Source organism: Streptomyces yaizuensis (assembly GCF_034961445.1).
In the GTDB taxonomy this organism is placed as follows: domain Bacteria; phylum Actinomycetota; class Actinomycetes; order Streptomycetales; family Streptomycetaceae; genus Streptomyces; species Streptomyces yaizuensis.
In genome coordinates this window covers 113,494-228,184 of sequence record NZ_BSBI01000014.1, presented here as the reverse complement: position 1 = coordinate 228,184, position 114,691 = coordinate 113,494, and the positions used below count along the sequence as shown (strand labels likewise).

Here is a 114,691-nt window from a genome sequence, read left to right as displayed (position 1 = left end):
GCTGGCTGCTGCCGCTGGAACTCGACCGGTGGTGCGCCCGGGCGGACTCGTGCGACCTGGCCGTCCTGCGGCGCTGCGAAGGGCCGGTGCTGGACATCGGCTGCGGCGCAGGACGGCTCGTGGAGGCGCTCACCGTGCGCGGTCACCGCGCCCTGGGCATCGACATCTGCGTCTCGGCCGTCGTCTGCACGGTGCTGCGCGGGGGTCGGGCCCGCCTGGGGTCGGTCTTCGACGCACTCCCCGGCGAGGGGCAGTGGGGCACCGTCCTGCTGATCGACGGGAACATCGGGATCGGCGGCGTCCCTTCCGTGCTCCTGGAACGGGCGCGCCAACTGGTCCGCCCCGGTGGCCGTCTGCTCGTCGAAACCGTCGCCGCCGATGTCGACGCCCGGCACCATGTACGCATCGACGACGGGCTCGGGAAGCGCGGCGCGGCATTCCCCTGGGCCAGCGTCGGACGCCGGGCGCTGCTCCGGTACGCGCGCACCGCGGGATGGACGGCCACGGAGCACTGGACCACATCCCGCAGACGTCACTTCTCCGCCCTGACGGCCTCTCCCTGAGGACGGCCCCCGGACCGGGCGCGGGTCACTCCGGCTGCACCGACCGGCCCGACCGGCGCATCCGCAGCAGCAGACAGAGCGCGGACACGGCGAACAGACCGGCCGTGATCAGCAGCCATCGCCCCAGGAACACGTCGGCGGGCAGCCCTGTCACGGCCGTGTAGTGGGGCACCCGCCGCAGGATCAGCGGCCACCAGACGAGCAGCAGCAGCCCCGACAGGAAGGCGGGCACCCGCAGATGGTTGACGCTCAGGCCGTGGCGTACCGGGGCCGTGTCCGGCGGCGGGGCGCCGGATCCACGGTGCTTCGGTACGGGTCGGCCCGGGCGCGGACGGCACAGGCGCCGGGCGGCCCGATCGGTGACGGAGTAGGCGGGCAGCAGGAGCAGATCATGGATGAGGGCGGCTCCGACGAACCAGACCAGTACGCCCACCGTGTCGCCCCGGAGCAGCCTCACCCCCGCGTACAGGGTCAGGGCGAAGGACGCGAGGACCAGCAGCAGATGCAGCGGGGAGGCGCCGTAGCGGTCGCGGAAAGCGCTCATACCCGCTCTCCGAAGGTGAGGCGGGTGACCCATTTGGTGTTGTGGACCCCGGGCGCGCCGGGGACGATGATCCTGGCCGGATAGCCGTGGTCGGGCGAGAGCACCGCCCCGTTGACCCACAGGGCGAGCAGTGATCGCCGGTCGCGGACCTGGTTGTCCCGGAGGACGGCCGACGCGAAGGCGCCTCCCCGCTGCACGGATTCCACCAGGACGTGCGGCGGGTCCGTGCCGAGCCCGACCAGCTCGGCCAGCGCGGCCAGCCGTACTCCTCGCCACAGTTGATCCGTTGTCGACCAGCCCTCCACGCAGGCGATGGGGAGTGCGCATTCGTCCTGGGGCAGGGCGCGCAGTGCGTCGAGGGTGAGCACGGTCCGACGGCCGCCGCCGAGCACGGTCAGCCGCCATCCGGGTCCGATGTCGCTGGTACGGATGCCGAGGGAGGCGGCCGTCTTGTTGATCTGGAACCCGTTCGGCCCCGGCCCGGGGTCCTGGCCGTGCGGGGCGAGCACCGCCGTCCTGCGGAGCCGGCCGCCCACGCTCTGCCCCGCCGTGACCAGCAGCAGCACCCCGGACCCGGCGCCCACCAGCGCCACGGCACCACGGCGGGACAGGGTCACCGGCGCCGGACGGGGCGACACGAGTGCGGCGGACCGGTCCCCGGCGGCGGGGAGGGCCCGGCCGGGGCGTACCGCACGCAGTGCTCTGGGCAGCCGGAAGGCCACATGGACCACGAAAGCACCGATGAACACCCATGCGCCGTAGAAATGGAGGGTGTAGAACGAGCCCGGGAAGATGTAGTGGAGCTGCACGTTGAGGATTCCGGTGGCGAACTCGAACAGGGCACCGCCCACCAGGAGGAGCAGTGATAGTCGCTCCACCGCGTGGCTGAACGAGCGCACCGGCGGCCAGGAGAACAGCAGGGGAATGACGGACCACAGCTTCGCCAGCAGCACCGGCACGAGCACGATCCCCAGGGTGACGTGGATGCCCTGGGTCAGACGGTAGATCCAGTACGGCGAGGTCGGCCAGGAGAACAGGTAGAAACCGAGCAGCCCCTTGTCGGGCGTCTCGTCGTTGGTCCGGGCCAGGTCCGGGTTGTACGCGGCGTAGGACAGCAGCCCGGTCACGAACAGGACCGTCACACCGAAGAGCAGGATCAGCCCGAACACGGCCGTCAGCCACGGCCCCCGCAGCGGACTGCGCCAGAACTCCGGACGCGCCGGGCCCGGCGGCGGGCCTGCGGGGACGACCGACGACAGCAGCCGCCCACGGCCCGGCTTCCCGGGTGGGGCAGCTGTCCGCTCGGAGCGATCCGCACCGTCCGACGGCACTCCTTGCCGCACAGCCGCCCCCTGCCCGGCCGGGGCGGGCCCGGCAGGCCCCCGTCGGCCGATACGGGCGGCCGTTCCGTCCGGTCGTTCCGCGGGGCGCCGACCTTCCGAGGCAGCCCCGGGCGCACTGTCGCCGGAGGCCGGCTCGCCGCCGGGTGCGGCGTCCCGCCCCGGGGATCCGGATCCCGGGTCCGAGGGCTCCTTCTCCTCCTCGTTCCTGTCCACCGATGCCCCTTCTCCTGGCCCACACCGAACGGTCGGACGCCCCCGCCGAGGTCCCGGGTGACGTCCCCGCCGAGGTGCCGGGTGGCGACTCCGTCGTTCGATCGGCCTGACGGCGACGCCGGCACACCTGGCCACGCTGACGCATGAGGAGCCTGCCCGAAGACAGCCGGTCGGGCGCGCCCTGTGATCTGCCACCGATGTCACCCGTCCGGTCCGCCCGGCTGATGATGTGCGGCGGCTTCACGTCCGCCTGGGCGGGCCGGGTCAGGTCGGAGCCGTACCGGGCGGACGGGGCAGGCCGGCGGACGCGGCCGAGGGGAGAGAGATCACCCTGTGGACGACGGCCACCGCCCCGACGCGCCACGCGGAGGCGGCGGCGACCCGCGGCCTTTCGGGAACGACCGGTCGCAGGGCTCGTCCTCTGCCGAACCGACGGCCGGCCGCTCGGCCAGGTGTGCCGGCACCTCTACCGAATCCGCCTCGGGCGCCTGAGGAATCCCGCCGGTACGCTCGCCCTGATCCCGGTCGTATGGGAGGACAGGCGCGACGGGCGACGGGATTCCCTGCACGGTACGCACCCCGCGCGCCGGCGGGGATGGTCCCCCTGATCACCTCGGCGTGGTCACGACCCGGACCATGGTCCCCGCGCACGCGGGGGCGGGCTCACCCCCGCCCCGGTGACGGGGCGGGGGGTTCAGGTGGTGGTCGGGAGTGGTGGGGGTCAGGAGATGGTGATGAAGCGGGCGGTGCTGGGGACTCCTTGGGCGTTGAGGGCGAAGAGCATGTAGGTGCCGGGGAGGACGACGCCCCTGTCGGCCGGGATGGAGACCGTATGGGTGTTGGCGCCCGCGGGGGTGGAGGTCAGGGGGACGCGCCTCTGGTCGTTGTCGGTGGAGTGGGTCGCGGCCGCCGCCCGCATCAGCACGAAGGAGGCCACCGGCCCGCCGGTGGTGACCGTGAGCGAGGTGCCCGCGGGGGCCTGGGGCGGTACGCCGCCGGTGATGGCGGGACGCGGTTTGGGTGAGCCGTCCGCGTTGAGCAGGTACGGCGGGGTGAACACGGCTCCGTCGGCGTGGTTGGTGGTGCAGTCGCCGCAGAGGCCGCCGCCGCCGGAGAAGATCCGGCCGTCGGGCAGCAGGTTCGCCACGCTGTGGTAGTTCCGCGGGATGGCCATGGTGGCGAGCGGGGTGAAGCTGCCGGTCGCCGGGTCCCACAGTTCGGGGGTCAGCACGGAGGTGGCGTCGCTGAACGGCACGGGGTACGACTGGCCGCCGAAGACGGCGACCTTGCCGTCGGGCATGACGACGCTGTTGGCGAAGGCGCGGGCCTGGTCCATGTCGCCCGTACGCGCGGCCTGGACCTGGTTTCCGTTGACGCTCACGGTGTACGCGCGCCGGGTGGCGGGCACGTTGTCGTACGCGGGCGAGCCGCCCAGGGTGAGCAGTTTGCCGATGTCGTACGCGACGGCGTTGCCGGTCATGGCGTCCTGGCTGTCGGCGCGGGTGCCGGCCGGGGTGACGCTGCCGTTCCCGGCGGTGGTGATCCAGTTCATCTGCTTGCTCGGGCCGAGTTGGAGCACCCTGCCGCCCGACGTGGCGTACAGCCACATGTGGTTGTCGGCGCGGTAGGGGCCGGCCGGGTCGGCGGTCATGGCCGAAGTGGCCGGGACGCCGGGGAGCTTGCGCCAGGTGGAGGTGTTCGGGGACCAGACCTCGCCGGCCTTGTCACCCGCGGCTCCGCTCCAGGACCCGCCGAGGACGAAGGCCTCGCCGGTGGAGAGCAGGGTCATCGACTGGTAGCCGCGGGCGATGTTCATGTTGCTGGTCGCGGACCAGGTGTCGGTGGCCGGGTTGTAGATGCTGGCCTTCTCCGCGTTGCTGCCGCCGGTGACCAAGACCCGGCCGTCGGCGAGCATCGCGATACCCGGGCAGAACATGTCGTGGCCGGTGTTGTCGACGCGGCGCTGGGTGACCTTGCCCGTCTTCAGGTCGAGGATCGCGGTCTGGGTGTAGCCGTTGCTGCCGCCGAAGCGGTCGACCGCGTACGCCGACCAGGCCAGGAGCTTGTCGCCGGGCAGGACGGCGGTGGCCACCGGTACGAGGGGGAATCCGGTGATCCGGCCCCAGGCGCCGTGGGTGGCCGGGTTGGCCGGTCCGCTCAGGCGTATCTCGGCGGCCGTGGTCCAGGGCCCGCGGTTGCCGGCCTCGCCGGTCACGGTCAGGCGTACGTAGCGGGCGGTCGCGGTGCTGGTGAAGGTGGCGGTCTTGACGGTGTCGTCGTCGCGCCAGGTGCCCGCCGCGACCGGGGTGCCGAAGGTGGTCCCGTCGGTGCTGGTGGTAACGGTGTACGCGCCCGCGCGCCCGTTGGGGCCGTCGTTGCGGGGCTGGTAGACGAGGGCGGAGACGGCAGTCGTGCGGTTCATGTCGATGGTGATGCTGTGCGGCAGCGGGGCCGGGGTGCCGGCATACCTGCTGTGCCAGATGGTGGCCGGGTTGCCGTCGAGGACGTTGGCCGCGCGGCCGTTCTCGGCGCCGGTCTCCTCATCGCTCGCCGTGGCCGTCCATCCGGTGCGGGGCAGGTCGACGGTGGCTGCCGGAGTTCCCGGGTCGCCGAGCAGGTTGAGCTCGGCGGCGGTGGTCCACGGGCCGCGGTTGCCGGCCTCGGTGACGGCGGTGAGGCGGACGAACCGGGCGCCCGTCGGGGCGAATCCGAGGGTCTTGGCGGCGGCGTCGTCCGCGAGGGTGCCGGTGGCGACGGGACTGCCCCAGTTCTGCCCGTCCGCGCTCATGCTGATGCTGTACTCGCCGACGCGCCCGTTGGGGCCGTCGTTGCGGGGCAGGTAGACGAGGCCGGAGACGACCGCCGTGCGATTCATGTCGATGGTGATGCTGTGCGGCAGCGGGGCCGGGGTGCCGGCATACCTGCTGTGCCAGATGGTGGCCGCGTTGCCGTCGAGGACGTTGGCCGCGCGGCCGTTCTCGGCGCCGGTCTCCTCATCGCTCGCCGTGACGGTCCATCCGGTCCGGTCGAGTAGCGGAGCCGCGGGCTCCATGGCGTTCGCCGGGGCCACGGCGTGGTGCGGCGACGCCTTCGCCGCCTGCTGGCCGACTGCTGCGGACGCCGGCCGGAGCGCTGCCCCGTCGGGGCCGCCGCCCGGCCCGGTACTCGCCACGCCGAGCCATGGCGTGGCCCCGACGAGCAACGAGCCGAGGGCAAAGGCGATGAGCAGAGGGGAACGGCGTAACCCTCGGGGGAGAGCGAGGATACGTCTGGGCTGCAATCGGACCTCCTGGGCAGACCGCGGAAGCGGAAAGGGAACGGTGAAGCGCCGACATCGGTTGTGAAACCGCTGTGGACCCACTGTGAACCCCTTGAACATAAGATCTTCGCACATTAACTCGGGCTTAAAACAAGCGAGTTGACGCAAAACCTCTGCCCTTGTACGCGAAGCCGACCCCTCCGCCGGATGAAGCCCCCACCACCCATGCCGCCCGGACGGCGAATTTGTCGTGGCGGGTGGCGACGGCTCGGGAGTTCTTGAGCCGGTTGATCGGAGGAAGGCCATGGGGCGGCATCCGCCTTCGCCGGCCAGATGGATCTTGCAGGTCAGGCCACCCCGGGACCGTCCGAGTCCTTCATCGGGGCGGTGGTGCCGGGGCGTGGTCCTTTTTTCGGGATGCGCGGCTTCTTCTTCCGGGCTCCGGCCGCGTGCCGATGGGCGCGGCAGGATGTCGAGCCGACGCCGACCATGCTCCAGTCGATCCGGCCCGCGAGGTCGCCGTCGGCCTGGACGGCACGCAGGATCCGGTCCCAGGTGCCGTCCGCCGACCAGCGGCGATGCCGTTCATGAACGGTCTTCCAGCTGGCGAAACGCTCGGGAAGATCTCGCCACGGTATGCCCGTCCGGGCCCCGGACAGGATGCCGTCGATCACCCTGCGGTGATTGTTCCACCGTCCACCGCGCTGTCCCGGTACTGGCAGGTGCGGCTCCAGCCGCACCCACGCGGCATTCGTCGGATCACCCCGCCCCCATGACCCACCGGACAGAACCTGGACCCGCTGGCCCCCAACTGGTCCCAAGAAAACATGAAGGCGGTACCGGATTTCTCCGATACCGCCTACGACCTGCGAAAACGCTGGTCGGGACGACAGGATTTGAACCTGCGACCCCTTGACCCCCAGTCAAGTGCGCTACCAAGCTGCGCCACGTCCCGATGCCCGCCTGACCTGGGGTTTCCCCCTGGCTGAGCGCGCATGAGAACAATACCGCACTCGGGACGGTGCTCACGAACCGCTTTCCGGACGGGGGAGCCCCCTGACAGGTCCGAGCGGGGCGGGGTGGGGCAGGGGCGGGCCGACGAAGGCATTGACCGGCTGTGCGCCCGTATCTACGCTGTGCGACGCGAACAGAAAGCGCTTTCCCCCGTACCGGTACGCCGTACGGTCCCGCCCACCAGCCACCGGGAGCGCCATGACCAGTCGCCACCGTGGAGCACAGCGACCGCACCGACTACGGCGGTCACCGGGGTCGCGGCGATCGCGCCGGGCCGGGGCCGGTCGGCGGCACCTCGCTCCGGTCGCCGTCCTCGTCGCGCTGGTCGCGCTTCTCGGCGGGCCCGCCGGGCCGGGGGCCGCCCAGGGGCGGGACGGTACCGCGGCCTTCCGGGTGCTGGTGTTCTCCAAGGTGACCAATGTGGCCCACGCCTCGATCCCCGACGGGATCGAGGCGGTCCGGCAGCTGGGGGCCGAGCACGGCTTCGCGGTGGAGGCCACGGACGACGCCGCCGTCTTCGCCGACGCCTCACTCGCCCGGTTCCAGGCGGTGATCTTCAACAACACCAACTCGACCCCCGCCTCCGGGGCCCTGCTCGACACGGAGCAGCGGGCCGCGCTCCAGCGGTACGTCCGGGGCGGCGGCGGCTGGATGGGGCTGCACTCCGCGTCGGCGAGCGAGCGGGACTGGCCCTGGTACGAGGGGCTGGTCGGGGCGATCTTCGACGGACATCCGGCGGTGCAGCGCGGGCGGATCAAGGTGCTCGACCGGACCCACCCCTCGACCAGGGAGCTTCCGGAGCTGTGGGAGCGTACGGAGGAGTGGTACAACTGGCGCGCCAATCCCACCGGCAAGGTCCACACCCTGGCCCAGATCAAGGTGCGGGACGGTGTCACCGGGCTGGACGAGGGGGTGGACCACCCCTGGTCGTGGTGTCAGGACTACGACGGCGGGCGCTCCTGGTACACGGCGGGCGGCCATGCCCCGGCCGCGTTCCGCGAGCCCGCCTTCCGGCGGCATCTGCTGGGCGGGATCCGCTGGGCCGCCGGGGCGGAGCCGGGTGACTGCACCGCGACGAAGACCGGGGCCTTCCAGCGCACCACCCTCGCCGCCGGTGATCTCGCGGACCCCTTCGAGCTGGCCGTCGCCCCCGACCGCCGGGTCTTCTTCATCCAGCGCACCGGCCGGCTCCGGGTGATCGACCAGCGCACGCTGAAGGTGACCACCGCGCTCGACCTCGCGTACACGCCGGACATGACCAGCCAGTCCGACGGTCTGCTGGGGCTCGCCCTCGATCCCGGTTTCGCCCGTAACCACTGGCTCTATCTGCTCCACTCCGACCGGGTCGAGAAGCGGCTGAACCTCTCGCGCTTCACGGTCACCGGGAACACCGTGGATCCCGCGTCGGAGAAGCGGCTGCTGACCGTGGACACCTGGCGCGGCGAGGGGCGGGCCAATTCCCATATGGCCGGTTCGCTCGCGTTCGACCGGGCCGGCCGGCTGTACGTGGCGACCGGGGACAATACGGACCCCTTCGCCTCCGAGGGCTTCTCCCCGCTGGACGAGCGGCCGGGGCGGCGGGCCTGGGACGCCCAGGCCACCTCGGGGAACACCAACGACCTGCGGGGCAAGATCCTGCGGATCGTCCCGGGGGACGACGGCGGCTACACCGTCCCCGAGGGCAATCTGTTCGCGCCGGGCACGGAGGGCACCCGGCCGGAGATCTACGCCATGGGGATGCGCAATCCGTTCCGTATCACCACCGACCCCCTCAGCGGTGCCCTGCTCGTCGGGGACTACGGGCCGGACGCGCGGTCCGCGAAGCCGGGCCGGGGCCCCGAGGGGACCGTCGAGTACATCCGGGTCACCGCGCCGGGCAACTACGGCTGGCCGTACTGCACCGGGAACAACACCCCCTTCCACGACTACGACTTCGCCACCCGCACCCCCGGTCCGGCGTTCGACTGCGCCCGGCCGGTCAACGACTCGCCGCACAACACCGGGCTGCGCGAGCTGCCGCCCGCGCTGCCGGCCACGGTCTGGCACGCGTACTCGGCCTCGGCGGACTTCCCGGAGCTGGGCACGGGCGGCGGCGGGCCCATGAGCGGTCCCGTGTACGACCACGATCCGGCGAACCCGTACCGCACCAAGTTCCCGGAGTACTTCGAGGGCCGGTGGCTCACGTTCGAGCTGACCCGGAAGTGGTTCAAGGCGTTCACCCTCCAGCGGGCGGACCAGCGCTTCGAGGATCCCCGGTTCCCGCCGGCGCGGGCCGGTGACCTCCAGTCGATCAACACCGTCTTCGCGGATCTGCGGTGGAACCAGCCCTTCGAGGCGGAGTTCGGTCCCGACGGGGCGCTGTACGTGATCGACTTCGGGCTGGGCAGCGGCACCGGCCGGGGCGGCAGCAACGAGGGCTCGGGAATCTACCGGATCGACCACGTCGGCGACGACCGGCTGCCGGACGCGCGGGCGGCGGCCACCCCCGACAGCGGTCCGGTGCCCCTGCGGGTCGCGTTCTCCGGGGCCGGCTCCGGGCTGCCGGACGGCCGTCCGGTGCGGTACGCGTGGGACTTCGACGGCGACGGCACCACCGACTCCACCGAGCGCGACCCGGTCCATGTCTACCGGGAGCGGGGGACCTGGACGGCGACGCTCACGGTCACCGGCCCCGGCGGTCTCGCCGGGTACGCCGCGCAGGAGATCACGGCGGGCAACACCCGGCCGGTGGTCACGGTGGAGCGGCCCGCGCGGGGCGGCATGTTCTCCTTCGGTGACACCGTGCCCTTCACGGTCACCGTCCGTGACAGGGAGGATCGCCGGATCGACTGTGCGCGGGTGGTGGTCCAGTCCCAGCTGGGCCATGACTCGCATCTGCATCCGCTGGACAACCACACCGGCTGCCGGGGCGGGATCGTGACGGACGCGGGCGAGAGCCACGGCCCGGGGCAGAATCTGTACTACGGAATCAGCGCCCGGTACGAGGACCGGGGCGCACCGGGAGCGCCCGCGCTGACCGGCTCGGCGGCGCTGACGCTGCATCCGTCGTTCCGGGAGGCCGAGCACCGCGCGGCGACCGGCGGCAGCGGCGACGGGGCCGTGACGGAGAGTCGCGCCGACGCCTCCGGCGGCCGGCGGCTGGGCGGGATCCAGCACGGCGACTGGATCGCCCTGGACCCGGTCTCGCTCCGGGGGGTGCGCTCGGTGACGGTGGGCGCGGCGTCGGGCGGGCTCGGCGGCACGGTCGCCTTCCGGGCCGGCTCCCCCGAGGGTCCGCTGCTGGGTACGGTGGAGGTCCCGGCCTCCGGCGACTGGGGCCGGGTCGTCTCCCCCACCACGCGGCTGCGGAACCCCGGCGGCACGGTGCGGCTGTACGCCGTCTTCACCCACCCCCGGTGGTCGGCGGGGCAGCCCGACCTGCTCGCCCTGGACTGGCTGCGGTTCAACGGGCCCGGCGTGGAGCGGCAGCCCGCGACCCGGGTCCGGATCCAGGCGGAGCCCACCTCCGGTCCGGCGCCGCTGACGGTGGCGCTGACGGGGACCGTACGGCTGCTGCCGGGCCGCGCGATCACCTCGTACCACTGGGACTTCGGCGACAACTCCCGCCCGGCGGGGCCGCGGACGGCTCTGGCCACCCATACCTACGACCGGCCCGGCGCGTACACGGCGCGGCTGACCGTCACCGACGACCGGGGGGACACGACCACCGCCCATCTGCCGCTCCGGGTGGAGTGAGAGCCCGGGGCCGGGACGCGCGAGGAGGAGGACGGACGATGACGGTGGACAGCAGACGGGCGTTTCTCGGTACGGCGCTGGGCGCGGCTCTCGCCCTCCCGGCCTCCGGCGCCTCAGCGGTGACCGGGGCGGCAGGGGCTTCGCAAGCGGCGCAGGGCTGCGGGTCACGGCGGATCCCCCGTTCCGGACTCGGCATGCACCTGTACACCATGCGCACCGCGCTGGCCGCCGACTTCGCGGGCACGCTGGCCCGGCTCGCGGCCATGGGGTACGCGACCGTGGGCGTCAGCGGCCGCCACGGCCGGAGCGCCGGGGAGATCCGGCGGCTCCTGGACGCGGTGGGCCTGCGGGCCGTCCTGGAGCACATCGGGTACGACGTGCTGCGCGGCGACGGGCTGCCGGGCGCGCTGGCGGATCTGCGGACCCTGGGCGCGCGCTGGCCGGTGGTCCCGAGCCTGCCCCGGGCGATGCACACCCCGGCCGGTTTCCGGGCGGCGGCCCGGGAGTTCGACCGGATCGGGGCCGCCTCCCGCGCCGCCGGCCTCGGGCGGCTGCTCTTCCACAACCACGGGACGGACCACGAGGTGGTGGACGGTGAGCGGCTGTACGACATCCTGCTCACGGAGACCGATCCGGAGCTGGTCGGTTTTGAACTGGACCTCTACTGGGCAGTCAAGGGCGGCGCCGACCCGGGGGCGCTGTTCCTCGGCCACCGGCACCGGTTCCCGGCGGTCCATGTCAAGGACATGGCCGCGGACGGGGGCTTCGCCGATGTGGGCTCGGGGGTGCTGGACTTCGCGGCCATGTTCCGGACCGCGCGCGCCGGCGGCGTACGACAGTGGCTGGTGGAGCACGACCGGCCCGCCGACCCCTTCGCGACGGCGCTGACGAGCCACCGGTATCTGGCCGCGCTGCGGTACTGAGCAACGGCGGCCCGGCCGCTCAGTCCCCCATCCCCTCCCCCTCCCCCGGCGACGCCGGTGCGGTCGATGTCGCGCCGAGCAGGGCCCGTACCCGGGCCGTGGCCGTCCGGAACTCCCGCCGCTCCACCGTCGCCGCGAACTCCCGGCGGGGCCCGAGCCCCACCTCGACGACCCCGGTGACCGTCCCCGGCCGCGGGCTCATCACCACCACCCGGTCCGCGAGCACGCACGCCTCCGAGACCGAGTGGGTCACCAGCAGCACCGTGGTGCCGGTCTCCCGCCAGATCCGGTTCAGCTCGGTGTTCAGCTGCTCCCGGGTGAGCGCGTCGAGCGCGCCGAACGGCTCGTCCATGAGCAGGACGGGTGGTTCGTGCAGCAGGGCCCGGCAGAGCGCGACCCGCTGCCGCATCCCGCCGGACAGTTCGTGCGGATAGGCGTCCTCGAAGCCGTCGAGCCCGGTCATGGTGATCAGTTCGGCGGCCCGCCGGGCGGCGGTCTCCTTCGCCATACCCCGGATCTCGGCCTGGAGCAGGATGTTCCGCCGGGCCGAGCGCCACTCCAGGAGCGCGGCCCGCTGAAAGACGAAGCCGATGTCGTGGCGGGGGCCGGTGACCGGTTCGCCGCTGAGCCGCACCTCGCCCGCCGTCGGCGCCAGCAGCCCGGCGACCAGTTTGAGGAGGGTGGACTTCCCGCACCCCGAGGGGCCGACGATGGCGGTGAACTCCCCGGCGGCGACGGAGAGTCCCACGCCGGTCAGGGCGGTGACCTCCCGGCGCCGGGTACGGAACCGGACCGCCACCCCGTCGAGGGCGACCGCGCCGGCCGGGGCGGGCGCCGTCTCGCGCCGTGCCCCCGCTCCCCTGCCGATGGCCATCGGCGGCTCAGCCCTTCGGTCCGACGGTGCTGTCCCAGTACTCCCGTACCGGCTTCGGATCCTTGACCAGACCGGCCTGCGCGAAGACGTCGATGGTCCGCTGCCAGTCGGCCTCGGTGTTGACCCCGGGCGCCCTGCCCCGGGTGGCCGGGGTGTGCAGCAGCCCCAGCGTCGTCGTGAGCTGCTCGGTCAGCACCGGCGCCGGCGGCAGCTGCCCGCTCGCCCCCTTCATCGCGGCCACCGCGTCGCCCGGCGCCCGGCGCGCGGCGGCGAAGGACTCGCTGACCGCCCTGACCATCCGGGCGGCCAGGTCCTTCCGCTGGTTGAGCCGGCGCTCCGAGACGATCAGACCGTTGGAGTAGAAGTTCAGGCCGTGCTCGGCGAAGCGCAGATAGCCGACCTCGCGCCCGGACTTGTGCCGCATGGTGGGCCCCTGGTCGCTGGCGTAACCGAGCAATGCGTCGGTACGCCCCGAGATCACCGCGGCGATCTTGCCCGCGGGATCGGTGTTCCGGACGGCGACATCGGACTCGGCGATGCCGTTCCGCCTCAGGAAGACGGGGAAGGTCCGGGAGAGGGCGTCACCGGCGGTGCCCGCGACGGTCCGGCCCACGAGGTCGGCGGGGGCGGAGATCCCCTCGGACGCGAGGAACTGCACCGAGGCCGGCGTGGTCTGGAGGAAGACCCCGAGGCTTCTGACCCCGACCCCGGAGTCGACACCGGCGAGCAGCGCGGGGGTGTCGGCCCAGCCGAAGTCGGTCCGGCCCGCGCCCGTGGCCTGGACGGTCTTCTGGGAGCCCTGCCCGGCGCGGACCGTGAGGTCGATGCCGTGCTTCTCGAAGATCTTCCGCCGCTCGCCGTAGTAGAAGGGCGCGTGCTCCCCGTACGGGTACCAGTTGAGGGTGAGGGTGACCCGGTCCAGCTTCCGGCCCGATTCGATGGTCGTGGTCCCGCCCGTGTCGTCGCCGCAGGCCGTGGCGGTGAGCAGGAGGAGCGGCAGGAGGCCGGAGAGCGTTCGGCGCGCGATCATGGCGGGTCCTTCCCGTCGGCGTGGGTCCGTGGGGGCGGGCGGCCTCAGTAGGCGGTGGTGGCGCCGGTGTCCCGGCGGCTGGCGTGCCAGGGCAGCAGCAGCTTCTCGGCCAGTTCGACCAGGACGAAGAGGACGACCCCGATCAGGGACATCACCAGCAGGGCGGCGAAGAGCACCGGGGTGTCGAGATTTCCGTTGGCCTGGAAGATGACATAGCCGAGCCCTTCGTCGGCGCCGACGAACTCGCCGACGACGGCCCCGGTCACGGCGAGGGTGACGGCGACCTTGAGCCCGGCGAAGAGATGCGGCAGCGAGGCGGGGAAGCGAATCCTGGTGAAGGTCTGCCAGGGGCCCGCGCCCATGGTGGCGGCGAGGTCGAGCATCTCCGGATCCACCGACCTGAGGCCGGTGACCATGGAGATGACGACGGGGAAGAAGGCGATCAGCACCGCGATGAGGATCTTGGGCGCGGTGCCGAAGCCGAGCCAGACGACGAAGAGCGGGGCGACGGCGATCTTCGGGACGACCTGGGCGAAGAGCAGGATGGGGTAGAGCGTCTTCTCGACGGTCGCGGAGTAGACCATGATCACGGCGGCGAGCACTCCGACGGCCACCGCGATGCCGAAGCCGAGCAGGGTCTCGTAGGTGGTCACCCAGGTGTGCTGCCAGAGATAGCCGGGCCGGCCGGTGAGCACGTCGAGCGTGGCGCCGGGCGAGGGGACGAGATAGGGCTCGACCAGTTCGGCGGCGGCCACCGCCCACCAGGCGGCGAAGCAGGCGAGCAGCAGGGCGGCGGGGCGCCAGGTCCGTTCCGCGGCGCGGGCCGCCCGCTCCGCGCCGCCCGGTCGGTCACGCCGGGCGACACCGGGGACGTCCCGGGGCGCTCCTGTGGCGGCACTCTGGCCGGCGACACTCTGGCTCACGGTCGGCTCCTCCGGTCTCCGGAGCGGTCACGGTGGGGGATCGCACTGGTGGGACGCTCGGGGGCATCCCCGGGCGGCATCCCTCGGGCGGCATCGCGGTGCGCGCGGCGGGCGGGCCGCCGCGTGTGTCCCGGCCGGGGCGGTCGCCGCGCGGGCCGGGGCCGTGGCCGGTACGCGCCCTGTCGGTGGGTGCGCCGGTCGGCGATGATGGGAACACGCTCGCAGAAAGCGCTTTCTGACAGAGTGTCGTCACGCTAATGACTTGCCGGACACACGGTCAAGGGGGCGGAGCCCGCCGGTTCCGGGAGGGCGGGTTCCGGGCTCCCGGGAGGTGGTGCGGTGGATCTCCGGACACGGGCTCCCGGCCAGGGGCCTGCGGGGCGGACCAGGACGGACCAGGACGGACCGTGGTACGCCGGAATCCGGGGTACGGATCGCCGGCCCACTGGCCCGTACCCCCGCACACCCGCACGCTCCCGGGCTCCCGGGCTCCCGGGCAGGATCCGGCCCCGACGCCCAGGCCCATGCCTCTGCACAGGAAGGGGGATCCGATGCCCGCACCGACCCAGCAGCCCGCCCCGGGCCCGTTCGGGGACGCCCTGCCCGTCGAACGGGTCGAGACCTTCGCGGTGGCCCTGCCCACCCGCCGTTCCTTCTCCGTGTCGGGCGGACCGGTCACCGTCGCCGGGCGGCCGTCGATCCGGATCCTGGTCCGGGTGACGGCCCGGGGCGGCGCGCACGGCTGGGGCGAGGCGACCCCGCTCCCCTCCTGGACGGACGAGACCGCCGAGTCCATCGTCACCACGGTCGACCGCTATCTCGCGCCCGCCCTGCTCGGCCTGCCCGCCTGGCATCTGGACGCGGTGGACCGGGCCTTCGACCGGGCGATCAGCCGTGGCTACACGATCGGGGCGCCGCTGGCCCGCGGCGCCCTCGACATGGCGCTGCACGATCTCCTCGGCCGCGCCGCCGGAGTGCCGCTCGGCGTGCTCTGGGGCCAGCGCCGGCGCGACACCGCCGAACTCGGCTGGATCGTCTCGGGCGGCACCCCCGCCGAGGCGGCCCAGAGCGTCGCCGAGGGGGTGTCCGCCGGGTACCGCGCCTTCAAGGTCAAGATCGGGCTGTACGGGGAGGAGGGCGACGCGGCCGTGGTGGCGGCCGTCCGCGAGCACGCGCCGACGGCCGCGCCGGTCTGGGTGGACGCGAACCAGGCCGTACACCGCGCAGACCGCCCTGCGGATGGCCCGGCGGCTGGACGGCATCGGGGTCTCGGTCTTCGAACAGCCGCTGCCCGCCAATGACATCGCGGGGCTGCGGCGGCTGCGGGAGCACTCGCCGGTGCCGGTCGCCCTGGACGAGAGCCTGCGCCACCCCAGCGATCTCGCGACGTTCGTCCGGCTGGATGCGGTCGACGTGGCCATCGCCAAGGTGCAGCGGAGCGGCGGCCTCACCCTCTCGCGCCGGCTCTGCTCCCTGGCCGAGGAGTGCGGCGTACGGCTGATGGGATCGGGGCTGACCGATTCCGATCTGGGGCTCGCGGCCTCGCTCCATCTCTTCGCGGCGTACGGGATCGACACGCCGGTCGATCTCAACGGCCGGCAGTTCGTCGAATCGCCCTATGCGGTCGAGACCGTACGGGTGGTGGGCGGCAAGGCATACGTTCCCGACACTCCCGGTCTCGGGGTCGTGGTGAATGAGACGGTGGTGCGGAAGCTCTCGGTCGACATCCTGGAGCACTGGAGGTGAAAAGGGCGCGCGTCGACCCTCCCACGCGCCCCGGAACATGAGGGGAGGACCCCCGGCACTCCCCGGCATTACCGAGGGAATCGGGATAAAGCGCCGCTCCGATCGCCGCCGGGGAGGGGGCGCACGCGCAGGAGGTTGCCGCTGGGCACGCTTCCCGCTCCCCTGCGCACCACGCACGCCGGCCCAACGCTTCAGAGCGCCGGGACGGCCGGTTCTGTGCTCCAACCGCCCTGCTCAGATGCGTCCGATTCCGTCCTGGTCTATGCCGTATCGGTTCTTCAGTTGGTGCCGAATGACGCGGCTGTGCACGCCTGGGACGGCCCGCCGCCCGCCGCCGCGCCCGTGGCGCGAATCCATCGGGTTCGGCAGGTGGCACATGAGAGCCCGGGGGGAATGCCGTACGGCAGTGACCGAGGTGGTCGGCCGCCCGGTGCCGGGACACCGCACCGGGGGGATCGGAGGGACCACCGCCGCCGCACGCACCACCTGTCCGAACAACCGCACGGGCAGGCAGGCATGTCGCACAGGAAGGCTCGCGATGGACGGGTACTTCACCAATCGGCTCCACGATCAACTGCGCAGTGATGTACGGGCGTTCGCGGAGCGGGAGGTAAGGCCGCGGATCGCCGCCATGGAGACATCGCGCGGCGCGCACCGCGAGCTGTCCCGGCTGATAGCCCGCCAGGGCTGGCTCGGCGCCACGATCGGCCGCGAGTACGGCGGCATGGGGGCCGGTCATCTCGCCAAGACCGTCGTCATCGAGGAACTGTCCCGGGTCAGCGGGGCGATGGGGGCCATGCTCCAGGCATCCCAGCTGGGCGTAGCCAAGATCGTCCACTTCGGCAGCGACGCGCAGAAGCGCGCCTGGCTGCCGCTGATCGCCGCCGGCCGCTGCCTGCCGACGATCGCCGTGACCGAACCGGACTCGGGCGGCCATGTGCTGGGGATGACCGCGTCGGCGGTGCGCGACGGGGACGACTACGTCCTCAACGGGCGCAAGGTGTACGTCGGCAACAGCCATGTGGGCGACCTCCACGGTGTGGTGGCCAGAACCGGACCGGGCTCCAGAGGGCTGACCGCCTTCCTCGTGGAGGCGGACCGGCCCGGCTGCACCGTCGGGGAGCAGCGGCCCGCGATGGGGCTGCACGGCTTCAGCTTCGGCGAGCTGCTCTTCCGCGACTGCCGGGTGCCGGCGGCCAACCGGCTGGGGCACGAGGGCGACGGCCTCTCCGTGGCGTACTCCTCCAGTGTGCTGTACGGGCGGGCCAACCTCACCGCCGTCTCGCTCGGGATCCACCAGGCGATCCTGGACGAGACCACGGCCTTCTGCGCGGAGCGGCACCGCTACGGCAAGCCCCTGCACGATCTGCCGTCGGTCCGGCTGAAGCTGGGCAAGCTCCAGTCCCGGCTGATGACCGCGCGGCTGGCGGCGTATCACGCCGTGCATCTGCTGGACCGCGGGCTGTCCTGCGACGCGGAGCTGATGAACGCCAAGCTGATCAACGTGGAGTCGGCGATCGACTCCGCCCGCAACGCGATGGAGATACACGCCGCCGCCGGGCTCTTCGCCGACCGTCCCATGGAGCGCTATCTGCGGGACGCGTTCCACCTGTTCGCCCCGGCGGGGACCTCCGACATCCAGCTGCTGCGGCTGGCCGAGGTGGCGCTCGGGGTGGACAAGGGGCAGTGGTCCCAGCGGCTGTCCGGGAGCGCCCGGCTGGAGCCGGCGGTCTGACCCGGCCCGCCGGACGGCGGATACGGATCACGGGGGGCGTGCGCCGGGCCCGGAACGGGGGGCCGGACCCGGCGGCGCGCGCGTCCCTGACCCGTTCACCCGCGTGCGCCCTGCCCGTTGACCCGCGTGCGTCCCTGCCCGTTCACCCGCGCGGGTAGGGGCCGTCGAACGTCAGAAGCGGCCGTCCTCGCGCCGGTGGATCTGCGCCACCAGCTCCGCCGCCAGGGCCTTGATCGTCTCCAGGCCCGCCCGCCCCCAGGGCCGGGGTTCGGTGTCCACCACGCAGATGGTGCCGAGCGCGATCCCGGTGCGGTCGATCAGCGGGGCACCGAGATAGGACCGGATGCCGATCTCGTCCACGACGGGGTTCCCCGCGAACCGCGGGTAGTCGCAGACGTCCTCCAGCACCAGCGCCTTGCGCCGTACCACCACGTGCGGGCAGTAGCCGTGGTCCCGGGCCATGACCCTGCTGACCGCCCCGCCGGACGCGGCGGCGGCGGTCAGCGAGCCGCCGTTGTGCCGCCCGGAGGGGGTGTGCAGCCCGGCGAAGTACTGCCGGTTCTCGTCAATGAAGTTGACCATGGCGTAGGGGGCGCCGGTGACCTGGGCGAGCCGGTCCGCGAAGGTGTCGAAGGCGGGGTCGGGCCGGTCCCCGAAGCCGAGCCGGCGCAGCCGCCGGACCCGGACGGGCGCCTCCGGGTCGACGGGGGTCAGCAGCAGATGGCCCGTGGGGTCGTACGTCATGTCGGTGCTCCATAGCTCGGTTCCGGTGCGGGCGCGGCGGTGGTCGTGGTCAGGAGGTGCTGGACGAGGGTGACCAGGGTGCCGATGCCCGAGCTGGCGATCCGGGCGTCGCACATCACCACCGGCACCTGCGCCGGGAGGCCGAGCGCGGTACGGACCTCGTCCGGTTCGTAGCGGTAGGCGCCGTCGAACTCGTTGACCGCGACCACGAACGGCATGCCCCGCTCCTCGAAGAAGTCCACGGCGGAGAAGGAGTCCTGGAGCCGGCGGGTGTCGGCGAGGACGACGGCGCCCAGCGCGCCCCGGCACAGCTCGTCCCACATGAACCAGAAGCGCTCCTGGCCGGGCGTGCCGAAGAGGTACAGCACATGGCGCCGGTCGAGGCTGAGCCGGCCGAAGTCCATGGCCACCGTGGTCCGCGTCTTGTCCTCGACGCCGTCCAGCGGGTCCGTCGCCACGCTGACCTGGGTCAGCAGCTCCTCCGTGCTCAGCGGGTCGATCTCGCTGACCGCTCCCACGAAGGTCGTCTTGCCCACCCCGAAGCCTCCCGCGACGAGGATCTTCAGGGCGGTGGGGGAGTCGTCCGGCACGCCGGTGTTCGCCGGGTGTCCACCCGGGCGGTCTGCGTCAGAGCCGTCGTCGTAGGCCATCGAGCACTGCCTCCAGCAAGGAACGGTCGGTCGGTGTCACAGGACTGCGGGGCGCTCGGGCGGCGATCGCCCCGCAGTCGACGAGGTCGGAGAGCAGCACTTTGGTGACGCCCGCCGGGAGTCCCAGGTGCGCCGAGACCTCGGCGACCGGGACCGGAGCGGCGCACAGGCCGAGTACGAGGGCGTGCTCGGGCCCGAGGTGCCGCGCCGGTGCGGTCCCGGTGGCCACCACCAGGGAGAGCAGGTCCAGGGCCGCGGTGGGCCGGGTCCTGCCGCCGCTCGCCGTGTACGGCCGGACGATCCGGCCGGCGTCGTCGTCGAGAAGGGGCCCGTCCTGGGGGGCGGGCACGGTCAGTGCCCCGCGGTGCTCGGTGTCCCCCCGGCCTGCCGGGCCGGGGTGGTGAGATAGGGACGTACGCTCTTGACCAGCATCGCCATCTCGTAGCCGAGGACGGCGGCGTCCGCCTCCCGGTCGGCGAGCACGGCCAGGCAGGTGCCGGAGCCCGCGGTGGAGACGAACAGCAGGGTGGAGTCCAGTTCCACGACGACCTGGCGTACCTCGCCGCCGTCGCCGAAGCGCGCTCCGGCGCTGCGGCCCAGCGAGTAGAGGCCGGAGGCCAGCGCCGCCAGATGGTCGGCGCTGTCGGGGTCCAGCCCGTGGACGGATTTCACCAGGCCGTCGGAGGAGAGCAGTACCGCGTGGCGGGTGTAGGGCACCCGCTGGACCAGACCGCCCAGCAGCCAGTCGAGGTCCGATACATGACCGGTCGGCACATCGCTCGCCATGGTGCATCTACTCCTTGGGGATGTCGTCGTGACGCTGTGGTTCGGGGTGGGGAGCGGGGGCGTCCGCCGGGAGGGTGTAGAGGAGGGACGGCGGCGGCTCCGCCTCCGCGAGCCGGATGCCGCGCCGGAAGGCGGCCATCAGGCCGGGGTCGTGGAGCGCGGGCCCGGTGGGGGTGGTGGGGGTGGTGCCCGTGCCGGGGTTCGGCGGGCCCGCTCTCAGCTGCGGGGCCAGATGTTCCTGGCTGCGCCGGGTGGGCAGCGACGGCCGCTCCGAGCCGCCGCGTACGGCCCCGATGGGCAGGACGGGCGTCGTGCCGGGCCGCTCCCTGGCTCCGGGGCCCGCGGGCTCGGCGCGGCGGTGCGTGGTGGGGCGCGCGGCGCCCGGACGGGGGCGGTCCGCGCTCCCGGAGCGGACGGGCAGCGGGGCGAGCGCGCGGGCCGGTGCGTACGCGGGTCCTGGCCCGGGTTCCCGGTCGGCGTGGTGGTCGGGGCGGTCGGGTTCGCGGGGGCGGTCGCCGTGCGGGTGGCCCTCCTCGTGGGATCGGCCCCGGTCGTCCGGACGGTCCCGGTCGGTGTGGTGGTCGGGGCGGTCGGGGTGGTCGCGGTCCCCCGCCGTCGACGGCGCGGTGGCCGGGGAGCGCTCCGGCACCGGAGGTACGGGCGGTACGGGCGGTACGGGCGGTACGGGAGGGGCAGAGCGGGCCGGTGGGTGTTCCCACTGCGCGGGCGGTACGGGCTGGTCCGCGCGGGCGGCGGCCCCCGGGGGCCCGTACACCGGTGGGAGCTGTTGTTCCGGTACGCGCGGCAGCTGCGGGGCGGCCGGTCCGCGGGGGACGGGTGCCGGGGTGGCCACCTGCGGCCGGGGGCGTTCCGTGCCCAGGGCCGGCGTGGCCCGTCCGAGGCCGCCCGGCCCGCCGCCGGTGCCGATGAGTCCCTGGGGCAGGACGAGAACGGCCTGCACCCCGCCGTAGATGTTGGACTGGAGCCGGACCGCGATGCCGTGGCGGCGGGCGAGTGCCGCCACCACGAACAGGCCGATCCGGCCGTCCTGGAGCAGCCGGGCCACACTCACCTGGTCCGGGTCGGCGAGGAGCGCGTTCATCCGGTCCTGCTCCGGCAGCGGCATGCCCAGGCCGCGGTCCTCGACCTCCACGGCGATCCCGGCGGTGACGTGCTGGGCGCGCAGCTGCACCTGGGTGTGCGGGCTGGAGAACGCGCAGGCGTTCTCGACCAGTTCGGCGAGGAGGTGGATCACGTCGGCGACGGCGTGGCCGCGCAGGGTGCCGTCGACCGGGGGCACCAGTTTGACCCGGGGGTACTGCTCGACCTCGGCGATCGCCGAACGCAGCACCTCGGTCATGGTGACCGGGCTGGACCACTGCCGGCGGGAGATGGCGCCGCCGAGGACGGCCAGGTTCTCCGCGTGCCGGCGGATGCGGGTGGCGAGGTGGTCGATCTGGAAGAGGCCCTTGAGCAGATCGGGGTCCTCGACGTCGTTCTCCAGGTCGTCCAGGAGCTGGATCTCCCGCTGGACGAGGGACTGGAGCCGACGCGCCAGGTTGACGAAGACCTCCAGCTTCTGTTCGCTGCCGACGCTGGTGGAGAACCGGGACGCCTGGACCACGGCGTGGACGGCGCTCTCGTGAGCCCGGCCCAGTTCCACGGCGAGGTCGTCGAGTTCGTCCCGCTGGGGCGGGTCGGGCTGGGGGCCGCCGGGGGCCTCGGGGCCGCTCTCGCCGCGCTGGAGCCCGTCGACCACCGTGCGCAGATCGGCCTGGCGCCGCTCGGTGGCGCGCTGGAGGGCGTGGCACCGCTGGAGCAGGGAGGCGGCCATCCGTTCGGCGCCGGACGCGGCGGCGGCGACCGCCGCTATGGCGAGCCCGGCGGCGGCGGTCAGCACGGTCCACAGCGCGGCGGTCGGCTCGGGGGCCGCGGTGTGCACGGTGAAGGCCACGGCCGTGGCCCCGCTGACGGCGCTGACCAGGGCGGGCAGTACGGCGGTGCGGAGCAGACGCGGACGGATGCGGTCCTCCGGCGAGGGCGGCCGGGGACGCGGCCCGTCCGCCACGGGGGCGGGGTGGGGGTCCTGCCGGCCGTGGCGTCCCCCGTCCCGGAGGTCGGGCCGCATGGCGGGTGCGCGTAAGGGAGTCATCGGCGTCCTTGGTACGTGGGGGTCCCAGGGTTCGGCGGGTACTGCGTGGGGATCTCGCTGGTACTGGGGGTGGGGGTACGGCGCGGACAACGGCGTTCCGGCAGGGGCGGGATGAGCCCACCGTTGATCACCGGCAACACACGGTAGTCGTCCAACGAGCAAGGATGCCGGGGAGTTGACAAACTTCCCCGCTATTCACCCCGCTCTGGTATGAGGCCCCGTACTCCGGTACGAAAAAGACGCGCTGCTTCCGGCGTCCGGCGGGGGTTTCGCGGCGGATCCCGGAGGTCCGTCGGGCCGGTGGAGGCCGGAAGACGGCGCGGCCCCCGCCGTGGGGGCGGGGGCCGCGCTCGGGTGGCGCCTGTCCGTATCGGGACGCACCAGGCCGTATCAGGTCATACCGATCGGGGTCAGGGGGCGGGGGTCGCCATCCCGGAGGAACCGGACCCGGTCGCCGGGTCGGGCTCGGCCGCCGGGCCGGAGGTGGAGCCGACCGACGCCGTGGCCGACCCGGACTCACGGACGGTGACGGCGGCCGGGGCGGGGGCCGTGGCCGGGGCCTCCGTGGCGCCTCCCGTCCGGGGGGTGGGCCCGGGCACGGCGACGGCACGCCACCAGCGCTCGGTGGGGAGTGCGTCCCCGGTCGGCTCGAACGGCTCCCCGGGCCGGGGCAGCGCGACCGGCGCGCCCGCGTCCCCGGCGGCGGTGACCGTGTCCTCCGCCGGCTCCGACCAGGGGTGCGGGGCGAGGTTGAAGGTGCCCCAGTGGATCGGCAGCAGCACCCCGGCGGGCCGGCCGCCCTGGAGGTCGAGGTGGGCCCGCGTCCCCTCGGCCGGTGTCATATGGATGTCCGGCCAGTACTCGCTGTAGGCGCCGATCTGGATCATCGTGGCGTCGAACGGGCCGTGGCCCGCGCCGATGCCCTGGAAGCCCGGGAAGTAGCCGGTGTCGCCGCTGTGGTAGATCCGGTGCTCGGGGCCGGCGACGACCCAGGAGGCCCACAGGGCGTGCTGCTGGTTGCGCAGTCCGCGGCCGCAGAAGTGCCGGGCGGGGGTGGCGGTGAGCCTCAGGCCCGCCACCCGGGTGGACTCGTTCCAGTCCAGCTCGCGCAGCCGGTCGGGGGCGACGCCCCAGCGCTCCAGATGGGCCCCGACGCCCAGCGGTACGGCGAACACCGTGCCGGTGGCGGCGAGCGCCCTGATCGTGGGGAGGTCGAGGTGGTCGTAGTGGTCGTGGGAGATCACGACCGCGTCGACCGGACCGAGGGCGGCGAGCGGCACGGGCACGGGGTGCAGGCGCTTGGGGCCGGCGAAGGTGAAGGGGGAACAGCGGTCGCCCCAGACCGGGTCGAAGAGGATCCGGGCACCGTCGATCTCGGCCAGGACGCTCGAATGGCCCATCCAGGTGAGCCGGAGTCCCGTACGCGGAGGGCGGGCGAGGTCGGCCCGGGTGTCGGGGTGCAGGGGCACCGGCCCGGCGGGCGTCCTGCGGGCCCGCGCCTCCTTGTGGAAGTAGATCTTGGCGAACTCGGCCATGGAGGCCCCGGAGGGTCTGGTCCGCGCCCCGACCGGGTTCTGGAAGGAGCCGTCGGCGAAGTTCGGTGAGCGGCGGATCCGCTCCCACCGCTCCCCGGCCGGGTCCGCGCCGAAGGGCGCCGGGCGCAGCGCGCGCAGCCGGGATGTCAGCGATGCGGGGTTGCCAGCGCCGGTCACGGCACCTCCAGGTGTCGGGTCTTCCCATTATGTGCGTGGCCCGCCACAGCGCGGCTGGAGAGCCGCCACAGGGGAGGTTTCACGGACCGTGACCGCCGCGCTCCGTACGGTCGCCGGGGCGGGCGTCCGGGCCGGTCGGGGCCGGGTTCCGGGGGCGCGCCGGAGAGGGGCGCCGACCGGGCGCGGGGGTCCAGGGTCACGATCGGACCAACGTCGCTCGCGGCGCGGGTGTTCCTGAATCGGGCGGACTTCGAGAACAACCCCGGGGCGATGGCCGCTTCCGGTGCGCCCGGCGCGCCCGGCGGGGAGTTGGCCGCGCCGGGCGATCCGCTCCGGCCGTGGGCCCTCCGGGGCCGTCCCGGCCTCCCGCGCGGGTGGTGGCGGACGGGCAGGCCGCACCGCAGTCGGCAGTCCGCGCCCGGACCCACCGGCGCACCCGGGTCGGTCGGCGCTTCGGCCCGCCCGACACCGCCTCGGCACGGGCCCGGCGGCGTGGCCGGACCTGCGGACCGCCACGCTGCCCGCGCCCGGGGGAGGGGAGAGCCGACCGCCGCACGGGCCGACGCCCCTCCCCCGGGCAGACCGGCCCGCGGGCCCCTTCCCCTGCCCATCCGGGCGCGCCCGCCCCGGCTCAGCGCTTCCCCGAGGACTCCGCGCGGACGCCTCCCCGGGTGGTTCGGCCGGCGGCCCGGCTCCCGGCGCACCAGGGGGGCGGGCCCTGCGCGCGGGAAAGGGTCCGGCCCTCGGCACGCGCCACCGCGGCAGACCCGCCGGTACCACCTCTCGCACCGCCTGTCCCCGACGGAACCCGGCGGACCTCCGCACCCCGCCGACGGGTGGCTCCCCGAACGGAGGGATACTCCGGTACGAGCGGCCCGTGCGCCGCGCCCCGCTCCGGCGCCGGCGGGCCCGGCGCGGCCGCTCTTCCGCCGGGAGGCGAAGGGGCGTACGGTCCGCGCCATTTCGGGCCGGGCCCGTCGGCGATCATGTTGACAGCGCGGCTCACCGCTCCGGCATACTGACCAACGGTTCAGTTGATTCGCCGGGGTCCGGTGGGCGGCGCACCCCGGCCGTCCCGCAACGGCCGCTGTCCCCACACCGAGGAGACCCCGATGACCGCTCCCCTGCTGTCGCTCACCTGGACCGACCATGTCACCGGCCGCCGGGGCCACCTCGTCGTGGACCGGCTCGTGCGCGGGGTCTCCAGCGGCGGGCTGCGGATGCGGGCGGGCTGCACCCTGGAGGAGGTGGCGGGGCTCGCCCGGGGCATGACGATGAAGGAGGCCCTGCACTACGACCCGCAGGGCCGGTACATACCCCTCGGCGGCGCCAAGGGCGGCATCGACTGCGACCCGCAGGACCCGCGCGCCTTCGGTGTCCTCGTGCGCTATCTCCGGGCGATGCGGCCCTACATCGAGACGATCTGGACCACCGGCGAGGATCTGGGCCTCAGCCAGGACACCGTGGACCGGGCCATGGCCGAGGCCGGTCTCGTCTCCTCCGTCCAGGCCGTGTACCGGCTCCTGGACGACGAGGCCGCGGCCCGGCGGCGGCTCGCCGACGCCTTCACCGTCACGGTGGACGGCATGGGCCTCGACGAACTGGTCGGCGGCTGCGGGGTCGCGGAGTCCGTGCTCACCGCCCTGGACCGGGCCAAGGTCCCCCACCGGGGCACCCGGGTCTCCCTCCAGGGGCTCGGGACCATGGGCGGTGCCACGGCCTATTTCCTGGACCGCGCCGGGCTGCGGATCGTGGCCGTCGCCGACATCAAGGGCACCATGGCCAACCCGGACGGCCTCGACATCGCCGCGCTGCTCGCCGCCCGCGATTCCCACGGGGCCGTGGACCGCTCCGCCCTGCGCCCCCGGGACCGGGAGCTGTCGGGCGACGCCTGGCTCTCGGCCGACGCCGATGTCCTGGTGCCCGCGGCCGTCTCGTACGCCATCGACACCACCAACCAGTCCCGGGTACGGGCCCGGTGGATCGCCGAGGCCGCGAACATGCCCGTCCTGCCGGAGGCCGAGGTGCCGCTGGCCCGGCGCGGGGTGACCGTCCTCCCGGACGTCGTCGTCAACTCCGGCACGAACGCCTGGTGGTGGTGGACCCTCTTCGGGGACATCGGAGCCGACGCCGGAGAGGCGTTCGACCACACCCGCCGCTCCATGCGCGAACTCACCGGCCGGATGCTGGAGCGCGCCGCCGCCGACGGCATCACGCCCCGCGCCGCCGCCCACGCGATCGCCGCCGACCGGCTCCCCGTGATCACCGAGCGTTTCGGCTGGTACGGCTGACCCGCCGGCGGGCACGGCCCTCCACCGCCACCGCCCGGCCGGGACCCCCAAAGACCGCTCTGTGTAGGGTGAGTCCGTGGCCAGAGTGCGGTTGAGCGTTGCGGAGCGGCGTGAGGAACTTCTCGGCGCCGCCGTCGAACAAATAGAACGGCGTGGTGTCGCCTCGTTACGGATCGCGGATGTCGCGGCCGCGCTGGGGGTGAGCAACGCCCTGGTGCTGTACCACTTCTCGACCAAGGAGAAGCTGGTCGCCGCCGCCTTCACCCATGCGGCCGACGGCGATCTGGCCCATCTGCGCAAGCTGTTGAGCCGCCGCACGACCGCGCTGCGCAGACTCCGCAGCGCGGTCCGCTGGTACGCGCCGACGGGTACGGCCAAGGGCTGGCGGCTGTGGATCGAGGGGTGGGCGGTGGCCCTGCGCGAGCCCGCGCTGCGGGAGGTGGCACGCGATCTCGACCAGCAGTGGAAGGCCGCGCTGACCGAGGTCATCGCGGAGGGCGCGGCGGCGGGCGAGTTCCGGTGCGCGGACCCGGCCCAGGCGGCCTGGCGGCTCACGGCCTTCCTGGACGGGCTCGCCATCCAGATGACCTCGTACGCCGGATCGCTGTCCCGTGCGGCGATGCTGGCCTGGACGGACGAGGCACTGGCCCGGGAACTCGGCCTGGACCGCGACAGCATGACCGCCGCCGCCCGCCGCTGACGCCCCGGCCCCGCGGCTCGCACCCACTGCGGCCGGCTCCTCCCCGCACCCCGCTCCCCGCTGGCTCCCCCCGCGGCCCCCGGTCGGGCACCGCGCGGGGAGCCGTCCCCTCCATCCCCTCCGTCCACCGGCCCTCCGGCCCGCCTCCCTTCGAGGAACCGCCCGTGACCGTCCCGCCTTCGCCCTCCGCCCCGGGACCCGGCGCGCCGGCCACTGTCCCCTCTTCCGACGTCCTGGTCGTCGGCGGCACCGGCGTGGACACGGTCGTCCGGGTCGACGCGCTGCCGGTCCCGCTCGCGGACTCCCACCCCGTCGGCCCGATCCATGAATGGCCCGGCCAGACCGGCGGCAACGTGGCCCTGGGCTGCCGGGCCCTGAACCTCGACGTCACACTGATCGACTTCATCGGCGACGACCGGCCGGGCCGCATGGTCCAGGAGCGGCTGGCGGCGGGCGGGGTCCGCTGCGAGCCGGTGCACTCCCCGGCCGGGACCCGGCGGGCCGTCAATCTGGTCGACCCGGCGGGCCGCCGGATGTCCTTCTACGACGCGCGGGCCGTGCCCGGAGCGCGGCTCCCCCGCGAGAGCTTTCTGCCGCTGCTGCGGCGTACCCGCCATGTCCACCTCACCATCATGGATTTCGCCCGGCATCTCTTCGACGACATCGCCGCACTCGGTGTCCCCGTCTCCACCGATCTGCACGACTGGGACGGAGCCGCCGACCACCACCGGGACTTCGCCCTGCGGGCGGATCTCGTCTTCCTCAGCGCGGCCCGCACCGGCGGGCGGACCCCGGCGGTGATGCGGGAGATCCTGCGCTCGGGACGGGCCGGGGCGGTGGTCGCCACGGCCGGTGCGGACGGCTCCTGGCTGCTGACCCGGGGCGGCGGCGACACCCCGCTGCGGATCCCGGCCGCCCGGCCGCCCGCTCCCGTGGTGGACACCAACGGCGCGGGCGACGCCTATGTCTCCGGCTTCCTCCACGGCCGGCTGGCCGGACTCGACCCCCTCTCCTGTGCCCGGCAGGGCGCGGTCGCCGGTGCGTACGCCTGTACGGGCGAGGGCACCACCGCGCTGATCGGCGGGGCGGAGCTGTCGGCTCAGGTCTGCACGAGCGGCTCGTAGTCCGCCTCGTCCAGGCCGAAGGTCCAGGCCACGCCCTCCTTCGCGGTCCGGGTCCGCGGCGGGACCCGCAGCCAGTAGGTGCGGAAGGTGCCGTCGGGCTCGGCGGTGGAATTGACCACTTCGACCATCGCCACGTCCTCATCGCCTTCGAGGGCGATCCGCCAGAGCACACCGGCCTCGTCCCGGTGGACCGGCTGGGCGCCCGACTCGTCGAGATAGCGGTCATATCCGTAGAACTCCAGCATCACCCGGCGGAGTTCCGCGTTCTCCTCGGTGCGTATCCGCTCTGCGGTGAGGGACGCGAGCCGGTCGGGGAAATCGGCCGGGACGGGCATGCCCCGCCAGGCGTGGAGGGCGAAGCCGTCGGAGAAGGCGAGGGCGGGGCCCACCCCGCTGCCGAGGCGGCCCAGCTCGTCCCGGTGCAGCTCGGCGGGGCGCTCGCAGACGACGGCCGCCTTCTCGTACGGCCACCACCAGCCCGCGTGGCCGGCCACGCGGGCGAGCCCCGCCAGCCGGTCCCCCCGGCCGTCGAACGCGGCGAGCCAGGCCGCGTCGTGCTGTCCGAGCACGGCGTCGAGCAGCAGCAGCCGGACACCGGTGGCGGCGTCCCCCGCCGCCTCGCCGGCCGGGGCGGGCGCCTGGCCGGCGGGCCGCTCCTCCTCGGCGATCCGCTCCGCGACGGCCTCGCGGATCCGGTCCGCGAGATCGCGGGTGGTGTCCCAGAGCGCGGCGCCGGTACGGCCCCACAGCGCGGTCCAGCCCGCCGGGCCCAGCTCGTCGTGGAGTCTGCGCCGCTCCTGGGCCCAGGGGCGGGTGCGGACCTCGTCACGGACCGAGCGGCCCGCGTCCCCCAGCGCCCGGACCGCGCGCACCCCCGCGAGCGGGGAGTCCGCCCAGACGATCCGCTCCGGCTCGGCCAGGCCCGCGCTCCGGTAGGCGAGGCGGATCCCGTCCTCGGCGGCCGCCCGGTCCGCCGGGCCCGTCGCCACGGCCGCCGTGCGCCACTTCTGCATCTGTTCCATGATCGTCCCCGACCCCTGTCGTTCCGTACGCGCGTCCGTACCGCCGTCCGCGCCGTGCCCGTGCTGTGCGTGTTCCTGTAGCTGTAGCCGCGTTTATGGCTGTGTTTTCGTATACGTCCGCGCTGTCGTGCGCGCCGGCGGGACGCCCTCCGGTCAGTCCGCGACGACGCGGAAGGTCCCCGGCGCGTACTCCCGCTGGCGGAGCACGCGGTACCAGCCCTTGGGGAGCACGATCGGCGCGTGCTCCTCGTGCACCACCCGTCCGCCCTCCGCGAGATGGAGGAGGCGCGGACCCAGCGCGCCCGCCTCGGGGACCAGCCGGCCCGGCCCGACCACCGCGTGGGCGTGCCCGGTGACCTCGCCGAGCGCCAGCACCAGCCGGCCCCGCCCGTCCCGCGGCTCCGACGGCGCCTCCACGAGATGCGGCGGAACGGATTCCGCCGCCACGGGCGTGATCAGGATGTCTCCCTGCCGGTACATGGCTCTCCCCTCGAACGCCCGGCACCCTCTGCGCCGAACTGGTGAACGACGCTAACGGCAGGGTCTGACAACGCCGTTCGCCCAGCCGCCCGCACCCCTCCTACCAGCGGGTACGGGGGCCGGGCCGGGCATTGTCAGTGGGGCCGTGTACAAAAAATCCCAGCAACTGGCCGATCAACGCCGCCCGGTGTCTGGAGCGTTCCCATGCCCGTCTCGCATCACGAGGAGTTGCACGGCCTGCCCGTGTTCGACTTCCCCGCCCCCGGTGAAACCGGCCGGCGGTCCGTCCTCCCGCCCGCGGCCGATGTCGCCTGGCGGATCTGTGTGGACTCCTACCAGGACGACGGCGAGCGCCTGGAGTGGGAGGAGGAGTTCGCCCGCTTCCTCGACACCGTGGACGCCTCGGCGGTCCGGGCGCTGATCGTCGGCGCGTGGCGCGACCCGTACGAGCGGGGGTCGGAGACCGTCGTGGCCGCGCTGACCGCCGCCGCGGACCGGCTGCCCGCCCTGCGGGCCCTGTTCATCGGCGACATGGAGGCGGAGCAGTGCGAGATCTCCTGGATCACCCAGAGCCGGGTGACCCCGGTGCTGGACGCCTTCCCGGAGCTGCTGGAGTTCCGGGTGCGCGGCAGTGACTCCCTGGAGTTCCCGGCCGTTCGGCACGCCCGGCTGCGCACGCTCGCCATCGAGAGCGGCGGTCTGGACGCCGGGGTCGTGCGCGGTGTGGCGGCCAGCGATCTGCCCGCGCTGGAGACCCTCGACCTGTGGCTCGGTACCTCCTGGTACGGGGCGACGAGCGGCGTGGCGGATCTGGAGCCGTTCCTCACCGGCGTCCGGCTGCCCGCGCTGCGGCACCTGGCCCTGCGCAACAGCGAGATCCAGGACCGGATCGCGGCCGCCCTGGCGGGAGCGCCGGTCGTGGCCCGGCTGGAGCGGCTCGACCTGTCGATGGGGACCCTCGGCGACGAGGGTGCCGAGGCCCTGCTGAACGGGCAGCCGCTGACACATCTCACCAGCCTCGACCTGTCCCACCACTACCTGGGCCGGCCGATGATGGAGCGGCTCACGACCGTGTTCGGGGGGACGGGGGTCGAGCTGGACCTCTCCGACGCGCAGATCGACAACCCCTGGTGGGACAGCGAAGAGGAAAGCCGCTACACCGCCGTGGGGGAGTGAGCCGGTGACCGGGGTGGAAGCGGCGCGGAGCGCCGGGATCGCGTTGGTCGGCATTCCGGGCGGCCGGCGGGTGACGCTCTTCCAGGACGCGGCCCGCGCCGCCGGGCTGCCCGCCGTGCGGGTGGTGCCCTGGATCGAGGTGCTGCGCGGCCGGGCCCGCTTCCGCCCCGGGGAGCGGGTCCGGATCGACTCCCCCGGCGAGGACCCGCGGGTCGACCGGGAGCTGCGGGGTGTGGACGACCCCACCCGGGTGGAGGGCACCGCCCGCTGGTACCGGCGGTTCGTCGAGGGGCTGGACCGGGTGGCGGCGGCCGCCGCCGACGCGGGCGCGGTGCTCCTGGACGATCCCCGGGCCCTGGCGGTCCTCTTCGACAAGCGGCTCTGTCACGGAGCGCTGCGCGAGGCCGGGGTCGCGGTGCCCGATTCGCCCACCTCCGGTCCGGGTGCCCCGGTGCCCGGCGGCTGGGCGGAGGTCCGGTCGCTGGCGGAGGCGTCGGGGCTGCGGCGGATGTTCGTCAAGCCCGCGCACGGCTCGTCGGCCTCCGGCGTGCTGGCGGTGGAGACCGCGAGCCGGGGCCGGGTGCAGGCGACCACGTCCGTGGCGCGGGACGGCCATGGGCGGCTGTTCAACTCGCTGCGGGTGCGCCGCTGCACCGGGGAGCACGAGGTGGCCGCGCTGGTGGACGCCCTCGCTCCGGACGGGCTGCACATCGAGCGCTGGCTGCCCAAGGCCGGCCAGGGCGGCCGGAGCGCCGATCTGCGCGTGGTCGTGGTCGGTGGCCGGGCCACCCACGCGGTGGTCCGCACCAGCGTCTTCCCCATGACCAATCTCCATCTGGGCGGCGCCCGGGGCGATCTGCCGGCGGCCCTGGCGGCGATCGAGGCGGCCGGGGGCAGCTGGCCGGAGGCCCTGCGGCTGTGCGAACGGGCCGCCGGCCGGTTCCCCGGGGCCTCCCGGGTGGGCGTCGACCTCCTTCCCCACCGGCGCTGGCGGCGGTTCGCCGTCGGCGAGGTCAACGCCTTCGGGGATCTGCTGCCGGGCCTGACGGGGCTGCCGGGCGGCGGCGCCGAGGGCCTGGACACCTACGGGGCACAGATCGCCGCCCTGCTCCGGGCCCCGGACCACCCGTCGGCGGCCATCGCCCCCGGCGACCAGGAGGCCTGATCACACCGGAACCCGGCCTCACCGGCTCCTCGCCGCCCCGCCCTCTCGTACCGCTTCCGCCGGCCCGCCCCGGACACGGACACCCACCCGGCCGCACCAGGCACGTCGTACCACCGAGAACGGAACCACCCATGGCAGCTGACCCCGACACCCTCCCCCGGCCCTGTGGCGCGGGGCCCGGACCCGACATGCGCGAGGTCGTCGGCCGGGACGATCTGCTCCTGGTCACCCTGGACACCCTCCGCCACGACGTGGCGCGGGACCTGGCGGCCGCCGGGCGCACCCCGGAGCTGGCCCGCCGGCTCCCGGGCGGGCGCTGGGAGGAGCGGCACGCCCCCGGCAGCTTCACCTACGCCTCCCACCAGGCGATGTTCGCGGGCTTCCTGCCGACACCGGCCGCGCCGGGACCGCATCCCCGGCTGTTCGCCGCCCGGTTCGCCGGAAGCGAGACCACGGCGGACGGGACGTACGTCTTCGACACCCCGGACCTGGTCTCCGGGCTCGCCGCCGCCGGTTACCGGACGGTCTGCGTCGGCGGCGTCGGTTTCTTCAACCGGCGGGGCCCGCTGGGCTCGGTGCTGCCGGGGCTCTTCCAGGAGAGCCACTGGGAGCCGGAGTTCGGTGTCGCCTCGCCCACGTCCTTCGACGCCCAGGTCGCCCGCGCCGAGCGGGTGATCGCCGCGCTCCCGCGCGAGCAGCGGCTGTTCCTCTTCGTCAACGTGGCCGCGCTGCACCAGCCGAACTGGTTCCATCTCCCGGGTGCCAGCCGTGAGGCGGGCGACTCCCGCGCGACGCACGCCGCCGCCCTGGAGTACGTGGACCGGCACATCGGCCGGCTCTTCGCGGCGATGAGCAGCCGCCGCCGCTGCTTCGCGGTCGTCTGCTCCGACCACGGCACGGCCTACGGGGAGGACGGCTACACCGGCCACCGCATCGGCCACCCGTCCGTGTGGACGGTGCCGTACGCCCACTTCTTCCTGGACCACCACGACCCGGCCGCGGGCCGCCCGGCGTACCCCGGGAGCGGGCGATGAGCGCGGGGCAGGACGGGCCGCGCCCGTACCGGAACTACGTCTACGCCTACCCGCACAAGACGGCCTACCGCCGCTTCCCGGACCGGCCCGTGCTGCGGGAGCTGTGGGCTTGGGAGCGCAAGGACGCCCTGTCGCTCTACGCGCATCTGCCGTTCTGCGAGGTCCGTTGCGGATTCTGCAATCTCTTCACCCGGGTCGGGGCGCCCGAGGGGCTGATCGGGCGGTATCTCGACGCGCTCGAACGCCAGGCGGTGGCGGTCCGGGAGGCGCTGGGCGACGCGGAGCCGGTGCGGTTCGCCGGTGCGGCGTTCGGGGGCGGCACCCCCACCTTCCTGACCGCGGGTGAGCTGGAACGGCTCTGCGACATCACGGAGAAGCGGATGGGCGTGGATCTGACCGCCGTGCCGCTGTCGGTGGAGACGTCCCCGGCGACCGCGACCGGGGACCGGCTCGCCGTGCTCGCCGACCGGGGGGCGACCCGGCTGAGCATCGGGGTGCAGACGTTCGTGGAGGAGGAGGCGCGGGCGGCGGTCCGGCCCCAGCGCCGGGCCGACGTGGAAGCCGCGCTGGAGCGGATACGGGCCGCCGGGGTGCCGGTCCTCAACATCGACCTGATCTACGGCATCGACGGCCAGACCGCCCGCAGCTGGCGCCACTCCCTGGACGCGGCGCTCGCCTGGGAGCCGGAGGAGCTGTATCTCTACCCCCTCTACAAGCGTCCGCTGACCCCTCTGGGCCGGCGCGCGGCCGAGGGGGGCGCCGCCTGGGACGCCGAACGGCTGGGGCGCTACCGGGAGGGGCGCGACCATCTGCTGGCCCGGGGGTACGAGCAGAGGTCGATGCGGATGTTCCGCCGGGCGGCCGCGCCGCCGCAGGGCGCGGACGACTACGCCTGCCAGACCGACGGCATGATCGGCCTGGGGTGCGGGGCCCGTTCGTACACCACCACCCACCACTACTCGTTCGACTACGCCGTGAACATGACCGAGATACGGTCCATCGTCGACGCGTACACGCGGACGGCGGACTTCGGCCGGGCCGAGATCGGATTCCGTCTGGAGCCGTCGGGGGACGAGGCCCGCCGCCGCCATCTGCTCCAGTCGCTGCTTCAGGCGGAGGGGATGGAGACGGCCGGCTACCGGGAGCGGTTCGGGGCCGACCCCGGCGAGGACTTCGGCGCCGAGCTGGACCGGTTCGCGGCGCTGGGCTGGCTGGACGCCGGGGCGCCGGCCGGGCTGCTGCGGCTGAGCCCCGAGGGGCTGGCGCACTCCGACGCGCTGGGCCCGGAGCTGTTCTCGCCCGCCGTGCGGGAGCTGATGGGAGGGTACGAGGCCAAGTGAGCGAATCCCACCGCGCGGGGCTGACGCTGCTGTACCGGGGGCCGCTGGCGTCCTGCGACTACGACTGTCCCTACTGTCCGTTCGCCAAGCGGCGGGACGGCCCGGAGCTGCTGCGGGCGGACCGGGCCGCGCTGGAGCGCTTCACGGGCTGGGTCGGGGAGCGGCCGGCGGACGACCGGCTTTCGGTGCTCTTCACCCCGTGGGGCGAGGGTCTGGTCCGCTCCTGGTACCGGCGGGCGCTGGTCGACCTGTCCCATCTGCCGCAGGTGCGGCGGGTCGCGATCCAGACCAATCTGAGCTGCCGTACGGAGTGGCTGGACGCGGCCGACACCGGCACGGTCGCCCTGTGGTGCACCTTCCACCCCGGGCAGACCCCGTACGACCGCTTCCTCGGCAGGTGCCGGGAGCTGCTGGAGCGGGGGGTGCGCTTCAGTGTGGGGGTGGTCGGGCTCCCGGACCATCTGGAGCAGGCCACAAGGCTCCGCGCGGACCTCCCCGACCCGGTCTATCTCTGGGTCAACGCGGCGGACGGCCATCGCTACTCGGACGCCGAGGCACAGCGGTGGACGGCGCTCGACCCGCTCTTCCCCTACAGCCGTCATCCGCACCGCTCGGGCGGGCTGCCGTGCCGCACCGGCGAGTCGGTGGTCTCCGTGGACGGCGACGGCACGGTGCGCCGCTGCCATTTCGTCCGGGCGGAGCTGGGCAATCTCTACGACGGCTCCTACCTGCGGGCGCTCGGCCCCCGGGCGTGTCCGCTCGCGGTGTGCGACTGCCACATCGGCTATGTCCATCTGGAGTCGCTGCCGCTGTACGACGTCTTCGCCGGGGGCGTGCTGGAGCGGATCCCGGTGCCCGCGGCCCGGGTGCCGGGGCGCCCGCTGCCGCTCACGGTCCAGGGCTCCCGGCGGGCCGGGTCCCCGGGACCGGCCGCGCCGGCCCCGCCGGTCCCGGGCGCACCGCCGGTGCTCGGGCCGTCGGCCCCGGAGCCTGTCCCGGAGCCGCCGGTTCCGGAGCCGCCGGTTCCGGAGCTGCCCGTCCTGGAGCTGCCGGTCAGAGCGGCAGGAGGTCCGGGCGCTTGGCCTCCACCTGGTCGCCCGAGCTGACCCCGCGCAGCCGCCGGCCGATCCAGGGGCCCAGGTACTCACGGGCCCAGTGGATGTCGTCGCGCCGTACCTCCAGGGTCCCCCGGGGCGGCAGCGGCGGCCAGGGCTGGTCCGGGTCGGCGGGCACCGGCAGCCCGATGACCTGGGCGGCGCGCAGCGCGACCCGGGTGTGCCCCTCGGGGGAGAGGTGGAGCCGGTCGTCGTCCCAGGCCCGCCGGTCCTGGACGGAGCGGAGCGACCACAGGTCGAGGACCGGGCAGCCGTAGCGGTCGGCGATGGCGCGGACGTGCGCGGTGTAGGTGGCGACCTTGCCGCGCAGATGCCGCAGGACGGGCACGCCCCGGGTGTCGAAGCCGGTCGTCACCATCACCGTGCCGACGGCTTCGGTCAGCTCGGCGACGGCGCGCTCGAAGCGCTCGGCCACGTCGTCGGGGTCGGTGCCCGGCCGGATGATGTCATTGCCGCCGGCGCAGAAGGAGACGAGGTCGGGTGCGAGGGCCTTGGCCCTGGGCACCTGCTCCGCCACGATCTGGTCGAGGAGCCGGCCGCGTACCGCGAGGTTGGCGTACCGGAAGCTGTCCTCCGGTCGCCGGTCGGCGAGCAGGACCGCGAATCGGTCCGCCCAGCCGACGTAGGTTCCGTCCGGCCCCGGGTCTCCGACGCCCTCGGTGAAGCTGTCACCGATCGCCGCGTACGACCCGATTGCTCCTCTGTTGTGTGTTCTCGAATCGTCTGCCACAAGCAACCATCTTGTCGGCACGGATGTGACCTACGCGACCGTAAGGAGGGGTTGACGCGGCGTGATATTTACCACCGGCCGATATCACGCGCCGGGGAATACGGCCGTCCCCCCGCTCCGGGGCGGAGCGGGGGGACGGGTGGGTCCGCGATGGCGGTCGGGTCAGAGGGTGACGCCGTGCTGCCGCAGGTAGGAGACGGGGTCGACGTCCGAGCCGTAGCCGGTGCCGGTGCGGATCTCCAGGTGGAGGTGGGGTCCGCTGGAGTTGCCGGTGGAGCCGACGAGCCCGATCCGCTCGCCGCCGGTGACGCTCTGCCCGGCGCTGACGGAGAGCGCGGAGAGGTGGGCGTACTGGGAGTAGTGGCCGTCGGCGTGCTGGACGACGACCTCGTTGCCGTACGCGCCGTTCCAGCCGGCGGAGACGACGGTGCCGGGGCCGACGGACTGGACCGGGGTGCCGCTGGGGGCGGAGAAGTCGACGCCGGTGTGGTAGCCGCTGGACCACATGGAGCCGGTGGCGCGGTACGGGGTGCTGACACCGCCGGACGCCAGCGGGGTGGTCCAGCCGGCCGTGTCCGTGGTGGCCCCGGAAGCGGCGGTGGTGGTCGCGGCCGGCTCGGCGGCGGGCGTCGCGGGCGCCGCGCCGGCGGCGGCCTGCGGGGCGGCTGCGGCCGGGCCGTGGCCGCCGGTCGCCGGGGCGGCGGCGGGGGCGGTCCGGCCGGCCGCCTCGGCCCCGGCGGCCAGGGCCAGTTCGAGCCCGGGGTGGATCAGGGCGGGGTCGGCGCCGATGGCCTCGCGGTTGTCGGCGTACAGCTGCTGCCAGCCGCCCCGGACGTCCCGCTCCTCGGCGATGCGGGCCAGGTGGTCCCCGGCGACGACCCGGTACTCGGCGCGCTCGGGAGCGCGGTCCGCAGCGCGGTCCGCAGCGCGGTCCGCTCCCCCACCCTGCGACGGGAGCGCGGCGGGTGCGGCGGCCGGGGCGACGGCGGCCTGGGGCGCGGCGGCGGGGGCCGCCTGCGCGGTGCCGGCGCCGAACAGCGGCAGGGCGAGGGCCGCCCCTCCGGTGCCGGCGGCGACGAATCCCCGGGTGATGGTGCTGGTCCTGGGGCGGCGGTGCTTGCCCTGGGGCATGACGCGTTCCTCTCCGGCGCCTGCGAGGTGAGCTGTCGGGTTCGGGCTGGAGTTGCCCGGCCGCGCTGCTGCGCGGCTTCACCCCGAGCCGTCCGGCGGCTGCCGTCCGGCGTACTGCGTGGGTCCCCCGCTCCTGCCACACGGTGCTGTCCGATGGGGATCCGGCCGGCGGCAGGATTCGGCGGTCCGCCCGGAGGCCGTGACCGTAGACGAGCCGAACGGACCGGAACAAGCCGTTCCACTTCCCTCGGCGCACGGCACGATGATCCATCCGGCGACGGCACCCGCCCGCCCCGTCACCCTCCGTGGAACCGCCACCGGCAACTCCGGGACCCGCTCCGAAGTTGACCCGCCGCCACCCGGCACGGACCGTCACCACTATGATCCTGCTCACCCACGGGACCCCATAGACCACCAGACAGTGGCATGCACCAATGAACTGCCTATTTCGGTCAGAAGTGATGGTTATGGTGGTTATCGATGGCCCAGTCGACTGAGCCGGATGACCGCCGCGTCCAGGTCGCCCCGGAGGCCGGTGGCGATCCCGTGGTGCAGCAGCACGGCACCCCGGTGCTCGGCCCCGGTGTCCTGGCAGCGGTAGACGGCGGCCGGGTCCAGCCCCCGCAGCCGGAGCGGCGGCGGCCGCTCGCCGTAGTGCTGGGCCTGGAGGCACGCGAGCACCACCGTCTCGTCGCCGTGCACGTACTGCACGGCGCTCAGTCCACCGCCGGGCGGCCGCAGCCGGTACAGCGCGCCGTGCTGCACCAGCGGCCGGATCCGCCGGTACAGCTCCACCCAGCCGCGCGCCTCGGCCAGCTCCTCGTCGCTCCACGCGGTCAGGTCGCCGCCGATGCCCAGCACCCCGGCCATGGCGCTGACGAAGCGGAACCGCAGCGTGCTGCGCCGGTCGTTGAGCTGGGTGTTCGGGCTGTCGGTGACCCACGCCGCCATCACCCGCGCGGGGTGGATCTGGCTGAATCCGTGCTGGATGGCGAGCCGGTCCAGCGGGTCGGTGTTGTCGGAGGTCCACACCTGGTCGGTACGGGAGAGGATGCCCAGGTCGACCCGGCCGCCGCCGCCCGAGCAGGACTCGAAGGCCACCTCCGGGTGCGCCGCCCGCAACTCGTCCAGCAGCCCGTACAGCGCCTCGACGTGCTCCACCCACAGCCGCTGCGGATAGGCGTCGCCGGGCCAGCCCGCGTCGGTGAAACAGCGGTTGAAGTCCCACTTCACATAGTCGATCGGGGCGCTCCGCAGCAGCTCGTGCAGCCGGTCGGCGAGATACCGCCGGACGTCGGGGCGGGCGGCGTTCAGGACGAGCTGGTTGCGGAACTCGGTGCGGGTGCGGCCCGGGTGGTGCTGCACCCAGTCGGGCCGGGCCCGGTGGAGATCGCTGTCCGGGTTGACCATCTCCGGCTCGACCCAGATCCCGAACCCCATGCCGAGCGCGTGCACCTCGTCGGCGAGGGGACGTAGGCCCCCGGGGAACCGCTCCGGGTTGGGGGTCCAGTCGCCGAGACCGGCCCGGTCGCTGGTCCGCCGGCCGAACCAGGCGTCGTCGACGACGAACAGCTCCACCCCCAGGCCGGCCGCGCGGCGGGCCAGCGCGAGCTGCTGGCCGGCACAGATGTCGAAGCCGGTGGCCTCCCAGGAGTTGTAGAGGACGGGCCGCACGGCGGCGGCGCCGGGCACGACATGGGCGAGCTGCCAGGCGTGCCAGGCCCGGCTGGCGCCGCCGAAGCCGTCCGGGCTCCACAGCCCGGCGAAGACGGGCGAGGTCCACGAGTCACCGGGGGCGAGCCGCAGCAGCCCGGAGTCGTCGTGCCCGGCGCCGCCGGTGATCTGGACCCGGCCGTCGGGCAGCAGCTGGACGGCGAGCCGCCACGAGCCGGACCAGCCGAGGGCGCAGCCGTACACTTCGCCGTGCTCCTCGCCGGCCCCCTCGGCGTCCAGCGCGACCCAGGGCAGGTGCTGATGGCCGGTGTGGCCCCGGCGGCTGCCGATGACCACCTCGCCGGGGCCCAGCGCGGAGCGGTGCAGCCGGGACTCGGCCGCCCACCGGCCGTGCAGCCGGCTCAGCCGCCAGGCATCGCGGACGGGCAGGGTCCAGGTGGCGGAGTCCGCCCGCAGCAGCTCCAGGGCGGGGCCCGTGCCCCCGTGGGCGACGGTGACCCGCCGTTCGACGACGTCGAAGCCGTCCCGCAGCCGGTAGTGGAGGGTCAGGTCCAGACCGTGCACCGGGTCGGTGAAGCGCAGCCTCAGCTCGTCACCGTCACCGTCACCGTCCGCGTCCGTTCCCCTCCCCGCCCCCGTCGCACCCGTTCCCGCACCCGCACCTGTCTCGGCTCCGGCGAAGACCCACTCGGTGCCGCGTACCTCGGGGGTACGCACCGACAGCGCGGGCCGGGTGAAGCGCGGGCCGCCCTCGACGGGGTACTCCTCCCGGCCGTCGAGCGGGGACTCGAAGGGCCGGTACGGCGGTAACGGGTCGACGGCCAGCGCGCATGCGTCCGCCCCGGTGATCCGGGGGCCCCAGTGCAGATGGAGCAGTTCGTCACGGTCCGTGAGATGGAGTGCGTAACTGCTGGTGGGCCCGGAGAGAACCCAGGTGCGCCCCGCACCGACGGTATCGATCATCCCGACCCCCCAGTCATCCCGACCCCTCCGTCCGACGGCCGCCCCGGCGCCCGCTCGACGCCCGCTCGACACCGGGTCGGCGCCACAGATGCCCACAGGTCCGCACAGGCCCGCACATCATCCGACGGCGGGGCGTACGGTGCAACGCCCCCTCGCCCGCCGGAGGCCGGGGAACACCGTGTCGTATCGTCGAGAAAGCGCCATGGTCGGCGAGGAGCGCCGACGGCAGTGACCTCAGGAGACTTCGTGACGCAGCAGTTGCCGCCGGTCCCGTCGACCGAGCCCGATCTCGCCGGCGTGCGCAACTTCCGCGATGTCGGCGGACTGCCGACCGTGGACGGCGGACGGGTGCGGTACGGGCGGCTCTTCCGCAGCGGGCACCTGGCCCATGCGACGGAGGGCGACGCCGCCTTCCTGACGACGCTGGGGCTGCACACGATCTTCGACTTCCGCAACGCCGCCGACGTCCGGCTGGAGGGGCCCGACGTCGACCTGCCGGGCGTGCGGTATGTGAATCTCCCGCTGAGCGACCCGGCCGCCGGCGCCGAGTTCTGGCGGATGGTCCGCGAGGGCGATCCGACCCTGCTGCGCGAGGTCCTGGCGGACGGCGGCGCGGCCCGCCGGATGGCCGATTCCTATCGCGAGATGGTGGAGGAGCGGACCGGCGAGCACAGCCGGGTCCTGCACGCCCTGGCCGACGACAGCACCCCGGCGCTGATGCACTGCGCGGCGGGCAAGGACCGCGCCGGGCTCTCCATAGCCGTGGCGCTGCTCGCCGTGGGGGTGGAGCGGGAGGCGGTCGAGGCGGACTATCTGAAGTCGAACGACCCGCACCGGCGCTACCGGGTGCGCCGCCTGGACGACGGCTCGCCGGGGATGTCGGCGGAGGTGATGGAGCTGCTGAGCCCCCTCTTCGACGCGCGGCTGGAGTATCTGCGGACCGCCTTCGACGCGATGGAACGATCCTTCGGAGGGGTCGAGGGCTATCTCACCCAGGGGCTGGGGCTCGCTCCGGCGACCCGGCGGCGGCTGCGGGAGCGGCTGGTCGACCCCGCCTGAGCCGTACCCCGTACGGACGCCGCGCGGAGGGCACGGTCCGGGGCTCGTGGCGCCGGGCCGTGTCCGGTACTCGGTGCACGGCCCGGGGGCGGAGAGGTCCCGTGCGGAACGGCTCCCGTGGGAAACGGCTCCCGTGGGAAACGGCTCCTGAGGACAGGTCCCCGCTACTTCGCCCCGACCTCGAAGAGGAGGTAGAGGAAGAAGGCGAAGACATGGCCGGCGATCAGATAGGCGAAGAGCCGGATCACCAGGCCACGGGGGAACTTGCCCTCCTGCTTGCCCTGGGTGCGCGCGGGCACGGGCGCGGCGGCGGAGTCGGCTGCGTGGGCCGTGTGGTCGGTGTGGGCTGCGTGGTCGGACATGTCACTCCTCGGGGTCGGACCGGACCCGCCCGGTGGCGTGCGGGTCGATGGGCCTGTGGGTTCTCAGCGGTGCGGGTCGGCGAGATGGGCGTGGAGGTCGGGGCTCTGGAGCAGGGTGTGGACGAAGAGCAGCTCGGCGCCCTCCCGGCCGGCGGCAGCCAGCCGGTGCGGGGTCAGCGAGTCGAAGTGCGCGCTGTCCCCGGGACCCAGCTCGTGCACGGCCTCACCGAGGGTGAGCCGGAGCCGGCCGTCGAGGACGTACATCCACTCCTCGCCCGGGTGGACCCGGACCAGGTCGCCCTGGGCGCCGTACGGGACCACGAGCCGGAGCGCCTGCATGGCCCGGCCGGGGACTCCCGCCTGGTGGTAGGTCCAGCCGTCGGCGGCGGCGGGCTCGCGCCGGCCGGCCCGTACGACGGGGTCGTGTTCCGGGGACAGCTCCCCCAGCAGCTCGGCGATCGTCGTACCGTAGATACGGGCGAGGGAGAGCAGCATCGGCAGCGAGGGCTGCCGGCGGCCGGTCTCCAGCCGGGAGAGGTGCGCGGGTGACAGGCCCGCGCGCTGGGCGGCGGCCTCCAGGGTGAGCCCCCGGCGGCGGCGCAGGTCGCGCAGCCGGGGCGCGACGTCCGGCAGCTCGTCCACGACGTCCCGCGCGGGGGTTCGGAGGTCCGGGGGGTGGCCCCCGGGAGGGGTCTGCATAGGACCATTGCGCCAGGAAACTGCCTCTGAGGCAAATAACTTGCCCCAGAGGCAAAATCTGCTCCGCCGGGCGCCTGCCGTGATACCAAAACAGCAGGTCAGAGCGGTGTCAGTGGCGTGCCAGGGCCTGTCCGACCAGGGTACGGCCGAAGTCCCAGATCAGCCCGCTCCCGGCGTGGGCCTCGTCCATGACCGCCGTGAAGGCGGTGACGAACCGGTCCACCTCCGGCTCGCCGATCGTCAGCGGCGGGATCAGTTTGATCACCTCCAGACGGTCGCCGGAGACCTGGGTGAGGATCCGGTGCCGGTGCAGCAGCGGGCCCACCACCAGCTGGGCGAAGAGCCCGGGGCGGGCCGCCTGGAGCATGTTCCAGCGGGTGCGCAGCCCCAGCGACCGGGGCCGCCCGAACTCGATCCCGATCATCAGCCCCCGGCCGCGTACCTCGTGCAGGAACTCGTACCGCTCCACGAGTGCCGCCAGCCGCTCCCGCAGCAGCCCGCCGGTGGCGCGGGCCCGGCCGGCCAGGTCCTCGTCCTCGATCACACAGAGCACGGCGAGGCCCGCCGCCATGGCCTGGGCGTTGGATCCGAAGCTGGCCGAGTGGACGAGCACCCGGTCCATCGAGGAGTAGACCTTCCGGAAGATCCATTCCTTGCCGAGGGTGGCGCCGACCGGGACATAGCCGCCGGAGAGCGCCTTGGCGACGCAGATCAGATCGGGTTCGGCCCCGGGTTCGTGGTCGTGGGCCCAGAAGTCGCCGGTGCGGCCGAGGCCGGTCTGCACCTCGTCGGCGATCAGCACCGCCCGGTGGCGGTGGAGCAGTTCGCGGGCGGCGCGCAGATAGCCGGGCGGGGCCGCGTGCACGCCTTTGCCCTGGATGGGCTCCACGACGAGCGCGGCGACGTCCCCCCGGGCCAGCTCCCGTTCCAGCGCCGCCAGGTCGCCGAGGGGTACGGCGGTGTCGGGCAGCAGGGGCGCGAAGCCGTCCCGGAAGCCCCGCTCGCCGTTGACCGAGAGCGAGCCGCAGGTCAGCCCGTGGAAGGCGTGGTCGCAGTAGAGGACGCGGGGGCGCCCGGTGGCGCACCGGGCGAACTTGAGCGCGGTCTCCACGGCCTCGGTGCCGCTGTTGCCGAAGAACACCCGGTCGAGATGGGGGCTGTGGGCGAGCAGCCGTTCGGCGAGCAGCCCCGGCAGCGGCTGGCAGTCGAACCGGGTGAGGTCGGCGAGGCCGGCGTCGAGGACGTCGTGGAGCGCGCGGCGGACCACCGGGTGGTGGCGGCCGAGGCCCATGACCCCGAAGCCCGCGAGCATGTCGAGGTACTCCCGGCCCTCGTCGTCCCAGAAGTAGGCGCCCTCGGCGCGTTCGTAGACCCGGTCGAAGCCGAGGGTCCGCAGCATGCGGGGCAGCTGGGGGTTGAGGTGGCGGCTGTGCAGCGCGTAGCCCTCGGTGCCCCGGGCGGCGAGCAGCGCCCGCAGGTCGAAGCCGGCCGGCGCCCCGGCGGGACCCGGGGGCGTCGCCACCGGCTCAGCCACGGCCGCCGGAGAGGGTGTCCCGGGCCGCGCGCAGGGATTCCCGGAGGGATCCCATGGTGGCGAGGACGGCGGTGGGTTCGTAGCCGCAGTGCGCCATGCAGTTGGCGCAGCGCGGGTCCCGGCCCCGGCCGTATTTCTCCCAGTCCGTCTCCTCGACGAGCTGGCGGTAGGTGGGGACGTAGCCGTCGCTCATCAGATAGCAGGGGCGCTGCCAGCCGAAGAGGGAGTAGTTGGGGATCGCCCACGCGGTGCAGGGGAAGTCGGCCTTTCCTTCCAGGAAGTCCAGGAAGAGGGGCGAGTGGTTGAGCCGCCAGCGCCTTCGGTTGCCGTCCGCGAAGGCCTTGCGGAACAGTTCCCTGGTCTGGGCGACGCCGAGGAAGTGTTCCTGGTCGGGGGCCTTCTCGTAGGCGTACGCCGGGGAGATCATCATCTGGTCCACGCCCAGGTCGTCATTGAGGTAGTTCATTACCTCGATCACGGTCTGCGGGGTGTCGGTGTTGAAGAAGGTGGAATTGGTGGTGACGCGGAAGCCGAGCCGCTGGGCCTCCCGGATCGCGGCCACCGCCTCGTCGAACACGCCTTCCTTGGCGACGGATTCGTCGTGGCGCTCCCGCAGTCCGTCGATGTGGACGGCGAAGGCGAAGTACCGGGAGGGGGTGAATTTCTCGATCTTCTTGCGCAGCAGCACGGCGTTGGTGCAGAGGAAGACGTATTTCCGCCGGGCGACCAGTTCGGTGACGATCTCGTCGATCTGGGGGTGCATGAGCGGTTCGCCGCCCGCGATGGAGACCATCGGCGCACCGGACTCCACGACCGCGCCGACCGCCTGGGCGACCGGCATCCGCTGCCTGAGCACGCCCGCCGGGTGCTGGATCTTTCCGCAGCCCTCGCACGTGAGATTGCAGGCGTACAGCGGTTCCAATTCGACGATCAGCGGGAACTTCTCCCGCTTGCGCATTTTCTGACGGAAGAGATAGGTCCCGATCCGGATGGTCTGGCGGAGTGGCATGGCCATCTGGCTCACCTCCTGGGGAGCGGCAAAGAACGGTGCCATTCGTGGAACGCGGGCAGCACGGCGCGGAGAACACGGAAAGCCGATATTCCTCCGCGGACCGTGGCCGGACGGATCAGCTCGTGCCCGGGAGCGTCCACGACCACCCGGACGGCCGCAACGGGGCGGGGCCCGGCGGCCAGCGCGGCCCGCAGCGCGGCGGCGGACTCCATGTCGACGGCGATGGCGCCGGTGGTCCGCAGCCGCTCCCGCTCGCGCCGGCCGACGATGCGGTCGGAGCCGGTGAGGGTGCCGGTGTGGACGCGGTGGCCGGGGACGGCCCGGGCGACGGCGGCGGCGAGCAGCGCGGCGCCGGTGCAGTGGCCGGGCTCCGCGAAGGCCCCCGCCGGAGCCCCCGCCGGAGCCCCGGCCGACGTGCCCGCCGGGGCGGCCCCGGCCGGATCGTGGACGGTGTCGGCGACGACCACGTCCCCGGGGAGCATCCCGGGGGCGAGCCCGGCGCAGAAGCCGGAGGCGAGGACCGCCGCGTGGCGCAGCGGCCCGGTGGCGAGCGCCCCTCGTACGGCCCGTCCGGCGCGGTCGGGTCCCATGCCGGTACGGACCAGGGTGACCGGGCCCGGGTGGCCGCCGGGGCCGGTGCGGGCGGGGCGCAGCGCCAGCTGTTCGATGCCGAGGGCGCAGGCGATCAGCAGGGGCAGGGGGAGCGGCGGGGGCGCGGGCTCACCGGCCGGTGCGGTCGGCATCAGCCGGCCGGGTGGCGGGCGGGGGCGGGGGCCCGGTCGCCGGAGAGGATCACCGGGGCGGCCAGGTCACTCACGTCATCCAGGTCACTCGCGTCACCGGTGCCGCCCGGGGCGCCGGGGCCGCCGGGCGCGCTCAGATAGCGGCCGAGCGCGGTGAGCGGGAAGACCTGCCGGTAGAGGTGGTAGTTGATGGAGAAGTCCCAGGGGAAGCCGGTGCCGGTGTAGTGGGGCTCGTCCCAGGAGCCGTCGTCCCGCTGGGTACGGGCGAGGTGGGCGATGCCGCGCGTGACCTGGGGGCTGTCCCGCTCCCCCGCCGCGAGCAGCGCGAGGAGCGCCCAGGCGGTCTGGGAGGCGGTGGACTCGCCCCGGCCCGCCCAGCCCTCCTCCTGGTAGGAGCGCTGGTCCTCGCCCCAGCCGCCGTCCTCGTTCTGGACGGAGCCGAGCCACCGCACGGCGCGGCGGACGGCGGGGTGGCCCCCGGGGAATCCCGCCGCGACCAGGGCCGGGACCACCGCCCCCGTACCGTAGAGGTAGTTGGTGCCCCACCGGCCGAACCAGGCTCCGCAGGGCTCCTGGTGGGCGAGGAGCCAGTCGATGCCGCGCCGGGCGCGCGGGTGGTGGGCCCGGCCCTCGTGGGCCAGCATCTCCACGACGTGCGCGGTGACGTCGGCGGACGGCGGGTCGGTGACCTCGCCGAAGTCGCAGAACGGCAGCCGGCCGGGGAAGGCGCTGGTGTTGTCGGCGTCGAAGGCGGCCCAGCCGCCGTCCGCGCACTGCATGCCGAGGGTCCACCGCCCGGCGCGGGCGACGGCGGCGTCGACCCGGGCGGGTTCGGGGTGGCGCACCCGGCGCAGCGCGAGGATCACCTCGGCGGTGTCGTCGATGTCGGGATAGGTGTCGTTGTGGAACTCGAAGGCCCAGCCGCCGGGGGCGAGCCAGGGGCGGCGGACCGCCCAGTCGCCGGGCCGTACGACCTCCTCGCCGAGGAGCCAGTCGGCGGCCCGGACCAGGGCCGGGTGGTCGGCGGGGAGCCCGGCGTCGGCGAGGGCGACGGCGGCGAGGGCGGTGTCCCAGACGGGTGACTGGCACGCCTCCACCATCCGGGAGCCGTCCTCGCGCCAGACGGCGAAGCGGTCCAGGGAGGCCAGTCCGGCGCGGAGCACCGGGTGGTCCAGGTCGTAGCCGAGCAGATGGAGGGCGATGAGGGAGTAGACGGCGGGCGGCTGGATCCCGCCCCAGCAGCCGTCGTTCTCCTGCCGTTCCACGATCCAGCGGGCGGCGGCACCGAGGGCGGCCCGGCGCAGTGACCGGGGCACGAGCCGGCGGTTGCGGCGCAGCGCGCGGTCGGCGCGCTGGAAGAAGCCGTCCCATGTGGTGGCGGGGGCGAGGGGGCGCCGGGGGTGGGGGTCGCCCGGGTCGGTGTGCAGCTCGTCCAGGTCGAAGGGGGCGGGCCGGACCGGGCGTTTGGCGGAGACGACGGTCAGCGGGACGACGGTCTGCCGGGCCCAGCAGCCGAAGTCGTAGATGTTCAGCGGGAACCAGGACGGGAGGAAGATCAGCTCGGGGGGCAGTTCGGGCAGTTCGTCCCAGGGCCACCAGCCGAAGAGCGCGAGCCAGATCCGGGTGAAGACGCGGGTGCCGGCGATGCCGCCGTGGCGGCGGACCCAGCCGGAGGCGCGGGCCATGTGGGGGTCGCCGGGCTGATCGCCGGCGAGCCGGAGGGCGATGTACGCCTCGACGGTGGCGGAGAGTTCGCCGGGGCCGCCGTGGAAGGTGGCCCAGGCGCCGTCGGCGCGCTGTTCGTCCCGGATGTAGCGGGCCGCCGCCGTGGTGGTGCGGGCGTCGCGGATGCCGAGGAACTGCCGCAGCAGCAGATCCTCCGCGTCCATGGTCACATTGGTCTGGAGGTCGCCCTTCCACCAGCCCTCGGCGTGCTGCCGGCCGAGGAGGTGGCCGACGGAGCGGGTGGTGGCCCGGCGGGCTTCGTCGGCGGGGCTCCCGGGTTCCTGGGCCGGGGCGGGGCGGCCCGCCGCCGGCACCGCGCCGGTGGCCGCTCCCGCCCGCGCGGGCCCGCCGCCTGAATCGGTCGTCGCTGTCATCGCTTCCCCTTGCCGTGCGGTGGTGCCTGGTGCTGTGCGGGGGTCGCCGTCGGCGGATGTCCGGGGTGGGTCCGGTCACCGGCGAGCGGCGCCGGCTATCCCGGGCACGGGGCACAGGGGAGGCGAGGGGGGAGCGGGGTGGGCGCGGGGCGTGACCGCCACCACGGCGGCGGGGAACGACGGCGGTCCGGGGTACGGAATCGGGTGCATGTCCGGTGGCCTCCCGGTCTCACGGTGTCCGGTCGGGGCCGGGACCTGTCGTGGGGATCCTGCTGGGCTCGCGTGCCCCGGTGCCCGGTCGGGCCGTCCGGCGCGGGCGGGCCCCGGTTCGCGGGAGTGGCCCGGGGCCTGTGACACCGTCAACGCCGAAAGCCCCGATAGGTCACCGTCCCCGACGGCCGTTGTGGGGCACCGGTCCGGCGAACGGGTGCACCGGGCCGGCCCCGCGGTGGTCACCGGAGCGCCACCACCGGGCCCGGGGCCGCCGTCCGACGGGCGGTCACCACGTGCGGGCGGTCACCCGCGTACGGCCCGGTCGCCACGTACGGCCCGGTCGCCGTATGCGGACGGTCGCCCCGCGCGGGCTGTCACCGCGTGCGGCCCGGTCACCGCTTGCGGACGACCACGAAGTCGGCGAGCGCGGTGAGCTGCGCCCGGACCAGCTCGGGCATGTCGACCCCGTCCAGCGCGTCCAGCGCGATCGCGTGCTGCCGCCGGGCCTCCTGGGAGGTCCACTCCCGGCCGCCCGCCTCCTCGATGAGCGCCGCCCGCATGGCGAACTCCTCCTCCGAGAACGCGTCGAGGTCATGGCTCTTGGCGTCGGCGGCGAGCAGGGACGCCAGCCGGGTGGACGCGGGGCCGCCGGCCGCCAGGGCGGCCACCACCGGCAGCGACTTCTTGCGCTGGCGCAGATCGCTCCAGGTCTGCTTGCCGGTGGCCTCCGGGTCGCCCCAGATGCCCAGCAGGTCGTCGACGGCCTGGAAGGCGAGCCCCAGGTGGTACCCGTACGCCTCCAGGGTGTCGGCGGTGCGGTCGTCCGCCCCGCCGAGGACGGCGCCGATGGAGACGGCGCAGGCGAGCAGGGCGCCCGTCTTGTTGCCCTCCATCTCCAGGCACTCCTCGACGGTGACCCGCTCGCGGTACTCGTACGAGATGTCCTGGGCCTGGCCGTCGATGAGCTTGCGGGTCGCGGCGGTCAGCCGGCGGGTGGCCCGCCCCGCCTCCACGGTGCCCAGCTCCAGCAGGACCTCGTTGGCCAGGGCGAAGAGGGCGTCACCGACGAGGATCGCCTGCGCGGGGCCGTGCACCTTCCAGACGGTGTCGCGGTGGCGGCGCTGCTCGTCGCCGTCCATGAGGTCGTCGTGCAGCAGCGAGAAGTTGTGCACCAGCTCCACGGCGACGGCGCCGGGGACACCGGTCTCGGGGCCGGCCCCCGCGGCCTCGGCGGACAGCAGCGCGAGCGCGGGGCGCACGGCCTTGCCGCCGTCGCCGTCGGCGGGCCTCCCCTCGGCGTCGATCCAGCCGAAGTGGTAGGCCGCGACGGTGTTCATCGGGCTGGCCAGCCGGTCGACGGCGGCGCGCAGCTCCGGGGTCGACATCGCCCTGCCGCGCTCCAGCAGCGCGGCGATGTCCACACCCGCCGCGATATCGTCAGCCGGGTTCGCCGAAGGCACAGTCGGCACGGTCTCTCCTCTTGTTCCGGTACTCGGACTCACGCCGCCTCCTTGAGCGGATGTTCGTGGGGGCGGCCGAGAGCACGGAGTGCGGCGCCGGCGGCGGTGAATCCGCTGCGCACGGCGCCCTCCATGGTCGCGGGCCAGCCGGTGGCGGTCCAGGCGCCCGCGAGGTACAGGCCGGGCGCTCGGGTGTGCGTACCGGGGCGCAGTCTGCCGACACCGGGCGCGGGGTCGAAGGTCGCCGTCCGCTCCCGGGTGACGAAGAAGTCGCGCACCTCGGCACCGCGGGTGGGGGGCAACAGCCGCTCCAGCTCGGGAAGGTAGCGCTCGCGCAGTTCGGCGACGGGGGCGTCGATCTCGTCCCCGGCGGCGGACTGGGAGAGCGCCAGGTACTGGCCCTCCGCCAGCCCGGACGCCGCGGTGCGGTCGAACACCCACTGGACGGGGCTGCCGAGCGCGGCGAAGAAGGGACGGCGCAGCACGGTGCGGTCGTACAGGACGTGGATGTTGAGAATCGGCGCGGTGCCGATGTCGAGGAGCCGGTCGGCGTCGTCGAGCGCGCCGTCGGGCAGCAGGGCGTGGGCCTCGCGCTGGGCGGTGGCGAGGACGACGGTGTCGGCGCTCAGGGCCTCGCCGTCGACGGCGACGGACCAGCCGTCGCCGTCGCGGGTGACGGCGCGGACCTTGACGCCGCTCTCGGTACGGACGCCGGCCGCCGCGAGGGCCTTGCGGGCGAGGGTGTCGTGCAGCTCGCCGAGGGGGACCCGGGCCCAGCCGATGTCGGCGGCCCCGGGGTCGGAGAGCAGCCCGGTCTTGAAGACCATGGCGGCCAGGCCCATGGAGGTGCGGGGGGCGGTGGCGTTCAGGGTGGCGACGCCGACGAGGTCCCACAGGGCTTCGACGGCGCGCGGGGACTGGCCGTGGCGGCCGAGCCAGGTGGCGAAGTCGATGCCGTCGAGCGCGGGGTCGGCGGGGTCGAGCCGGCCGAGGGCGAGCGCGGCGCGCGCGGCCCCCGCCCGTTCGGTGAGGGAGAGGTGGGGGTAGGACGCGAGGCTGGCGGCCAGGTGGAGGGGGACGGGCAGGGCGGAGCGGCGCAGCCGGCCGAGGCGGGCTCCGGCGGGCCTGCGCGGGTCGACGACGGGGACGTCCAACCGGTCCTGCACGGGCGCGAGATGCGCGCCGTCGACCCGTTCCAGGAACCAGCGGTACGCGGTGCAGCAGCGCAGGTAGACGTGTTGTCCGTTGTCGACGGTGAGGTCGCCCCGGCGGAAGGAGAACGCGAGCCCGCCGAGCCGGGGGCGGCTCTCCACGAGGGTGACGTCGGCCCCGCCGTCGGCGAGCCGGAGCGCGGCGGTGGTCCCGGCGAGCCCGCCGCCGATGACGACGGCGCGGGGGCGCGTGGGGTCCTGGAGCGTGGTCATGCGCGCCCCCTGAGGGCCTGGCGGCCGATGTGGCGGGCGTCGAGACCGGAGAGGCCGCGCACCGCGACGTACGCCTTCTCCGGGCCGGGGAGCGAGACGCGGCCGCGCAGGACGGCCCCGGGGTCGCGCTCGATCCGGTCGAGGAGCCGGCGGTAGATCCCGGCCATGGCGGCGACGCAGGCGCCGCTGCGCCGGTCCAGCAGGGGCAGCAGCCGGTAGCCCTCGGCGAAGAGGGCGCGGGCGCGGCGCACTTCGTAGTGGATCAGGCCGGTGAAGTCGGAGCCGGGCGGCGGGAAGGGGGTGTGGAACCCTGCCGAGCAGCCGAATTTGGCGAGGTCGTCGGCGGGCAGGTAGGTGCGCCCGTTGGCGGCGTCCTCGCGCAGGTCGCGCAGGATGTTGGTGAGTTGGAGGGCGAGGCCGAGGGTGTCGGCGTACTCGGCGGCGCGCTCGGCGCCCGGGGCGCCGGGCTGGGTGCCGAAGACGCCCAGGGAGAGCCGTCCGATGGCGCCGGCCACGCAGCGGCAGTAGGTCCGCAGGTCGTCCCAGGTCTCGTAGGTCTCGCCGCGGACGTCCATGAGGACGCCGTCGATCAGCTCGTCGAGCCCTTCGAGGGGGACGGGGAACCGGCGGGCGGTGTCGGCGAGGGCGACGGCGACCGGGTCGGTGTCGTCGTCGGCGACGTCCCCGGTGCGCACCCGCTCCAGCAGGGCGCGGGTGGCCGTCAGGCGGTCGTGCTTGGCGCCGGGGTCCAGCGGGCCGTCACCGATGTCGTCCACCCGGCGGGAGAACGCGTACAGCGCGGACATGGCCTGCCGCTTGTCGGTGGGCAGCAGACGGATGCCGTACGCGAAATTGCGTGCCTGCCGTGCGGTGACGGCCTCGCAGTAGCTGTAGGCGGCCTCGACCGGTGCCGGGGGTTGGGGGGAGTGCTCCACGGTCCGGCTCACCTCTCTTTACGGGCTCGTCGCAGAACGGCTCCCACATCGTGCAGAAGTCGCGTCCTGGTGGGTCTGGGCGGTCCGGGCAGCACGTCGTGTCCGGCCGCGGCGATCGCGGCCAGGGCCGCCCGGCCACCGCCGACGAAGCCGGCGAGCAGCAGCCGCAGCCGGCCATGGACACTGCCCACCAGCGGGACCCCTTCGTCCAGCAGGCGGTGGGCACGGTCCGCCTGATAGGCAACGAGGGCGCGGACGGAAGCGTTCCCGGTCGGCGCGGCGAGATCGGCCTCGCTGACGTGGAACCGCCGCATGTCCTCGGCCGGGAGGTAGATCCGGTCCCGGGCCAGGTCCTCGGCGACGTCCTGGAGGTGTTCGACGATCTGGAGGGCCGTGCAGACCGCGTCGGACCTGCGCAGGCGCTCGGGGGTGAGGGTGCCGCTGACCTGGAGGACGAGCTGTCCGACGGGGTTGGCGGAGAGGGCGCAGTAGGCGAGCAGGTCGTCGTGGCTCTCGTAGCGCCGCACCCGCTGGTCCTGCCGGTTGGCGGCGATCAGCCCGAGGAACGGCTCGATGGTGAGGGAGCGGTCGCGGACCGGGGCCCGCAGCGCGCGCAGCAGCGGGTGGCGCACCCCCTCGCCGCCGGGGGCGAAGACCCGGCGCAGGTCCGCTTCGAGGGCGTCGAGCAGGGCGGTCCGGTCATCCGCGGCCTCGGGGCCGACGCCCAGCAGCCGGGCGTCGCCGCCGCCGGGGGCGAGGTCGCCGTCACCGATGTCGTCGACGAGCCGGGCGTAGCCGTAGAGGGCCATGAGGTCCGCGCGCCAGGCGCGGGGCAGGAAGAAGGGGGCCACGGGGAAGTTCTCGGCGGTGGCCTTGTCCAGGGTGTGGCGCGCGCCGGGGTCCGCCGGGACCTGCGGGTGCGTCTGTGGGGTTCCGGTCATACGTGGCTGCCAGGTGCGGGGACGGCGAAAGCCTCGCGAAGCTGGAGATCTTTGATCATTGCCGTCACAGCTCCCGTTCTACACTGCCGATCCAATCCATCCTATTTCGGACACGCCGCCGGTCATCACGACTGCGGGGGGTCCGTACGCCGGACAAGGCATCGGGGATGTATCGCCGCACTTGCCGCGATTCGATACCGGTACAGCTTACGTGGTGCAAGACCCGGACCGGTGTCCGGGCGGCCTGCTGCCGATGTGTACGCCGCACGGGCGGCCAACCTTCCCTCGGGGCCCCGGACTTGGCCCGCCCCGGGCGCCGGGGCCGGATCGTGGGGGGCGGGGAGCTGTGGCGCGGCGGCGGGGCGGTCCGCTCCCCCGCCGGGGCGCCCCGGCGGACGCGGCAAGGCCCCCGCCGGGGATGTCTCAGCGGGGGCCTTGGCCACGGCCGCACGGCGAAGCGCGGATCGCGCTCCGGCGGCTACTTACCGGTTTCCTTCTCGTATGCCTTGAGCACCTCGTCGGTGGGGCCGTCCATCAGCAGCTTCCCGGCCTCCAGCCAGAGCACCCGGTCGCAGGTGTCCCGGATGGACTTGTTGCTGTGGCTGACGAGGAAGACGGTGCCGGCCTCCTTGCGCAGCTCGCGGATGCGCTGCTCGGAGCGGATCTGGAACTTGCGGTCACCGGTGGCCAGGGCCTCGTCGATCATCAGGACGTCGTGGTCCTTGGCCGCCGCGATGGAGAACCGCAGCCGGGCGCCCATGCCGGAGGAGTAGGTGCGCATGGGCAGGGTGATGAAGTCGCCCTTCTCGTTGATCCCGGAGAAGTCGACGATGGACTGGTAGCGCTCCTTGATCTGCTCGCGCGACATGCCCATGGCCAGGCCGCCGAGGATCACATTGCGCTCACCGGTGAGGTCGCCCATCAGCGCGGCGTTCACGCCGAGCAGCGAGGGCTGACCGTCGGTGTAGACATGGCCGCGCTCCGTGGGCAGCAGTCCGGCTATGGCGCGCAGCAGGGTCGACTTGCCGGAGCCGTTGGTGCCGATGAGGCCGATGGCCTCGCCGCGGTGGGCGGTGAAGGACACGCCCTTGACGGCGTGCACCTCGCGCACGCCGCTCTGCCGCCGGCCCTTCTTGCCGCGCAGGATCTTGCTCAGGGCGGCGGTGGCGCTGCCCCGGCCGCCGGCGCCGGCGTTCACCCGGTAGACGATGTGGACATCGTCGGCGATGACGGTGGGAGCCCGTCGAGAGTTGTCGTCAGCCACGGCCGTACCGCTCCTCCGCCTTCCAGAAATACACGAATCCGAAGACGCCGACGAGCAGGGCCCAGCCCAGGGCGAGCGCCCAGACGTGGTCCGGCAGGTACTCGGAGCCATAGCCGTCGATCAGCGCGAAGCGGATCAGGTCCATGTAGACGGCCGCGGGGTTCCACTGGAGGATGTCGGCGATCCAGGCCGGCTTGTCCTTCAGCATCAACGGGATGGAGAACATCACACCGGACGCGTACATCCAGGTCCGCATGACGAACGGCATCAGCTGGGCGAGGTCGGGCGTCTTGCTGCCCAGCCGGGCCATGATCAGCGCGAGGCCGGTGTTGAAGACGAACTGGAGCACCAGCGCCGGGAGGATCAGCAGCCACGACAGCGTGGGATAGCTGCCGAAGGCGACCACGATCACCAGCAGCACGATCATCGAGAACAGGAGCTGCTGGAGCTGCTGGAGGGCGAAGGAGATGGGCAGCGAGGCGCGCGGGAAGTGCAGGGCCCGCACCAGCCCCAGATTGCCGGAGATCGCCCGCACGCCCGACATCACCGAACTCTGGGTGAAGGTGAAGACGAAGACACCCGTCACCAGGAACGGCACGAAGACGTCTTCGGAGAAGTCGTTCTTCGTCCCGAGGATCAGACCGAAGATCAGGTAGTAGACCAGCGCGTTGAGGAGCGGGGTCACGACCTGCCACAGCTGGCCCAGCTTGGCCTTGCTGTACTGGGCGGTCAGCTTGGCCTGCGAGAACGCCAGGATGAAGTGGCGCCGGCCCCAGAGCTGGCGGATGTACTCGACCAGACCGGGCCGGGCCCCGCTGACCGAAAGACCGTACTTGGCGGCGAGCTGCGCCGGGGTCAGCCCGTCGTCCTCCGTTGGCCGGGCGGTCATGGCGACCGCACCGTCGGGGGTTGTGTCACTCACAAGTGGAAACTTTCGTCTTCGAGATGCGCGGCAGTGGGGGCGCGGCCCCGGGCGACGCCGGTTGCACCGGAGTGCTCAGGGCCCCAGCTTGTCAGATCACCGGGAGGCGGCCCAGTCGGGTGAGCCGCCTCACAGTACGGCACGTGGGTACGCCGGTCACCTGAGTCTGCTGGAAGCGAGGATCGACACCAGGTGCAGCAGGGTCTGGACGACGGCGATGCCGGCCAGGACCGCGATTCCGAGGCGGGTGAAGAACAGGTCCCCCTGGACCAGGTCGAGAACGGCCATCACCAGGATGAAGAGGCTGGCCTCGATGCCGCCGACGAGCCGGTGGAACTTGAGCGCGGCGGCGGCGCGGCGGGCCAGGGCCAGACCGGAGGAGCGGGGTACGGACGCCTCGTCCTTGACGGCGGGCAGGCCGCTGCGCTGGCGGGCGACGTCCACGAGGTCGGTCTCGGCCTTGATCAGGATCGCGCCGAGCGCGGCGAGGGTGCCGAGGAAGGCCCACAGCCACTCGGGGTCGCCCGCGCCGAAGAGGTCGGCGCCGCGGAGGCCGAAGCCGATCAGCAGGGCCGCTTCGCAGAGGTAGTGGCCGATCCGGTCGAGGTAGACGCCGGTGATCGAGGTCTGGCCGCGCCAGCGGGCGACCTCGCCGTCGACGCAGTCGAGCAGCAGATAGACCTGGAACAGCACCGCCGCGAGGATCGCCCCGGTCAGCCCGGGGATCAGCAGGGCGGCGCCGCCCGCTATGCCCACCACGACCATGAGGTAGGTCAGCTGGTTGGGGGTGATCCTGGTGTTCACCAGGTACGGGTCGCAGCGCAGCGAGATCTCGCGCATGTACAGGCGGCCGGCCCAGTGCTCGCCGCTGCGCCGGTCCTTCACGCCCTCCGGGTGAACGACGGGGCGGAGTTCAGCTACGGATGGTCTTGGCATAGTCGGCGTACGCGTCCCTGATCTGGTCGGTGGAGAGGTCGAGGTGCTCAAGGATGGTGAAGCGGCCCGGCCGGGTCCGCGGCGCGTACTCCACGGCGCGGACGAATTCGTCGGCGGTGAAGCCGATGTCCTCGGGCAGCACCGGCAGCCCGTGCCGGCGCAGCACCTCGGCGAAGAGGGCCGCCTGCTCGCCCGCCCCGCGCAGATGCATGGCGAAGGCGGCACCGAGGCCGACCTGTTCGCCGTGGCTGGCCGCGCGCTGCGGGTACAGCAGGTCGAAGGCGTGGCTGATCTCGTGGCAGGCGCCGGACGAGGGCCGGGTGTCCCCGCTGATCGACATGGCGATCCCGGTGAGGACGAGGGCTTCGGCGAGGACGATCAGGAAGTCGTCGTCGCCGATGTCGCCGGGGTGGCGCAGCACCGCTTCGCCGGCGGTGCGGGCCATGGCGGCGGCCAGTCCGTCGACGGGCTCGCCGTTGACCCGCTGGGACAGCTGCCAGTCCGCGAGGGCGGAGAGGTTGGAGACGGTGTCGCCGATGCCGGAGCGGATATAGCGGGCCGGGGCGTCGCGGATCACATCGAGGTCGATGACCATGGCGATCGGCGAGGGGACCCCGTAGGAGCCGCGCCCGTTGTCGTTGTCCAGGGTGGCGACCGGCGAGCAGATGCCGTCGTGCGCCAGATTGGTGGCGACCGACACCATCGGCAGGCCGACGCGGGCCGCCGCGTACTTCGTCACGTCGATGATCTTGCCGCCGCCGAGGGCGACCACCGCGTCGTAGCGGCGGCCCCGGATCGCGTCGGCGAGCCGGACGGCGGAGTCGATGGTGCCGTCGGCGACCTCGAACCAGTCCGCGCCGGGGAGCAGCGGTTCGAGCCGCTGGCGCAGGGCCCGGCCGGAACCGCCGCTGAGCGCGACGGCGAGGGTGCCGGACGCGGAGATCCGCTGGTCGGCGAGGAGGCCGGCCAGATCGTCCAGCGCTCCCGACCGGATGTCGACGACGACCGGCGACGGGATCAGCCGGGTCAGTACTGGCACGCGATCTCACGGCCCTTCGCGAGGTCGTCGTGGTTGTCGATCTCGACCCAGGTGACGTCGCCGATGGGGGCGACGTCGACGGTGTGGCCGCGGTCGACCAGCTCCTGGTAGCCGTCCTCGTAGTAGAGGTCGGGGTCGCGCTCGAAGGTCGCCCTCAGCGCGTCGGCCAGGTCCTCGGCGGCCTCGGGCTCGATGAGGGTGACGCCGATGTACTCGCCGGTCGCGGTGGCGGGGTCCATCAGCTTGGTGATGCGGCGCACGCCCCGGCCGTCCTCGCAGACGACCTTCATCTCCTCGTCGGCGAGGCTCTTCACGGTGTCGAGGGCGAGGATGATCTTCTTGCCCTCCCCCCGGGCGGCCAGCAGGGTGCGCTCGACGGAGACCGGGTGGACGGTGTCGCCGTTGGCGAGGATGACGCCCCGCTTCAGCACGTCACGGGCGCACCACAGGGAGTAGGCGTTGTTCCATTCCTCGGCCTTGTCGTTCTCGACCAGGGTGAGCTTGAGGCCGTAGCGGGCCTCCAGGGCCGCCTGGCGCTCGTACACGGCCTCCTTGCGGTAGCCGACGACGATCGCGGCCTCGGTGAGGCCGATCTCGGCGAAGTTGGCCAGGGTGAGGTCGAGAACGGTCTTCTCGCCGTCCACGGGCACGAGGGCCTTCGGGAGCGTGTCGGTGTAGGGGCGCAGACGCCGTCCGGCACCGGCGGCCAGTACCAGGCCGATCATGCGGGTTCTCCTTCGTCGTGTACGGCGGGCGCCCCGGAGGACACCCAGAAGCGGATGCTCTCCACCAGCACCACGAGAGCGACCGCGGCGGCCAGGGCCGTCAGCGCCCAGCGGTAGTCCGGGGCGGCGACGAGAGCGGCCAGCAGGGCGACGGCCAGCGTCCGGCCCTCGTGCCCGCCGATCACCCGCACGAGCCAGCCCGGGGGCGCCCCGGTGCCGCCACGGATGCGGTAGACCGTGTCGTAGTGATGGTAGGCGACCGCGGCGACCAGCCCGAAGGCCGCGGGCAGGGCGCCGGGGGCGTCCGCGCGGGCGGCGAGCGCCAGCACCGTGCCGTACTCGGCGGCCCGCAGGACGGGCGGCACCAGCCAGTCGAGGGCGCCCTTCAGCGGGCGGGCGACGGCGATCCCGGAGGTCAGGACGTAGAGCGCGGCGGCGGCGAGCGGCCAGGGCGAGCCGTACGGGCTCAGCGCGGCCGTGGCGACGAGGACGGCGGCGCCGAGCAGGGCCAGGACGGGTGCGGCCAGGGCGGGCAGCCTGCGGGCGAGCGGGGCACTCACGCGGGCGACGGCGCCGGCGAGCGGCCCCGAGTCGGCGAGGTCGGCCAGTGCCTGGGCGGCCCGGTCGGTCCGTACGGCCTTGCGGGTCACCGAGCGCAGCAGGCGTCCGGCGGTGGTGTAGCAGGCGGCGAAGCCGCAGCCGATGAGCAGGGCCCAGAAGACGACACGGGGTGTGGTCAGCGCGGTCAGCACCGCGATCATGGCCCAGCGCTCGCCGATCGGCAGCACGATCATGCGCCGTACCCATACCGTCCAGCCGACGCTGTCGAGCTTGTCGGAGAGGGCGGCGGTGGGGCTGGTGTTGGAGACGGCGTCGTGGTTGGCCTCGTTGAAGGAGAAGTCCACGACGTGCCGGCAGGTCTGGAGGACCATCGCGGCCAGGGCCAGCGCCCATACGTCGTCGCCGCCCCGGGCCGCCCCGAGGGCCAGGCCCGCGTAGTAGGCGTACTCCTTGGCCCGGTCGAAGGTGGCGTCCAGCCAGGCGCCCATGGTCGAGTACTGGAGCGAGTAGCGGGCGAGCTGCCCGTCGGTGCAGTCCAGGACGAAGGAGACGATCAGCAGCACTCCGGCGGCGACGTAGCCGCTCCGGGTGCCGGTGGCCGCGCAGCCCGCCGCGATCAGCGCGGTGATCAGGGAGGCGGTGGTGACCTGGTTGGGGGTGAAGCCCCGGCGGGCGCACCAGCGCGCGATGTAGCGCGAGTAGGGGCTGACGCAGTAGGTCGTGAAGAAGCCGTCGCGGGCCTTGACGGCGGAGCGCAGCCGCACGGCCTCGTCGTCGACGGCGGCCACGGCCCGGCGGGCCTCGTCGCGGGCGGCCGGGTCGGCGGGTACGGCCGCGACCAGGGAGCCCAGCTCCGGGCGGTGCACGGGGGTGCCCTCCGCGCCCTCGTCCAGGGAGCGGGCGAGGGTGTCGGGGAGCACGGTGTCCACGGCGGTGGTGCCGCTCCCGCCGCCGGCTCCGGCCAGCGCACGCGTGAGGGCGGCGCGGGCCGCCGGCTGCGCGGTGAGGGCGCCGGGGACGGCGGCCAGGGGGAACCGGGGGTCGGTCAGCGCGAGCCGCAGGGCGTGCACGTGTCCGACGAAGCGCGTGTCCACGACCGCGACCCGCTCGGCGGCGGGGACGGCGGCGATCAGGGCGGCGGTCTCATCGGCGCCCGGGGACACCCGTACGTCGAAGCCCAGCGACCGCAGATCGCCCTCAAGCGACGAACCGGGCACGGGCGGACCGGTGAGGATGGCGGTCGACAGACGAACTCACTCCTTGGAACCGATGAGGTGTGGGCGCGCGGCGGCCCGGCCCGGTGACACGGGCGGCGGCACGTCGGCGAAGGCTTCGGCAGAGGCTATCGGATGCGCTGGGAGGGGAGTTCACCGGTGGTTCACGCCCCGGGGGCGGCGACGGCCGCCCGGCCGGGCCCCGAGGACCCCTGCCGGAGATCATCATTGTCGATCACCACCGCCCCGGCAAACCCCGGCCCCGGACCACGGGCGAGCGGGGGGAAGAAAAGGGGCAGGGTCTAGGGTCTCTCGTCTGGATCAGGCTGGGTGAGGGAGCGGGGTCTGGTGCCGTGGATCGCAAGGCGGAGGATGGGGGTACCTCCCGGGCCGCCAGGCCCAGGGGGCGAGTCCCTGCGGAGCAGCGGCGACTGACGACAACGCGGCGAGGCGCGGTGCCAGGGCACGCGAGCCCCAGCAAGATCCAGACGAGAGGCCCTAGGCTTGCGGGCATGACGTGGCTGATCACAGGTGGAGCGGGGTACATCGGGGCGCATGTGGCGCGCGCGATGGCACAGGCGGGCGAGGCGGCGGTCGTCCTGGACGATCTGTCGTCGGGTATCGCCGGGCGGCTCCCGGAGGGGGTCCCGCTGGTGCACGGGTCCGTCGGGGACCGGGAGGCCCTGGACCGGGTCCTGGCGGAGCACCGCGTCACGGGCGTGGTCCACCTGGCGGCCGCCAAGCAGGTCGCGGAGTCGGTGGAGCAGCCGCTGCGCTACTACCGGGAGAACGTGCACGGGCTGACGGTGCTGCTGGAGGCCGTGGTCGCGGCCGGGGTGCCCCGTTTCCTCTTCTCCTCGTCGGCGGCGGTGTACGGGGTCCCGGAGCTGGACCCGATCCCGGAGTCGGCGCCCTGTGTGCCGATCAATCCGTACGGTGAGACCAAGCTCGCGGGCGAGTGGCTGGTCCGCGCCGCCGGGCGGGCGTACGGGCTGCGCACGGCCTGTCTGCGCTATTTCAACGTGGCGGGCGCCGAGCGGCCGGAGCTGGCGGACACCGGCGTCTTCAACATCGTCCCGATGTTCTTCGACCGGATCACCCGGGGCGAGGAGCCGAGGATCTTCGGCGACGACTATCCGACGCCGGACGGCACCTGCATCCGGGACTACATCCATGTCTCGGATCTCGCGGACGCGCATCTGACGGTGGCCCGCCGGCTCGCGGAGCGGGGGGAGCCCGGGGACCTCACGGTGAACATCGGGCGCGGGGCCGGGGTCTCCGTGCGGGAGCTGGCGGCCCTGGTGGGCGAGGTCACCGGTGTGCCGGTGCGGCCCGTGGTGGAGCCGCGCCGCCCGGGGGACGCCGCCCGCGCGGTCGCCTCGGTGGATCTGATCGCCGCCGAGCTGGGCTGGTCGGCGAAGCGCGGGGTGCGCGAGATGGTCGAGTCGGCCTGGGCCGGGTGGCTGCTGCGCCACCCGGAGGCGGCGCGGCAGGACGGCTGAGGGACCGGGACCGGGCGCCGCGCCCGCGTCACGGAAGGCTGCCCTCCGTGACGGAAGGCCGCGCGCACGTGTCGGCCATGGCCCGCGCCGGGGTGCGCGCGGCCGGTGCGCCGCACTGCGCACCGGCACGGACCCGATGCCTCCGCAGGGACCGCCGAACGATCTCCGCCATGGCTGTGAACCACCGGACAAACGTCTGACCTGCGCATCGTTTCCGCAGGTCAGAGGAGATGACAACGGTGTTCAGTGCCGTGTTGCCCATACCCCCCACCCGTAGTTCACTGGGGTCTCGTCAGAGCGGTTCGGACGTTGATCTGGAGGCGTTTCATGGGGGCTGGGCACGATCACGGACACAGTCACGGAGGGTCCGTCCCGACGGGCACCGCCGCCGCGGCCTACCGGGGCCGGCTGCGGATCGCGCTGTCCATCACCCTGGGCGTCATGGTCCTGGAGATCGTCGGCGGTGTCGTGACCGGCTCGCTGGCGCTGGTCGCCGACGCGGCCCACATGGCGACGGACGCCATCGGACTCGCCGTCGCGCTGCTCGCCATCCACTTCGCCAACCGGCCGGCGAGCGCCAACCGCACCTTCGGGCTCGCCCGGGCCGAGATACTCGCGGCACTCGCCAACTGTCTGCTGCTCCTCGGCGTCGGCAGCTACGTCGTCTTCGAGGCGGTGCAGCGGTTCATCACCCCGGCCGAGACCAAGGGCGGGCTGACCATCGTCTTCGCCCTGATCGGCCTGGTCGCCAACGTGATCTCGCTCTCACTGCTGATGCGCGGCCAGAAGGACAGCCTCAATGTCCGGGGCGCCTATCTGGAGGTCATGGCCGACGCCCTCGGCTCGGTCGCCGTGCTGATCTCCGCCACGATCATCCTCACCACCGGCTGGCAGACCGCCGACCCCATCGCCTCGATCCTGATCGGTCTGATGATCGTGCCCCGGACCGTGAAGCTGCTGCGGGAGACGGTGAACGTCCTGCTGGAGGCCGCGCCCAAGGGCGTCGACATGGCGGAGGTACGGGCCCATCTGCTGGCCCTGCCCGGTGTGGAGGACGTGCACGACCTGCACGCCTGGACGATCACCTCGGGGATGCCGGTGCTCTCCGCGCATGTGGTGGTCAGCCCGGAAACGCTGGACTCCGTCGGCCACGAACGGATGCTCCACGATCTTCAGGGCTGCCTCGGGACCCACTTCGACGTCGAGCACTGCACCTTCCAGCTGGAGCCCGCCGGGCACGCGGAGCACGAGGCCGGGCTCTGTCACTGACACCACCGCCCGACACCACCGCCACCGCCCGCCGGGGGTGCTGCGCGGACCGGGTGAGTCCCAGGCCGCCTGATGATCGGCGGGGGATTCGCCCGGGGTCCGCCGGGGCACGATCCGGTAGTCCGCAGGCCCCGGCCCCCCGGCCCGCGCCGGGACCGGCCGGGGCCCGGCGGCCGCCCCGGGACATGCCAGGGCGGCGCTGAATGCGGACGGACCATGTGCGTACGGCACACTGGGCAGGCCCGACAGGGCGAGACCACAGCGAAGGATGGTTATGCCGACCTCACCGACCTCACCGACCTCACCGGCCACCGCGAACACCGAGGCGACCGGCGCTTTGCAAGAGATCCTGCTCGAACTGGTCGATGAGCACGGCACCACGATCGGCACGGCGGAGAAGCTGGCCGCGCACCAGCCGCCCGGCCTGCTGCACCGGGCGTTCTCGGTCTTCCTCTTCGACGAGCGGGGGCGGCTGCTGCTCCAGCGGCGCGCGCTGGGGAAGTACCACTCCCCCGGTGTCTGGTCGAACACCTGCTGCGGCCACCCCTACCCCGGCGAGTCCCCGCTCGCGGCGGCGGCCCGGCGCACCCACGAGGAGCTGGGGATCTCCCCGTCGCTCCTGGCCGAGGCGGGCACGGTCCGCTACAACCACCCGGATCCGGCGTCGGGCCTCGTGGAGCAGGAGTTCAACCACCTCTTCGTCGGGCTGGTGTCCGCCGCGCCCGAGCCGGACCCGGAGGAGGTCGGCGAGACGGCCTTCGTGACCGCGGAGGAGCTGGCCGCCCGGCATGCCGAGGCGCCGTTCTCGGCCTGGTTCATGACGGTGCTGGACGCGGCCCGGCCCGCGATCCGGGAGCTGACGGGCCCGTCCGGCGGCTGGTAGGACACCCCGCGACGCCCGCGTCCGGGCGCCGGGACGACCGGTGACAGGCGGCAGGCGGGCGGGGCCCGGCTCTCAGACCGGCTTGAGCGGCAGCTCGGCCCAGACCGCCTTGCCGCCGCCCGCCGTCTGCTCCACGTCGTAGCGCCCGCCCGCCGCCACGGTGATCTCGCGGACGAGCAGCAGCCCCCGCCCCCCGGTCCCGGTCTGCGCGCCGTCCGTCTCCAGCGCCCGGGGCCGGTAGGGGTGCAGGTCCGCCACCGACAGCCGGATCCAGCCGCCCCGTACGGTGATCTCCACCGCCGCCCGGGGCGACAGCACGGCCGCGTGCTTGACGGCGTTGGTGACCAGCTCGGAGACGATCAGCAGCAGCCCCTCCTCGATGTCCTCGTGGAGGGGTAACTCCTGGTGGCGCAGGAGGTCCCGGACCGCCCTGCGGGCCCTGGGCACCGAGATCTCGATGGTGGGAACGGTGAAGCGCCAGACTCCGTCGTACGACTGCGGCCGGACGGGTACGCTCCCGCGGCTCTCCATGAATCCGGCACCCACTCTCTGCTCGACTGTCCCGGTCCTTGGGAGCACAAGTGTTGGCGGGCGGCCGGTCCGGGCCAGGACACTGAACGCAAGTCAGCGTCAATCGACGGCTTCTGACCGGGGTGCGTATGACAGAGGCTCTTGCGCGACTGCTCCTGATCCGCTTGTGGTCGTTCGCCCGGTTATGCCGCCCCCGGGCCGTTGGATCCGGCTAGTACGTACGGTTCCCCGGTACGCCGGGGCCCGCGTCCGGATCGGTGACCATGCCGACGATCCGGCGCCCGCCGACCCCGATCGCGATCAGCCCGAGGCCGTCGAAGAGCAGCGCCAGCGAGAAGAACAGCCCGAGGACGTACCGGCTGCTCTCGGGCCAGCTGGCCAGCACCAGGATGCCCAGCAGCAGCCCGACGGCGCCCTGGAAGAGCATCCAGCCGAACTGGGGTCCCCGTACCACCAGGCTTCCCACCAGCCGGAACAGCCCGCCGGTCAGGAAGAGCAGCGCGGCGAAGAGGGTCAGGGCCTCGGCCGAGCCCCGGGGGTGCAGGATCACGACCACCCCGGCCGCGAGATTCAGGGCGGCGACCACCACGGCCAGCCAGAAGTATTCGCTGCCCCGGGACTGGAAGGCCTGCACCAGCCCGACCAGGCCGCCGATCAGCAGCAGCCAGCCGAAGAGCAGCATCGAGGTCAGGGTGGCGAAGCCGGTGTAGACGAGTCCGACGAGACCGGCGATCACCAGGATCACCCCCAGGACCGTCAGCAGCCGGAAGCCGCGCTTCAGCTTCCGGGGCTCCGCTCCGGTACCGGCCATGGTCTCCTCCTCGCCAGCACCCCCCTCGTACCCCTCCTTGATCGTAGGTCCGCCGGCGCCGGATAGCATCCGGCGCATGGAGCAGCCGGAGCCGCCACCGGGGCTGACGCACACCGTCGTGGACGGGGTCGCCACCGTGGTGATCAGCAATCCCGCCAAGCGCAACGCGATGACCACGGCGATGTGGCGGGCGCTGCCCCCGCTGCTGGACGCGCTGGCGGCGGATCCCGCCGTGCGGGTCCTGGTGCTCACCGGCGCGGGTGCGGCGTTCTGCGCGGGCGCGGACATCGCCGCGTTGCGGGAGCCGGGCACCGGGGCGCAGGAGGCGGCGGTGCGGGCGGAGGAGGCCCTCGCCGCCTTTCCCCGGCCGACGCTCGCGGCGGTCCGCGGCCCCTGTGTCGGCGGGGGCGCTCAGCTGGCCGTCGCCTGCGATCTGCGGTTCGCCGAGGAGGGCGCGGTCTTCGGGGTGACCCCGGCGCGGCTCGGCGTCGTCTACCCGGCCGCCGCCACCCGCCGGCTGATCGCGCTGACCGGCCCGGCGACCGCCAAGTACCTGCTCTTCTCGGCGGAGCTGATCGACACGGGCCGGGCGCTGCGCGGCGGTCTGGTGGACGAGGTGCTGCCGCCCGGCGCTCTGGCGGAGCGGGTCGCCGCCTTCACCCGGGTGCTCACCGGGCGGTCGCTGCTGACGCAGACGGCCGCCAAGGAGTTCGCGGCGGGGGACGCCGGCCCGGAGCGCGTGGCCCACTGGGAGCGCCAGGCGCGGGAGCAGGCGCTGCCCGGCGGGGACACCGCCGAGGGCGCCGCCGCCTTCCTGGAGCGCCGCTCCCCGCGCTTCACGTGGAACGGGTGAGCCCTGGCGCGGGGCTCAGCCCCCGGCCTCGATCGTCTCCTCGCGTCCGGCGCGCAGCCGGGCCACGACGGCGGCCGGGGCGGTGCGGGGCGAGCCCGCGTCGTAGGGGGGCTGCGGGTCGTACTCGGTCAGCAGCTGCACCTGCTGGGCCAGTTCGTCGCCGCCGATCCGGCCGAGGAGGTGCAGCGCCATGTCGATGCCGGAGGAGACCCCGGCGGCGGTGACGTACTTGCCGTCGAACACGACGCGCTCCCCGGTGGCGCGGACGCCGAACGGCACCAGGTCGTCGAGGGTGAGCCAGTGGGTGGTGGCCCGGCGGTCCGTCAGCAGTCCGGCGGCGGCGAGGAGGTGCGAGCCGGTGCAGACGGAGGTGGTCCAGGTGGTGGTGGTGTCCGCGGTGCGGAGCCAGTCGAGGAGCACCCCGTCGCGCATGGCCTGCCGGGAGCCGGGGCCGCCGGGCACCAGCACGATGTCGGGCGAGGGCACTTCGGCGAGGGACCGGTCGGCGACGAGGGCGAGGGAGCCCTGGTCGCCCCGGACCGGGCCGCGTTCGGCGGCGACGAAGAACGTCTCGGCGCCGGGGAGCCGGCCGAGGAGTTCGTAGGGGCCGACGGCGTCGAGTGCGGTGAAGCGGTCGTAGAGAAGGATGGCGATCTGCATGGGTTTTCCCTTCGGCGAGCGGGACGGGAACGGACGGACGGGAGTCGGCGGGCGGCGAAGGAGGACGGTCAGCGGCCGGCCGGGGCGCGGAAGCGGCGGGCGGCGAAGGAGGGCGGTCAGCGGCCGGCCGGGGCGCGGAAGCGGCGGCGGTACTCCGTCGGCGGAGACCCGAGCGTCCGCACGAAGGCCCGCCGCATCGCCTCGGGCGTGCCGTACCCGGCGGCCCTGGAGACCGCCTCCACCCCGTCGGCGGTCTCCTCCAGGAGCCGCCGCGCGTGCTCCAGCCGGATCCGCTCGGCGTACCGGCCCGGCGTCACCCCGGTCTCCGCCCGGAACGCCCGCGCGAAGTGCCGGGGAGAGAGGGCGGCGCGGGCGGCGAGGGCCGCGACGGACAGATCGTCACCGGGGTGCTCCGCGATCCACCGCTGGACCTCCCGCAGCGGCGCGCGGTGCGCGGTCTGCGCGGAGAGCTGGGCGCTGAACTGGGCCTGGTTCCCCGGGCGGCGGAGGAAGACCACCAGATGGCGGGCGACGGTCAGGGCGGCCTCCCGGCCGTGGTCCTCCTCGACCAGGGCGAGCGCCAGATCGATCCCCGCCGTCACCCCGGCCGAGGTGAGGACGTTCCCGTCCCGGACGAAGATCGGGTCGGGTTCCACCGTCACCGACGGATGGGCGCGGGCGAGCAGTTCGCAGGCGGCCCAGTGGGTGGTGGCGCGGCGGCCGTCGAGCAGCCCGGCGGCGCCCAGCAGCAGCGCCCCCGTACAGACGGACACCAGCCGCTCGGCGTACGGGCCATGGGCCCGCAGCCACTCCACGAGCGCGGGGTCGGGGTTCCGTGTGCCGTCCCCGCCGGGCACCACCAGGGTGTGCGCGCGGGGCGCGTCGGCCAGCGACACATCGGGGACGAGCTGGAGACCGCTGGTGGTACGGACCGGGGCGCCGGTCAGGGACGCGGTGCGCAGCGGATACGCGGCGGGGTCGTGGACGGCCCGCCGGGCGCCGGTGAAGACCTCGACCGGGCCGGTGACATCGAGGCTCTGGACGCCGTCGAAGAGGACGACGAGCAAGGATCTCTCGGGCATGCCCGCCATCCTCCCCGGGGTCCGGGCAGGGCCGCAATGACGAGAATCCCGCCTTTCCTGCCATCGGCCGGGTGAGCCGGGACGGGGCCGCGACCGGCACGCCCCGGGCCGGACGCGACACGAGCCGTACCCAACCGGCACAATGCACTCTCAAGCACAGCCAGCAGGGAAGGCGAGTCGGGGAACCGTGACGACGTCCATCGAAGGCAGGATCGCCGAAGAGCTCGGCGTACGGGAACGGCAGGTCAAGGCCGCCGTCGACCTCCTTGACGGCGGATCGACCGTGCCGTTCATCGCGCGGTACCGCAAAGAGGCGACGGAAATGCTCGACGACGCGCAGCTGCGGACGCTGGAGGAGCGGCTGCGGTACTTGCGCGAACTGGAGGAGCGCCGGACGACGATCCTGGAGTCCGTGCGGGAGCAGGGGAAGCTGGACGCGGAGCTGGAGGCGCGGATCCGGGCCGCCGACACCAAGGCCCGGCTGGAGGACATCTATCTGCCCTTCAAGCCGAAGCGCCGCACCAAGGCGCAGATCGCGCGCGAGGCCGGTCTCGAACCGCTGGCCGACGCCCTGCTCGGCGACCCCTCGGTGGATCCGTCCGCCGCCGCGGCCGCCTTCGTGGACGCGGCGAAGGGCGTCGAGACCCCGGCCGCGGCGCTGGAGGGCGCCCGGTCGATCCTCAGCGAGCGGTTCTCGGAGGACGCCGACCTCATCGGCGAGGTGCGGGAGCGGATGTGGACCCGGGGCCGCCTGGCGGCGAAGGTCCGCGAGGGCAAGGAGGAGGCGGGCGCCAAGTTCGCCGACTACTTCGACTTCTCCGAGCCGTTCACCCAGCTGCCCTCGCACCGGGTGCTCGCGATGCTCCGGGGCGAGAAGGAGGACGTCCTCGATCTGGCGCTGGAGCCGGAGGCCGCGGCGGCGGAGCCCGGGGACGGATCGGGGTACGAGGCGATCGTCGCCCACCGCTTCGGGATCGCCGACCGGGGCCGCCCCGGTGACAAGTGGCTCACGGACACGGTCCGCTGGGCCTGGCGCACCCGGATCCTGGTACATCTGGGGATCGATCTGCGGCTGCGGCTGCGGACGGCGGCGGAGGACGAGTCGGTCCGGGTCTTCGCGGCCAATCTGCGGGACCTGCTGCTCGCGGCGCCCGCCGGGACGCGGGCGACGCTGGGTCTGGACCCCGGTTTCCGTACGGGGGTGAAGGTCGCCGTCGTGGACGCGACCGGCAAGGTGGTGGCCACGGACACCATCCATCCGCATGTCCCGGCGAACAGGTGGAACGAGTCGCTGGCGACGCTCGCGCGGCTGGCGCGGGAGCACGCGGTCGACCTGGTCGCGATCGGCAACGGGACGGCGTCCCGGGAGACCGACCGGCTCGCGACGGAACTCCTCGCCGCCCACCCCGAACTGGGGCTCACCAAGGTGATGGTGTCGGAGGCGGGCGCCTCGGTGTACTCGGCGTCCGCGTTCGCCTCGCAGGAGCTGCCGGAGCTGGACGTGTCGCTGCGGGGCGCGGTCTCCATCGCCCGCCGGCTCCAGGACCCGCTGGCGGAGCTGGTGAAGATCGACCCCAAGTCGATCGGGGTGGGGCAGTACCAGCACGACCTGTCCGAGGTGAAGCTGTCGCGCTCGCTGGACGCGGTGGTGGAGGACTGTGTGAACGGTGTCGGGGTGGATGTGAACACCGCGTCCGCGCCGCTGCTGGCCAGGGTCTCCGGCATCAGCGCCGGGCTCGCGGAGAACATCGTCGCGCACCGGGACGCCAACGGGCCCTTCCGGTCCCGGCGGGCGCTGAAGGACGTGTCCCGGCTGGGGCCGAAGGCGTACGAGCAGTGCGCGGGCTTCCTGCGGATCCGCGGCGGCGACGACCCCCTCGACGCGTCCAGCGTGCACCCGGAGGCGTACCCGGTGGTGCGGCGGATGGTGAAGCGGACGGGCGGCGAGGTCGCCTCGCTGATCGGGAACACCGGGGCGCTGCGGTCGCTGCGCGCGGACGACTTCGTGGACGAGACCTTCGGTCTGCCGACGGTCTCCGACATCCTGCGGGAGCTGGAGAAGCCGGGGCGCGACCCCCGGCCGGCGTTCCGGACGGCCTCGTTCAAGGAGGGCGTGGAGAAGATCGGCGATCTGGCGGCCGGGATGGTCCTGGAGGGCGTGGTCACCAATGTGGCGGCGTTCGGGGCGTTCGTGGACGTCGGGGTGCACCAGGACGGTCTGGTGCACGTGTCGGCGATGTCGAAGTCGTTCGTCAAGGATCCGCGCGATGTGGTGAAGCCGGGCGACGTGGTGAAGGTGAAGGTCCTGGACGTCGACATCCCGCGCAAGCGGATCTCGCTGACGCTCCGGCTGGACGACGCGGCCGCCGAGCGCGGCGGGGGCGGTGGCGGCGGCGGGAAGGCCGCCGCCGGTGGCGGCGGTCAGCAGCGTCCGCAGCGGGAGCGCGGGGGCCGTCCGCAGCAGCGGCGCGGCAGCGGCGGCAACACCGGTGGCGGTAGCGGTGGCGGCGGCCGGGGCGGCGAACGCCAGGGCCCGCCCCCGGCGAACAGCGCGATGGCGGACGCCCTCCGCCGCGCGGGCCTGGGCCGCTGAGCGCGGGTCCGGCCGGGGCCGGCGGGCTCCGGCCGGACCCACGCCGGGTCAGCCCGGCTTGACCGCCAGTGTCGCGAAATAGTTCGACATGTAGGGAGCGGAGGCGTTGGAGTGGTGCGGCGCTTCCGCGAAGCCGGTGAGGACGAACCCCGCGGCGAGCTGCCCGCCGATCTGGTCGGTGAGGGTGTGGCTGTACTCCAGAGCGGCATCCGCGCCGAACTTCGCGGCGCGCTCCCCGGCGGAGTACTGCGTGACATCGCTGTAGGGCAGCTGGTGCACGACGGTCATTTCGCCGCGTTCGTCGAGCGCCTCGTGGTCGAACAGGTACACATCGGGGTTGAGGAAGCCCACGAGCAGCGTTCCGCCCGGTCGCAGGATGCGGAAGCACTCACGCCACACCGGTGCCACCTCCGGTACGAAGAGGTTGGAGACCGGATGGAAGACGACGTCGAAGGCCGCGTCGCCGAAGGCGCTGAGGTCGCACATGTCGCCCAGGACGGTGCGCAGTTCGAGTCCGTCGCGCGCCGCCACCATCCGGTCCTGGTCGAGCTGGCGGGGTGAGTTGTCGAAGACGGTGACCCGCGCTCCCGCGGCGGCGAGAATCGGGCCCTGCTGGCCGCCGCCGGCTGCCAGGCACAGCACGTCCTTGCCGGTCAGGTCCGTCGGCAGCCAGGAGCGGTCGACCGGCTCATGCCCGATGAGCACGATCGACCAGTCGCCCCCGCGGGCGCGCTCGACCTCCTCGGCACTCACCGGCCTCGTCCACTCGTCACCCTCTTCGACATATTTGTCCCAGGCTGCCCGATTGTGGGCAACGGGGTCGACAACAAGGTCCTCCACGTTCAACTCCCTGCTAGGCGCACAGCTGCGGTACCGACAGTCCGGTGCCGCCAGCCAACACGGTCGCGGGGTGCGGGCTCAACGGGATAAGCGGGCATCGACGTGTCCACGGGCCGACCCGGGCCCGCCCGCACCGGGCGGACGGCCGGGCCCGGTCGCGCCTCACTCCCCCGGTGGTACGGGGGTGACCAGCACCTGCCCCAGGGCCCGCGCGACCAGGTACGCGCGCCGCCGCGACCGGGTGGTGCGGACGTCCAGCGGGATCCGGTGGCGCCCCGGCGGCAGGGTCCCGTCGAAGAGGGTGCTCTGCCGGGTGCGGCGGATCCGGTCCAGCCGGTAGGCGACGAGCCGGACCCGGCAGAGGGACGCGACCTCGACCTGGGCCTGCCCGGGGCCCGCGGTCAGAGCGGTCAGCCGGCGCAGCTCCCCCGGCCCCCGGTCCAGCGCCTCCTCGATCTGCGCCACCAGCAGCGGCACCACGGGGGCGAGCCCGCTGACGTACACGGCCTCCGCGCCCGCCGTACGCAGCCGCTCCCGTACCGCCGCCCGCTCCCGGCGGCCGACCGCGCGGCCGAAGACGACGGCGCCGTAGGAGCGGGACCCGGCGGGGATGCCCCGGGCGCCCCGGCTGAGGTCGGCGCCGACGCCGACGGCCCGCAGCGCGGCCGCGAGCCGGGCGAGCAGGGGGCGGCGGGCGCCCACGAGCAGGACCCGCCGCGGGTCGGGCCCCTCGGGCGGGGGCGCGGCCAGCAGCCGTTCCAGCGCGGCCCGGTAGCCCTCGGCCCGGAAGCGGTACGGGCCAAGACCCGGGTAGCCGTCGCGGGCCAGGTCCACCGGCTCGGCGGTCTGCCAGGCGAAGTCCCGCCAGATCACGGCGTCCCCGTCGCGTTCCACGACGGCAGTGACCGCGCCGCAGCCGAGGGCGCCGCAGTCGGAACAGGAGTAGAGGACCCGCCGGCCGCCGGCCAGCGGTGCGGGGGCCTCCAGCAGCAGCCCGCGCACCTCGGCCCGGGGAATCGCCGGGGGCACGTCGGACGCCAGCGGACAGACGGCGTCCCCGTCGCTCTCGCTCAGCCGGTGGAGCAGGGGCCGCCCGTCGACGATGAAGTCCAGGACGTCCCGGGGCGGGTGACCGGCGCCGGCCGGGGCGGGTGACCCGGCCACTCCCGCCGCCGCCAGCCCGAAGGTCGCGAACTCGGCAGACATGTGCCGAGTATCCCCGTCCGCCGCCCGATCCGGCCGCGCCGCGCGGCATTCGCTACGGTCGCCGTATGACCGGTGAAGTGATCGTGGTGGGGGGCGGGGTCAGCGGGCTGACGACCGCCGTGGTGCTGGCGGAACGCGGCCACCGGGTGCGCGTCTGGACCCGGGAGCCGGCGGAGCTGACGACGTCCTCGGTGGCGGGCGGCCTGTGGTGGCCGTACCGGATCGAACCGAAGGAGCAGGTCGCGCGGTGGGCCGTGGAATCCCTCGGGGTGTACGAGGAGTACGCGGCCGATCCCGGCACGACGGGGGTGCGGCTGGTCGGGGGCGTCCTCGCGGGCCAGGGCCCCGGCACGCTCGGGCCGTGGGCCGCCGCCGTGGCGGGGCTGCGCGCGGCCCGGACGGACGAACTGCCCGCCGGACACACGGAGGGGGTGTGGGCACGGGTGCCGCTGGTTGACATGCCCGTCCATCTGGCATGGCTGCGGCAGCGGCTCCGGGCGGCGGGCGGCACCGTCCTCACGCGGACGGTGACCTCGCTCGCCGAGCCGCTCGCGGCGGCCCGGACGGTGGTGAACTGCACCGGCCTGGGCGCCCGCGAGCTGGCCGACGACCCGGGGGTGCGCCCGGTGCGGGGCCAGCTGGTGCTGGTGGAGAACCCGGGCATCGAGGAGTGGTACTCCCTGGTGGACGACGTCGAGTCGAAGAGCACCTATCTGCTGCCGCAGCCCGGCCGGCTGATCCTGGGCGGCACCGCCGAGGAGGACGACTGGCGTACGGCTCCCGATCCGGCGACGGCGGCGGAGATCGTGGCGCGCTGCGCCCGCCGCTGGCCGCAGGTGACGGGGGCCCGGGTGCTGGACCACCGGGTGGGGCTGCGCCCGGCCCGTCCGGCGGGGGTGCGGATCGCGGCGGAACCCCGGCCGGGCGGTGGGCTGCTGGTCCACAACTACGGCCACGGCGGCGCGGGCGTGACGGTGGCCTGGGGCTGCGCGCGGGCGGCGGCCGCCCTGGTGCCCCCGGTCTGAGCGGCGTCCCCGGGGCGCCCGGTCCGCCGGCGCCCCGGGGGACAGGATTCCGTCAGCGCGGGGCCGGGCCGACCGGGTCCCGTCCGTCCTCGGGCCCGACGCCCGGCCCGATACGGATCTCGAAGTCGCCGTCGTACCGCTCATGACCCGCGATCACAGCGGACTCGACGATCTCGGTGCCCATCTCCTTCCGTACGATCAGCGGATCGTGCCGCAGGTCGCGCATGAGGGCGACGCACATGCCCACCATCACGACCACGAAGGGCGCGGCGACCAGGATGGTCAGGTTCTGGAGGCCGGCGAGCGCGTCGCCCTCGCCGTCGCCGATGAGGAGCATGATCGCGGCGACGGCGCCGGTGACGACGCCCCAGAAGACGACGACCATCCGGGACGGTTCGAAGGTGCCCTGCTGGGAGAGGGTGCCCATGACCACGGACGCCGCGTCGGCGCCGGAGACGAAGAAGATCCCGACGAGGACCATCACCAGCACGCTCATCACCGTGGGGATCGGGAACTGCTGGAGCACGTCGAACAGCTGTCCCTCGGCGGTGGATTTGTCGCCGAGCTTCCCGCCCTCCTGGAGCTTCATCGCCGTACCGCCGAAGACCGCGAACCAGACCAGGCTGACGGTGCTGGGCACCAGGATGACGCCGCCGACGAACTGACGGATCGTCCGGCCCCGGCTGATCCGGGCGATGAACATGCCGACGAACGGGGTCCAGGAGATCCACCAGGCCCAGTAGAAGACGGTCCAGCTGCCCAGCCAGTCGGCCACGCCCTCGCCGCCGGTGGCCTCGGTGCGCCCGGCGAGCTGGGGCAGTTCGCCGAAGTAGGAGGCGATGGAGGTGGGCAGCAGATCGAGGACGAGGATGGTGGGCCCCGCGACGAAGACGAAGAGGACGAGCAGGAAGGCCAGCACCATGTTGGTGTTGGACAGCCACTGGATGCCCTTCTCGACGCCGGAGACGGCGGAGAGCACGAACGCCACCGTCAGCACCGCGATGATGGCGACGAGCAGCCCCGTGCCGGTCTTCTCCATCCAGTTCAGCTCGTGGAAGCCGCTGCCGATCTGGAGGGCGCCGAGGCCCAGGGAGGCGGCCGAGCCGAAGAGGGTGGCGAAAATGGCGAGGATGTCGATGAACCGGCCGAGACCGCCCCGGGCGCGCTCCTCGCCGATCAGCGGTTCGAAGACGGCGCTGATGGTCTGGCGGCGCCGGCGGCGGAAGGTGCTGTAGGCGATGGCGAGTCCGACGACGGCGTAGATCGCCCAGGGGTGCAGGGTCCAGTGGAAGAGCGTGGTGGCCATGGAGATCTGCATGGCGTCGGCGGAATCCTGGGGCTCGGTGCCCGGCGGCGGGTCGTTGTAGTGGGCCAGCGGCTCGCTCACCCCGTAGAACATCAGCCCGATGCCCATGCCCGCGCTGAACATCATCGCGACCCAGGAGACCGTACGGAACTCGGGCTCCTCCCCCTCGTCGCCGAGCGGGATCCGGCCGTAGCGGCTGATGGCCAGCCAGAGGGCGAAGACCACGAAGCCGGACGCGAAGAGGACGAAGGCCCAGCCGCCGTTGTGGATCAGTCCGCTCAGCAGGGAGCTGGAGACGTCCTGGAGGGTCTCGGTGGCCAGCGACCCCCAGACGACGAACGCGAGGGTGAGGACCGCCGTGACCCCGAAGACCACCCGGTCGGTGACGGGTTCGACGTGTTCGTCGTCGGACGGCCGGGGCGAACCGGGCAGGTGGGGGTGGTGATGGGGATGGCCGGCGGGATGACCGGGGGGACGGTCCGCCGGTGCGGGCGCTCCCCGGTCGTCCCGGTCGTCCGGTTCGTCCGGTCGTGGTCCGTGCGACACGCGTGGCACCTTTCAGAGGTTTGCGCGGAAGATGGCTTTTGTCTTCCGCTACCCCCTACCACAGGTCGCGTGCCGGACGCGGTCAACAGGCGGTGACGGCCCGCCCCGGTGTGAGGTGATGGGTCGCCCGGGGGTCCAGCAGCAGCACGACCAGCTTCCGCTGGGACTGCCGCAGGGGCACCAGCGCCCCGCCGTCGGGCCCGGGTACGGCCACCACCCCGTGCAGGGCCAGTTCATCGCGTACAGCGGCGAATCCGGCGGCGTCCAGCCGGTAGCCGCACGGCGGGTCGGTGAGGATCCGATCCGGGGGCGCGGGCTGGTTGTCGGCGCCGCCCAGGTAGACGGGGCCCCGGTCGGCGAGGCCCGCGAGCCGGGCCGGGCCGGTGGCCCGCTCGATGGCGCCGCGCCGTTCGCGGGCGAAGGACAGCAGCCCGTCGAGTGCGGCGAGTTGGCTGCCCACCCGGCGGCGGTTGTTCAGGGCGGGGTCGTCCCTCTCCGCGTCGGTCAGCGCGTCGACCCGGCTCTCGATGAGCAGTCCGACGGCGTTCTTGACGCCGGTGGCGTTGCGGAGGATGCGTTCCTGGCCGTCGCCGGCGACCTGGCGGATCGGCGCACCGGTGGCGGGGTCGGTCCAGATGCCGTACGTGCCGGTGGTGTGTCCGGCGTCGTGGGCGGCGGGGCGGACGTACTCCCCGGACAGCGTCAGGGACTCGCGGTGCACCCGCGCGTCGGTGTTGAGGTTGCGGGGCCACAGGTCGAACAGCTCACGGTCGTAGTACGGCGGGGTCGCCCCGTACTCGTGCAGGTCGTAGACGACGTCCGGGGCATGGTCGCGGACGACGGCGGCCAGCGCCCGGCCCTCGGCGGTCCGCAGGGCGAGGTGGTCGCGGTTGATGTCGGTCCCGGCGGAGTTGCCCCGGGTGTCGGCGGCCCGGCCGTCCGGGTTGGCGTTGGGGACGACGAGCACCTGGGTACGGGAGAGCAGCGCGCGGGTCTCGCGGTCGCGGTCGAAGGCGAGGTCGCGGACGGTGGTCAGGCATGCCTCGCGGCCGGCGGGCTCGTCGCCGTGCTGGGAGCAGACCAGCAGGACGCGGCTCCTGGCCCCGGGGTCGCCGATCCGCACCAGCCGCAGCGGCCGGCCCTGGGCGGTGGTCCCGATCCGGCGGACCGCGACCCGGTCGCCGGACCGGTCGACCTCGGCGAGGAAGGCGCGTTCCTCGTCCTCGCCGGTCCAGCGGGCGCCCCAGGTCAGTTCGAATCCGGTACGGGGTGGCTGGGGGCGGTGGCTGGCCTGCGCGGGGGCGGTGACCAGGGGGACGGCGAGGGCGGTGGCGAGGGCGGTGAGCGCGGCGACGCGCGGCCAGGAGGTCATCGGCCCGCTCCGGCGGTGGTCGGGGTGGGGGGTGCGGTGGTCATCGGTCGGCTCCGGGTGCTCGGGGGGGGCGGCGGACGGACGGGGGGCCGCCGCCCGCCGGGTCGGCGGGCGGCGGCGGATGGATCAGACGGCGGATCGGCCGGTGGGGTCAGCGCCGACCGCCCGGACGGAACACGCTGTCGGGGATGCGGGGAGCGGCGCGCGGCCCGTCGACGCCCCGCAGCGGCGGTGCTTCGGCGGCGGGTGCGACCGGTGCGGCGGCCCCGGCCCCGGCGGTGGCGCGGACCAGGGCCGGCAGTCCGCCGGTGATCGGCAGCCGGGCCGTGGTGCGGCTCAGGTCGAGGGTCAGCGACGGGGTGCTCGGGGGCGGTTCGAGGAGTCCGGCGTCCGTGCCCGCGATGATCAGCGCCAGCCGGTGTCCCGCCGGGACCACGTGGTCGGTGGCGTTCAGGTCCAGGGTGATGGTGTGCGCCCGGCCCGGGGTGAGCGGGCGGCCCTGCGCGTCGGACGCGTGGTTGCCGAGGTCGGCCCAGCCCCGGCTGACGATGGTGTAGTCGACGGCCCGGTTCTGTGCCCGTGTCTCCCGGTAGCAGGAGCTGTCGCCGGGGGTGCTCGGGCCCCAGCAGGTGCGGTTGGTGAGGGTGGTGATCCCCTCGCCGGCGGCGGAGTAGTCCCGGATGGTGTCGGGGCCGAGGTCCACCAGGACCGCCGTCAGATGGGCGGTGGAGGTGGTGGGTGTGACGGTGACCTGCACCTTCCCGGAGCCGGCGATCCGCAGGTCCCGGGTGAGGGGCGGGGTGGTGAAACCGGCCTTCGCGGGGGTGGGCCGGTCGATCTGGGCGGCCCAGTCGGTCTCGTCCAGGGTCCGGTCGTCGGTGAAGGTCTCGGTGTCGCCGGGGGCGGCGGGGGTCGCGGAGAGGGTGCCGACGCCGGCCACTGCGCCCTTGCCGGGGTGGAGTTCGGTGGGGACGGTGCCGCCCGGCGGCCAGGAGGCGTCGGTGGTCCACCGGTCGGGGGCGCGCTCGATGTCGGCCATGGGCTCGCGGTCGATGCCGTTGTCGTGGCCCAGGAGGTAGTGGTCGAACCACCGGTGGAGGGTACGGACCCACTCGGCCCTGCGGAAGTCGAAGGGGTCGACGTGGCCGGTCTGGGAGAGCCAGATCTTCCGCTCGACGCCGTGCGCGGCCAGGGCGTCCCACCACTGGCCGAGGTGCTTGGTGCGGACGTTGAGGTCCTGCATGCCGTGGACGGCGAAGACGCTGGCGCGCACCCGGGAGGCGGCGGGCACGTAGTCGCGCGCGGCCCACAGGGGGGTCAGGTCGCCGCTGCGCGGGGCCCCGGCGACGAGCCGCTGCTGCACGGCCTGGCAGCGCTGGCGGGCGGCGGGGCTGTTGACGTAGTTCGAGAGCCATTCGGGGCCCGAGCCGTAGAGCGGGGCGCCCTTGGCGAAGTAGTAGTCGTACCAGCTGGAGATCGCGCCGATGGGGACGATGGTCTTCAGGCCCTCGACCCCGGTGGCGGCGACGCCGTTGGCGACGGTGCCGTCGTAGCTCTTGCCGATCATCCCGGTGTCGCCGGTGCTCCAGCCGGCGGTGGCAAGGGCGGTGCCGGTGCGGGTGGTGTAGCCGGTGGCGCGGCCGTTCAGCCAGTCGACGACGGCCTTGGCGGACTGGATGTCGGCCGCGCCGCCGACATCGGCGCAGCCGTCGGAGCGGCTGGTCCCGGCGAGGTCGACGGCGGCGAAGGCGTAGCCCCGGGGGACGAAGTAGTTGTCGTAGTGGAGCGGGAACTGCACGGGCCGGCCGGCGGCGTCGTAGGTCTTGCGCTGGGACTCGTTGCCCCGGCCGCAGCAGGAGTAGTACGGACTGGCGTCCATGATCACGGGTACGCGCAGGCCCTGGAGCGCGGCTTCCCGGGGGCGGACGATGTCGACGGCGACCCGGTCGGTGCGGCCGTCGCCGTCGCCGTCCAGCCGGGTGTCCACCCAGACGGACTCGCGGACGGCGTTCTCGTAGGAGTAGATCGGGGTGCTCTCCACGGGGGTGGTGACCTGCGGCACCCGGGCGGCCGGGGGTCTCTCCCGGGGGCCCTGGGGCGCGGGGGCGCCGAGCGCGCCCGCCGGGGTGAGGGTCAGGGTCATCAGGGCGGCCGAGGCCGCCACCACGAGCGATCTGTACGGCAAGCGGGTGCCCCGCGCACATATCGGCATGGGCGGACCGTACTCCGCGTGACCCGTGGGCGACAGAGGACGATCCGTGCGTCGGTCGCGGGTCCACCCCGATGGTTGGCGGGGGCGCCGGGAGGGGTACACCAACTGATTACTTATCAGTAACCTCAGCTGATTGGATGGTTGTCGTTCCCCCGCCCCCTCCCCGTCCCCTCCTCGTCCCCTCCTCGCCGGACCCCATCGACCCCGTCGACCCCGTCGACCCCAGGAGATCCTGTGTCCAGGCTTTCGTTCCGCAACGCCTCGGCAGCCCTGTCGGCCCTGCTGGCCCTGCTGGCCACGGGCCTCGCCGCCGGAGCGGCCTCCCCCGCGTCGGCCGCCCCCGCACCGGCGACGCCCCCCGGGCTGAGCGTCCTCAGCCACAACGTCTTCCTCTTCTCCCAGGTCCTCTATCCGAACTGGGGCCAGCGGCACCGCGCGGCGGCGATACCCGCCGCGCCCTTCTTCCGGGGGCACGATGTCGTGGTGCTCCAGGAGGCGTTCGACAACCCCACCTCCGACGCACTGAAGCGGAACGCGGCCGACCGCTATCCGCACCAGACCCCCGTCGTGGGCCGGACCACCTCCGGCTGGGACGCGACCGGCGGCGCGTACTCCGCGTTCACCCCCGAGGACGGCGGCGTCACCCTGCTGAGCGCCTGGCCCATCACCCGCAAGGAGCAGTACGTCTTCGCGGACTCCTGCGGCGCGGACAGCTTCTCCAACAAGGGCTTCGCCTACGCGCGGCTCTCGGTCGCCGGTGTCCCGACCCATGTGGTCGGCGTGCACGCCCAGTCCACCGACCCCGGCTGCCGGGCCGGGGAGGCCGCGCGGGTCCGTGCGAGCCAGTTCCGGGAGATCGACGCGTTCCTCGACGCCAAGGCGATCCCGGCGGCCGAGCGGGTGGTGGTCGCGGGCGACCTGAACGTGGACACCCGCACGCCGGAGTACGCGGCGACCCTCGCCACCCTGGACCTGATGGCACCCGACGCGCGCACCGGCCACCCGTACTCCTTCGACACCACGGGCAACTCGATCGCCGCCGACCGCTATCCGGGGCTGCCCAGCGAGGACCTGGACCACGTCCTGCACCGGGCCGGGCACGCGCGCCCCGCGCGCTGGACCCACGAGGTGATCGCGGAGCGCACGGCCCCGTGGACGGTCTCCAGCTGGGGCCGCACGTACACGTACACCCAGCTCTCGGACCACTACCCCGTGGTGGGTTCCGGGCGCTGACCGCGGGTACGCCGCCCGGGGCCCCTCCATGCCCCGGGCGCGGGGCCTGACGGAGCCCCAGGAGCGGACACCCGTCGGGTTTCCGCCCCGCCGTGGCGCGGAATCGATGACTCCGCAACCACTCTTGTCTACGTGTCAGGGTCATGCCACATTGAACGGGGCCGGCCCCACCGGCCGGCGCTTCTCGGCAGCCCCCCACGGACCCAGCGAAGGAGAAGCCCCATGAGACGCACGCCTCGGCTGCGGACCGGTGCCACCGTCCTGCTCACCCTGACCGCCCTGGCACTCGGATCCGGGCCGGCCAAGGCCGCGCCGGATCCCTCGCCGCCGCCGGAGCCGGACCCCGGGGTCACCGCGTCGGCCGGCCAGTACGCCCTCAACGACCGGCTGGAGCGCTCCCTCGGCGAGGACACGGCCGGGTCCTATCTCGACCCGGCCTCCGGGCAACTGGTGGTCACCGTCACCAGCGAGGCGGCCGCCGCCGAGGTCGAGGCCCACGGGGCCCGTGCCGAGATCGTCCGGCGCGGGCCCGCCGAACTCGGTTCTGCGATGGCCGCCCTGGAGTCCCAGGCCAAGATCCCCGGCACCTCGTGGGGTCTGGACCCGTCCACCAACCAGATCGCGGTCCAGGCCGACTCCTCGGTCTCCCCCGCCTCGCTGGCCCGGCTCGCCCGGGTGGCCACGGGCCTCGGCGGGGCGGTACGGGTCGAGCGCGTCCCCGGAGTCTTCACCCGGGAGGTCGCGGGCGGCGAGGCCGTCTTCGGCGGCGGCATCCGCTGCTCGGCGGCGTTCAACGTGGCCCGGGGCGGGGAGCGGTTCTTCCTGACGGCGGGCCACTGCACCGAGGGGGTCGCCACCTGGTCGGCCGCCCGGGGCGGACCGGAGATCGGGGCCACGGAGGGCTCCAGCTTCCCGGGTGACGACTTCGGCCTGGTGCGCTACACGGACGGCTCCCAGCCGCCCGGCACCGTCAACCGGTACGACGGGACCGCCGCCGACATCGCCACCGCGGCGGACGCGGTCGTCGGCCAGTCGCTCCAGAAGAGCGGTTCCACCACCCGGCTGACGTCCGGGCAGGTCACCGCCGTGAACGTGACCGTCAACTACAGCGACGGCCCGGTGTACGGGATGGTCCGCACGACGGCCTGCTCGGCGGGCGGCGACAGCGGCGGCGCCCACTTCAGCGGGACGACCGCGCTCGGCGTCCACTCCGGCAGCGCCGGGTGCACCGGCACCCGGGGCACGGCGATCCACCAGCCGGTGGCCGAGGCACTGGGCGTCTACGGGGTCGAGGTCTACTGACGGGCCCGGGGGCGGGCCGAGGCGGGCCCGCCCCCGGTCACCGGGGTATCAGCCACTCGTGTGCGATCCGCCCGGTGGGGTCGCCCGTCCCCAGCTCCAGGTACCAGACGCCGTCCTCGTCGCGGACCAGCCCCAGCCGCTGGGTTTGGCCGTCGGCGAACCGCACCACGGCACCGCCGAGATAGTCCGTGACCGGATCGCCGACCACCACCCGCACCGGCTCGTCGGCGGCGGACTGGTACCGCTCGATCTGCCGGACGGCCTCCGCGTAACGGCCCTCGTACCAGGGCGCGCCGAGCCGGGCCAGGTCCCGCGCGTCCCCCGCCCTCAGCCGCTGCGCGTACGCCCTGATCAGTTCGTCGGTGTCGCCGGCGAGTTCCTTCGCGTACGGATACTCGGACTTCTCAGGGGTGATCCGCACCGAGACCGCCGGGTCGGCCCGCACGTCGTACGGGGTGGAGTCGGCCAGGGCCGCCCAGACGGTGAACGCGGCCAGCGCGGCCGTCACGGCGGTCGCGGCCGCCCGGCGCGGGGTGAGCGGCTTCGTGCGGCGCGGGGTGCTCGGGGGTACGGCGGTGGTCATGGCCGTCTGCTTCCTTCGTCGTCCGACGTCCCGGTCATGGACGTCGCGGGCGAAGACGTGTTCGATCCCGTCCCCGGTTCCCCGCTCCTTCCGGCCGGTGGCCCCCGCTTCCCCGTACCCGGTGATGTCTTTCACAGCGACGGTGCGACAGCAATACTGTTGCACCGCAGGGCGATCGGGACCCGCCGGGAGAGAGCGAGGTGCGGCGATGGCGACCGGGGCGCGGGAACCGACGCTGACCGTCGACGAGCTGGCCGCGCGGGCGGGGGTGACCGTACGGACCATCCGCTTCTACGGCACGCGCGGCCTGCTGCCACCGCCGCGGATCGGCCCCCGCCGGGTGGGGCACTACGGGCAGGAGCACCTGTCCCGGCTGGCGCTCATCGAGGAGTTGCAGCACCAGGGGATGACCCTGGCGGCCATCGAACGCCATCTGGAGCGGCTGCCCGAAGGGCTGGACGCCCGGGATCTCGCCCTGCACCGGGCGCTGGTGGCGTCCTGGGCGCCGGGTGCCGACGAGGAGACGGACCGGGCCGGTCTGGAGCGGCGGGCGGGCCGGGCGCTGACCGGCGACGCCGTCGACCGGCTGGTGGCGATGGGGGCCGTGTGGCGCGTGGGCCGGGAGCCGGAGGACCGTTTCCGGGTCGATCCGGGGCTGCTGCGCCTCGGTGCGCAACTGCTGGACGTGCCCATCGGGTACGAGACGATCCTCGCCGCCCGGACGGTGCTGGTGCGGCACACGCAGGCGGCGGCCGAGGAGCTGACCCGGATCTTCCGGGACGAGGTGTGGGACCCGTACCGGGAGCGGGAGCCGGATCCGGAACGGGTGGCGGACATGCGGTCCCGGTCGGCGCCGCTGCGGCCGATGGTGGTGCAGGCGCTGGTGGCCGCGTTCCAGCGGTCGCTGAAGGAGGAGCTGCGGGCGGCGTTCGGCACGGCGGACGGATCCGCCGGGTCGTCCGGCCCACCCGGCACACCCGGTACGCCCGCCGACGGGACCGCCGCCGGGTCGTCCGGCGGCTGACGGTCCCGTACCGGGCCCTCGTGGGGCGCGGGGTCAGCCGGTCCGCTGCTGCTCCGCGCCGAACCGCTCCCCCCGCTCCGCCTTCGTCACCAGGAGCGCGGGCGGCGTGAACCGGTCACCGTAGCGGGCGGCCAGTTCGCGGGCGCGCGCGGCGAAACCGGGCAGCCCTCCCTCGTACCCGTTGATGTACTGGAGCACACCACCGGTCCAGGCCGGGAAGCCGATGCCCATGATGGAGCCGATGTTCGCGTCGGCGACGGACGTCAGCACCCCCTCCTCCAGGCAGCGCACGGCGTCCAGGGCCTCGGCGAACAGCATCCGCTCCTGGATGTCGGCGAAGGGGACCTGGTGGTCGGGGCGGCCGAAGTGCTCCGCGAGCCCCGGCCACAGACCGGTCCGGGTGCCGTCCTCGGCGTAGTCGTAGAAGCCCGCGCCACCGGCCCGGCCGGGGCGGTGGAACTCGTCCGCCATCCGGTCCACGACCGCGTCGGCGGGGTGCCCCGTCCAGGTGCCGCCGGCCGCCTCGACCGCGCGCCGGGTCTCCTCCCGGATGCGGCGGCCGAGGGTGAGGGTCAGATCGTCCATCAGCGAGAGCACCTTCGCCGGGTAGCCGGCCTGGGCGGCGGCCTGTTCGACGGAGGCGGCGGGGACGCCCTCGCCGATCATCGCGACGCCCTCGTTGAGGAAGCGGCCGATGACGCGCGAGGTGAAGAAGCCCCGGGAGTCGTTGACGACGATCGGTGTCTTGTTGATCTGCCGGACCAGGTCGAAGGCGCGGGCCAGGGCCCCCTCGCCGGTGCGCCCGCCCCGGACGATCTCGACCAGCGGCATCCTGTCGACGGGGGAGAAGAAGTGCAGCCCGATGAAGTCGGCGGGCCGCTCCACCCCCTCGGCGAGCAGGGTGATGGGCAGGGTGGAGGTGTTGGAGCAGAGCAGCGCGTCGGGGGCGACCACCTTGACGATCTCCTGGAACACCGCGTGCTTGAGGGCGGTGTCCTCGAAGACGGCCTCGATCACGGCGTCGCAGCCGGCGAGGTCGGCCGCATCGGCGGTGGGGGTGATCCGGGCCAGCAGGGCGTCCCGCTGCTCCCCGGTGGTGCGGCCCCGCGCGAGCGCCTTGTCCAGGAGCCGTTCGGAGTACGCCTTCCCGGCCCGTGCCGCGTCCGCCGTGACGTCCTTGAGGACGACGTCGATCCCGGCGCGGGCGCAGGCGTACGCGATGCCCGCGCCCATCGTCCCGGCGCCGAGGACGGCGACCCGGCGCACCGGGCGCGGCTCGGGGCCCGTGGGGCGGCTCGCGCCGGAGTTGACGCTCTGGAGGTCGAAGAACAGGGCCTGGATCATGTTCTTGGCGGTCTGTCCGGTGACCAGCTCGGTGAAGTGGCGGGCCTCGATGGTCTGCGCGGTCGCGAAGTCGACCTGGGAGCCCTCGACGGCGGCGGCGAGGATGTTGCGGGGGGCCGGGTAGGGCGCCCCGCCGGTCTGCTTCTTCAGGTTCGCGGGGAAGGCGGGCAGCTCGGCGGCGAAGCGGGGGCTGGACGGGGTGCCTCCGGGGATGCGGTATCCGGGGGCGTCCCAGGGCTGGTGGGACTCCGGGTGGGCGTCGATGAAGGCACGGGCCCGTTCGGTCAGCTCCCCCGGGCTGGTGACCACCTCGTGGACGAGCCCGTTCTCCAGGGCCCCGCGGGGGGTGTATTGGGTGCCCTGGAGCAACACCTTGAGCAGGGCGTCGGTGATGCCGAGGAGCCGGACGGCGCGGGTGACCCCGCCGCCGCCGGGCAGCAGGCCGAGGGTCACCTCGGGCAGGCCGATCCGGGTGCCGGGGGCGTCCAGGACGATCCGGTGGTGGCAGGCGAGGGCCAGCTCGTAGCCGCCGCCCAGCGCGGAGCCGTTGATCGCGGCGACGACGGGCACGCCCAGAGTCTCGATCGTGCGCAGCGCGCGTTTGACGGCCATGGAGGTGTCGAAGGCGACCGCCGCATCGGCGGGGCCGATGCGGATCAGCTCGGTGAGGTCGCCCCCGGCGAGGAAGGTCTTCTTCGCGGAGGTGACGACGATGCCCCGCAGGGTCTCGCGCTCGGCCTCCGCGCGGGCGGCGACGGCGGTCAGGGCGGCGACGAAGCCCTGGTGCAGGGTGTTGGCGGAGCGGCCGGGGTCGTCCAGGACGAGGGTGACGACACCGGTGCCGTCCCGCTCCCAGCGGATCGGGGCGTCGGCCTCCGGTGTGCCGGTCGTGGCTGTCGTCTGTGGGGTACGGGCGCTCTGGCTCATGGGTGCGGTCTCCGGGTCGGTGCGGTGGCGGCGGTGCGAAGGACGCGGGGTACGGGGTGGCGGCGGGCGGCTAGGTCGTTTCTTACGGATCAGGCTGGGTGAGGGAGCGGGGTCTGGTGCCGTGCATCGCAAGGCGGAGGAATGAGTCCATGCGGTGGGGGTACTCCCCCTGGCTCCGCCGGTGGCACCCCCACCCGGGCCGCCAGGCCCAGGGGGCCATCGGCGATTGACGACAACGCGGCGAGGTGCGGTGCCAGGGCACGCGAGCCCCAGCAAGATCCGTAAGAGACGGCCTAGGGCACGCGAGCCCAGCAGGATCCGTCGGACAGGCCCTACAGCCGCTCGACCACGGTCGCGATGCCCATGCCGCCGCCGACGCAGAGCGTGGCGAGGCCGTACCGCTTCCCCTGCCGTTCGAGTTCGTCCACGAGGGTGCCGAGGATCATGGCGCCGGTGGCGCCCAGCGGGTGGCCCATCGCGATCGCGCCGCCGTTGACGTTGATCCGGTCCAGGGGGATGTCCAGCTCCCGGGCGAATCGCAGCACCACGGCGGCGAACGCCTCGTTGATCTCGACCAGGTCGATGTCGCCGATGGTCAGCCCGGCCCGGGCGAGGGCCTTGCGGGTGGCGGGCGCGGGCCCGGTGAGCATGATGGTCGGCTCGGAGCCGGAGACGGCGGCGGAGACGATCCGGGCGCGCGGGGTCAGCCCGTACCGTTCGCCGACCGCGCGCGAGCCGACGGCGACCAGGGCGGCCCCGTCCACGATGCCGGAGGAGTTGCCGGCGTGGTGGACGTGGTCGATCCGCTCGATCCAGTGGTACTTCTGGAGCGCGACCGCGTCGAAGCCGCCGAGGTCGCCGATGCCGGCGAAGGACGGCTTGAGGGCGGCGAGGGTGTCGGCGGTGGTCCCCGGGCGCAGATGCTCGTCCCGGTCGAGGACGGTGAGCCCGCTGCGGTCCCGGACGGGGACGACGGAACGGTCGAAGCGGCCGTCCTTCCACGCGGCGGCGGCCCGCTCCTGCGAGAGGGCGGCGTACTCGTCCACGTCGCGGCGGCCGAAGCCCTCGATGGTGGCGATGAGGTCGGCGCCGATGCCCTGGGGGACGAAGCCGACGGTGTGGTTGGTCATGGGGTCGGCGAACCAGGCGCCGCCGTCGGAGGCCATGGGCACCCGGGACATCGACTCGACCCCGCCGGCGAGGACCAGGTCCTCCCAGCCGGAGCGGACCTTCATCGCGGCCATGTTGACGGCTTCCAGGCCGGAGGCGCAGAAGCGGTTCTCCTGGACTCCGGCGACGGTGTCGGGGAGCCCGGCGGCGATGGCCGCGATCCGGGCGATGTCGGAACCCTGGTCGCCGACGGGTCCCACGACCCCGAGCACGATGTCGTCGACGGCCGCCGGGTCGAGGCCGGGGAAGCGGGCGCGCAGCTCCTGGATCAGCCCGACGACGAGGTCGATGGGCTTGGTGCCGTGGAGGGCGCCGCCCGCCTTGCCACGGCCGCGGGGGGTGCGGATCGCCTCGTACACATACGCTTCGGTGGTCACGGCAGCGGCCTTTCGGGGGCGGTGGCGGATTCGGGGGCGGGGTCGGGCAGGCCCCAGTCGCGGGCGACCGAGGCGGCGTCCGCGCCGGGCACCGCCGGCGGGGTGCGCAGGGCGCCGGGGGTGGCGGAGAACCGGGGCGCGGGTGCGGGCTGGGTGATTCCGCCGTGCTCGGCGAAGGTGCCCCGGGCCGCGAGATGCGGATGGACGGGCGCCTCACCGAGGGAGAGCACGGGGGCGACACAGGCGTCCGTGTCCTCGAAGAGGGCGGTCCACTCGGCCCGCGTGCGGGTGCGGAAGGCATCGGCGACGGCGGCCCGCAGCTCGTCCCAGCGGTCGACCTCCCGGCGGGAGGGGATCTCGTCCGCGATGCCGAGGACGCGGACGAACTCGTCGTAGAACCGCTGCTCCAGCGCGCCGACCGCCATGTGGCCGCCGTCGGAGGTCTCGTAGCAGCCGTAGAAGGGGCTGCCGCCGTCGAGCAGGTTGACGCCCCGGCGGTCGCGCCAGCCGCCGGCGGCCCGCATGCCGTGGATCATCGTGGCCAGATGGGCGGCGCCGTCCACGACGGCCGCGTCCACGACCTGGCCCCGCCCGCCGTCGGAACGGGCGTGGTGCAGCGCCGCCAGCACGCCGGTGACCAGGTAGAGCGAGCCGCCCGCGTAGTCGCCGAGCAGATTGGCGGGGACGACGGGCGGCTCGTCCTCCCGGCCGATCATCCCGAGGGTGCCGGTGACGGCGATGTACGCGATGTCGTGCCCGGCCCGGTCGGCGAGCGGGCCGTCCTGGCCCCAGCCGGTCATCCGGCCGTACACCAGACGGGGGTTGCGGGCGAGGCAGTCGTCCGGGCCGATGCCGAGGCGTTCGGCGACGCCGGGACGGAAGCCCTCGATCAGGATGTCGGCGCGCTCGGCCAGCTTCAGCACCCGCGCGGGCCCGCCGGGGGCCTTCAGATCGATCAGGACGGAGCGTTTGTTGCGGTTGGTGAGGTCGTACGCGGGGTCGATGCCGAAGCCCGAGCCGCCGGGGCGGTCCACGCGGACCACGTCGGCCCCCAGGTCGGCCAGCATCATGGCGGCGAAGGGCGCGGGCCCGATGCCCGCCAGTTCGACCACGCGCACCCCGGTGAGCGGGCCGTGCTCCGGCACCGGCGTCGCGGTCGAGGTCGTCGCGGTCATCGAACCCCCAGCATTGATATGACACAACCGATGTAACACCAGCGATGGTAGGAACGCCTCCGCCCGGGTACAAGGGCCCGGCGGGGGGGTGGTGGCCCGATTCACCCGGCTCCGTGCCCCGGGTCCGTCTCCCGCGCCCGCGCCCGGCGGGAAGGCCTCCTTTTCCGGGACCTGTTCGCACGCTAGCCTCAGCCACCGCCGGGTCGCACGGCGGTGGCCGGCCGTGCCCCGCCCGTGCGGCGGACGCGCCGGGCGGCACCCGTACAGCACCCGTACGGAACCGACAACGGAGGAGCCAGTGGACACGCAGGACGGCAGCGGTCGCGCACAGCGCCCCTACGACATCGTGCTCTTCGGGGCGACAGGGTTCGTGGGGGTCCTGACCGCACGGTACTTGGCCAGGACCGCGCCGGAAGGCTGCCGGTGGGCGCTCGCGGGCCGCAGCCGGGCCCGGCTGGAACGGCTGCGGGACGAACTCGCCGCCGAACACCCCGCCTGCGCCGGGCTGCCCCTCATCGAGGCCGGCGCGGACGACCCGGAGGCGATGCGCGGGCTCGCCGAGTCCGCGCGGGTCATCGCCACGACCGTCGGCCCCTACCTCTGGTACGGCGAACCACTGGTCGCGGCCTGCGCCGACGCGGGCACCGACTACCTCGACCTCACCGGCGAGCCGGAGTTCGTGGACCTGGTGTACGTCCGGCACGACGCACGGGCCCGCGAGACCGGCGCCCGGCTGGTGCACTCCTGCGGCTTCGACTCGGTCCCCGGCGACCTGGGGGTCTACTTCACGGTGGGCCAGCTGCCCGAAGGGGTGCCGCTGACCGTGGACGGCTTCATCAGCTCCAACGGCATGTTCTCCGGCGGGACCTTCGCCTCCGCGCTCACCGTGATGAGCCGCGCCCGGCAGTCCCTGCGCGCCGCGCGCCAGCGGCGGCTGCACGAGCCGCGAGTGGTGGGACGACGGGCACGATCCCCGCTCGGCGGGCCGCGCTACAGCGCCGAGACCGGCGCCTGGGCGCTGCCGCTGCCCCTGCTCGACGGGCAGATCATCACCCGGTCGGCACGGGCCCTGCCCCGGTACGGGCCCGACTTCCGCTACCGGCACTACGCGGCGGTCAGGACGCTGCCCATGGCGGTGGGCGGGGCGGCCGCGGTCTGCGCCGTGGCGGGGCTGGCACAGCTGCCCGCCGCCCGGCGCTGGCTCCTGCGCCGCCTGGAGCCCGGCGCGGGGCCCGACGAGCGGCGCCGGGCCAAGAGCTGGTTCTCGGTGCGGTTCGTGGGCGAGGGCGGGGGCAGGACCGTGTACACGGAGGTCTCGGGGGGCGATCCCGGGTACGACGAGACCGCCAAGATCTTCGGCGAGTCGGCGCTCTGTCTCGCCTTCGATCCGCTGCCGGCGGGGTCGGGGCAGGTCACGACGGCGGAGGCGATGGGGGACGCGTTGCTGGAGCGGTTGCAGCGGGCGGGCATCCGCTTCCGCGTGGCGTCGGCCCGCTAGCGGTTACGCCGCCCGCGCCTGCGGGGGGGTCGGCCTTGCGCTGCCCGCCCGCGCCGATGCGAGTGGGGTGCGCTCGTCCGGGGCCTGCGGTGGCCCGCCCGTGTCGGTACGGGTGCCTCGGCCCCCGTCCAGGGCGCTGGCTGTCCGGCCCGTGTCGGTGCGGGGGCCCGCACCCCTTCTTTTCCCCGGCTCGGGGTACCGGTCCGCCTGTGCCGGCTGCGTGGGTGGGGGGTGCAGGGTCGCCCCCGCAGGGGATCGGCGGTAAGTCCTGCTTGCGCTGACCGTGGGCCTTCGGTCCGCCGACCCCGAGGAGGTGAGCCCGGAGGCCACCACCAACCCGCACCACACCCGGTCCCGGAACCACCCGAACAAAACCAGCCCCGCAGGCGATTGAGGCGCGGGGGCTCGGGGGCTGGCCCCCGACGATCACCCGAGCAAATCCAGCCGGTCCGGCGCTTGAGGACGGACCCCGCACCCTGCCCCGTCGCACAGGCGAACGTCCCGCAGTGTGCGGGCCCGTGTCGGGGACCAGTCCCCGAACCCCTGCGCCTCAATCGCCGGCGAGGCTGAATTTGCTCGGGTTGCCGGTCCCCCAGGGGCGGCGGTGCGGCTGCTTCGGTCACCCCTGGGCGGGGTACGGGTCCGTCCTCAATCGCCGGACGGGCTCAGTTTGTGCGGCCTGTCCCGGGACCGGGTAGTGGTGCGGGTTGGCGGGGCCTCCGGGCTCACCTCCTCGGGGTCGGCGAGCGTACTCACCAGGTCCGGTGCGGGTCGGCCTCCGCCGATCCCCTGCGGGGGCGACCCTGCACCCCCACCCACGGACCACGCAAAGGCGGACCGTACCCCCAGCGGGGGGAAGAAGGGTGCGGGACACCGTACCGACACGGGCCACGCAGGGCCGGACCCCGGACGAGCGCACCCCGCCCGCATCGACGCGGGCCCCGCAGCGCAAGGTGGGCGGCCGGTACCCCGGGCAGGAGAGTCAGGCGCGGCCCGATGTCGCCGCAGTGAGCGCGTCACGGCAGAGCCGGTCGGCCCGGCGCGTCGTCTCGGGCAGCCGGTAGCGCGGCGCGAGCGCGACGGTGTGGGCGCAGGCGTTGTCGAGCGAGACGCGGTGGCCGACCGAGACGTAGACGGGTTTGACGCCGCGCTGGGTGCGCAGTGCCCGGCCCAGCTCCTCGCCGTCGTCGCCACGCAGCGCGGCCATGTCGCCGCGCTCCGGCCCGAGTTCGCCGTGCGGGTGGACGAACGGGTTCTTGGCCACCCCGATCGTCGCCAGCCCGGTGATCACCCCGAGGTGGCTGGCGAGCCCGAAGCGGCGCGGGTGGGCCCGGCCGTAGCCGTCGCAGACGACCAGCCCGGGGTCCGTGTCCAGGGCCGCCAGGGCGCCGAGGACGGCGGGGAGTTCGCGGAAGGCGAGCAGCCCGGGGACGTAGGGGAAGGCGACGCGGCCGACGGCGGTGGTCTCCGCGACGACGGCGAGGGTCGCCGCGTCGAGGACCACGGCCGCCGCCGCGACCAGGCCGTGCGCGTCGTCGTAGGCGACGTCGACCCCGGTCACCCGGCCGGTGCCGGGTGGCGGGCCCGGCTCGTCCAGGGCCACCCGGGCCCGCAGTTCGTCCTGGACGGCGCGGGCCCGTTCGGGGTCGGCGGGCCACCCCTGGGGCACCTCGATGATCGTCACGGTGTCAGCCTAGGTGGTGGAACGAGGACTGCGGGCGGTGCGTCAGCGGCGGCCGGGTTCCAGCCGGGCGATGCGGCCCTTCTCGCCGGAGGCCCAGCAGGCGGTGGGGGCGCAGTCGACGGTGTCGAAGGAGCCGGTGTCGACGGTCTGCCAGGTGCGGCCCGCGTCCAGGGTGAGATCGGTGCCGGTGGGTCCGACGGCGAGGGCGGCCGTGCGGGTGCGGGGCAGCCAGGCGACGCCGGAGCGGTAGGCGGGTGGCGGCGTGGCCGACGGCTGCCAGGTGCGGCCGCCGTCGCGGCTGACGGCGGCGGCCCGGGGCGAGGGCTGTCCGGTCCGGTAGTCGCCGCCGACGGCGATCCCGTGGTCCCGGTCGCGGAAGGCGAGCGCGAAGACCCCGCGCGCGGGGTCGCCGCCGGGGAGCGGGGTGGTCGCCACCGTCCAGTTCAGCCCTCGGTCGGCGGAGTGCAGGACGCGGGCGTCGGCGCCGCCGCCGGTCGCCAGCCAGACGTCCCGGGGCCCGGCGGTGACCAGGCACTGCCCGCTCGCGGCGAAGCCCGCTTCGCCCGGCTGCGCGGCGGGCATCCCGGTGCTCGGCAGGGTCCGCCAGGACCGTCCGCCGTCGCGGGTGGCGATGATCCGGTACTTTCCGTCCACGGGGTCGCTCATGGCGAGGCCGTGGGAGCGGTCGAAGAAGGCGACGCAGTCGTAGAAGGCCCTCGGGTCGGTGTTCCGGAAGGATTCACTCCAGGTGGTTCCGCCGTCGCCGGTGCGGAAGATCCGGGAGGCTTCGCCCTCGCCGATCGCGAGCACGACGGCGGTACGGCCGTCGAACGCCTCGATGTCGCGGAACTCCAGCCCGGCGGCCCCGGGCGGGGAGACGTCGCGCCAGGTGCGGCCGCCGTCGCCGGTGCGCAGGACGGTTCCCCGGGCACCGGCGGCCCAGGCGGTGCGGTGACCGACCGCCGCGAGCCCCCGGAAACGTACGTCCTTGCCGGTGTCCTTCAGGCCCCACACCCGGTCGCCGCCCGGCGCCGTACCGGCCGGCGGTGCCGGGGGTTCCGGCGCGGCCTGCGCCGGAGTGGTGAGCACGGCGGCCACCGCCGCCGCGCAGATCCCCGCCCACACCGCGCGTCCCGTCTTCCCCTTGGATGTCATGGCGGTGGAAGCTAGCCCACGGGTGCGGGCGCGTCCAGGGTGCGCGCGCCCGTCCCGCTCCTCCCACCTCCGGTTCCACCTCCCGCCGGTGACACAGGTCACGCGCGAGGCGGTGCACCCTGCGTGCCCGTACCCCGTCCTCCCCGATAGCCGAGGAGGCGTCACCCAGCAGTGTTGTGAAGGAGCAGAGGCCGTGCCCACCGTCATCGAACAGGCCGTGCAGGCCCGGCTGGTCGCGCCCGCGCCCCACATGGAGACCGTGCCGGCGACGCTCCGTTACGACTGCGGGGACCCCTTCGCCGTACGGATGGACTTCCCCGCGCCGGCGACCCTGGAGGGCACCGACATCACGTGGGCCTTCGGGCGCGAGCTGCTGGCCACCGGCATCGAGAAACCGGCCGGGTCGGGGGATGTACGGGTCCGGCCGTACGGCTACGACCGCACGGTGCTGGAGTTCCACGCGCACGAGGGTGTCGCCGTGGTCCATGTCCGCACCAGCGAGCTGCGCGACTTCCTCCGCCGGGCGCAGGGCGTGGTCCCGGCGGGCCACGAGCATCTGTATCTGGATCTCGACCACGAGCTGGCCGCGCTGCTGCGCGACGTCCGCTGACCCCACTCCCCCACCGGGGCCGGTGGAACGACCCGTGCGTCATGAACGTCGGCCCGGGCACTCCCGCGCGGAAAAACGCGTTGACGGTCCCGACCGCCGTTTTCTACGGTGGAACCACTTCTGTTGCCGCTGAATGGAGAAGGACGTTGCTCGTCTGAGGTCCTGGGACACCGTGCGCCACCCGCCGCTGCCGGCGTGTGCGCCCCGTGCGACCTCGGCGTTCGATGCCGTCCTTCCCTGATCCGCCATCCGCCGCGCGGCCCCGTCCGGGGCCCTTGGGCGGATCGGCCGGTCCTCTGTGGTCGTCGCACGTGACGCGGTGTCTCCCCGTCGCCCGTATGCCGTCCGGCATTCCACCACGCAACAGGAGACCCGTATGTCTACTCATTCCACCCATGTCTCGTGCACCGCGCTCGCGTTCTCCTGGCCCGACGGCACGGAGGTGTTCGACGGCTTCCAGCTCGCCGTCGGCTCCGGCCGTACCGGGCTCGTCGGGCTCAACGGCTGCGGCAAGTCCACCCTGCTGAAGCTGCTGGCCGGGGAGCTGACCCCGGTCTCCGGGCAGGTACGGGTCAGCGGGTCCGTCGGCTATCTGCCGCAGAAGGTGGTCCTCGACACCGCCCTGCGGGTGGACGAGGCCCTGGGCATCGCCCGTGCCCGTGCCGCGCTGCACGCCATCGAGGCGGGTGACACCGCCGAGGAGCACTTCGCGGCCGTCGGCGACGACTGGGACGTGGAGGAGCGGGCCCGCGCCACCCTCGATCAGCTCGGTCTCGGCTCCATCGGGCTGGACCGCACCATCGGTGACGTCTCCGGCGGGCAGGGTGTCCTGCTGCGGCTCGCGGCCCTGCTGCTGGCCCGGCCGGACGTGCTGCTCCTGGACGAGCCGACGAACAATCTCGACCGGTACGCCCGGCACCGTCTGTACGACGCCATCGCCTCCTGGTCCGGCGTCCTGATCGTGGTCAGCCACGATCGCGAGCTGCTGGAGCTGGTCGACCGGATCGCCGACCTCCGGGACGGCGACATCGCCTGGTACGGGGGGAACTTCTCCGCGTACCAGGAGGCCCTGGCCGTCGAGCAGGAGGCGGCCGAGCGGATGGCGCGCGTCGCCGGGGCCGATGTGCGGCGGCAGAAGCGCGAACTCCTCGACACCCAGGTCAAACTGGCCCGCCGCAAGCGGTACGGCCAGAAGCAGCAGGACAGCGGGAGCGTCCCGAAGATCGCCGCGAACAGTCTCAAGCGCAGTGCCCAGGTCTCCGCCGGCAAGCTGAAGGCCACGCACACGGAACGGCTGGACCGGGCCCGCGAGCGGCTGAACGACGCGGAGGCGGCCGTCCGGGACGACGACGAGATCCGTATCGAACTGCCGTACACCACGGTCCACCCGGGCCGTGGGGTGCTGCGGCTCACCGGGCTGACCCTGCGTCATGCGGAACTGCCCCTGGGTGACTTCGAGGTGCGCGGCCCCGAGCGGATCGCGCTCGTGGGGCGGAACGGGGCGGGCAAGACCACCCTGCTGCGCACGATCACCGGCGAGCTGGCGCCGGCGGCGGGCGAGGCCGTCACCGAGGTCCCGCTGCGTTTCCTGCCGCAGCGGCTCGACGTCCTGGACGACGCGCTGAGCGTGGCCGAGAACGTGGCGCTGCACGCCCCCGGGGCGACCGACAACCGGATCCGGGCCCGGCTCGCGCGCTTCCTCTTCAAGGGGGCGCGGGCCGATCAGCCGGTGGGCACGCTCTCCGGCGGCGAGCGGTTCCGGGCCGCCCTGGCGGCCCAGCTGCTGGCCGAGCCCGCGCCCCGGCTGCTCCTGCTGGACGAGCCGACCAACAATCTGGACCTGGCGAGCGTACGGAGCCTCACGGCGGCGCTGGAGGCGTACGAGGGGGCCCTGATCGTGGCCAGTCACGATGTGCCGTTCCTGGAGTCGATCGGGATCACCCGCTGGCTGCTGCTGGACGGGACGCTCCACGCCACCGGCCCGGAGGAGGTCCGGGCGGGCACGCACCCGGCCGCCGCCGACCGCGCCTGACCCCGGGTGCGGCCCGGATCCCCCGGGGTCCGGGCCGCACCCGGGGCCGGAAACCGACGAGGACATCCAAGAAAACACCGACAGGAGCTGTCCGGTTTCCTGTTTAGCGTCGACCGCATGAAACCCGGCACGGAACACAGCACAGAACACAGCACAGAACACGGCACAGAACGCGGCATCGTCATCGAGGGCGCACGCGAGAACAACCTGCGGGACGTCTCGCTCACCATCCCCAAGAACAGGATCACCGTCTTCACCGGGGTCTCGGGATCGGGGAAGTCCTCCCTGGTCTTCGACACCATCGCGGTCGAGTCGCAGCGGCAGCTCAACGAGACCTTCACCTCCTTCATCCGGAACCGACTGCCCAAGTACGAGCGCCCCCGGGTGGACGGGATCGAGGAGCTGTCCGTCGCGGTCGTGGTGGACCAGAAACCCGTCGGCGGCAACGCCCGCTCCACCGTCGGCACGATGACGGACATCTTCCCGGTGATCCGGGTGCTGTTCTCCCGCCACGGCGTCCCGAGCGCGGGCCCGGCCACCGCGTACTCGTTCAACGACCCCACCGGGATGTGTCCCGGCTGCGACGGCCTGGGCCGGAGCGTCCACCTGGACGTCGACAAGGCGATCGACCGGTCGAAATCGCTCCAGGAGGGCGCGCTGCTCCTGCCCGGACTCGGGGTGGGCGGCTGGGAGTGGCAGCTGTACGCCGGCTCGGGCCACTTCGACGTGGACAAGCCGCTCGGCGCGTACTCCCCCGACGAGTGGGAGCTGCTGCTGCACGGCACGTCCGGCCGCGTCCGGGTGACCACCCGGACCGGCAGCGCCGACCTGCGGTACGAGGGGGTCGTCAACCGGTTCACCCGGCTCCACCTCAAGCGCGACACCGACACCCTCTCCGAGAAGCGCCGGGAGGCGGCGGACCGCTTCGTCGTCCAGCGGCCGTGCGGCACCTGCGGCGGGGCCCGGCTGAACGCCGCCGCGCTCGCCACCCGGATCGACGGCCTCGGCATCGCCGACTACGCCCGGATGGAGGTCGCCGACCTGGTGGAGGTGGTCGGCCGGATCGACGATCCGGTGGCCGGCCCGGTGGCGGCCGCCGCCCGGGAGCGGCTGCTGCGGCTGGTCGACATCGGGCTCGGCTATCTCTCCCTGGACCGGGAGACCACGACCCTCTCCGGCGGCGAGGCGCAGCGCCTCAAGACCGTACGCCATCTGGGCAGTTCGCTCACCGGCCTCACCTTCGTCTTCGACGAGCCGAGTGTGGGGCTGCACCCGCGGGACGTGGGACGCCTGGGCGAGCTGCTGATCCGGCTCCGGGACCGGGGCAACACGGTCCTGGTGGTCGAGCACGACCCGGACGTCATCGCGATCGCGGACCATGTCGTGGACATGGGCCCCCGCGCGGGCACGGAGGGCGGCCGGGTCGTCTTCGAGGGGCCCCGGCGCCTGCTGGGCGAGGCGGACACCCTCACCGGCCGTGCCCTGCGCCGCCGCACCCGGCTGAAGGAGACGTTCCGTACGCCGGGCGGCTGGCTCCCCGTGACCGGGGCGCAGCTGCACAACCTCCGGGGGATCGATGTGCGCTTCCCCACCGGGGTGCTCACAGCCGTGACCGGAGTGGCCGGCTCCGGCAAGTCCACGCTGGTCTCGCAGGTCTTCACCGAGGCGTACCCGGAGGCGGTCGTGATCGACCAGGGCGCGATCACCGCGTCCTCCCGGTCGACCCCGGCCTCGTACCTCGGAGTCATGGACACCGTACGGAAGGTCTTCGCCCGGCGGACCGGGGCGCGGCCGGGGCTCTTCAGCTTCAACTCGGAGGGCGCGTGCCGGGAGTGCTCCGGACGCGGGCTCATCCACACCGATCTGGCGTTCATGGACCCCGTGACCACGGTCTGCCCGGTCTGCGAGGGCCGGCGCTTCCAGGACGGGGTGCTGCGCTTGCGGGTGGACGGCCACTCCATCGCCGATGTCCTGGACATGACGGCCGCCCGGGCGGCGGACTTCTTCGACGACCCGGCCCTGCGGCGGCGGCTGCGCGCCCTGCACGAGGTGGGGCTGACCTATCTCACGCTGGGGCAACCACTGTCCTCGCTCTCCGGCGGCGAGCGGCAGCGCCTCAAGCTGGCGACTCAGCTGCACCGCACCGGCAGCGTGTACGTCCTGGACGAGCCGACCACCGGGCTCCACATGACGGACGTGGATCTCCTGGTCGGCCTGCTGGACCGGCTGGTCGACGCGGGAGGCGCGGGGGACAGGGGGAACACGGGGAACACGGTGATCTGTGTCGAGCACGACCTCGATGTGGTGAAGCGTGCCGACTGGGTGATCGATCTGGGGCCGGAGGGCGGCAAGCACGGCGGCCGGGTGGTCTTCGAGGGGACGCCCGAACGGCTGCTCGCGGACCCCTCGTCGGTCACGGCGGAGTATCTGCGGCGCGACCTGGCCCGCGGCGCGGGCTGAGCCGGGCGCCGCGCCGGCCCGTCCGGACGCATGGCCGCATGTGAGCTGTCTCTCGCCCGCCGCCTCACATGGGGCGGCAGGGCGCTCATATGGGCCTTCTTTCCCCCTCAACGATGATGCATAACAGAACGTAGTCGGACATTGACCCAGGTCGACTTGGTCCGGGACTTACAGCGCGCTTAACCTACGGTTTCGTAACCTACGAATCCGTAGGTAACAGACTCTCCCGTCCCCAGGAGCACCAGTGACGATCACCTCTCCCCACCTCGGCAGCTCGGACGCGTGGAGCGACGCGCGACTGCTGTACGCGTTGGAGGAGGTCGTGGAGAAGGAACTGAACCGCCACCTCAAGGTCGCCAAGGACTGGATGCCGCACGAGTACGTCCCCTTCGGCGACGGCCGCAACTTCCCCGGCATCTTCGAGGACGGCGAGGCCTGGGAGCCGGGACAGTCCAAGGTCACCGACGTGGGGCGGATCGCGCTGGTGGTGAACCTCCTCACCGAGGACAACCTCCCCAGCTACCACCACGAGATCGCCACGCTCTTCGGGCGCAACGGCGCCTGGGGCACCTGGGTGCACCGCTGGACCGCCGAGGAGGGCCGGCACGGCATCGTCATGCGCGACTACCTCCTGACGTCGCGCGCCGTCGACCCGGACCAGCTGGAGCAGTTCCGGATGTCGCACATGTCGGAGGGCTTTGAATCGGACAACCGGCACTCGATGCTGCACTCGGTCGCCTACGTCGCCTTCCAGGAACTGGCCACCCGCGTCTCCCACCGCAACACCGGCCACCAGTCGGGCGACCCCGTCTGCGACCGGATGCTCGCGCGGATCGCCACCGACGAGAACCTGCACATGGTCTTCTACCGGAACCTGCTCGGCGCGGCCTTCGAACTGGCCCCCGACCTCACCATGCAGGCCGTCCGCGACGTCGTCGTCAACTTCCGGATGCCCGGCCACGGCATCCCCGGCTTCGAGCGCGCCGCCGCGCAGATGGCGATCGGCGAGATCTACAACATGCGCATCCACCACGACGACGTCCTCGCGCCGGTGCTGCGCTTCCTGAAGGTCATGGAGATCGACGGCCTCGGCCCCGAAGGCCACCAGGCCCAGGAGGAACTGGGCCTCTACATGAACGGCCTGGACAGCGAGGCCCTCAAGTTCGACGAGAAGCTCGCCGCCCGCAAGGCCCGGATGGCGGCGCGCGCGGCCGGCTGACGCGCTCCCCCACACGAGGGATCCGGGCTTCGTGCCCCGCCCGGACTTCTGCCAGGGTGTCCGCCCATGGATCTCCAGGTGGACACCGCCGGCCTGGCCCGGCTCGCACAGGCCCTGAGCCGTTCGCTGACCGCACTCTCCCAGGCGCGGAACGCCCTGGAACGGTTGCGGGCGGACCAGCTCGGCACACCCGAACTCGACCGGGCCTGCGACGGCTTCCAGGAGCGCTGGGCGTACGGAGCCGAACGCCTCCGGGACCGGATCGGCTCCGTCCACGACGGGGTAGGGCTCAGCCGGGCCGAGTACGCCCGGGTCGACGCCGCGATCACCGAGGCGTTCCGGGCGGTGCGGCCCGATGCCTGACTGCCCGTACCTGGGGTGGGACCCGGCACCGGGCAGCCCGGCCGCGGTCGCCGCGCTGCGCACGAAACTCGCCACGGCGGCGGAGTCGCTGGGCACGGCCCACCGGCTGGTCTCCCGCCTCGTGTCGGACGACACGGCCTGGCGGGGCGAGGGCGCGGCGGCCTTCCGCGCCTCCCTCGACGGCGGCCTGACCGGCGCCCTCCACGACGCCCACCGCTCACTCACCGAGGCCGCGCGCCGCCTGGGCCGCTGGCACGACGACCTGCTGAGCCTCCAGGCCACGGCCCGCCGCTGCGACACGGACGCGGCGACCGCCCGCGCGGCACTGGCCCACGCGAAGTCCCACCACGCCCGCCTCACCGCGTCCGCGGACCCCCCGCCCGCGGCCCTCCACGCGGCCGGGGAGTCCCTGACGTCCGCCGAGGACGCCCTGGCGTCGATCCTCCACCGCGCCCGCGAACTGGAAGCGGAACACCGGGCGGAGGCGCGCCAGGTCGCGCGGTGCCTGGACGAGGCGACGGTGGGGTTGGCCCCGGAGGAGCCGGGTCTTCTGGACCGGGCGGTCGAGTGGGTGCGGGAGGATCTGGGAGACCTTCTCTCCGACGTGTCGGCCCTCGCCGGTTTCCTGGCCTTGGTGATCGGCCCCTTCCTGGGACCCGTCGGGCTGGCACTGATGTTCGTCGGGGCCGGAGCAAGCCTCGGCGCACTCACTCTGCACCTCGCCGACGCCAAGACTCGCGCGTCACTGCAAGCAGGCTTCACCAAGGGTGAGGTCGATGCCGATTTCTGGGACAGTGCGGTGACGCTCGCCGGCGACGCCCTTGGCTCAGTACCGGGTGTGGCCGCCATCGCCCAGGGCACCAAGGCGGCGACCACCGCTGTTCAATCGGCCCGCGCTGCTGCGGCCCCGGGGACTGTCGACGCATCGGGCACCGCCGCACGTGGTTTTGGACGCGGAGCGGTCGCGGCGATGGAGGACATGCGCCAAGTCGAGAACCCGTTCACGGCATGGGCGCTGCAACGTGCCCCCGAGGCTGTGAAGACATCGGTGAAATACGCGTTTCCCGCGTCCGGGGCCCTCACCGCGGCAAGTCACCACGGACCGTGGAGCGAAAGCGATTCGGTGTCAGAAGCCGCCACCGCCGTCGACGGGACACGTGCTGTCCTGGACGACGGCCCCGGGTCGGCTGCCAAAGCGGCCCATGTCTGGGCAACACTCACCCGTTGATCGAATTGTCGAGGCCGACCATGCCAGAGCCAACCCCGCCCATGTGGTTCCGTCTGCCACCCGGGTACCACGTTCTCGACGTGAACCGGCTCGCGCACATTGATGAAGGAGCGGCCGACGCGTTGCGTCCCCTCCTGGGCGACACCACGATGATGGCCGTGATCCTGCGCGATCTCCGGATCACGGCCGACTTGCTCCTCGCCCTGCACAACAGCGATACCACGCACACCTCTCTCGGCATTCACCCCGACGAGCGGCACGGTGCGTGTGTGTCGTTCCTGTCCCTGTCGATCACCCGCATTGCCCACCGGACTCCTCAGATGGCGGTGGCCCAATGCGCACTCGCGCAAAGGGAGTCCCCCCTGTGGCAAGAGGCCGCAGGACGTCTGATCAGCCTTCCCGACGGCACACCCGCAGCACTGGTGAGCGGGACCCTGACGGCACCACCGAATCACTCGTCCCAGGCCTTGGGCGTCAGCATGCCGTCGGCGGAGGTGTTCCAGGCCCGTCTCACGGTTCCGTTCCCGTCACGCGAGCATGTCGCGGTGGCAGACCTCACCACCGCCGCCGTCCACCACTCCAGCTCCTACAGCTCGATCCTCGAAGGGATCGCCCAGACCATGTCTTTCTCGGATCCAGGAGAACTCCAACAGCAGCCGCAACGGTACTCACGGCTCCGGGAGCTCTTCTGATGACCTCGGAATCCCCTCACCCCACTTCCGGGCGAGCCCTCCACCATCCGGCCACCGATGCCGGTTACCGACGTCTGATCACCCGACGTCGTCGTTGGCTGGTCGCAACGGTGGTCCTGGGGATTTCGATCGGCTGGCCGACAGCGTGGCGGTTCCCATCCGACGGGGCGAGCCTCCCGGTCATTCTGCTGTTCTGCTACGTGCCCTGCTTGGCCATCGCCTGTCTGGCACTCCGCCGTACCCGACGTATGGCAAGGATCCTGGCCACCTACTCCTGGCAGGCGTACCCGTGCCACTACCCGCGCCGTTCCCCGGAGAGCCCTCGCACGATCGTCATCCGGTTCGCGGAGGACCACAGCCCTGTCCTACGAGTCACCTTCCACGCCGGAGATCTCGCAGACCGGGAGAACTCCACGCCGAACACCATCTGGTTCGCCGGCGACCCCCGGTACGGCGGGGTCGTATCCCCCGTCGGCGGCCACTTCCCCGTAAGGGTCGTCCCGGATTCCCCCCCGTCACCCGGCCTCCCGGGTACCCCCGAGGACGACGCCCTCGCCGAGCGGGCCGAACTGGTCAAGGGGCGCAAGGTACGCATGACATGAGCACGTGGCGTCAGCCCCGCGCCCGCTTCAGCCGGTGCCGTTCCTTCTCCGAGAGCCCGCCCCACACCCCGAACTTCTCGTCGTGCCGCAGCGCGTACTCCAGGCACTCCACCCGCCCCTCGCACGCCCCGCACAGCAGTTTCGCCTCCTTCGTGGAGGCGCCGGGGGCCGGGAAGAAGAAGTCCGCGCCCGTCTGCGCGCACAACGCGGACTCCTGCCAGGCGAGTTCATTGTCGGTGATGGCGTTGATCGGCATGACAGCACTTTTACCCACACCGATAAACACCGGCTCAATGAAGGATCAACAACCCCCGTGCCAGGGGCTTCAGGAGTCCTGGGGCTCCCCCTGGATGATCGCGAAGCGGGCGCCGGAGGGGTCGGTGAGTCTGGCGAAGCGGCCGATGCCCTGGAGGTCGACCGGGGACGTGTGGATCGTGCCGCCGCCGGAGGCGGCGCGGGCGGCCGTGGCGTCGCAGTCGGAGACGGCGAAGTACGGGAGCCAGTGGGGGGTGGTCTCGGCCGGGTCGGAGGCGAGGGGGACCAGGCCCGCGAACATCGCCTCGGCGCCCGCCGACGCGGGGTGCACCATCGTGTACGCGCCGGAGCCGTCCGGGTACGGCATGGACGTGGTGCCCCAGTCGAAGACGCCGGTGTAGAACGCGAGCGCCGCGTTCTCGTCGGGGGTGTACAGCTCGGTCCAGCACAGCGCGCCCTCCGCGCCGATCAGGTCGAGGCCCTTGTTCCGGCCGGGCTGCCAGATGCCGAAGGTCGCGCCGGAGGGGTCGCCCAGGTAGGCCATGCGGCCCAGGTCCCAGATGTCCATCGGGCCGTGCACGACCTGGCCGCCGCCCGAGCGGACGGCCGTCGCGGTGGCGTCGGCGTCCGGTGACTGGAAATAGACGTTCCAGGCGGGCGGGCCCTGCTCCGGAGGGACGGGCATCCCGGCGGCCGCCGTCTTGCCGTCGAGCTGGAACATGCCGTAGCCGCCCGCCTCGGGGCCGGCCGGGACGAAGGTCCAGCCGAAGAGGTCACGGTAGAAGGTCTCCGCGCCGGCGATGTCGGGGGTGCCGAGGTCCAGCCAGTTCGGGGAGCCGGAGACATAGCGCGTCGTGAGCATGGTGCGCTCCTTCGGGGCAGCCGGGTGCCGTGGGGTCCAGTCTCCCCCGGTGGCGGCGGGCCCGCATCCGAGCGGGGCCGGGCTCAGCTCCGATGGCGGCCGCGGCCGCCGTGGTGGGACCCGTACCCGGGGATGGTGCCGTCCGGCTTCGCGACCAGCAGCAGCCCGGTCATGCCCATGTCGGAATGGCTCTGGACATGGCAGTGGTACATCCAGGCGCCCGCGCCCGCGTTCTCGCCCGCGACGATCTGGAAGCCGAAGGAGTCCGCCGGCCCGCAGATCTTGGTGTCGATGATCCGGCTGACGTCGTCGGGGCCCTGGAGCAGCCCGGTCCGGTTGTCCGCCCAGCGGTGACCGTGGAGATGGAAGGTGTGGTAGTACTCACCGTGCGTGATCATGACGATCTCGACGCGGTCGCCGACCGTCACCCGGAAGTCGGGGCCGGTGTGTCCGGGCCGGTTGTTGATCGTCATGTCGTTGAAGACGACGGTGAACTGGTGGTCGGGCAGGATGTCGCCCGCGCGGCGGACCACCACGGGCCCGTAGAGCCCCTTGCGGATGCCGGCGGTGCCGTGGTCGGTGCCGACGACATGGTCGTGGTAATGCCAGTACCCGGCGCTGCCGGGCCGCCAGGTGCCGTCGGGGCGCCGGGCCGGGACATGGGTGCGCCAGGTGTACGTACGGGTCGCGCCGGGCTCCACATGGCTGCGGGTGGAGCGGGTGCCGTCGTTGGCGATGTCGTAGTCGACGCCGTGGACATGGAGGCTGACGGGGACGTCCATCGCGTTCTCGAACTCGATGTGCAGGGTGTCGCCCTCGGTCAGTTCGATCGGCGGCCCGGGGACGGTGGCCCGCCCCCGCTCCGGCCCGTACCCCATCCGGCCGTCGGGCAGCCGCTCCGCGCAGAGCCGCATATGGCGGACGCGGCCACCCGGCGGCGCCGTCCTCGGCGGCGTGTCGGCCAGGGCATCGAGGGCGCTGCCGGATGCGGCACCCGACGCCGGGCCCGACGCCGCCACCACGCCCGTCGCCACGCCCGTCGCCGCGACCGCGCCCGATGCCAGGACCCGGCGCCCGAAGCTCCGTCTGTCCATCGCGAACTCCCCACTCCAGCCTGGAGATCGGCGGGGCGAACCACTCCCCGGGGAGGCCATACGGTAGTCCGGGGCCCGGTGTTTTTCCACAGTCAGGACAAAGTTGGCCCTTCTCCGGTCGACGCTCTTGGCGAAGCGGCGAAAGAGGTCTAGCTTCCAGGCTGTCGTGTGACCTCAGAGGGGTGGGTGACCCTATGCACCGCACACCGCAGCGCGGCTCGCGTTCCCGCAGAACCGGGCTCACGGCGGTTCTCGGCGCCGGCGCGCTCGTCGTCTCCCTGCTCGGCGGGGGTACGCCGGCGAGTGCCGGACCACCGCCCGAGCCGGGGCGGACAACGTTGTCCCTGCCGTCGCCGCCCGGCGGCGGGGGCGTGCGGGTGCTCGTCTTCCACGCCTGGGCCACCGCCGAGCCCGCCACCGTCGACGCGGGCATCGCGGCGGTGGAGTCCATCGGTCTGAGCGGCCCGGCGGCGGGCCGGTTCGAGACCGAGGCGACCGACGACGCCTCCGTGTTCACGGACGCCCGGCGGCTCGGCTCGTACAACGCGATCGTCTTCCTCACCGGCGGGGGCGATGTGCTCGACCCCGATCAGGAGGCCGGACTTGAGGCGTACATGGAGGCGGGCGGCGGCTTCGTCGGCGTCCACGAGGCCGCGCGGACCGAGCCGTACTCCGACTGGTTCACCCAACTGATCGGGGCGCGGCCGACCGGGGCGCCGAGTACCGTACAGCGGGCGGTCGTCGAGGTCGGTGACCGCCGCCATCCCGCCACCGTGTCGCTGCCGCTCCAGTGGAAGCGGCCCGACAAGTGGTTCAACTGGGCGGTGAACCCGTCCGGCGCCGTGCACACGGTGGCCCGGCTGCGGGAGAGTTCGTACACCCCGGCGACCGGGGCCAACGGCTGGGACCACCCCATCTCCTGGTGCCGGGACTACGACGGGGGCCGCTCCTTCTACACCGGTATGGGCGGTACGGCCGACAGCTTCGCCGAGACCGACTTCCGGGAGCACCTGCGGGGCGCGCTCGCCTGGACGACCCGGCAGACGCGCGCCGACTGCAAGGCCACCATCGCCGCCCACTACACGGCGGAGCGGGTCACCCGGCCCAACCAGCCGGGGCACAACGACCAGATCGGCGAGCCGCACGGGCTGGTGACGGCCCCCGACGGGAAGGTCTTCTACATCGGCCGGGGCGGCGCCGACTCCTCCCGGCCCGTGGTCACCGACTGGAACGACCCCGGCATCGGCAAGGGGCAGGGCGAGATCCACGTCTACGACCCGGCGACCCGGCAGGTCTCCCTCGCGGGCGCGGTGACCGTCTTCGGGAACAAGGGCGGCGGCGGTGAGCTGATCAAGAACGAGGAGGGTCTCGTCGGGATCGAGCTGGACCCCGGTTTCCCGGCCAACGGCTGGGTGTACCTGCACTGGACCCCGCACGCGCGGATCGACCGCGAGGCCAGGACCGGCGAGCGCCGCGTCTCCCGCTTCACCTATGACCACACCACCGGCCGGCTGGATCCGGCCAGCGAGAAGGTGCTGCTGTCGTGGCCGGTGCAGCTCCACAGCTGCTGCCACGCGGGCGGCGGCATGGCCTGGGACTCGAAGGGCCATCTGTACATCGCCACCGGGGACAACAACTCGTCCGGCTTCACAGCGGGTTACTCCGGCAACAACCCGGTGCCCGCCTTCCGGGGTACGCCCTTCGCCGACGCCCGCCGCACCTCCGGCAACACCAACAACCTCAACGGCAAGATCCTGCGGATCCACCCCGAGCCGGACGGCACGTACACCCTCCCCGCCGGGAACCTGTTCACCGGCCGGGAGCCCGACGAGGGCGGCGGGAAGACCCGGGGCGAGATCTACGTCATGGGCGTCCGCAACCCGGCGCGGATCTTCGTCGACCGGCGGACCGACATCCTGTACGCGGGGTGGGTCGGCCCGGACGCCGGGACGCCGTCGCCGGTCTGGGGTCCGGCGAAGTACGACACGTTCGCCGCGATCACCCGGGCCGGCAACCACGGCTGGCCGTACTGCATGGGCAACAACCAGCCCTACCGGGACCGCAATCTGCCCGACCCCGCCCAGCCGCTGGGCTGGTACGACTGCGCCGCGCCGAAGAACGAGTCGCCGCACAACGACGGGCTGGTGAACCTGCCGCCCGTCACCGCCAACACCATGTGGTACGCGCCCCAGGGCGGCGGCCCCGACTTCCCGCGCGACGCCCGGGGCGTACCCAGCTACCAGCTGTCCGAGCAGAAGCTGCTGCTGCCGTGGCTGAAGGGCGGCGCCCAGGCGACCATGACAGGACCGGTCTACCGCTACAGCGAGGCGCCCAGCGCGGTGAAGTGGCCGGCGTACTGGGACGGCAAGTGGTTCGTGGGCGACTTCTACGACGGCGACCAGCCCCGGCACGCGGTGCTGACCGACCCGGCGACGGTGGGCAGGGGCGGGCTCCCGGTGCACGCCGAGTCGCTGAAGAGGATCGTGCCGGGCGGCGTGAGCGGCATCCGCAATCTGATGGACTGGAAGTTCGCGCCCGACGGCTCGCTGTACGTCCTCGACTACGGCCGGGGCTTCTTCACCTCCGACTCCCGTTCCGCGCTCTGGCGGATCACGTATCACGGCGGCGGGGCGACCCCTGCCGACGGACAGCTGGTGCGGAGGGCGGCGCGATGACACGACGGATGACGACACGGCGGATCCGGGCGGCTCTCGTGGCCTCGGTGGCGCTGCTGGTGGGACTGCTGTCGACCACGACCACGACCACGACAACGGCGGCGACGGCCACCACGCCCCGTACGGCCCATACGGCGACCGCGGGCACCACGGGCACCACCGCGCAGACGCTCACCTGGACGGCGGGCGACCCCATCGACCGCTATCCCACCTTCCCCGCCACGGCGGTCGCGGGCCGGACGACGATCGTCTTCGAGAACAGCCGGGCCACCGGCAACACGACCGGGATGCCCCACACCCTGACCTTCGACGTGTCGGACCCGGAGTACAACAACGACGTACCGCTGAACATCCTGGCGAACCCCGCCGACGACCTCGGCGGCCGGCACACCGCCGAGGTCACGCTCACCCCCGGCCGCTACCGCTTCTTCTGCACCATCCCCGGCCACGGGGCCATGCAGGGCATCCTCACCGTCACCGGGAACCCCGGCGGCGACACCGCGCCGCCCGTGACCGACGCCCGCGTGGACGGCGACCGGAACGCCGACGGCGCCTATGTCGGCCAGGCCACGGTGACCGTGTCCGCCACCGACGACGGTTCCGGCGTCGACCGGATCGAGTACGCGACCGGTACGGACGGGCCCTGGCGGGCGTACACCGCGCCGGTCGTGGTCACGACGGTCGGGCAGCACACCGTCCGCCACCGCGCCACGGACCGGGCCGGGAACACGGCCGCCGCGAAGTCCGTCGCGTTCACGGTGGCCCCGCCGCCCGTCGACGACACCACCCCGCCGCAGACATCGGCGACCGTCACCGGGCAGCAGGACGCCCAGGGGCGCTACCTCGACACGGCGACGGTCACCGTCAGCGCGTCCGACACCGGCTCGGGCGTCAACACGATCGAGTACGCGTTCGGCGCGGACGGCGCCTGGCAGCCGTACACCGCGCCCGTGGCGGTGGCGCGACTCGGCCCGCACACCGTCCGCTACCGGGCCACCGACCGGGCGGGGAACGCGTCGGCGGCCGCGTCGGTGGAGTTCACCGTGGTGGCGACGCCCGCCCCCGACCGGGAGCCGCCCGTCACCGCCGCCGAGGTCACCGGCGTGCTCAACTCGGACGGCGCGTACGTCACCAGCGCCCGGGTCACCGTCGGCGCCACCGACACCGGCGGCTCCGGGGTCGCGCGGACCGAGTACTCGCTGAACGGCGGGCCCTATCTGGAGTACACGGCTGCGCTGACGGTGGACCGGGTCGGCTTCCACACCGTGCTGCACCGGGCGAGCGACCACGCCGGGAACACCTCGGCGGCCCGCCGGACCACGTTCACCGTCGCCGAGGGCGGCGGGGTGCCCGCGCCGGGCTGCCCCGAGTGGGACGAACGGCTCACCGTCATCGTCGGCACCGTCGACTCCGGCGTGCCCAACCGGATGACCCGCTCCCGGTGCACCGTCAACGAGCTGATCGAGGACGAGAAGGCGTGGTCGTCCCACGCGCTCTTCCTCCGGCACGTGGACCGGGTGCTCGACCGGCTGCTGGCCGACGGCGTGATCGACGCCCGCGAGCACGGGGTCGTGTACGGCGCGGGCCGGCGCTCCGGCATCGGCCGGCCCGGCCAGAACGCCGGTTACCGCAGCCTCTTCGACGGCAGCACGTCCTCCTTCAACCGCTGGCAGCACGTGGGCGGCGGCTCCTTCGCCCTCAACGCCGACGGGACGATGACCAGCGGCACCACCCGGGGCGGCCTGGGCATGCTGTGGTTCCCGCAGCAGCGGTTCGGGGACTTCTCGCTGCGGCTCCAGTGGCGGGACGACGCCCCCGGGGCCACGAACGCCAACAGCGGCGTCTTCGTCCGCTTCCCCGCCCCGCACGACCACCCCGAGGAGCCCCGCCCCGAGTGGGTCGCCATCAAGTACGGCCATGAGATCCAGATCCTGGACCGGCCCGACGGCGACCTGTACAAGACCGGCTCGGTGTACGGCTTCGACCGGGTCGGGCTCGGCGGGGCCGGGGTGACGCCCAAGGGCACCTGGAACGACTACGAGATCCGGGTGGTGGGCCAGTCGTACTCCGTGTTCCGCAACGGGGTGCTGATCAACCAGTTCGAGAACACCGGCGGACAGGAGTTCGTGCCCCCGCGCGCCGGGGACCCGGGCACGGACGGCCGGCGGTACGCCACCGGCTTCCTCGGCCTCCAGGTGCACGGCACCGGCGATGTGGTCTCGTACCGGAACATCCGTATCCAGGAGTGGTGAACGGGCGGCCCCCCGGCGGGGGCCGTCACTCCCCTTCAGCGGCGTCGGAATCGGCGTCGTGGCGGGCCCTGCTCGGCTGCACCCGTTTGGGTTCGCCGGGCATCTTCGGATACTCCGGCGGATAGGGCAGATCGCCGAGGCCGTGCTCGGCCTCGTCCCTGCGGGCCAGCTCCAGCAGGGGTTCCAGCGAGAAGCGGTGGTCGTCCATGTCCGCGTGGACATCGCCCACCTCGGCGTACCGGCGGGGCATCGTCATGATGTCGAAGTCCGCCGGGACCGCGTCGTCGATCTCCTCCCAGCGCAGCGGCGCGGAGACCGGTGCGTGGGGGCGGGGCCGGACGGAGTAGGCGGAGGCGATGGTGCGGTCGCGGGCGGTCTGGTTGTAGTCCACGAAGATCCGCTCGCCGCGTTCCTCCTTCCACCACTTGATGGTGACCCGGTCCGGCATCCGGCGTTCCAGTTCGCGGCCGCAGGCGATGGCCGCCCGGCGGACCTGGGTGAAGGTCCAGCGGGGTTCGATGGGGACGAAGACATGGAGCCCCCGGCCACCGGAGGTCTTGGGCCAGCCGGTGAGGCCGTGCTCGGCGAGGACCGCGCGCAGTTCGTGGGCGGCGCGGACGGCGTCGGCGTAGTCGGTGCCGGGCTGCGGGTCGAGGTCGAGCCGCAGCTCGTCGGGGTGGTCGGTGTCGGCGCGCCGCACCGGCCAGGGGTGGAAGGTGACCGCGCCCAGGTTGGCGGCCCAGATCACGGCGGCCGGTTCGGTGGGGCACAGCTCGTCGGCGGACCGGCCGCTGGGGAAGGTGATGTGGGCGGTGGGAATCCAGTCGGGGAGGTACTTGGGGGCGCGTTTCTGGAAGAAGGACTCGCCGGTCACCCCGTCGGGGTAGCGCTCCAGGGTGGTGGGGCGGTCCCGGAGCGCGCGGGTGACGCCGTCGCCGACGGCGAGGTAGTAGGTGACCATGTCCAGCTTGGTCCAGCCGCGCTCGGGGAAGTAGACCTTGTCCGGGTTGGAGACGCGGACGGTCCGGTCCCCCACGTCCAGTTCCACCGCCTTGGCCATGTCGGTCAGCGTATGCCGCGCCGATCCGGGCCGCATATCGGACAATCTCCCCATGGATCTGCCGGTGATGCCGCCCGTGAAGCCGATGCTCGCCAAGTCGGTCAAGAAGATCCCGCCAGGGATGCAGTACGAGGCCAAGTGGGACGGCTTCCGGGCGATCGTCCACCGCGACGGGGACGAGGTGGTGCTCGGCTCCCGTACCGGCAAGCCGCTGACCCGGTACTTCCCCGAGCTGGTCGCCGCGCTGGCCGGAGAGTTGCCGCCGCGCTGCGTGGTGGACGGGGAGATCGTGATCGTCCGGGACGGGCGGCTCGACTTCGATCTGCTCAGCGAGCGGATCCATCCGGCGGCCTCCCGGGTGCGGACGCTGGCGGAGCGCACCCCGGCCGCGTTCGTCGCCTTCGATCTGCTGGCGCTCGGCGACCGGTCCCTGCTGGACGTACCTCTGCGTGAGCGGCGGGAGCTGCTGGCGGGGGCGCTGGCCACGGCCCGGCCGCCGGTCCATCTGGCGCCCGCGACCACCGACCGGGAGCTGGCGGAGCGGTGGTTCGAGCAGTACGAGGGGGCGGGGCTCGACGGGGTCGTGGCCAAGCCGCTGGATCTGCCGTACCGGCCGGACCAGCGGCTGATGTTCAAGATCAAGCACGAGCGGACGGCGGACGTGGTCGTCGCCGGGTACCGCTTCCACCGCAGCGGGCCGATGCTGGGCTCGCTGCTGCTCGGGCTGTACGACGAGGGCGGGGCGCTCCAGCATGTCGGCGTGTGTGCGGCGTTCCCGATGAAGCGGCGCGCGGAGCTGATCGAGGAGCTGGCGCCGCTGGTGATGGATCCCCCGAAGGGGCATCCGTGGGCGGCGTGGGCCGAGGAGAGCGCGCATGCCGGGGCGCGGCTGCCGGGGGCGCCGAGCCGGTGGAGCGGGAAGAAGGACCTGTCGTGGGTGGCGCTGCGGCCGGAGCGGGTGGTGGAGGTGGCGTACGACCACATGGAGGGGGACCGGTTCCGGCATACGGCGCAGTTCCGGCGCTGGCGGCCGGACCGGGCGCCGGAGAGTTGCGTGTACGCGCAGTTGGAGGAGCCGGTGCGGTACGACCTGGCCCGGGTGCTGGCGGGGTCGCCGCCGTCCGGGTGAGCCCGCCCGCCGGTGGCCGGCCGGGCCTCAGTCGCCGCCGAAGGTGTCGATGCCGGAGATCCGCCAGCCGCCGGGGCCGTGGACGAGGTCCAGGGCGAGCATCGCGGCGGCGGAGGTGGTCCGGCTGCGGCCCTTCCCGGCGGTGGCGCCGGCGGTGGCGCCGGCGCTGGTGCTGGTGCTGGTGCTGGTGCTGGTGCTGGTCTGGTCGGCGAAGACGAGGACCCGGGCCCGGTTCCCGTCGACGCGTTCGACACCGCTGTGGGTGACGGTGGTGGTGAGCACCAGCTTCTGGCGCGGGCCCGCCTCGCGGACGGAGCCGAGGAGTGCGCGGTGCCGGTCGACCGCGCGGCCGGTGAGATGGTCGCGTACGGCCCGGTCGAGACGGTCGGGGGCGGTGAAGTCGTACGAGAAGAGGGTTTCGACCGCCCGGGTGGCGCGGCCCTTGAGTTCGCTGGTGCGGGCGACGTCCGCGAGGGCGGTGTTCCGGGTGGCGGGGTCGTCGCGGAGGGTGTCCGCCCGGGTGGCGGCGAAGGCGGCGAATCCGCCGAGGAGGACGCTCGCCACGCCGAGTGCGGTGGCGGCCCGCAGCCGTGGCGTGCGCCGCGCGGCGGGCTCGGGATCCCCTGTCGTAGGGGGGTCGCCGGCCCCGGACGACACGGAATCCGGTACGGGCTCGGATACGGATACGGATACGGGTACGGAGGGCGCGGGTCCGGGGGCCGGGCGGGGCGGCGTGTCGGCGGTGGCGGCTTCGGCGGTGCGGCGGCGATGGCGGTTGAGGAGGTGCCGGGTGGTCGACATGGCGGGTGGTGCGTCCTTTCGGGCTCTCCGTACGGGTCGTTCGGCCGGTGCGTGGGGGGCGGCGCCCTCAGCCCGGTGGCACCGCGCCCACCGGCGGCTGGGCGAGGGCGCTGAGCTTCCAGCCGTCGGGGGTACGGGTCAGCTCGCCCAGCATCCGGCTCTCCTTGCGCACGGATTCGGTCTTCGGCGCCGCCACCGTGATCCGCAGTGCGATCATCACGCCCGCCCGGCCCGCCCGGGTGTCGAGTTCGGTGACCGAGCCCGCGAGCACCTTGGCGCTGGTGACCGTCCGTGCCCGCTGGATCTGCCGTTCGAACTCGCCGCGCCCCTCGGTGAGCTGTTCGCGCAGCTCCCCCGTGGCGGAGTCCTCCCAGGTGTCGAGCCCCCTGGCCAGATCGCGGTGGTCGAGGGTGTTGAGGTTGAGGACGGCCTGCCGGCCGGCGGCGAGCACCCGGTCGCGTTCGGCGGCGTACGCGGCCGTGTCGTCGTGGGCCGCCGCGTACCAGTCCCAGCCGCTCCACCCCGCCCAGCCGGCCGCCGCCGTGGTCAGCGCGAGCGCCACCGCCGTGAGCGGGTCGAGCCTGCCGCTTCGTGCCATGTTCCGTGTGCCCCCTGTCGGGATGTGGATGTGGTGCCGGCTATCGGGAGGTGATGTGCGTGACGAGCCAGCGCCCGGAGCGCCGTTCGGCGGTGACGGAGAGCTGGGCGGCGGTGGTGACGGGGTCCCGGCCCCGCCGCTCGGCGACCTGGTCGAGGAAGAGCAGGACATCGGCGCGGCGGTCGGTGAGCTTGACCACTCCGGTCCGTACGACGTGGGTGGTGAGCGTCAGCCGCTGCCCGGCCGCCTCCCTCTCGACCTGCCCGAACAGCTCCGCGTACTGCCGTGCGGCGGTGCCCGCGAGCAGCCGGGCCGCGTCCTCGCGGGTGGCTCCGGTGTCGTCGGGGGTGTAGGAGAAGATCCGGGTGACGGTGTCCGCGACGGCGTCGGCGGCCTCGTCGGTGGCGGCGGCGTCGGTGAGGGCCAGATCCCGGGCGGCGGGGGTGTCGCGCAGCCGGTCGGACTCGTACAGCAGCGCCGTCCCCGTCAGGAGCAGGGCCAGGACGGCGCAGACGACGGCGGGGGTGTGCCACCGGGCCGGCCGCCGGGGTGCCGGGGGTGTCACGGGGGCCGGTGACCGGTCCACGGCGGCGGTGGTGGTGTCGGTCATGCGTCCCCCACCGGTACGGCCGTCAGGGCCTCGACCTTCCAGCCGTCGTCCGGGGTGCGGGCGAGCCGGGCCTCCAGCCGTTTGCGTTCCTCGGCGCCGTCGGAGGGTGTCACCCGTACGGTCGCGATGAGGGTGGCGGTCCCGGCGCGGGTGTCGAGTGCCGTGAGGGCGGCGGCGGTGACGGCGGCGCGGGCGCCGGGGCCGGGCGCGGGCTTCTTCGCGCGCCGCAGCTCCTCGTGGAGCGGGCCGGTCGCGGCGGCGAGCCAGCGGGTGCGGGTGGCGTCGGGGTCGCGGGGCTCGTGGCCGGTCAGTTCGGCCACCCGGGCGGCGCCGTCGGCGAGGGCGGCGTCCCGTTCCCGGGCGTGCGCGAGGGAGTCGTCGCCCCGGGCGCGGAACAGGGACCAGGCCCCGTACCCGCACAGGAGCAGGGCGAGGACGAGCGCGAGGGCCGCGGTGCGGCGGCGGGTCACCGGCGGCCCTCCAGTCCGAGGAGTCCGCCCAGGCCGGCCGGTCCCTGGCGGACGGAGGGCAGGTCCATGGGGTTCGGTGTCACCGGGCGGGGCACGGGGCCGCCCCGGGGGGCGTTGGCGCTGCCCCGGACGTTGATGCCGGTACGCGGGTGTTCGGCGCAGCGGGCGCGGAGGTTGACGGTGGCCGGCGGCGAGATGTCGTCGCCTTCGCGGTAGCGGGTTCCCTCGTACCCCTTGCGGCAGGGCAGTGGGTCGAAGAAGGTCAGCGCGAGCCCGATGCGGGCCTCCTTGCGGTTGATGGCGGTGGCGCCGGCCGAGACCAGCGGGGGCAGGGTGACGAGCAGTTCCTCCAGGCCGCGCTGGCGGGTGACGGCGATCTGCGCGGGGGTGAGCAGATTGGCGATCACGACGCCGAATTCCGGTTCGAGGTCGGCGAGGAGCCCGTCGAGCTGTCCGGTGGCCTCGGGGACGGCGGCGATGAGGCGGCGCAGATCGCCGTCGGACGCCTTGAGTTCGGCGCTGAGTTCCCTGGCGCCGGTGGCGAAGGCCCGCAGGGACGCGGCCTGTTCGGCCTGGGTGCGCAGCACGGTCTCCCCGTCGGTCATGAGCCGGGTGGTGGCGGGCAGGGCCGCGTCGGCGGCGCGGACGAACGCGTCGCCGCTGTCGATGAGGGCGGCCAGGTCGTCGCCCCGGCCGGCGAAGGCGGTGCCGAACTCGTCGACGACGGTGCGCAGCGATGCGAGGTCGACGGAGCCGGCGAGTTCGTCGATGCCGGTGAGGAGGTCGGTGACGGGCGCGGGCACCCGGGTGTCGCCGCTCGCGATCACGGAGCCGTCGCCGAGGTGGGGGCCGCCGGTGCCCCGGGGCCGCAGGTCGATGTACTGCTCGCCGACGGCGGAGAGGTTGGCGACCACGGCTTCCAGGTCGGCGGGGATCGGGGGCGCGGACTCCTGGATCCGCAGGTCGGCCTCGGCGCCGTCGGCAGTGAGCCGGATGGGTCCGACGCGGCCCACGGAGACGCCCCGGTAGGTGACGTTGGCGTGGGTGAAGAGTCCGCCGGTGCGTTCCAGCTGGACCCGGACGACGTAGTGGTCGCGCAGGCCGATGTGGTGGCCGAGGTCCGCGTACCGGACGCCGACGAAGCCGAGGACCAGGACGGCGATGAGGAGGAAGGCGATGTTCTTGAGCCGGATGGCGAGGGTGATCACCGCTGCTCCTCCCCGGTGGCGGGGGTGACGGCCGGAAGCGGCAGCGGGGGTGTGGTTCCGCTTCCGGCCGTCGTCCGTGGGGCCCGGCGGGGCGGGGTGAGGGCGGGGATGATCTCGGTGCCGGGCCGGGCGGTGACGCGGAGATAGGCGTTGAGGTAGTCGCCCTTGATCCCCTTGAGCACTTCGTCGGTGAACGGGTAGGTCAGCAGTACCTGGAGCGACTCGGGCAGTGCGCGGCCCGAGTCGGCGAGCGCGGTGAGGACCGGCCCGAGGGCCTTGAGGTCGGCGATGGTGTCGTCCTTGCCGCGTTCGATGGTGTCGACGGCGACCGTGGCGAGGGTGTCCAGGGCGCGGAGCATGGTGAGGAGGGAGCCGCGCTGGTCCTCCAGCACCTTCAGGCCGGGGGCGACGCCGGTGAGGACCCGGCCGATCTCGGTTCTGCGGGCGGCGAGGGTGGCGGCGAGGCGGTTGACGCCGTCGAGGGCGGCGGTGATGTTCGCCTTGTTGCGGTCGAGGCTGGTGACGAGGGTGTCGATGCGGCGGAGCACGGAGCGCACCTGGGTCTCGCGGCCGCCGATGGCGCGGTTGAGTTCGGTGGCGATGTTCTTGATCTGTTCGACGCCGCCGCCGTTGAGGAGGAGGGAGAGGGCGCCGAAGACCTCTTCGACCTCGGGGTTGCGGTTGGTGCGGGCGAGGGGGATGGCGGAGCCGTCGCGGAGCCGGGGGGCGCTCCCGGCCCGGTCCGTCCCGGGCCGGGCGGGGGGTGCGCTGAGCTGGACGTACTTCTCGCCGAGGAGGCTGGACTGCTCCAGGGCGGCGTGGGCGTCGGCGGGGAGCCGTACCGATCCGTTGATCTTCATGGTGACGTGGGCGGTCCAGCCGTCGCGGTCGAGCCGGATCCTCGTGACCCGGCCGACGGCGACGTCGTTCACCTTGACGGCGGACTGCGGTACGAGGCTGAGCACATCGGCGAATTCGGCGGTGACCTGGTACGGGTCGCTGCCGAGGTCGGCGCCGCCGGGCAGGGGGAGCTGGTCGAGGCCGGTGGTGCCGGGCAGTGCGGAGCAGCCGGTGAGGGCGAGGGCGAGGCCCACGGCGGCGAGGGCTCTCCTGAGGGGGGCGCCTGCTGGGCGGGTCATCGGGTGCCTCCCCGCTCGGGGGTGCTGTCGTGGACGGCGCCGACGGCCGGCAGGGGCAGCGTGCCGGGCTGGGTGCGGCGGGGGGCGGGGGGCCGGGGCACGGGCGCGATCTCCAGGAGGTTGGGGCGGCCGTGGA

At 73.7% G+C, this 114,691-nt stretch carries 94 protein-coding genes, 1 tRNA gene, 2 pseudogenes and 1 riboswitch (2 of these 98 running past the window's edge); of the genes and pseudogenes, 36 read left to right on the top strand and 61 right to left on the bottom strand.

The window, feature by feature from the left end; all coding sequences use genetic code 11:
* Positions 1–563, top strand: partial view of a class I SAM-dependent methyltransferase gene (locus SYYSPA8_RS29630; RefSeq protein WP_323450450.1) — the 3' portion only. The gene continues 82 nt to the left of window position 1, outside the view; 563 of the gene's 645 nt are visible here — the last part of the coding sequence; the start codon falls outside the window, past its left edge; it ends in the stop codon at positions 561–563.
* Positions 564–588: 25 nt separating this feature from the next.
* Here the strand turns inward: SYYSPA8_RS29630 and SYYSPA8_RS29625 are convergent, their stop codons facing one another.
* The 5 genes and pseudogenes from SYYSPA8_RS29625 to SYYSPA8_RS29605 all read right to left on the bottom strand — a co-directional run bounded on the left by SYYSPA8_RS29625 (position 589) and on the right by SYYSPA8_RS29605 (position 6,877).
* Positions 589–1,107: a hypothetical protein gene (locus SYYSPA8_RS29625; protein WP_323450449.1), complete on the bottom strand. Its 519-nt coding sequence runs from the start codon at positions 1,105–1,107 to the stop codon at positions 589–591.
* Positions 1,104–2,366 carry a molybdopterin-dependent oxidoreductase gene (locus tag SYYSPA8_RS29620; RefSeq protein WP_323450495.1) on the bottom strand — a complete coding sequence of 421 codons (1,263 nt, stop codon included), beginning with the start codon at positions 2,364–2,366 and terminating at the stop codon, positions 1,104–1,106. Before SYYSPA8_RS29620 ends, SYYSPA8_RS29625 begins: the two co-directional genes overlap by 4 nt.
* A gap of 1,018 nt (positions 2,367–3,384) precedes the next feature.
* Positions 3,385–5,835 carry a discoidin domain-containing protein gene (locus SYYSPA8_RS29615; protein WP_323450494.1) on the bottom strand — a complete coding sequence of 817 codons (2,451 nt, stop codon included), beginning with the start codon at positions 5,833–5,835 and terminating at the stop codon, positions 3,385–3,387.
* A gap of 369 nt (positions 5,836–6,204) precedes the next feature.
* A pseudogene (locus SYYSPA8_RS29610) lies at positions 6,205–6,710 on the bottom strand (IS5 family transposase); the annotation flags it as partial.
* A gap of 90 nt (positions 6,711–6,800) precedes the next feature.
* Positions 6,801–6,877: transfer RNA gene (locus SYYSPA8_RS29605), tRNA-Pro, on the bottom strand.
* 257 nt (positions 6,878–7,134) lie between these two features.
* Here SYYSPA8_RS29605 and SYYSPA8_RS29600 point away from each other — a divergent pair.
* Both SYYSPA8_RS29600 and SYYSPA8_RS29595 read left to right on the top strand, forming a co-directional pair.
* Entirely contained in the window at positions 7,135–10,671 is a 3,537-nt protein-coding gene (locus SYYSPA8_RS29600; RefSeq protein ID WP_323450448.1) for a ThuA domain-containing protein, read from the top strand.
* Between the two features lie 38 nt (positions 10,672–10,709).
* Positions 10,710–11,594, top strand: coding sequence for a sugar phosphate isomerase/epimerase family protein (locus SYYSPA8_RS29595; protein ID WP_323450447.1), 885 nt, complete (start codon positions 10,710–10,712; stop codon positions 11,592–11,594).
* Between the two features lie 19 nt (positions 11,595–11,613).
* On the opposite strand, the gene SYYSPA8_RS29590 is transcribed toward SYYSPA8_RS29595, so the two are convergent.
* From SYYSPA8_RS29590 to SYYSPA8_RS29580, 3 genes are read right to left on the bottom strand one after another with little or no spacing between them, the layout of a single operon-like run.
* Positions 11,614–12,468 (bottom strand): ABC transporter ATP-binding protein, encoded by an 855-nt coding sequence (locus tag SYYSPA8_RS29590; RefSeq protein ID WP_323450446.1) that lies wholly within the window; start codon positions 12,466–12,468, stop codon positions 11,614–11,616.
* A gap of 7 nt (positions 12,469–12,475) precedes the next feature.
* The gene (locus SYYSPA8_RS29585) at positions 12,476–13,498 is read right to left on the bottom strand and encodes an ABC transporter substrate-binding protein (protein ID WP_323450445.1); all 1,023 of its coding nucleotides are present in this window, start codon (positions 13,496–13,498) and stop codon (positions 12,476–12,478) included.
* A gap of 44 nt (positions 13,499–13,542) precedes the next feature.
* Positions 13,543–14,421: an ABC transporter permease gene (locus tag SYYSPA8_RS29580; protein ID WP_323450444.1), complete on the bottom strand. Its 879-nt coding sequence runs from the start codon at positions 14,419–14,421 to the stop codon at positions 13,543–13,545.
* Between the two features lie 551 nt (positions 14,422–14,972).
* Between SYYSPA8_RS29580 and SYYSPA8_RS29575 the strand changes: the two genes are divergently transcribed.
* The 3 genes from SYYSPA8_RS29575 (at position 14,973) to SYYSPA8_RS29565 (ending at position 17,902) form a co-directional block, all read left to right on the top strand.
* Positions 14,973–15,722 carry a mandelate racemase/muconate lactonizing enzyme family protein gene (locus tag SYYSPA8_RS29575; RefSeq protein WP_323450443.1) on the top strand — a complete coding sequence of 250 codons (750 nt, stop codon included), beginning with the start codon at positions 14,973–14,975 and terminating at the stop codon, positions 15,720–15,722.
* Entirely contained in the window at positions 15,661–16,167 is a 507-nt protein-coding gene (locus tag SYYSPA8_RS29570) for a mandelate racemase/muconate lactonizing enzyme family protein (protein WP_323450442.1), read from the top strand. The genes SYYSPA8_RS29575 and SYYSPA8_RS29570 overlap by 62 nt, the downstream gene beginning before the upstream one ends.
* Positions 16,168–16,705: 538 nt before the next feature.
* Positions 16,706–17,902, top strand: coding sequence for an acyl-CoA dehydrogenase family protein (locus SYYSPA8_RS29565; protein WP_323450441.1), 1,197 nt, complete (start codon positions 16,706–16,708; stop codon positions 17,900–17,902).
* Positions 17,903–18,073: 171 nt separating this feature from the next.
* Here SYYSPA8_RS29565 and SYYSPA8_RS29560 read toward each other — a convergent pair whose 3' ends face one another.
* The 6 genes from SYYSPA8_RS29560 to SYYSPA8_RS29535 form a co-directional block, all read right to left on the bottom strand.
* The gene (locus tag SYYSPA8_RS29560; RefSeq protein WP_323450440.1) at positions 18,074–18,646 is read right to left on the bottom strand and encodes a GAF domain-containing protein; all 573 of its coding nucleotides are present in this window, start codon (positions 18,644–18,646) and stop codon (positions 18,074–18,076) included.
* Positions 18,643–19,296, bottom strand: a complete 654-nt coding sequence (locus tag SYYSPA8_RS29555) for a GTP-binding protein (RefSeq protein ID WP_323450439.1) — start codon at positions 19,294–19,296, stop codon at positions 18,643–18,645. The genes SYYSPA8_RS29560 and SYYSPA8_RS29555 overlap by 4 nt, the downstream gene beginning before the upstream one ends.
* Complete coding sequence (locus tag SYYSPA8_RS29550) at positions 19,274–19,645, bottom strand: DUF742 domain-containing protein (RefSeq protein WP_323450438.1); 372 nt, start codon at positions 19,643–19,645, stop codon at positions 19,274–19,276. Before SYYSPA8_RS29550 ends, SYYSPA8_RS29555 begins: the two co-directional genes overlap by 23 nt.
* Positions 19,646–19,647: 2 nt before the next feature.
* Positions 19,648–20,082, bottom strand: coding sequence for a roadblock/LC7 domain-containing protein (locus SYYSPA8_RS29545; protein ID WP_323450437.1), 435 nt, complete (start codon positions 20,080–20,082; stop codon positions 19,648–19,650).
* 7 nt (positions 20,083–20,089) lie between these two features.
* On the bottom strand, positions 20,090–22,234 hold the full coding sequence (locus tag SYYSPA8_RS29540) for a sensor histidine kinase (protein WP_323450436.1): 2,145 nt from the start codon (positions 22,232–22,234) through the stop codon (positions 20,090–20,092).
* 410 nt (positions 22,235–22,644) lie between these two features.
* A complete protein-coding gene (locus SYYSPA8_RS29535; RefSeq protein ID WP_323450435.1) occupies positions 22,645–23,946 on the bottom strand; it encodes an MBL fold metallo-hydrolase in 1,302 nt (433 codons plus the stop codon).
* A gap of 1,112 nt (positions 23,947–25,058) precedes the next feature.
* On the opposite strand from SYYSPA8_RS29535, the gene SYYSPA8_RS29530 reads away from it, so the two are divergent.
* From SYYSPA8_RS29530 to SYYSPA8_RS29520, 3 genes are all read left to right on the top strand, one after another.
* Positions 25,059–26,237 carry a Glu/Leu/Phe/Val dehydrogenase dimerization domain-containing protein gene (locus SYYSPA8_RS29530; RefSeq protein WP_323450434.1) on the top strand — a complete coding sequence of 393 codons (1,179 nt, stop codon included), beginning with the start codon at positions 25,059–25,061 and terminating at the stop codon, positions 26,235–26,237.
* Between the two features lie 76 nt (positions 26,238–26,313).
* A complete protein-coding gene (locus tag SYYSPA8_RS29525) occupies positions 26,314–26,937 on the top strand; it encodes a TetR/AcrR family transcriptional regulator (RefSeq protein WP_323450433.1) in 624 nt (207 codons plus the stop codon).
* A gap of 233 nt (positions 26,938–27,170) precedes the next feature.
* Positions 27,171–28,061: a carbohydrate kinase family protein gene (locus tag SYYSPA8_RS29520; protein WP_323450493.1), complete on the top strand. Its 891-nt coding sequence runs from the start codon at positions 27,171–27,173 to the stop codon at positions 28,059–28,061.
* Here SYYSPA8_RS29520 and SYYSPA8_RS29515 read toward each other — a convergent pair.
* Positions 28,037–29,083, bottom strand: a complete 1,047-nt coding sequence (locus SYYSPA8_RS29515) for a DUF6745 domain-containing protein (protein ID WP_323450432.1) — start codon at positions 29,081–29,083, stop codon at positions 28,037–28,039. The two genes, SYYSPA8_RS29520 and SYYSPA8_RS29515, sit on opposite strands and share 25 nt — an antisense overlap.
* Before the next feature lie 153 nt (positions 29,084–29,236).
* Positions 29,237–29,563 (bottom strand): hypothetical protein, encoded by a 327-nt coding sequence (locus SYYSPA8_RS29510; RefSeq protein ID WP_323450431.1) that lies wholly within the window; start codon positions 29,561–29,563, stop codon positions 29,237–29,239.
* Between the two features lie 204 nt (positions 29,564–29,767).
* Here SYYSPA8_RS29510 and SYYSPA8_RS29505 point away from each other — a divergent pair, with 204 nt between their 5' ends.
* The 5 genes and pseudogenes from SYYSPA8_RS29505 to SYYSPA8_RS29485 form a co-directional block, all read left to right on the top strand.
* Positions 29,768–30,739, top strand: coding sequence for an STM4015 family protein (locus tag SYYSPA8_RS29505; protein WP_323450430.1), 972 nt, complete (start codon positions 29,768–29,770; stop codon positions 30,737–30,739).
* Between the two features lie 4 nt (positions 30,740–30,743).
* Positions 30,744–31,904, top strand: a complete 1,161-nt coding sequence (locus SYYSPA8_RS29500) for an STM4014 family protein (protein WP_407706112.1) — start codon at positions 30,744–30,746, stop codon at positions 31,902–31,904.
* Between the two features lie 188 nt (positions 31,905–32,092).
* Positions 32,093–32,938, top strand: a complete 846-nt coding sequence (locus tag SYYSPA8_RS29495) for an STM4013/SEN3800 family hydrolase (protein ID WP_323450491.1) — start codon at positions 32,093–32,095, stop codon at positions 32,936–32,938.
* Positions 32,935–34,278: an STM4012 family radical SAM protein gene (locus SYYSPA8_RS29490; protein WP_323450429.1), complete on the top strand. Its 1,344-nt coding sequence runs from the start codon at positions 32,935–32,937 to the stop codon at positions 34,276–34,278. Before SYYSPA8_RS29495 ends, SYYSPA8_RS29490 begins: the two co-directional genes overlap by 4 nt.
* 20 nt (positions 34,279–34,298) lie before the next feature.
* Positions 34,299–35,276, top strand: a pseudogene (locus SYYSPA8_RS29485) (STM4011 family radical SAM protein); the annotation flags it as partial.
* 55 nt (positions 35,277–35,331) lie between these two features.
* Here the strand turns inward: SYYSPA8_RS29485 and SYYSPA8_RS29480 are convergent.
* From SYYSPA8_RS29480 to SYYSPA8_RS29470, 3 genes are all read right to left on the bottom strand, one after another.
* Positions 35,332–36,123, bottom strand: a complete 792-nt coding sequence (locus tag SYYSPA8_RS29480; protein WP_323450427.1) for an SGNH/GDSL hydrolase family protein — start codon at positions 36,121–36,123, stop codon at positions 35,332–35,334.
* 162 nt (positions 36,124–36,285) lie between these two features.
* Complete coding sequence (locus SYYSPA8_RS29475) at positions 36,286–37,254, bottom strand: M23 family metallopeptidase (protein WP_323450426.1); 969 nt, start codon at positions 37,252–37,254, stop codon at positions 36,286–36,288.
* Positions 37,255–37,258: 4 nt separating this feature from the next.
* A riboswitch (cyclic di-AMP (ydaO/yuaA leader) is annotated at positions 37,259–37,431 on the bottom strand.
* A gap of 297 nt (positions 37,432–37,728) precedes the next feature.
* Complete coding sequence (locus SYYSPA8_RS29470; protein ID WP_323450425.1) at positions 37,729–39,891, bottom strand: alpha-galactosidase; 2,163 nt, start codon at positions 39,889–39,891, stop codon at positions 37,729–37,731.
* Between the two features lie 246 nt (positions 39,892–40,137).
* Here SYYSPA8_RS29470 and SYYSPA8_RS29465 point away from each other — a divergent pair, with 246 nt between their 5' ends.
* Positions 40,138–40,950 carry a tyrosine-protein phosphatase gene (locus SYYSPA8_RS29465; protein ID WP_323450424.1) on the top strand — a complete coding sequence of 271 codons (813 nt, stop codon included), beginning with the start codon at positions 40,138–40,140 and terminating at the stop codon, positions 40,948–40,950.
* Positions 40,951–41,114: 164 nt separating this feature from the next.
* On the opposite strand, the gene SYYSPA8_RS29460 is transcribed toward SYYSPA8_RS29465, so the two are convergent.
* The 16 genes from SYYSPA8_RS29460 to SYYSPA8_RS29385 all read right to left on the bottom strand — a co-directional run bounded on the left by SYYSPA8_RS29460 (position 41,115) and on the right by SYYSPA8_RS29385 (position 59,066).
* Positions 41,115–41,312 carry a DUF6126 family protein gene (locus SYYSPA8_RS29460; protein ID WP_323450423.1) on the bottom strand — a complete coding sequence of 66 codons (198 nt, stop codon included), beginning with the start codon at positions 41,310–41,312 and terminating at the stop codon, positions 41,115–41,117.
* 63 nt (positions 41,313–41,375) lie between these two features.
* Positions 41,376–42,011: an XRE family transcriptional regulator gene (locus tag SYYSPA8_RS29455; protein WP_323450422.1), complete on the bottom strand. Its 636-nt coding sequence runs from the start codon at positions 42,009–42,011 to the stop codon at positions 41,376–41,378.
* Positions 42,012–42,120: 109 nt separating this feature from the next.
* The gene (locus SYYSPA8_RS29450; RefSeq protein WP_323450421.1) at positions 42,121–43,533 is read right to left on the bottom strand and encodes an aspartate aminotransferase family protein; all 1,413 of its coding nucleotides are present in this window, start codon (positions 43,531–43,533) and stop codon (positions 42,121–42,123) included.
* Positions 43,534–43,537: 4 nt separating this feature from the next.
* Positions 43,538–44,560 carry an adenosyl-hopene transferase HpnH gene (hpnH, locus tag SYYSPA8_RS29445; RefSeq protein WP_323450420.1) on the bottom strand — a complete coding sequence of 341 codons (1,023 nt, stop codon included), beginning with the start codon at positions 44,558–44,560 and terminating at the stop codon, positions 43,538–43,540.
* 5 nt (positions 44,561–44,565) lie between these two features.
* On the bottom strand, positions 44,566–45,300 hold the full coding sequence (locus tag SYYSPA8_RS29440; protein ID WP_323450419.1) for a phosphorylase family protein: 735 nt from the start codon (positions 45,298–45,300) through the stop codon (positions 44,566–44,568).
* Positions 45,300–47,399, bottom strand: coding sequence for a squalene--hopene cyclase (shc, locus tag SYYSPA8_RS29435; protein ID WP_323450418.1), 2,100 nt, complete (start codon positions 47,397–47,399; stop codon positions 45,300–45,302). The genes SYYSPA8_RS29440 and shc overlap by 1 nt, the downstream gene beginning before the upstream one ends.
* A gap of 605 nt (positions 47,400–48,004) precedes the next feature.
* Positions 48,005–49,072, bottom strand: a complete 1,068-nt coding sequence (locus SYYSPA8_RS29430) for a polyprenyl synthetase family protein (RefSeq protein ID WP_323450490.1) — start codon at positions 49,070–49,072, stop codon at positions 48,005–48,007.
* A 38-nt stretch (positions 49,073–49,110) separates the two neighbouring features.
* Positions 49,111–50,496, bottom strand: coding sequence for a hydroxysqualene dehydroxylase HpnE (hpnE, locus tag SYYSPA8_RS29425; protein WP_323450417.1), 1,386 nt, complete (start codon positions 50,494–50,496; stop codon positions 49,111–49,113).
* Complete coding sequence (gene hpnD / locus SYYSPA8_RS29420) at positions 50,493–51,443, bottom strand: presqualene diphosphate synthase HpnD (RefSeq protein ID WP_323450416.1); 951 nt, start codon at positions 51,441–51,443, stop codon at positions 50,493–50,495. The genes hpnE and hpnD overlap by 4 nt, the downstream gene beginning before the upstream one ends.
* Positions 51,440–52,372, bottom strand: a complete 933-nt coding sequence (hpnC, locus tag SYYSPA8_RS29415) for a squalene synthase HpnC (RefSeq protein WP_323450415.1) — start codon at positions 52,370–52,372, stop codon at positions 51,440–51,442. The genes hpnD and hpnC overlap by 4 nt, the downstream gene beginning before the upstream one ends.
* A gap of 478 nt (positions 52,373–52,850) precedes the next feature.
* Positions 52,851–53,636 (bottom strand): ABC transporter ATP-binding protein, encoded by a 786-nt coding sequence (locus SYYSPA8_RS29410; RefSeq protein ID WP_323450414.1) that lies wholly within the window; start codon positions 53,634–53,636, stop codon positions 52,851–52,853.
* Complete coding sequence (locus SYYSPA8_RS29405) at positions 53,629–54,558, bottom strand: ABC transporter permease (RefSeq protein ID WP_323450413.1); 930 nt, start codon at positions 54,556–54,558, stop codon at positions 53,629–53,631. Before SYYSPA8_RS29405 ends, SYYSPA8_RS29410 begins: the two co-directional genes overlap by 8 nt.
* A gap of 156 nt (positions 54,559–54,714) precedes the next feature.
* Positions 54,715–55,494 carry a CDP-alcohol phosphatidyltransferase family protein gene (locus SYYSPA8_RS29400; RefSeq protein WP_323450412.1) on the bottom strand — a complete coding sequence of 260 codons (780 nt, stop codon included), beginning with the start codon at positions 55,492–55,494 and terminating at the stop codon, positions 54,715–54,717.
* Positions 55,472–56,533 carry an iron-containing alcohol dehydrogenase family protein gene (locus tag SYYSPA8_RS29395; protein WP_323450411.1) on the bottom strand — a complete coding sequence of 354 codons (1,062 nt, stop codon included), beginning with the start codon at positions 56,531–56,533 and terminating at the stop codon, positions 55,472–55,474. The genes SYYSPA8_RS29400 and SYYSPA8_RS29395 overlap by 23 nt, the downstream gene beginning before the upstream one ends.
* Complete coding sequence (locus SYYSPA8_RS29390; RefSeq protein ID WP_323450410.1) at positions 56,521–57,258, bottom strand: phosphocholine cytidylyltransferase family protein; 738 nt, start codon at positions 57,256–57,258, stop codon at positions 56,521–56,523. Before SYYSPA8_RS29390 ends, SYYSPA8_RS29395 begins: the two co-directional genes overlap by 13 nt.
* Positions 57,255–59,066, bottom strand: a complete 1,812-nt coding sequence (locus SYYSPA8_RS29385) for a DUF5941 domain-containing protein (protein ID WP_323450489.1) — start codon at positions 59,064–59,066, stop codon at positions 57,255–57,257. Before SYYSPA8_RS29385 ends, SYYSPA8_RS29390 begins: the two co-directional genes overlap by 4 nt.
* A 479-nt stretch (positions 59,067–59,545) precedes the next feature.
* On the opposite strand from SYYSPA8_RS29385, the gene galE reads away from it, so the two are divergent.
* The 3 genes from galE (at position 59,546) to idi (ending at position 62,687) form a co-directional block, all read left to right on the top strand.
* Positions 59,546–60,535: a UDP-glucose 4-epimerase GalE gene (galE, locus tag SYYSPA8_RS29380; protein WP_323450409.1), complete on the top strand. Its 990-nt coding sequence runs from the start codon at positions 59,546–59,548 to the stop codon at positions 60,533–60,535.
* A 327-nt stretch (positions 60,536–60,862) separates the two neighbouring features.
* On the top strand, positions 60,863–61,804 hold the full coding sequence (locus SYYSPA8_RS29375; protein WP_323450408.1) for a cation diffusion facilitator family transporter: 942 nt from the start codon (positions 60,863–60,865) through the stop codon (positions 61,802–61,804).
* Positions 61,805–62,072: 268 nt separating this feature from the next.
* The gene (idi, locus tag SYYSPA8_RS29370; protein WP_407706111.1) at positions 62,073–62,687 is read left to right on the top strand and encodes an isopentenyl-diphosphate Delta-isomerase; all 615 of its coding nucleotides are present in this window, start codon (positions 62,073–62,075) and stop codon (positions 62,685–62,687) included.
* A gap of 72 nt (positions 62,688–62,759) precedes the next feature.
* Here idi and SYYSPA8_RS29365 read toward each other — a convergent pair whose 3' ends face one another.
* The gene (locus tag SYYSPA8_RS29365; RefSeq protein ID WP_323450406.1) at positions 62,760–63,218 is read right to left on the bottom strand and encodes an ATP-binding protein; all 459 of its coding nucleotides are present in this window, start codon (positions 63,216–63,218) and stop codon (positions 62,760–62,762) included.
* A gap of 211 nt (positions 63,219–63,429) precedes the next feature.
* On the bottom strand, positions 63,430–64,029 hold the full coding sequence (locus SYYSPA8_RS29360) for an HdeD family acid-resistance protein (RefSeq protein ID WP_323450405.1): 600 nt from the start codon (positions 64,027–64,029) through the stop codon (positions 63,430–63,432).
* Between the two features lie 76 nt (positions 64,030–64,105).
* Here SYYSPA8_RS29360 and SYYSPA8_RS29355 point away from each other — a divergent pair, with 76 nt between their 5' ends.
* Entirely contained in the window at positions 64,106–64,882 is a 777-nt protein-coding gene (locus SYYSPA8_RS29355; protein WP_323450404.1) for an enoyl-CoA hydratase/isomerase family protein, read from the top strand.
* Between the two features lie 15 nt (positions 64,883–64,897).
* Here the strand turns inward: SYYSPA8_RS29355 and SYYSPA8_RS29350 are convergent, their stop codons facing one another.
* Both SYYSPA8_RS29350 and SYYSPA8_RS29345 read right to left on the bottom strand, forming a co-directional pair.
* Positions 64,898–65,542 (bottom strand): DJ-1/PfpI family protein, encoded by a 645-nt coding sequence (locus SYYSPA8_RS29350; RefSeq protein ID WP_323450403.1) that lies wholly within the window; start codon positions 65,540–65,542, stop codon positions 64,898–64,900.
* Positions 65,543–65,658: 116 nt separating this feature from the next.
* Complete coding sequence (locus SYYSPA8_RS29345; RefSeq protein ID WP_323450402.1) at positions 65,659–66,624, bottom strand: GlxA family transcriptional regulator; 966 nt, start codon at positions 66,622–66,624, stop codon at positions 65,659–65,661.
* Positions 66,625–66,811: 187 nt separating this feature from the next.
* Here SYYSPA8_RS29345 and SYYSPA8_RS29340 point away from each other — a divergent pair, with 187 nt between their 5' ends.
* Positions 66,812–69,217, top strand: a complete 2,406-nt coding sequence (locus tag SYYSPA8_RS29340; protein ID WP_323450401.1) for a Tex family protein — start codon at positions 66,812–66,814, stop codon at positions 69,215–69,217.
* 48 nt (positions 69,218–69,265) lie between these two features.
* On the opposite strand, the gene SYYSPA8_RS29335 is transcribed toward SYYSPA8_RS29340, so the two are convergent.
* The gene (locus tag SYYSPA8_RS29335) at positions 69,266–70,057 is read right to left on the bottom strand and encodes a class I SAM-dependent methyltransferase (RefSeq protein ID WP_323450400.1); all 792 of its coding nucleotides are present in this window, start codon (positions 70,055–70,057) and stop codon (positions 69,266–69,268) included.
* A gap of 162 nt (positions 70,058–70,219) precedes the next feature.
* Positions 70,220–71,263 (bottom strand): oxidoreductase, encoded by a 1,044-nt coding sequence (locus SYYSPA8_RS29330; protein WP_323450399.1) that lies wholly within the window; start codon positions 71,261–71,263, stop codon positions 70,220–70,222.
* A gap of 65 nt (positions 71,264–71,328) precedes the next feature.
* On the opposite strand from SYYSPA8_RS29330, the gene SYYSPA8_RS29325 reads away from it, so the two are divergent.
* Positions 71,329–72,288 carry an FAD-dependent oxidoreductase gene (locus SYYSPA8_RS29325; protein WP_323450398.1) on the top strand — a complete coding sequence of 320 codons (960 nt, stop codon included), beginning with the start codon at positions 71,329–71,331 and terminating at the stop codon, positions 72,286–72,288.
* 52 nt (positions 72,289–72,340) lie between these two features.
* Here the strand turns inward: SYYSPA8_RS29325 and SYYSPA8_RS29320 are convergent, their stop codons facing one another.
* The 3 genes from SYYSPA8_RS29320 to SYYSPA8_RS29310 all read right to left on the bottom strand — a co-directional run bounded on the left by SYYSPA8_RS29320 (position 72,341) and on the right by SYYSPA8_RS29310 (position 77,724).
* Positions 72,341–74,026 carry a BCCT family transporter gene (locus SYYSPA8_RS29320; protein WP_323450488.1) on the bottom strand — a complete coding sequence of 562 codons (1,686 nt, stop codon included), beginning with the start codon at positions 74,024–74,026 and terminating at the stop codon, positions 72,341–72,343.
* Positions 74,027–74,222: 196 nt separating this feature from the next.
* Positions 74,223–75,512, bottom strand: coding sequence for a M14 family metallopeptidase (locus tag SYYSPA8_RS29315; RefSeq protein WP_323450397.1), 1,290 nt, complete (start codon positions 75,510–75,512; stop codon positions 74,223–74,225).
* Positions 75,513–75,663: 151 nt separating this feature from the next.
* Positions 75,664–77,724, bottom strand: coding sequence for a Xaa-Pro dipeptidyl-peptidase (locus tag SYYSPA8_RS29310; RefSeq protein ID WP_323450396.1), 2,061 nt, complete (start codon positions 77,722–77,724; stop codon positions 75,664–75,666).
* Positions 77,725–77,958: 234 nt separating this feature from the next.
* On the opposite strand from SYYSPA8_RS29310, the gene sph reads away from it, so the two are divergent.
* Both sph and SYYSPA8_RS29300 read left to right on the top strand, forming a co-directional pair.
* Positions 77,959–78,957 (top strand): sphingomyelin phosphodiesterase, encoded by a 999-nt coding sequence (sph, locus tag SYYSPA8_RS29305; RefSeq protein WP_323450395.1) that lies wholly within the window; start codon positions 77,959–77,961, stop codon positions 78,955–78,957.
* 222 nt (positions 78,958–79,179) lie between these two features.
* A complete protein-coding gene (locus SYYSPA8_RS29300) occupies positions 79,180–80,259 on the top strand; it encodes a S1 family peptidase (RefSeq protein WP_323450394.1) in 1,080 nt (359 codons plus the stop codon).
* Positions 80,260–80,296: 37 nt separating this feature from the next.
* Here the strand turns inward: SYYSPA8_RS29300 and SYYSPA8_RS29295 are convergent, their stop codons facing one another.
* Positions 80,297–80,977, bottom strand: coding sequence for a hypothetical protein (locus SYYSPA8_RS29295; protein WP_323450393.1), 681 nt, complete (start codon positions 80,975–80,977; stop codon positions 80,297–80,299).
* A 73-nt stretch (positions 80,978–81,050) separates the two neighbouring features.
* On the opposite strand from SYYSPA8_RS29295, the gene SYYSPA8_RS29290 reads away from it, so the two are divergent.
* On the top strand, positions 81,051–81,866 hold the full coding sequence (locus SYYSPA8_RS29290; RefSeq protein ID WP_323450392.1) for a MerR family transcriptional regulator: 816 nt from the start codon (positions 81,051–81,053) through the stop codon (positions 81,864–81,866).
* A 33-nt stretch (positions 81,867–81,899) separates the two neighbouring features.
* On the opposite strand, the gene SYYSPA8_RS29285 is transcribed toward SYYSPA8_RS29290, so the two are convergent.
* From SYYSPA8_RS29285 to SYYSPA8_RS29275, 3 genes are all read right to left on the bottom strand, one after another.
* Positions 81,900–84,137 (bottom strand): 3-hydroxyacyl-CoA dehydrogenase NAD-binding domain-containing protein, encoded by a 2,238-nt coding sequence (locus tag SYYSPA8_RS29285; protein ID WP_323450391.1) that lies wholly within the window; start codon positions 84,135–84,137, stop codon positions 81,900–81,902.
* 332 nt (positions 84,138–84,469) lie between these two features.
* Positions 84,470–85,684, bottom strand: a complete 1,215-nt coding sequence (locus tag SYYSPA8_RS29280) for an acetyl-CoA C-acetyltransferase (protein ID WP_323450390.1) — start codon at positions 85,682–85,684, stop codon at positions 84,470–84,472.
* Positions 85,681–86,859, bottom strand: a complete 1,179-nt coding sequence (locus tag SYYSPA8_RS29275; RefSeq protein ID WP_323450389.1) for a CaiB/BaiF CoA transferase family protein — start codon at positions 86,857–86,859, stop codon at positions 85,681–85,683. Before SYYSPA8_RS29275 ends, SYYSPA8_RS29280 begins: the two co-directional genes overlap by 4 nt.
* Positions 86,860–87,157: 298 nt before the next feature.
* Between SYYSPA8_RS29275 and SYYSPA8_RS29270 the strand changes: the two genes are divergently transcribed.
* Positions 87,158–88,357 carry a saccharopine dehydrogenase family protein gene (locus tag SYYSPA8_RS29270; RefSeq protein WP_323450388.1) on the top strand — a complete coding sequence of 400 codons (1,200 nt, stop codon included), beginning with the start codon at positions 87,158–87,160 and terminating at the stop codon, positions 88,355–88,357.
* Positions 88,358–89,339: 982 nt separating this feature from the next.
* Here SYYSPA8_RS29270 and SYYSPA8_RS29265 read toward each other — a convergent pair.
* Positions 89,340–90,041: an endonuclease V gene (locus tag SYYSPA8_RS29265; RefSeq protein WP_323450387.1), complete on the bottom strand. Its 702-nt coding sequence runs from the start codon at positions 90,039–90,041 to the stop codon at positions 89,340–89,342.
* 42 nt (positions 90,042–90,083) lie between these two features.
* Positions 90,084–91,196 carry a WD40/YVTN/BNR-like repeat-containing protein gene (locus SYYSPA8_RS29260; protein WP_323450386.1) on the bottom strand — a complete coding sequence of 371 codons (1,113 nt, stop codon included), beginning with the start codon at positions 91,194–91,196 and terminating at the stop codon, positions 90,084–90,086.
* Between the two features lie 193 nt (positions 91,197–91,389).
* Here SYYSPA8_RS29260 and ssgD point away from each other — a divergent pair, with 193 nt between their 5' ends.
* From ssgD to SYYSPA8_RS29220, 8 genes are all read left to right on the top strand, one after another.
* The gene (ssgD, locus tag SYYSPA8_RS29255) at positions 91,390–91,806 is read left to right on the top strand and encodes a spore wall synthesis regulator SsgD (protein WP_323450385.1); all 417 of its coding nucleotides are present in this window, start codon (positions 91,390–91,392) and stop codon (positions 91,804–91,806) included.
* Positions 91,807–92,182: 376 nt separating this feature from the next.
* Positions 92,183–93,838, top strand: coding sequence for an ABC-F family ATP-binding cassette domain-containing protein (locus SYYSPA8_RS29250; protein WP_323450384.1), 1,656 nt, complete (start codon positions 92,183–92,185; stop codon positions 93,836–93,838).
* Positions 93,839–93,955: 117 nt separating this feature from the next.
* A complete protein-coding gene (locus SYYSPA8_RS29245; RefSeq protein ID WP_323450383.1) occupies positions 93,956–96,298 on the top strand; it encodes an excinuclease ABC subunit UvrA in 2,343 nt (780 codons plus the stop codon).
* 244 nt (positions 96,299–96,542) lie between these two features.
* On the top strand, positions 96,543–97,517 hold the full coding sequence (locus SYYSPA8_RS29240) for an acyl-ACP desaturase (RefSeq protein WP_323450382.1): 975 nt from the start codon (positions 96,543–96,545) through the stop codon (positions 97,515–97,517).
* Positions 97,518–97,583: 66 nt separating this feature from the next.
* The gene (locus SYYSPA8_RS29235; RefSeq protein ID WP_323450381.1) at positions 97,584–97,880 is read left to right on the top strand and encodes a hypothetical protein; all 297 of its coding nucleotides are present in this window, start codon (positions 97,584–97,586) and stop codon (positions 97,878–97,880) included.
* The gene (locus SYYSPA8_RS29230) at positions 97,873–99,108 is read left to right on the top strand and encodes a hypothetical protein (RefSeq protein ID WP_323450380.1); all 1,236 of its coding nucleotides are present in this window, start codon (positions 97,873–97,875) and stop codon (positions 99,106–99,108) included. Before SYYSPA8_RS29235 ends, SYYSPA8_RS29230 begins: the two co-directional genes overlap by 8 nt.
* Before the next feature lie 80 nt (positions 99,109–99,188).
* Positions 99,189–99,800 (top strand): hypothetical protein, encoded by a 612-nt coding sequence (locus SYYSPA8_RS29225; RefSeq protein WP_323450379.1) that lies wholly within the window; start codon positions 99,189–99,191, stop codon positions 99,798–99,800.
* A gap of 248 nt (positions 99,801–100,048) precedes the next feature.
* Complete coding sequence (locus tag SYYSPA8_RS29220) at positions 100,049–100,402, top strand: hypothetical protein (protein WP_323450378.1); 354 nt, start codon at positions 100,049–100,051, stop codon at positions 100,400–100,402.
* A 10-nt stretch (positions 100,403–100,412) separates the two neighbouring features.
* Here SYYSPA8_RS29220 and SYYSPA8_RS29215 read toward each other — a convergent pair whose 3' ends face one another.
* From SYYSPA8_RS29215 to SYYSPA8_RS29205, 3 genes are all read right to left on the bottom strand, one after another.
* A complete protein-coding gene (locus tag SYYSPA8_RS29215) occupies positions 100,413–100,658 on the bottom strand; it encodes a WhiB family transcriptional regulator (RefSeq protein ID WP_323450377.1) in 246 nt (81 codons plus the stop codon).
* A 69-nt stretch (positions 100,659–100,727) separates the two neighbouring features.
* On the bottom strand, positions 100,728–101,519 hold the full coding sequence (locus SYYSPA8_RS29210; RefSeq protein WP_323450376.1) for a VOC family protein: 792 nt from the start codon (positions 101,517–101,519) through the stop codon (positions 100,728–100,730).
* Between the two features lie 83 nt (positions 101,520–101,602).
* Positions 101,603–102,613, bottom strand: coding sequence for a multicopper oxidase domain-containing protein (locus SYYSPA8_RS29205; RefSeq protein ID WP_323450375.1), 1,011 nt, complete (start codon positions 102,611–102,613; stop codon positions 101,603–101,605).
* Positions 102,614–102,807: 194 nt separating this feature from the next.
* Here SYYSPA8_RS29205 and SYYSPA8_RS29200 point away from each other — a divergent pair, with 194 nt between their 5' ends.
* Together SYYSPA8_RS29200 and SYYSPA8_RS29195 are read left to right on the top strand one after the other, a co-directional pair.
* On the top strand, positions 102,808–105,288 hold the full coding sequence (locus SYYSPA8_RS29200; protein ID WP_323450374.1) for a ThuA domain-containing protein: 2,481 nt from the start codon (positions 102,808–102,810) through the stop codon (positions 105,286–105,288).
* 8 nt (positions 105,289–105,296) lie between these two features.
* Positions 105,297–107,540 carry an OmpL47-type beta-barrel domain-containing protein gene (locus SYYSPA8_RS29195; protein ID WP_323450373.1) on the top strand — a complete coding sequence of 748 codons (2,244 nt, stop codon included), beginning with the start codon at positions 105,297–105,299 and terminating at the stop codon, positions 107,538–107,540.
* A gap of 25 nt (positions 107,541–107,565) precedes the next feature.
* On the opposite strand, the gene ligD is transcribed toward SYYSPA8_RS29195, so the two are convergent.
* Complete coding sequence (gene ligD, locus SYYSPA8_RS29190; RefSeq protein ID WP_323450372.1) at positions 107,566–108,600, bottom strand: non-homologous end-joining DNA ligase; 1,035 nt, start codon at positions 108,598–108,600, stop codon at positions 107,566–107,568.
* 52 nt (positions 108,601–108,652) lie between these two features.
* Between ligD and SYYSPA8_RS29185 the strand changes: the two genes are divergently transcribed.
* On the top strand, positions 108,653–109,729 hold the full coding sequence (locus SYYSPA8_RS29185; RefSeq protein WP_323450371.1) for an ATP-dependent DNA ligase: 1,077 nt from the start codon (positions 108,653–108,655) through the stop codon (positions 109,727–109,729).
* Between the two features lie 27 nt (positions 109,730–109,756).
* Here SYYSPA8_RS29185 and SYYSPA8_RS29180 read toward each other — a convergent pair whose 3' ends face one another.
* From SYYSPA8_RS29180 to SYYSPA8_RS29150, 7 genes are all read right to left on the bottom strand, one after another.
* Positions 109,757–110,530 (bottom strand): hypothetical protein, encoded by a 774-nt coding sequence (locus SYYSPA8_RS29180; protein WP_323450370.1) that lies wholly within the window; start codon positions 110,528–110,530, stop codon positions 109,757–109,759.
* 67 nt (positions 110,531–110,597) lie between these two features.
* Entirely contained in the window at positions 110,598–111,128 is a 531-nt protein-coding gene (locus SYYSPA8_RS29175; protein ID WP_323450369.1) for a hypothetical protein, read from the bottom strand.
* Positions 111,129–111,168: 40 nt separating this feature from the next.
* Entirely contained in the window at positions 111,169–111,738 is a 570-nt protein-coding gene (locus SYYSPA8_RS29170; RefSeq protein ID WP_323450368.1) for a hypothetical protein, read from the bottom strand.
* A complete protein-coding gene (locus tag SYYSPA8_RS29165) occupies positions 111,735–112,208 on the bottom strand; it encodes a hypothetical protein (RefSeq protein ID WP_323450367.1) in 474 nt (157 codons plus the stop codon). The genes SYYSPA8_RS29170 and SYYSPA8_RS29165 overlap by 4 nt, the downstream gene beginning before the upstream one ends.
* Complete coding sequence (locus tag SYYSPA8_RS29160; RefSeq protein ID WP_323450366.1) at positions 112,205–113,416, bottom strand: MlaD family protein; 1,212 nt, start codon at positions 113,414–113,416, stop codon at positions 112,205–112,207. The genes SYYSPA8_RS29165 and SYYSPA8_RS29160 overlap by 4 nt, the downstream gene beginning before the upstream one ends.
* Positions 113,413–114,555: an MCE family protein gene (locus tag SYYSPA8_RS29155; protein ID WP_323450365.1), complete on the bottom strand. Its 1,143-nt coding sequence runs from the start codon at positions 114,553–114,555 to the stop codon at positions 113,413–113,415. Before SYYSPA8_RS29155 ends, SYYSPA8_RS29160 begins: the two co-directional genes overlap by 4 nt.
* A protein-coding gene (locus SYYSPA8_RS29150) for an MCE family protein (RefSeq protein WP_323450364.1) crosses the window boundary here: on the bottom strand, positions 114,552–114,691 show its final stretch. The gene runs 1,012 nt beyond the window's last position; only the last 140 of its 1,152 coding nucleotides appear in the window; its start codon lies off the right edge, out of view — the gene reads right to left on this strand; it ends in the stop codon at positions 114,552–114,554. Before SYYSPA8_RS29150 ends, SYYSPA8_RS29155 begins: the two co-directional genes overlap by 4 nt.

Coding starts and splice junctions, on each gene's coding strand:
- SYYSPA8_RS29590 (WP_323450446.1), bottom strand. CDS start 12,468: ATGGCCATCGGCAGGGGAGCGGGGGCACGGCGCGAGACGGCGCCCGCC.
- SYYSPA8_RS29330 (WP_323450399.1), bottom strand. CDS start 71,263: ATGTCTGCCGAGTTCGCGACCTTCGGGCTGGCGGCGGCGGGAGTGGCC.
- SYYSPA8_RS29220 (WP_323450378.1), top strand. CDS start 100,049: ATGGCAAGGATCCTGGCCACCTACTCCTGGCAGGCGTACCCGTGCCAC.
- SYYSPA8_RS29575 (WP_323450443.1), top strand. CDS start 14,973: ATGCCCGCACCGACCCAGCAGCCCGCCCCGGGCCCGTTCGGGGACGCC.
- SYYSPA8_RS29440 (WP_323450419.1), bottom strand. CDS start 45,300: ATGCCGACCGCACCGGCCGGTGAGCCCGCGCCCCCGCCGCTCCCCCTG.
- hpnC (WP_323450415.1), bottom strand. CDS start 52,372: ATGACCGGAACCCCACAGACGCACCCGCAGGTCCCGGCGGACCCCGGC.
- SYYSPA8_RS29175 (WP_323450369.1), bottom strand. CDS start 111,128: ATGGCACGAAGCGGCAGGCTCGACCCGCTCACGGCGGTGGCGCTCGCG.
- SYYSPA8_RS29315 (WP_323450397.1), bottom strand. CDS start 75,512: ATGACCTCCTGGCCGCGCGTCGCCGCGCTCACCGCCCTCGCCACCGCC.
- SYYSPA8_RS29560 (WP_323450440.1), bottom strand. CDS start 18,646: ATGACGTACGACCCCACGGGCCATCTGCTGCTGACCCCCGTCGACCCG.
- SYYSPA8_RS29205 (WP_323450375.1), bottom strand. CDS start 102,613: ATGGACAGACGGAGCTTCGGGCGCCGGGTCCTGGCATCGGGCGCGGTC.
- SYYSPA8_RS29470 (WP_323450425.1), bottom strand. CDS start 39,891: ATGATCGATACCGTCGGTGCGGGGCGCACCTGGGTTCTCTCCGGGCCC.
- SYYSPA8_RS29540 (WP_323450436.1), bottom strand. CDS start 22,234: ATGACTCCCTTACGCGCACCCGCCATGCGGCCCGACCTCCGGGACGGG.
- SYYSPA8_RS29185 (WP_323450371.1), top strand. CDS start 108,653: ATGGATCTGCCGGTGATGCCGCCCGTGAAGCCGATGCTCGCCAAGTCG.
- SYYSPA8_RS29530 (WP_323450434.1), top strand. CDS start 25,059: ATGACCGCTCCCCTGCTGTCGCTCACCTGGACCGACCATGTCACCGGC.
- SYYSPA8_RS29595 (WP_323450447.1), top strand. CDS start 10,710: ATGACGGTGGACAGCAGACGGGCGTTTCTCGGTACGGCGCTGGGCGCG.
- SYYSPA8_RS29455 (WP_323450422.1), bottom strand. CDS start 42,011: ATGCAGACCCCTCCCGGGGGCCACCCCCCGGACCTCCGAACCCCCGCG.
- ligD (WP_323450372.1), bottom strand. CDS start 108,600: ATGGCCAAGGCGGTGGAACTGGACGTGGGGGACCGGACCGTCCGCGTC.
- SYYSPA8_RS29235 (WP_323450381.1), top strand. CDS start 97,584: ATGGATCTCCAGGTGGACACCGCCGGCCTGGCCCGGCTCGCACAGGCC.
- SYYSPA8_RS29325 (WP_323450398.1), top strand. CDS start 71,329: ATGACCGGTGAAGTGATCGTGGTGGGGGGCGGGGTCAGCGGGCTGACG.
- SYYSPA8_RS29390 (WP_323450410.1), bottom strand. CDS start 57,258: ATGATCGGCCTGGTACTGGCCGCCGGTGCCGGACGGCGTCTGCGCCCC.
- SYYSPA8_RS29195 (WP_323450373.1), top strand. CDS start 105,297: ATGACGACACGGCGGATCCGGGCGGCTCTCGTGGCCTCGGTGGCGCTG.
- SYYSPA8_RS29250 (WP_323450384.1), top strand. CDS start 92,183: ATGTCTACTCATTCCACCCATGTCTCGTGCACCGCGCTCGCGTTCTCC.
- SYYSPA8_RS29510 (WP_323450431.1), bottom strand. CDS start 29,563: ATGTACCGGCAGGGAGACATCCTGATCACGCCCGTGGCGGCGGAATCC.
- SYYSPA8_RS29285 (WP_323450391.1), bottom strand. CDS start 84,137: ATGAGCCAGAGCGCCCGTACCCCACAGACGACAGCCACGACCGGCACA.
- SYYSPA8_RS29275 (WP_323450389.1), bottom strand. CDS start 86,859: ATGACCGCGACGACCTCGACCGCGACGCCGGTGCCGGAGCACGGCCCG.
- SYYSPA8_RS29310 (WP_323450396.1), bottom strand. CDS start 77,724: ATGCCGATATGTGCGCGGGGCACCCGCTTGCCGTACAGATCGCTCGTG.
- SYYSPA8_RS29215 (WP_323450377.1), bottom strand. CDS start 100,658: ATGCCGATCAACGCCATCACCGACAATGAACTCGCCTGGCAGGAGTCC.
- SYYSPA8_RS29490 (WP_323450429.1), top strand. CDS start 32,935: ATGAGCGCGGGGCAGGACGGGCCGCGCCCGTACCGGAACTACGTCTAC.
- SYYSPA8_RS29625 (WP_323450449.1), bottom strand. CDS start 1,107: ATGAGCGCTTTCCGCGACCGCTACGGCGCCTCCCCGCTGCATCTGCTG.
- SYYSPA8_RS29245 (WP_323450383.1), top strand. CDS start 93,956: ATGAAACCCGGCACGGAACACAGCACAGAACACAGCACAGAACACGGC.
- SYYSPA8_RS29170 (WP_323450368.1), bottom strand. CDS start 111,738: ATGACCGACACCACCACCGCCGCCGTGGACCGGTCACCGGCCCCCGTG.
- SYYSPA8_RS29545 (WP_323450437.1), bottom strand. CDS start 20,082: ATGGCGAGCGATGTGCCGACCGGTCATGTATCGGACCTCGACTGGCTG.
- SYYSPA8_RS29460 (WP_323450423.1), bottom strand. CDS start 41,312: ATGTCCGACCACGCAGCCCACACCGACCACACGGCCCACGCAGCCGAC.
- SYYSPA8_RS29475 (WP_323450426.1), bottom strand. CDS start 37,254: ATGCCCCAGGGCAAGCACCGCCGCCCCAGGACCAGCACCATCACCCGG.
- hpnE (WP_323450417.1), bottom strand. CDS start 50,496: ATGACCACGCTCCAGGACCCCACGCGCCCCCGCGCCGTCGTCATCGGC.
- SYYSPA8_RS29570 (WP_323450442.1), top strand. CDS start 15,661: ATGGCCCGGCGGCTGGACGGCATCGGGGTCTCGGTCTTCGAACAGCCG.
- SYYSPA8_RS29355 (WP_323450404.1), top strand. CDS start 64,106: ATGGAGCAGCCGGAGCCGCCACCGGGGCTGACGCACACCGTCGTGGAC.
- SYYSPA8_RS29375 (WP_323450408.1), top strand. CDS start 60,863: ATGGGGGCTGGGCACGATCACGGACACAGTCACGGAGGGTCCGTCCCG.
- SYYSPA8_RS29210 (WP_323450376.1), bottom strand. CDS start 101,519: ATGCTCACGACGCGCTATGTCTCCGGCTCCCCGAACTGGCTGGACCTC.
- SYYSPA8_RS29345 (WP_323450402.1), bottom strand. CDS start 66,624: ATGCCCGAGAGATCCTTGCTCGTCGTCCTCTTCGACGGCGTCCAGAGC.
- SYYSPA8_RS29495 (WP_323450491.1), top strand. CDS start 32,093: ATGCGCGAGGTCGTCGGCCGGGACGATCTGCTCCTGGTCACCCTGGAC.
- SYYSPA8_RS29365 (WP_323450406.1), bottom strand. CDS start 63,218: ATGGAGAGCCGCGGGAGCGTACCCGTCCGGCCGCAGTCGTACGACGGA.
- SYYSPA8_RS29350 (WP_323450403.1), bottom strand. CDS start 65,542: ATGCAGATCGCCATCCTTCTCTACGACCGCTTCACCGCACTCGACGCC.
- shc (WP_323450418.1), bottom strand. CDS start 47,399: ATGACAGCGACGACCGATTCAGGCGGCGGGCCCGCGCGGGCGGGAGCG.
- SYYSPA8_RS29505 (WP_323450430.1), top strand. CDS start 29,768: ATGCCCGTCTCGCATCACGAGGAGTTGCACGGCCTGCCCGTGTTCGAC.
- SYYSPA8_RS29260 (WP_323450386.1), bottom strand. CDS start 91,196: ATGACATCCAAGGGGAAGACGGGACGCGCGGTGTGGGCGGGGATCTGC.
- SYYSPA8_RS29555 (WP_323450439.1), bottom strand. CDS start 19,296: ATGGCCTACGACGACGGCTCTGACGCAGACCGCCCGGGTGGACACCCG.
- hpnH (WP_323450420.1), bottom strand. CDS start 44,560: ATGGCCATGCCACTCCGCCAGACCATCCGGATCGGGACCTATCTCTTC.
- idi (WP_407706111.1), top strand. CDS start 62,073: ATGGTTATGCCGACCTCACCGACCTCACCGACCTCACCGGCCACCGCG.
- SYYSPA8_RS29200 (WP_323450374.1), top strand. CDS start 102,808: ATGCACCGCACACCGCAGCGCGGCTCGCGTTCCCGCAGAACCGGGCTC.
- SYYSPA8_RS29600 (WP_323450448.1), top strand. CDS start 7,135: ATGACCAGTCGCCACCGTGGAGCACAGCGACCGCACCGACTACGGCGG.
- SYYSPA8_RS29230 (WP_323450380.1), top strand. CDS start 97,873: ATGCCTGACTGCCCGTACCTGGGGTGGGACCCGGCACCGGGCAGCCCG.
- SYYSPA8_RS29290 (WP_323450392.1), top strand. CDS start 81,051: ATGGCGACCGGGGCGCGGGAACCGACGCTGACCGTCGACGAGCTGGCC.
- SYYSPA8_RS29565 (WP_323450441.1), top strand. CDS start 16,706: ATGGACGGGTACTTCACCAATCGGCTCCACGATCAACTGCGCAGTGAT.
- SYYSPA8_RS29300 (WP_323450394.1), top strand. CDS start 79,180: ATGAGACGCACGCCTCGGCTGCGGACCGGTGCCACCGTCCTGCTCACC.
- SYYSPA8_RS29180 (WP_323450370.1), bottom strand. CDS start 110,530: ATGTCGACCACCCGGCACCTCCTCAACCGCCATCGCCGCCGCACCGCC.
- SYYSPA8_RS29400 (WP_323450412.1), bottom strand. CDS start 55,494: ATGCCAAGACCATCCGTAGCTGAACTCCGCCCCGTCGTTCACCCGGAG.
- SYYSPA8_RS29360 (WP_323450405.1), bottom strand. CDS start 64,029: ATGGCCGGTACCGGAGCGGAGCCCCGGAAGCTGAAGCGCGGCTTCCGG.
- galE (WP_323450409.1), top strand. CDS start 59,546: ATGACGTGGCTGATCACAGGTGGAGCGGGGTACATCGGGGCGCATGTG.
- SYYSPA8_RS29585 (WP_323450445.1), bottom strand. CDS start 13,498: ATGATCGCGCGCCGAACGCTCTCCGGCCTCCTGCCGCTCCTCCTGCTC.
- SYYSPA8_RS29155 (WP_323450365.1), bottom strand. CDS start 114,555: ATGACCCGCCCAGCAGGCGCCCCCCTCAGGAGAGCCCTCGCCGCCGTG.
- SYYSPA8_RS29515 (WP_323450432.1), bottom strand. CDS start 29,083: ATGGAACAGATGCAGAAGTGGCGCACGGCGGCCGTGGCGACGGGCCCG.